This window comes from Thiobacillus denitrificans ATCC 25259 (genome assembly GCF_000012745.1).
GTDB lineage: Bacteria > Pseudomonadota > Gammaproteobacteria > Burkholderiales > Thiobacillaceae > Thiobacillus > Thiobacillus denitrificans_B.
On record NC_007404.1, the window covers coordinates 1,864,577 to 1,977,270 of the forward strand.

The 112,694-nt window shown below is 62.4% G+C and carries 114 protein-coding genes, 2 tRNA genes and 1 rRNA gene (2 of these 117 running past the window's edge); 29 read left to right on the plus strand and 88 right to left on the minus strand.

The features are described 5' to 3' along the window. Both TBD_RS08875 and TBD_RS08880 read right to left on the minus strand, forming a co-directional pair. A 16S ribosomal RNA gene (locus TBD_RS08875) occupies positions 1 to 880 on the minus strand; it reaches 655 nt to the left of the window's first position. Between the two features lie 259 nt (positions 881 to 1,139). Next, a tRNA-Met gene (locus TBD_RS08880) sits at positions 1,140 to 1,216 on the minus strand. A gap of 257 nt (positions 1,217 to 1,473) precedes the next feature. Between TBD_RS08880 and TBD_RS08885 the strand changes: the two genes are divergently transcribed. After that, positions 1,474 to 2,661, plus strand: coding sequence for an iron-containing alcohol dehydrogenase (locus TBD_RS08885; protein ID WP_011312279.1), 1,188 nt, complete (start codon positions 1,474 to 1,476; stop codon positions 2,659 to 2,661). A gap of 169 nt (positions 2,662 to 2,830) precedes the next feature. Continuing rightward, positions 2,831 to 3,106: a hypothetical protein gene (locus TBD_RS08890; protein WP_011312280.1), complete on the plus strand. Its 276-nt coding sequence runs from the start codon at positions 2,831 to 2,833 to the stop codon at positions 3,104 to 3,106. A gap of 7 nt (positions 3,107 to 3,113) precedes the next feature. Here TBD_RS08890 and TBD_RS08895 read toward each other — a convergent pair whose 3' ends face one another. Together TBD_RS08895 and TBD_RS08900 are read right to left on the minus strand one after the other, a co-directional pair. Continuing rightward, the gene (locus TBD_RS08895) at positions 3,114 to 3,518 is read right to left on the minus strand and encodes a hypothetical protein (protein ID WP_011312281.1); all 405 of its coding nucleotides are present in this window, start codon (positions 3,516 to 3,518) and stop codon (positions 3,114 to 3,116) included. 47 nt (positions 3,519 to 3,565) lie between these two features. Next, positions 3,566 to 5,026, minus strand: a complete 1,461-nt coding sequence (locus tag TBD_RS08900) for a 2Fe-2S iron-sulfur cluster-binding protein (protein ID WP_011312282.1) — start codon at positions 5,024 to 5,026, stop codon at positions 3,566 to 3,568. Between the two features lie 112 nt (positions 5,027 to 5,138). On the opposite strand from TBD_RS08900, the gene recJ reads away from it, so the two are divergent. Together recJ and TBD_RS08910 are read left to right on the plus strand one after the other, a co-directional pair. Then, positions 5,139 to 6,836, plus strand: a complete 1,698-nt coding sequence (gene recJ / locus TBD_RS08905) for a single-stranded-DNA-specific exonuclease RecJ (protein WP_011312283.1) — start codon at positions 5,139 to 5,141, stop codon at positions 6,834 to 6,836. Between the two features lie 138 nt (positions 6,837 to 6,974). Continuing rightward, positions 6,975 to 7,568, plus strand: coding sequence for a rhomboid family intramembrane serine protease (locus TBD_RS08910; RefSeq protein WP_041432621.1), 594 nt, complete (start codon positions 6,975 to 6,977; stop codon positions 7,566 to 7,568). A 42-nt stretch (positions 7,569 to 7,610) separates the two neighbouring features. Here TBD_RS08910 and TBD_RS08915 read toward each other — a convergent pair whose 3' ends face one another. The 31 genes from TBD_RS08915 to TBD_RS09065 all read right to left on the minus strand — a co-directional run bounded on the left by TBD_RS08915 (position 7,611) and on the right by TBD_RS09065 (position 43,267). After that, on the minus strand, positions 7,611 to 8,963 hold the full coding sequence (locus TBD_RS08915; protein WP_011312285.1) for a TrpB-like pyridoxal phosphate-dependent enzyme: 1,353 nt from the start codon (positions 8,961 to 8,963) through the stop codon (positions 7,611 to 7,613). 102 nt (positions 8,964 to 9,065) lie between these two features. Then, on the minus strand, positions 9,066 to 10,076 hold the full coding sequence (gene galE / locus TBD_RS08920) for a UDP-glucose 4-epimerase GalE (protein ID WP_011312286.1): 1,011 nt from the start codon (positions 10,074 to 10,076) through the stop codon (positions 9,066 to 9,068). A gap of 109 nt (positions 10,077 to 10,185) precedes the next feature. Beyond that, positions 10,186 to 11,169, minus strand: coding sequence for a GDP-L-fucose synthase family protein (locus TBD_RS08925; protein ID WP_011312287.1), 984 nt, complete (start codon positions 11,167 to 11,169; stop codon positions 10,186 to 10,188). Positions 11,170 to 11,172: 3 nt separating this feature from the next. Further along, positions 11,173 to 12,258 carry a GDP-mannose 4,6-dehydratase gene (gmd, locus tag TBD_RS08930; protein WP_011312288.1) on the minus strand — a complete coding sequence of 362 codons (1,086 nt, stop codon included), beginning with the start codon at positions 12,256 to 12,258 and terminating at the stop codon, positions 11,173 to 11,175. An 88-nt stretch (positions 12,259 to 12,346) separates the two neighbouring features. After that, positions 12,347 to 13,240 (minus strand): dTDP-4-dehydrorhamnose reductase, encoded by an 894-nt coding sequence (gene rfbD / locus TBD_RS08935; protein ID WP_011312289.1) that lies wholly within the window; start codon positions 13,238 to 13,240, stop codon positions 12,347 to 12,349. Continuing rightward, the gene (gene rfbC, locus TBD_RS08940) at positions 13,237 to 13,779 is read right to left on the minus strand and encodes a dTDP-4-dehydrorhamnose 3,5-epimerase (RefSeq protein ID WP_011312290.1); all 543 of its coding nucleotides are present in this window, start codon (positions 13,777 to 13,779) and stop codon (positions 13,237 to 13,239) included. Before rfbC ends, rfbD begins: the two co-directional genes overlap by 4 nt. A 42-nt stretch (positions 13,780 to 13,821) precedes the next feature. Beyond that, positions 13,822 to 14,703 (minus strand): glucose-1-phosphate thymidylyltransferase RfbA, encoded by an 882-nt coding sequence (gene rfbA, locus TBD_RS08945; protein ID WP_011312291.1) that lies wholly within the window; start codon positions 14,701 to 14,703, stop codon positions 13,822 to 13,824. Continuing rightward, positions 14,700 to 15,770: a dTDP-glucose 4,6-dehydratase gene (rfbB, locus tag TBD_RS08950; RefSeq protein WP_041433106.1), complete on the minus strand. Its 1,071-nt coding sequence runs from the start codon at positions 15,768 to 15,770 to the stop codon at positions 14,700 to 14,702. The genes rfbA and rfbB overlap by 4 nt, the downstream gene beginning before the upstream one ends. Before the next feature lie 37 nt (positions 15,771 to 15,807). Further along, positions 15,808 to 16,905 (minus strand): DUF1972 domain-containing protein, encoded by a 1,098-nt coding sequence (locus TBD_RS08955; RefSeq protein ID WP_011312293.1) that lies wholly within the window; start codon positions 16,903 to 16,905, stop codon positions 15,808 to 15,810. Continuing rightward, positions 16,902 to 17,810, minus strand: coding sequence for a sulfotransferase domain-containing protein (locus TBD_RS08960; RefSeq protein ID WP_011312294.1), 909 nt, complete (start codon positions 17,808 to 17,810; stop codon positions 16,902 to 16,904). Before TBD_RS08960 ends, TBD_RS08955 begins: the two co-directional genes overlap by 4 nt. Positions 17,811 to 17,896: 86 nt before the next feature. Beyond that, positions 17,897 to 18,868 carry a glycosyltransferase family 2 protein gene (locus TBD_RS14300; protein WP_049750236.1) on the minus strand — a complete coding sequence of 324 codons (972 nt, stop codon included), beginning with the start codon at positions 18,866 to 18,868 and terminating at the stop codon, positions 17,897 to 17,899. Between the two features lie 50 nt (positions 18,869 to 18,918). Further along, a complete protein-coding gene (locus tag TBD_RS08970; protein ID WP_011312296.1) occupies positions 18,919 to 20,124 on the minus strand; it encodes a glycosyltransferase family 4 protein in 1,206 nt (401 codons plus the stop codon). Between the two features lie 54 nt (positions 20,125 to 20,178). Continuing rightward, positions 20,179 to 21,642 (minus strand): lipopolysaccharide biosynthesis protein, encoded by a 1,464-nt coding sequence (locus TBD_RS08975; RefSeq protein WP_187147186.1) that lies wholly within the window; start codon positions 21,640 to 21,642, stop codon positions 20,179 to 20,181. Positions 21,643 to 21,733: 91 nt separating this feature from the next. Beyond that, positions 21,734 to 22,765, minus strand: a complete 1,032-nt coding sequence (locus tag TBD_RS08980; RefSeq protein WP_081430008.1) for a polysaccharide pyruvyl transferase family protein — start codon at positions 22,763 to 22,765, stop codon at positions 21,734 to 21,736. An 87-nt stretch (positions 22,766 to 22,852) separates the two neighbouring features. Then, on the minus strand, positions 22,853 to 23,911 hold the full coding sequence (locus TBD_RS08985) for an alkaline phosphatase family protein (protein WP_148203032.1): 1,059 nt from the start codon (positions 23,909 to 23,911) through the stop codon (positions 22,853 to 22,855). Positions 23,912 to 24,470: 559 nt separating this feature from the next. Beyond that, positions 24,471 to 26,009 (minus strand): hypothetical protein, encoded by a 1,539-nt coding sequence (locus TBD_RS08990; RefSeq protein WP_041432629.1) that lies wholly within the window; start codon positions 26,007 to 26,009, stop codon positions 24,471 to 24,473. Between the two features lie 117 nt (positions 26,010 to 26,126). Further along, complete coding sequence (locus tag TBD_RS08995) at positions 26,127 to 27,650, minus strand: hypothetical protein (RefSeq protein ID WP_011312302.1); 1,524 nt, start codon at positions 27,648 to 27,650, stop codon at positions 26,127 to 26,129. A 126-nt stretch (positions 27,651 to 27,776) separates the two neighbouring features. Continuing rightward, positions 27,777 to 28,469, minus strand: a complete 693-nt coding sequence (gene epsI / locus TBD_RS09000; RefSeq protein ID WP_011312303.1) for an exosortase-associated protein EpsI, B-type — start codon at positions 28,467 to 28,469, stop codon at positions 27,777 to 27,779. A gap of 23 nt (positions 28,470 to 28,492) precedes the next feature. Next, positions 28,493 to 29,389, minus strand: a complete 897-nt coding sequence (gene xrtB / locus TBD_RS09005; RefSeq protein WP_011312304.1) for an exosortase B — start codon at positions 29,387 to 29,389, stop codon at positions 28,493 to 28,495. Between the two features lie 18 nt (positions 29,390 to 29,407). Beyond that, the gene (gene epsG / locus TBD_RS09010; RefSeq protein ID WP_011312305.1) at positions 29,408 to 30,298 is read right to left on the minus strand and encodes a chain length determinant protein tyrosine kinase EpsG; all 891 of its coding nucleotides are present in this window, start codon (positions 30,296 to 30,298) and stop codon (positions 29,408 to 29,410) included. A gap of 155 nt (positions 30,299 to 30,453) precedes the next feature. Then, a complete protein-coding gene (gene epsF, locus TBD_RS09015; RefSeq protein ID WP_011312306.1) occupies positions 30,454 to 31,839 on the minus strand; it encodes a chain length determinant protein EpsF in 1,386 nt (461 codons plus the stop codon). Between the two features lie 64 nt (positions 31,840 to 31,903). Then, positions 31,904 to 32,698, minus strand: a complete 795-nt coding sequence (gene epsE / locus TBD_RS09020; protein ID WP_011312307.1) for a polysaccharide export protein EpsE — start codon at positions 32,696 to 32,698, stop codon at positions 31,904 to 31,906. A gap of 160 nt (positions 32,699 to 32,858) precedes the next feature. After that, positions 32,859 to 34,136 carry an XrtB/PEP-CTERM-associated polysaccharide biosynthesis outer membrane protein EpsL gene (epsL, locus tag TBD_RS09025; protein ID WP_238376440.1) on the minus strand — a complete coding sequence of 426 codons (1,278 nt, stop codon included), beginning with the start codon at positions 34,134 to 34,136 and terminating at the stop codon, positions 32,859 to 32,861. Further along, a complete protein-coding gene (locus tag TBD_RS09030; RefSeq protein ID WP_011312309.1) occupies positions 34,133 to 34,792 on the minus strand; it encodes a CAAX prenyl protease-related protein in 660 nt (219 codons plus the stop codon). Before TBD_RS09030 ends, epsL begins: the two co-directional genes overlap by 4 nt. A gap of 33 nt (positions 34,793 to 34,825) precedes the next feature. After that, the gene (locus tag TBD_RS09035; RefSeq protein ID WP_011312310.1) at positions 34,826 to 35,776 is read right to left on the minus strand and encodes an EpsD family peptidyl-prolyl cis-trans isomerase; all 951 of its coding nucleotides are present in this window, start codon (positions 35,774 to 35,776) and stop codon (positions 34,826 to 34,828) included. Positions 35,777 to 36,054: 278 nt separating this feature from the next. Beyond that, positions 36,055 to 37,422, minus strand: a complete 1,368-nt coding sequence (locus TBD_RS09040; protein WP_011312311.1) for an OmpP1/FadL family transporter — start codon at positions 37,420 to 37,422, stop codon at positions 36,055 to 36,057. A gap of 138 nt (positions 37,423 to 37,560) precedes the next feature. Then, complete coding sequence (locus tag TBD_RS14305) at positions 37,561 to 38,190, minus strand: FxDxF family PEP-CTERM protein (protein ID WP_011312312.1); 630 nt, start codon at positions 38,188 to 38,190, stop codon at positions 37,561 to 37,563. Between the two features lie 422 nt (positions 38,191 to 38,612). Beyond that, positions 38,613 to 39,995, minus strand: a complete 1,383-nt coding sequence (locus TBD_RS09050) for an undecaprenyl-phosphate glucose phosphotransferase (protein ID WP_011312313.1) — start codon at positions 39,993 to 39,995, stop codon at positions 38,613 to 38,615. A gap of 218 nt (positions 39,996 to 40,213) precedes the next feature. Next, positions 40,214 to 41,014: a flocculation-associated PEP-CTERM protein PepA gene (pepA, locus tag TBD_RS09055; protein ID WP_011312315.1), complete on the minus strand. Its 801-nt coding sequence runs from the start codon at positions 41,012 to 41,014 to the stop codon at positions 40,214 to 40,216. Between the two features lie 833 nt (positions 41,015 to 41,847). Next, the gene (locus TBD_RS09060) at positions 41,848 to 42,531 is read right to left on the minus strand and encodes a PEP-CTERM sorting domain-containing protein (protein WP_011312316.1); all 684 of its coding nucleotides are present in this window, start codon (positions 42,529 to 42,531) and stop codon (positions 41,848 to 41,850) included. A gap of 49 nt (positions 42,532 to 42,580) precedes the next feature. Then, positions 42,581 to 43,267 (minus strand): PEP-CTERM sorting domain-containing protein, encoded by a 687-nt coding sequence (locus TBD_RS09065; RefSeq protein ID WP_011312317.1) that lies wholly within the window; start codon positions 43,265 to 43,267, stop codon positions 42,581 to 42,583. A gap of 236 nt (positions 43,268 to 43,503) precedes the next feature. On the opposite strand from TBD_RS09065, the gene TBD_RS14835 reads away from it, so the two are divergent. The 7 genes from TBD_RS14835 to TBD_RS14590 all read left to right on the plus strand — a co-directional run bounded on the left by TBD_RS14835 (position 43,504) and on the right by TBD_RS14590 (position 50,674). Next, positions 43,504 to 43,725: a PP0621 family protein gene (locus TBD_RS14835; protein ID WP_041432631.1), complete on the plus strand. Its 222-nt coding sequence runs from the start codon at positions 43,504 to 43,506 to the stop codon at positions 43,723 to 43,725. Beyond that, positions 43,722 to 45,299 (plus strand): two-component system sensor histidine kinase NtrB, encoded by a 1,578-nt coding sequence (locus TBD_RS09075; protein ID WP_238376441.1) that lies wholly within the window; start codon positions 43,722 to 43,724, stop codon positions 45,297 to 45,299. The genes TBD_RS14835 and TBD_RS09075 overlap by 4 nt, the downstream gene beginning before the upstream one ends. Next, on the plus strand, positions 45,296 to 46,618 hold the full coding sequence (locus TBD_RS09080) for a sigma-54-dependent transcriptional regulator (RefSeq protein ID WP_011312319.1): 1,323 nt from the start codon (positions 45,296 to 45,298) through the stop codon (positions 46,616 to 46,618). The genes TBD_RS09075 and TBD_RS09080 overlap by 4 nt, the downstream gene beginning before the upstream one ends. 201 nt (positions 46,619 to 46,819) lie before the next feature. Next, positions 46,820 to 47,878, plus strand: a complete 1,059-nt coding sequence (locus TBD_RS09085; protein ID WP_011312320.1) for a site-specific integrase — start codon at positions 46,820 to 46,822, stop codon at positions 47,876 to 47,878. A gap of 311 nt (positions 47,879 to 48,189) precedes the next feature. Continuing rightward, positions 48,190 to 49,338 (plus strand): DNA cytosine methyltransferase, encoded by a 1,149-nt coding sequence (locus tag TBD_RS09090; protein WP_011312322.1) that lies wholly within the window; start codon positions 48,190 to 48,192, stop codon positions 49,336 to 49,338. Then, positions 49,338 to 50,264, plus strand: coding sequence for a DUF4928 family protein (locus TBD_RS09095; RefSeq protein WP_011312323.1), 927 nt, complete (start codon positions 49,338 to 49,340; stop codon positions 50,262 to 50,264). The genes TBD_RS09090 and TBD_RS09095 overlap by 1 nt, the downstream gene beginning before the upstream one ends. Further along, positions 50,261 to 50,674, plus strand: coding sequence for a very short patch repair endonuclease (locus TBD_RS14590; RefSeq protein ID WP_011312324.1), 414 nt, complete (start codon positions 50,261 to 50,263; stop codon positions 50,672 to 50,674). Before TBD_RS09095 ends, TBD_RS14590 begins: the two co-directional genes overlap by 4 nt. 90 nt (positions 50,675 to 50,764) lie before the next feature. On the opposite strand, the gene TBD_RS09100 is transcribed toward TBD_RS14590, so the two are convergent. From TBD_RS09100 to TBD_RS14845, 12 genes are all read right to left on the minus strand, one after another. Then, positions 50,765 to 51,049: a hypothetical protein gene (locus TBD_RS09100; RefSeq protein ID WP_011312325.1), complete on the minus strand. Its 285-nt coding sequence runs from the start codon at positions 51,047 to 51,049 to the stop codon at positions 50,765 to 50,767. Beyond that, positions 51,021 to 51,302: a hypothetical protein gene (locus TBD_RS09105; protein WP_187147189.1), complete on the minus strand. Its 282-nt coding sequence runs from the start codon at positions 51,300 to 51,302 to the stop codon at positions 51,021 to 51,023. Before TBD_RS09105 ends, TBD_RS09100 begins: the two co-directional genes overlap by 29 nt. Positions 51,303 to 51,350: 48 nt before the next feature. Then, on the minus strand, positions 51,351 to 51,797 hold the full coding sequence (locus TBD_RS09110) for a hypothetical protein (protein WP_041432634.1): 447 nt from the start codon (positions 51,795 to 51,797) through the stop codon (positions 51,351 to 51,353). Between the two features lie 544 nt (positions 51,798 to 52,341). Beyond that, on the minus strand, positions 52,342 to 53,337 hold the full coding sequence (locus tag TBD_RS09115; RefSeq protein WP_011312329.1) for a type IV secretion system protein: 996 nt from the start codon (positions 53,335 to 53,337) through the stop codon (positions 52,342 to 52,344). Between the two features lie 2 nt (positions 53,338 to 53,339). Next, positions 53,340 to 53,600, minus strand: coding sequence for a hypothetical protein (locus tag TBD_RS09120; RefSeq protein WP_011312330.1), 261 nt, complete (start codon positions 53,598 to 53,600; stop codon positions 53,340 to 53,342). Positions 53,601 to 53,610: 10 nt separating this feature from the next. Beyond that, positions 53,611 to 54,372 carry a hypothetical protein gene (locus tag TBD_RS09125; RefSeq protein WP_011312331.1) on the minus strand — a complete coding sequence of 254 codons (762 nt, stop codon included), beginning with the start codon at positions 54,370 to 54,372 and terminating at the stop codon, positions 53,611 to 53,613. Next, positions 54,369 to 54,599: a hypothetical protein gene (locus TBD_RS14840; protein WP_148203033.1), complete on the minus strand. Its 231-nt coding sequence runs from the start codon at positions 54,597 to 54,599 to the stop codon at positions 54,369 to 54,371. The genes TBD_RS09125 and TBD_RS14840 overlap by 4 nt, the downstream gene beginning before the upstream one ends. Beyond that, entirely contained in the window at positions 54,596 to 54,766 is a 171-nt protein-coding gene (locus TBD_RS15000) for a hypothetical protein (protein ID WP_187147190.1), read from the minus strand. The genes TBD_RS14840 and TBD_RS15000 overlap by 4 nt, the downstream gene beginning before the upstream one ends. Before the next feature lie 8 nt (positions 54,767 to 54,774). After that, positions 54,775 to 57,564 (minus strand): MobF family relaxase, encoded by a 2,790-nt coding sequence (gene mobF / locus TBD_RS09130; protein ID WP_011312332.1) that lies wholly within the window; start codon positions 57,562 to 57,564, stop codon positions 54,775 to 54,777. A gap of 2 nt (positions 57,565 to 57,566) precedes the next feature. Continuing rightward, complete coding sequence (locus tag TBD_RS09135; protein ID WP_011312333.1) at positions 57,567 to 59,264, minus strand: type IV secretion system DNA-binding domain-containing protein; 1,698 nt, start codon at positions 59,262 to 59,264, stop codon at positions 57,567 to 57,569. Between the two features lie 3 nt (positions 59,265 to 59,267). Further along, positions 59,268 to 59,555: a hypothetical protein gene (locus tag TBD_RS09140; protein WP_148203034.1), complete on the minus strand. Its 288-nt coding sequence runs from the start codon at positions 59,553 to 59,555 to the stop codon at positions 59,268 to 59,270. Then, a complete protein-coding gene (locus tag TBD_RS14845; RefSeq protein ID WP_148203035.1) occupies positions 59,552 to 59,758 on the minus strand; it encodes a hypothetical protein in 207 nt (68 codons plus the stop codon). The genes TBD_RS09140 and TBD_RS14845 overlap by 4 nt, the downstream gene beginning before the upstream one ends. Positions 59,759 to 60,077: 319 nt before the next feature. On the opposite strand from TBD_RS14845, the gene TBD_RS09145 reads away from it, so the two are divergent. Further along, entirely contained in the window at positions 60,078 to 60,596 is a 519-nt protein-coding gene (locus tag TBD_RS09145) for a hypothetical protein (RefSeq protein ID WP_011312335.1), read from the plus strand. Between the two features lie 433 nt (positions 60,597 to 61,029). Here TBD_RS09145 and TBD_RS09150 read toward each other — a convergent pair whose 3' ends face one another. The 11 genes from TBD_RS09150 to petA form a co-directional block, all read right to left on the minus strand. Further along, positions 61,030 to 61,776: a hypothetical protein gene (locus TBD_RS09150; RefSeq protein WP_187147191.1), complete on the minus strand. Its 747-nt coding sequence runs from the start codon at positions 61,774 to 61,776 to the stop codon at positions 61,030 to 61,032. A 70-nt stretch (positions 61,777 to 61,846) separates the two neighbouring features. Next, positions 61,847 to 62,746 (minus strand): helicase RepA family protein, encoded by a 900-nt coding sequence (locus tag TBD_RS09155; RefSeq protein WP_011312337.1) that lies wholly within the window; start codon positions 62,744 to 62,746, stop codon positions 61,847 to 61,849. After that, a complete protein-coding gene (locus TBD_RS14850) occupies positions 62,743 to 63,177 on the minus strand; it encodes a hypothetical protein (protein WP_011312338.1) in 435 nt (144 codons plus the stop codon). The genes TBD_RS09155 and TBD_RS14850 overlap by 4 nt, the downstream gene beginning before the upstream one ends. After that, on the minus strand, positions 63,174 to 63,695 hold the full coding sequence (locus TBD_RS14310) for a hypothetical protein (protein WP_011312339.1): 522 nt from the start codon (positions 63,693 to 63,695) through the stop codon (positions 63,174 to 63,176). Before TBD_RS14310 ends, TBD_RS14850 begins: the two co-directional genes overlap by 4 nt. Further along, positions 63,692 to 64,033 (minus strand): hypothetical protein, encoded by a 342-nt coding sequence (locus tag TBD_RS09160; protein ID WP_049750240.1) that lies wholly within the window; start codon positions 64,031 to 64,033, stop codon positions 63,692 to 63,694. The genes TBD_RS14310 and TBD_RS09160 overlap by 4 nt, the downstream gene beginning before the upstream one ends. A gap of 415 nt (positions 64,034 to 64,448) precedes the next feature. Beyond that, positions 64,449 to 64,524, minus strand: a tRNA-Thr gene (locus tag TBD_RS09165). Between the two features lie 42 nt (positions 64,525 to 64,566). Next, on the minus strand, positions 64,567 to 64,965 hold the full coding sequence (locus TBD_RS09170; RefSeq protein WP_011312341.1) for a ClpXP protease specificity-enhancing factor: 399 nt from the start codon (positions 64,963 to 64,965) through the stop codon (positions 64,567 to 64,569). A gap of 19 nt (positions 64,966 to 64,984) precedes the next feature. Then, the gene (locus TBD_RS09175) at positions 64,985 to 65,584 is read right to left on the minus strand and encodes a glutathione S-transferase N-terminal domain-containing protein (RefSeq protein ID WP_011312342.1); all 600 of its coding nucleotides are present in this window, start codon (positions 65,582 to 65,584) and stop codon (positions 64,985 to 64,987) included. A gap of 102 nt (positions 65,585 to 65,686) precedes the next feature. Continuing rightward, the gene (locus TBD_RS09180) at positions 65,687 to 66,412 is read right to left on the minus strand and encodes a cytochrome c1 (protein WP_011312343.1); all 726 of its coding nucleotides are present in this window, start codon (positions 66,410 to 66,412) and stop codon (positions 65,687 to 65,689) included. Beyond that, the gene (locus TBD_RS09185) at positions 66,413 to 67,645 is read right to left on the minus strand and encodes a cytochrome b (protein ID WP_011312344.1); all 1,233 of its coding nucleotides are present in this window, start codon (positions 67,643 to 67,645) and stop codon (positions 66,413 to 66,415) included. Between the two features lie 4 nt (positions 67,646 to 67,649). Next, positions 67,650 to 68,255 (minus strand): ubiquinol-cytochrome c reductase iron-sulfur subunit, encoded by a 606-nt coding sequence (gene petA, locus TBD_RS09190; protein ID WP_011312345.1) that lies wholly within the window; start codon positions 68,253 to 68,255, stop codon positions 67,650 to 67,652. Positions 68,256 to 68,410: 155 nt separating this feature from the next. Here petA and TBD_RS09195 point away from each other — a divergent pair, with 155 nt between their 5' ends. Beyond that, on the plus strand, positions 68,411 to 69,601 hold the full coding sequence (locus tag TBD_RS09195) for a Do family serine endopeptidase (RefSeq protein ID WP_011312346.1): 1,191 nt from the start codon (positions 68,411 to 68,413) through the stop codon (positions 69,599 to 69,601). Between the two features lie 48 nt (positions 69,602 to 69,649). Here TBD_RS09195 and TBD_RS09200 read toward each other — a convergent pair whose 3' ends face one another. Together TBD_RS09200 and TBD_RS09205 are read right to left on the minus strand one after the other, a co-directional pair. Continuing rightward, positions 69,650 to 70,378, minus strand: a complete 729-nt coding sequence (locus TBD_RS09200) for a hypothetical protein (protein WP_011312347.1) — start codon at positions 70,376 to 70,378, stop codon at positions 69,650 to 69,652. Continuing rightward, the gene (locus TBD_RS09205) at positions 70,375 to 70,914 is read right to left on the minus strand and encodes an RNA polymerase sigma factor (protein WP_049750292.1); all 540 of its coding nucleotides are present in this window, start codon (positions 70,912 to 70,914) and stop codon (positions 70,375 to 70,377) included. The genes TBD_RS09200 and TBD_RS09205 overlap by 4 nt, the downstream gene beginning before the upstream one ends. Positions 70,915 to 71,057: 143 nt before the next feature. Here TBD_RS09205 and TBD_RS09210 point away from each other — a divergent pair, with 143 nt between their 5' ends. Both TBD_RS09210 and TBD_RS09215 read left to right on the plus strand, forming a co-directional pair. Next, the gene (locus TBD_RS09210; RefSeq protein ID WP_011312349.1) at positions 71,058 to 71,510 is read left to right on the plus strand and encodes a DsrE family protein; all 453 of its coding nucleotides are present in this window, start codon (positions 71,058 to 71,060) and stop codon (positions 71,508 to 71,510) included. Between the two features lie 134 nt (positions 71,511 to 71,644). Next, positions 71,645 to 72,937 (plus strand): porin, encoded by a 1,293-nt coding sequence (locus TBD_RS09215; protein WP_011312350.1) that lies wholly within the window; start codon positions 71,645 to 71,647, stop codon positions 72,935 to 72,937. 44 nt (positions 72,938 to 72,981) lie between these two features. On the opposite strand, the gene orn is transcribed toward TBD_RS09215, so the two are convergent. Beyond that, positions 72,982 to 73,530 carry an oligoribonuclease gene (gene orn, locus TBD_RS09220; protein ID WP_011312351.1) on the minus strand — a complete coding sequence of 183 codons (549 nt, stop codon included), beginning with the start codon at positions 73,528 to 73,530 and terminating at the stop codon, positions 72,982 to 72,984. 113 nt (positions 73,531 to 73,643) lie between these two features. Here orn and TBD_RS09225 point away from each other — a divergent pair, with 113 nt between their 5' ends. The 4 genes from TBD_RS09225 to TBD_RS09240 all read left to right on the plus strand — a co-directional run bounded on the left by TBD_RS09225 (position 73,644) and on the right by TBD_RS09240 (position 75,779). Beyond that, positions 73,644 to 73,952 (plus strand): hypothetical protein, encoded by a 309-nt coding sequence (locus TBD_RS09225; protein WP_011312352.1) that lies wholly within the window; start codon positions 73,644 to 73,646, stop codon positions 73,950 to 73,952. A gap of 9 nt (positions 73,953 to 73,961) precedes the next feature. Next, on the plus strand, positions 73,962 to 74,303 hold the full coding sequence (locus tag TBD_RS09230) for a 4a-hydroxytetrahydrobiopterin dehydratase (RefSeq protein ID WP_011312353.1): 342 nt from the start codon (positions 73,962 to 73,964) through the stop codon (positions 74,301 to 74,303). A gap of 156 nt (positions 74,304 to 74,459) precedes the next feature. After that, entirely contained in the window at positions 74,460 to 75,233 is a 774-nt protein-coding gene (rsgA, locus tag TBD_RS09235) for a ribosome small subunit-dependent GTPase A (protein ID WP_011312354.1), read from the plus strand. Between the two features lie 36 nt (positions 75,234 to 75,269). Next, on the plus strand, positions 75,270 to 75,779 hold the full coding sequence (locus TBD_RS09240) for a DsrE family protein (RefSeq protein ID WP_011312355.1): 510 nt from the start codon (positions 75,270 to 75,272) through the stop codon (positions 75,777 to 75,779). Positions 75,780 to 75,789: 10 nt separating this feature from the next. Here the strand turns inward: TBD_RS09240 and TBD_RS09245 are convergent, their stop codons facing one another. From TBD_RS09245 to TBD_RS09290, 10 genes are all read right to left on the minus strand, one after another. Further along, entirely contained in the window at positions 75,790 to 76,224 is a 435-nt protein-coding gene (locus tag TBD_RS09245; RefSeq protein ID WP_011312356.1) for a CBS domain-containing protein, read from the minus strand. A 60-nt stretch (positions 76,225 to 76,284) separates the two neighbouring features. Continuing rightward, the gene (locus tag TBD_RS09250; RefSeq protein ID WP_011312357.1) at positions 76,285 to 76,830 is read right to left on the minus strand and encodes a DJ-1 family glyoxalase III; all 546 of its coding nucleotides are present in this window, start codon (positions 76,828 to 76,830) and stop codon (positions 76,285 to 76,287) included. Positions 76,831 to 76,847: 17 nt separating this feature from the next. After that, positions 76,848 to 77,333 (minus strand): YajQ family cyclic di-GMP-binding protein, encoded by a 486-nt coding sequence (locus TBD_RS09255; RefSeq protein ID WP_011312358.1) that lies wholly within the window; start codon positions 77,331 to 77,333, stop codon positions 76,848 to 76,850. Positions 77,334 to 77,339: 6 nt separating this feature from the next. Continuing rightward, positions 77,340 to 77,912, minus strand: a complete 573-nt coding sequence (locus TBD_RS09260) for a hypothetical protein (protein WP_011312359.1) — start codon at positions 77,910 to 77,912, stop codon at positions 77,340 to 77,342. Between the two features lie 10 nt (positions 77,913 to 77,922). Further along, positions 77,923 to 78,237, minus strand: coding sequence for a pyrimidine/purine nucleoside phosphorylase (locus tag TBD_RS09265; protein ID WP_011312360.1), 315 nt, complete (start codon positions 78,235 to 78,237; stop codon positions 77,923 to 77,925). 2 nt (positions 78,238 to 78,239) lie between these two features. Beyond that, positions 78,240 to 79,469 carry an argininosuccinate synthase gene (locus tag TBD_RS09270; protein ID WP_011312361.1) on the minus strand — a complete coding sequence of 410 codons (1,230 nt, stop codon included), beginning with the start codon at positions 79,467 to 79,469 and terminating at the stop codon, positions 78,240 to 78,242. Between the two features lie 13 nt (positions 79,470 to 79,482). After that, a complete protein-coding gene (locus TBD_RS09275; protein WP_041432640.1) occupies positions 79,483 to 79,722 on the minus strand; it encodes a DUF2283 domain-containing protein in 240 nt (79 codons plus the stop codon). 1 nt (position 79,723) lies between these two features. Further along, the gene (gene argF, locus TBD_RS09280) at positions 79,724 to 80,641 is read right to left on the minus strand and encodes an ornithine carbamoyltransferase (protein WP_011312362.1); all 918 of its coding nucleotides are present in this window, start codon (positions 80,639 to 80,641) and stop codon (positions 79,724 to 79,726) included. Beyond that, positions 80,641 to 81,825, minus strand: coding sequence for an acetylornithine transaminase (locus TBD_RS09285; protein WP_011312363.1), 1,185 nt, complete (start codon positions 81,823 to 81,825; stop codon positions 80,641 to 80,643). The genes argF and TBD_RS09285 overlap by 1 nt, the downstream gene beginning before the upstream one ends. 106 nt (positions 81,826 to 81,931) lie before the next feature. After that, on the minus strand, positions 81,932 to 82,432 hold the full coding sequence (locus TBD_RS09290) for a urate hydroxylase PuuD (protein WP_011312364.1): 501 nt from the start codon (positions 82,430 to 82,432) through the stop codon (positions 81,932 to 81,934). 259 nt (positions 82,433 to 82,691) lie between these two features. Between TBD_RS09290 and TBD_RS09295 the strand changes: the two genes are divergently transcribed. Continuing rightward, entirely contained in the window at positions 82,692 to 82,973 is a 282-nt protein-coding gene (locus TBD_RS09295; protein ID WP_041432642.1) for a DUF3579 domain-containing protein, read from the plus strand. 78 nt (positions 82,974 to 83,051) lie between these two features. Here the strand turns inward: TBD_RS09295 and rpsT are convergent, their stop codons facing one another. Beyond that, a complete protein-coding gene (gene rpsT / locus TBD_RS09300; RefSeq protein WP_011312366.1) occupies positions 83,052 to 83,315 on the minus strand; it encodes a 30S ribosomal protein S20 in 264 nt (87 codons plus the stop codon). 191 nt (positions 83,316 to 83,506) lie between these two features. On the opposite strand from rpsT, the gene murJ reads away from it, so the two are divergent. Genes murJ through ispH form a run of 6 tightly spaced genes read left to right on the plus strand, consistent with a single transcriptional unit; the run spans position 83,507 to position 90,697 of the window. Further along, positions 83,507 to 85,045, plus strand: coding sequence for a murein biosynthesis integral membrane protein MurJ (murJ, locus tag TBD_RS09305; RefSeq protein ID WP_011312367.1), 1,539 nt, complete (start codon positions 83,507 to 83,509; stop codon positions 85,043 to 85,045). Between the two features lie 56 nt (positions 85,046 to 85,101). After that, positions 85,102 to 86,031, plus strand: a complete 930-nt coding sequence (locus TBD_RS09310; protein ID WP_011312368.1) for a bifunctional riboflavin kinase/FAD synthetase — start codon at positions 85,102 to 85,104, stop codon at positions 86,029 to 86,031. 12 nt (positions 86,032 to 86,043) lie between these two features. Beyond that, the gene (ileS, locus tag TBD_RS09315; RefSeq protein WP_011312369.1) at positions 86,044 to 88,833 is read left to right on the plus strand and encodes an isoleucine--tRNA ligase; all 2,790 of its coding nucleotides are present in this window, start codon (positions 86,044 to 86,046) and stop codon (positions 88,831 to 88,833) included. Between the two features lie 16 nt (positions 88,834 to 88,849). Next, on the plus strand, positions 88,850 to 89,323 hold the full coding sequence (lspA, locus tag TBD_RS09320) for a signal peptidase II (RefSeq protein ID WP_011312370.1): 474 nt from the start codon (positions 88,850 to 88,852) through the stop codon (positions 89,321 to 89,323). After that, a complete protein-coding gene (locus TBD_RS09325; protein ID WP_011312371.1) occupies positions 89,320 to 89,757 on the plus strand; it encodes an FKBP-type peptidyl-prolyl cis-trans isomerase in 438 nt (145 codons plus the stop codon). The genes lspA and TBD_RS09325 overlap by 4 nt, the downstream gene beginning before the upstream one ends. Before the next feature lie 13 nt (positions 89,758 to 89,770). Further along, on the plus strand, positions 89,771 to 90,697 hold the full coding sequence (ispH, locus tag TBD_RS09330) for a 4-hydroxy-3-methylbut-2-enyl diphosphate reductase (protein WP_011312372.1): 927 nt from the start codon (positions 89,771 to 89,773) through the stop codon (positions 90,695 to 90,697). Positions 90,698 to 91,037: 340 nt separating this feature from the next. Here the strand turns inward: ispH and TBD_RS09335 are convergent, their stop codons facing one another. From TBD_RS09335 to TBD_RS09355, 5 genes are read right to left on the minus strand one after another with little or no spacing between them, the layout of a single operon-like run. Beyond that, complete coding sequence (locus TBD_RS09335) at positions 91,038 to 93,680, minus strand: hypothetical protein (protein WP_011312373.1); 2,643 nt, start codon at positions 93,678 to 93,680, stop codon at positions 91,038 to 91,040. A gap of 11 nt (positions 93,681 to 93,691) precedes the next feature. After that, positions 93,692 to 94,954 (minus strand): pilus assembly PilX family protein, encoded by a 1,263-nt coding sequence (locus TBD_RS09340; protein ID WP_011312374.1) that lies wholly within the window; start codon positions 94,952 to 94,954, stop codon positions 93,692 to 93,694. A gap of 2 nt (positions 94,955 to 94,956) precedes the next feature. After that, on the minus strand, positions 94,957 to 95,829 hold the full coding sequence (locus TBD_RS09345; RefSeq protein ID WP_011312375.1) for a prepilin-type N-terminal cleavage/methylation domain-containing protein: 873 nt from the start codon (positions 95,827 to 95,829) through the stop codon (positions 94,957 to 94,959). Then, positions 95,823 to 96,341: a GspH/FimT family pseudopilin gene (locus TBD_RS14315; RefSeq protein ID WP_011312376.1), complete on the minus strand. Its 519-nt coding sequence runs from the start codon at positions 96,339 to 96,341 to the stop codon at positions 95,823 to 95,825. Before TBD_RS14315 ends, TBD_RS09345 begins: the two co-directional genes overlap by 7 nt. 9 nt (positions 96,342 to 96,350) lie before the next feature. Then, on the minus strand, positions 96,351 to 96,755 hold the full coding sequence (locus tag TBD_RS09355) for a type IV pilin protein (RefSeq protein ID WP_011312377.1): 405 nt from the start codon (positions 96,753 to 96,755) through the stop codon (positions 96,351 to 96,353). A 305-nt stretch (positions 96,756 to 97,060) separates the two neighbouring features. On the opposite strand from TBD_RS09355, the gene thiO reads away from it, so the two are divergent. The 3 genes from thiO (at position 97,061) to TBD_RS09370 (ending at position 100,362) form a co-directional block, all read left to right on the plus strand. Further along, positions 97,061 to 98,125, plus strand: a complete 1,065-nt coding sequence (gene thiO / locus TBD_RS09360; RefSeq protein ID WP_425314935.1) for a glycine oxidase ThiO — start codon at positions 97,061 to 97,063, stop codon at positions 98,123 to 98,125. 149 nt (positions 98,126 to 98,274) lie between these two features. Beyond that, positions 98,275 to 99,225, plus strand: coding sequence for a mitochondrial fission ELM1 family protein (locus TBD_RS09365; protein WP_041433128.1), 951 nt, complete (start codon positions 98,275 to 98,277; stop codon positions 99,223 to 99,225). Between the two features lie 6 nt (positions 99,226 to 99,231). Continuing rightward, positions 99,232 to 100,362 carry a glycosyltransferase family 4 protein gene (locus tag TBD_RS09370; protein ID WP_011312380.1) on the plus strand — a complete coding sequence of 377 codons (1,131 nt, stop codon included), beginning with the start codon at positions 99,232 to 99,234 and terminating at the stop codon, positions 100,360 to 100,362. On the opposite strand, the gene TBD_RS09375 is transcribed toward TBD_RS09370, so the two are convergent. The 11 genes from TBD_RS09375 to rfbH form a co-directional block, all read right to left on the minus strand. After that, positions 100,359 to 101,426, minus strand: coding sequence for a glycosyltransferase family 10 domain-containing protein (locus TBD_RS09375; RefSeq protein ID WP_011312381.1), 1,068 nt, complete (start codon positions 101,424 to 101,426; stop codon positions 100,359 to 100,361). The two genes, TBD_RS09370 and TBD_RS09375, sit on opposite strands and share 4 nt — an antisense overlap. After that, complete coding sequence (locus TBD_RS09380; protein WP_238376443.1) at positions 101,426 to 102,517, minus strand: glycosyltransferase family 9 protein; 1,092 nt, start codon at positions 102,515 to 102,517, stop codon at positions 101,426 to 101,428. The genes TBD_RS09375 and TBD_RS09380 overlap by 1 nt, the downstream gene beginning before the upstream one ends. Continuing rightward, the gene (locus TBD_RS09385) at positions 102,514 to 104,358 is read right to left on the minus strand and encodes a polysaccharide biosynthesis protein (RefSeq protein ID WP_011312383.1); all 1,845 of its coding nucleotides are present in this window, start codon (positions 104,356 to 104,358) and stop codon (positions 102,514 to 102,516) included. The genes TBD_RS09380 and TBD_RS09385 overlap by 4 nt, the downstream gene beginning before the upstream one ends. Further along, a complete protein-coding gene (locus tag TBD_RS09390) occupies positions 104,348 to 105,301 on the minus strand; it encodes an MraY family glycosyltransferase (protein WP_238376444.1) in 954 nt (317 codons plus the stop codon). The genes TBD_RS09385 and TBD_RS09390 overlap by 11 nt, the downstream gene beginning before the upstream one ends. Positions 105,302 to 105,306: 5 nt before the next feature. Then, positions 105,307 to 106,227, minus strand: a complete 921-nt coding sequence (locus TBD_RS09395; protein ID WP_011312385.1) for a UDP-glucose 4-epimerase family protein — start codon at positions 106,225 to 106,227, stop codon at positions 105,307 to 105,309. Then, positions 106,224 to 106,973 carry a glycosyltransferase family 2 protein gene (locus TBD_RS09400; protein WP_011312386.1) on the minus strand — a complete coding sequence of 250 codons (750 nt, stop codon included), beginning with the start codon at positions 106,971 to 106,973 and terminating at the stop codon, positions 106,224 to 106,226. The genes TBD_RS09395 and TBD_RS09400 overlap by 4 nt, the downstream gene beginning before the upstream one ends. Further along, positions 106,970 to 107,695: a glycosyltransferase family 2 protein gene (locus tag TBD_RS09405; protein WP_011312387.1), complete on the minus strand. Its 726-nt coding sequence runs from the start codon at positions 107,693 to 107,695 to the stop codon at positions 106,970 to 106,972. The genes TBD_RS09400 and TBD_RS09405 overlap by 4 nt, the downstream gene beginning before the upstream one ends. A gap of 446 nt (positions 107,696 to 108,141) precedes the next feature. Next, on the minus strand, positions 108,142 to 109,905 hold the full coding sequence (locus TBD_RS09410; RefSeq protein WP_011312388.1) for a thiamine pyrophosphate-binding protein: 1,764 nt from the start codon (positions 109,903 to 109,905) through the stop codon (positions 108,142 to 108,144). A gap of 41 nt (positions 109,906 to 109,946) precedes the next feature. Further along, positions 109,947 to 110,675, minus strand: a complete 729-nt coding sequence (locus TBD_RS09415) for an ABC transporter ATP-binding protein (protein WP_011312389.1) — start codon at positions 110,673 to 110,675, stop codon at positions 109,947 to 109,949. A 2-nt stretch (positions 110,676 to 110,677) separates the two neighbouring features. After that, entirely contained in the window at positions 110,678 to 111,493 is an 816-nt protein-coding gene (locus TBD_RS09420; protein WP_011312390.1) for an ABC transporter permease, read from the minus strand. 32 nt (positions 111,494 to 111,525) lie between these two features. Continuing rightward, positions 111,526 to 112,694 carry the 3' portion of a lipopolysaccharide biosynthesis protein RfbH gene (gene rfbH, locus TBD_RS09425; protein WP_011312391.1) on the minus strand. The gene runs 154 nt beyond the window's last position, so 1,169 of the gene's 1,323 nt are visible here — the last part of the coding sequence; its start codon lies beyond the right edge, outside the window; its stop codon occupies positions 111,526 to 111,528.

The following is a 112,694-nucleotide window of genomic DNA, read 5'->3' on the forward strand; positions in this document are numbered from 1 at the left end:
GGCGGTCAACTTCACGCGTTAGCTTCGTTACTAAGGGATTTCACTCCCCCAACAACCAGTTGACATCGTTTAGGGCGTGGACTACCAGGGTATCTAATCCTGTTTGCTACCCACGCTTTCGTACATGAGCGTCAGTGTCATCCCAGGGGGCTGCCTTCGCCATCGGTGTTCCTCCACATCTCTACGCATTTCACTGCTACACGTGGAATTCCACCCCCCTCTGACGCACTCTAGACTGCCAGTTCAAAATGCCATTCCCAGGTTAAGCCCGGGGATTTCACATCTTGCTTAACAATCCGCCTGCGCACGCTTTACGCCCAGTAATTCCGATTAACGCTCGCACCCTACGTATTACCGCGGCTGCTGGCACGTAGTTAGCCGGTGCTTCTTCTGCTGGTACCGTCATTACCCCGGGATATTCGCCCGGAGCGTTTCTTTCCAGCTGAAAGAGCTTTACAACCCGAAGGCCTTCTTCACTCACGCGGAATGGCTGGATCAGGCTTTCGCCCATTGTCCAAAATTCCCCACTGCTGCCTCCCGTAGGAGTCTGGGCCGTGTCTCAGTCCCAGTGTGGCGGATCATCCTCTCAGACCCGCTACTGATCGTCGCCTTGGTAGGCCTTTACCCCACCAACTAGCTAATCAGACGTCGGCCGCTCGAATAACGTGAGGCCTTGCGGTCCCCCACTTTCCCCCTCAGGGCGTATGCGGTATTAGCACACCTTTCGGTGCGTTATCCCCCATTACTCGGTACGTTCCGACGCATTACTCACCCGTTCGCCACTCGCCACCAGGAGCAAGCTCCCGTGCTGCCGTTCGACTTGCATGTGTAAAGCATTCCGCCAGCGTTCAATCTGAGCCAGGATCAAACTCTTCAGTTCAATCACTGCAATTACTTCAAATACTTCGGCGCTCAACTCAAACTCGAGCCGCCTCGCGACGACTCTTGATTCAAGTGTGAGCATTTATGCTAGTCGTCAGACCCGGAAAACCAGGCCCGACCGCCGCAACAACACCCACACCTATCGGCTGTAAATTGTTAAAGATCAATCGATTGCAACAACACCACTACTCAGCGTCGCCGTTTCGAGAGGTGCGCATTCTACAGAACTTACAGAATACGTCAACACTATTTCGAAATGGTTGCGGGGGCAGGATTTGAACCTACGACCTTCGGGTTATGAGCCCGACGAGCTGCCAGACTGCTCCACCCCGCGCCTGTACGCCAATGAAACTGCGTCAATCGAGAAGCGGAACTATACAAACTGTGCTTCACCCCGTCAACACCTCCGAACGCCTTTCCGTGCCCACCTCACAGAGCCGGTCATAAGCAACTGTATTTGCGAACGTTTTATCGAACGCGGCGCAGCAAGGCGACGCCGCTCCCGGGCTTTACCAGAGCACTTTTCCGAAAAAAACATCAGCCATTGAAACGAACTACCATGGACCTCTTCATTAAACCGTGAGTCTGCGAATGCACGTCACTTCTTTCTCGCTCTCCCGTCTGCCGCGTATCGAGTTCGGGGCGGGCAGTATCGGTCGACTTCCAGCGATGGTCCGGCAGTATGGGACGCGCGCCCTCCTCGTGACGGGAGGCGCCTCGTTCGAGCGGACGGCCGCCTGGCCGGCGCTGCTGGCCGGCCTGCGCGCACACGGCGTCGAATGGTCGCGCATCCGTGTGGCTGGGGAGCCTTCGCCGGATCTCATCGACCGCGCGGTGCGCGACCTCCAGTCCGAAAACGTGGAGGTGGTGATCGGGATCGGGGGCGGCAGCGCGCTCGATGCAGCCAAGGCAATTGCCGGGCTCCTCCGGACCGGGAACTCGGTCATGGATCATCTGGAGGGCGTCGGTCCGGAGTTGCCCTACACCGGCCCGGCCGTTCCCTTCATCGCGGTCCCGACCACCGCGGGTACCGGCTCCGAGGCGACCAAGAATGCGGTCTTGAGCGTGCAAGGGACGCACGGCTTCAAGAAGTCCTTCCGCGACGAGAAACTTGTCGCCGAATTCGCCGTGGTCGACCCTGACCTCCTCGCGACCTGTCCACCTGCGGTCGTCGCGGCAAACGGCATGGACGCGTTCACGCAGTTGCTCGAGTCTTTCATTTCGAGCCGGGCCGCGCCTTTTACCGACTCGATCGCCTGGGGCGGGATGAAGGCTGCGCGCGACGGCTTGCTCGCGCTGCACGCCGACCAGGGCGACGCGGCCGCTCGCGAGCGCATGGCTTACGCCGCGCTCGCATCGGGGATCACGCTCGCGCAGGCCGGCCTCGGCTCGGTGCACGGGCTGGCTGCTCCGCTCGGCGCCTTCTTCCCGATTCCGCACGGCCTCGCCTGCGGCACGCTCCTCGCGGAGGCGACGGAGATGAACCTCGGCGCGCTACGTGCCCGCGCGCCTTCGCACCCGGCCCTCGGGAAGTACGCCCAGGTCGGTCGTCTACTCGGCAAAGACGGCCGACTCGCAGATGCTGATGCCCAAAATCGCCTGGTTTCGATACTCCGCGCGTGGACCGAAACGCTCGGCTTGCCCACCCTGGGCCACTACGGCGTGACCGCCTCCGACATTCCTCGCATCGTCGCGAATAGTCGCGGAAGCAGTATGAGGACCAATCCGGTCGTTCTCGACGACGGAGAGATTGCAGGAATCCTCGAAGCTCGGATCTGAGCCGTCGCGCGCCTGATCGCAGCGTCGCCGACCCGCGCCGAGTACGCGGTTTCCGAACTCAGGACCCACGAGGACGAGCGAGAAGCGTCGCGCATTGAGGCGACAAAGCGCCGCGGGCGGCTTGCTCTGGGAGAACGAGCTACCTATAGTTTCGCTAGGAGGACGCATCATGAAACACGCCATACCGGAAACGCCCGCCGACTACGACCACACCCGGATCGTCGAACGGCCCGACGGTTGCTACTGGATCGATGCGGAGAGCGGCGACGAATACGGTCCCTTCCCCAGTATTCTCGAAGCGGTGCAGGACATGGAATACAACGCGGACAGCGATTACGAACCGGGCGAAACCATCGAAGAGGCCGAGGACGAACTCGGCATTTCGGACTGGATCGACCCCGACACCGGGGCGCCGGGCGACGAATCGCACCGACCGGTCGAATAAACCTAGCTTAGCCTCCGTTCTTGCGCGCCGCCGCGCGGGCCGCGCATTCGAAGGCATTGTCCCGATAGGGATGACCCCCGCGGGCCCAGGCCAGCAGGCTCGCCGCGGGATACAGAAAAAGCAGCAACACGCCCCACCGCTCGAATTGCCTGACGTGTTCGCGCTCGTGCGACCGCGTTGCTGTGAGCCCTTCCACAGACACTCCCAACACGACATGCCCGAGCGTGATGGCCGCGACTGGCCCGCTGAGCGGGAAACCGCGTCGCAAGAGGCAGGATGGCCACCCTCCTGCCGCTTCGAGCACGCCTTCGACCACACGCATCTCGCCGCCACTCGCGCGCGCGAGCAGCGCCACCGCAACGCCGACGAGCGTGACGGGCAGCGGCCATAGGTAGCACAGAAGACGAAGCATTCAGCGGCTCCGAGGGATCCTCGCCACCGCGCGTCGCGCGCCGACCTTCAGATGTCAGTGCTGCCGGCGAACCAGCGCTCGGCCGGCAACCCCTGATCGAGGAAGCAGGTGCGCGCCGCGTCGAGCTCTTCGCCGTTCCCGGCTGCGTAGACATCGAAACGCTGCAGGCCGGGATAGCCGCGCGCGATATCGGTGACCACCGCGGCGACGTCGTTGGAAGGCGCATGAGGGACGTACGTGAAATTGTCGATCGCGTCCGTCCAGGCACGGCACAGATTGTCCTGGTAGTGACCCGCGCCATCGGCGAGCCAATGCAGGTCCATCGACTCGACCAGTTCCAGCGACATCGCGTGCTGGATGAGGCTCTTGATCGGCGCGAAACCGGCACCGAAAGCGAGGAAAATCGTCGGTCGGCGCGACTCCTCGTCCAGCACGAATTCGCCGAACGGCCCTTCGATCTCTACCGGCACGTTGGGCTTGAGTTCGTCGAACACTACGTCGGCAAAAGCGTCGCCGGAATGGCGCGGGACGTGGACCTCGATATGGCGGTCTTCGCAGGGGCAACTCGCGATCGCGTAGCGTCCGCTTGCCGCCCCCACGGTCAAACGGATGGTTTGTCCGCCCAGATAGCGCAGACGCTGGCTGCGCGGCGCCAGAACGTGCAGGGCTGCAATCTCGGGATTGAAAACCTCGACCGCCTTCACCTTCGCCGTGAGCTGCTGGATCGGGATGTCTCGCGCCCCGGCCACGCCCGCCTCGATCACCACGTCGTTGACCGGCGCATACGCGCACATGAGGACGACGCCGGCGTCCTTTTCGCCCTGTTTGAGGACGTAGTCGTGGGCGTGGACCTTCTTCACCTCACCCGAAATCACGCGCGCCTTGCACTCGCCGCAATTGCCGTTGCTGCAGCCGTAGCTCAGCGAAATACCGTTGCGCAGCGCGCCGTCCAGCAGGGTGTCGTTGCCTTCGACCAGGAATTCATGGCCGCTGGGCTGGATCGTGACGTGGGCCGACATGATTCTGAGTATCCTTTCCCGCGCGATCGCGGCTTGTGCAATTGTCGCATCCGGCGGCACCTCGGCGAGGTTACGCAACAGGAAGGCGCGCACCGCGTGCAAGGCGTGGTGCGTCTCGGCGCTCGCGCCTTCGTCGATGTCGTCGATCTTCTGGTCGACCCAGACGAGCACGTTGGCGTAGTGCAGAAGGAGCGCCTTTGCCGCAGCGTAATCGTCGCCGAGTTCGGCGAGCCTGGCCGCGAGCACGCTCTTGTCGGGCAGCACGCGCTCGAGGACGCGCTTGCCGAAGGCCTTGTCCTTGATTTCCGCGACGCGACGAAGTTCCGCGTCGTCGTCCCATTTCACGCCGGGAAACGCACGCAACACCTCGTCCAGTTCGACCATGCCGTCGAAGGTTGCGAGCGAGCCCTTGCGGATCATTTCCTGCATGGCGTGACGCGACTGTCCGACGAGCCTGGCCACGCGCGAAACGGGGAGTAAGTGGCTCATACCGCGATGGTACCCGGTGCGCAGGCAAGACAAAAACGGCACTTCACCAGATTCTGAATCCCTGATTGAATCCTGGTTCAGTCGCGACGCGATCCACGAATACAATCCGCGTATGCCATCGATCACCACGCGCCCCTGTCCGACGGAAGTCTGCGCCGCACTCGAGCAGGCGGGGCTCGCCCCGGCCTGGGCCCGGCTCTATGCCGCCCGCGGCGTCAGCCACCCCGATCAGATCGCGCACCGTCTGCCTCAATTGCTGCCGCCGACGGCGATGCTGAATAGCGACCGCGCCGCGCGACTGCTCGCCGACGCGATCGAGGCGCACAAGAAGCTCCTCATCGTCGGCGACTACGATGCCGACGGCGCGACCGCCTGCGCGCTCGGCGTACGCGGCTTGCGCATGCTCGGCGCCCGCGTCGACTATCTCGTGCCCAACCGGCTCGAGCACGGCTACGGCCTGACGCCCGACATCGTGAGAATCGCCGCCGCGCGGCAACCCGATCTGCTGATCACCGTCGACAACGGCATTGCGGCGGTCGAGGGCGTCGCCGCGGCGAACGCGCTGGGTATTCCGGTCCTCGTGACCGACCACCACCTTCCCGGGGACGCGCTGCCCGACGCCGCCTGCATCGTCAATCCGAATCAGCCGCACTGCGCCTTCCCGTCGAAAAATCTCGCCGGTGTCGGCGTCATGTTCTACGTCCTGCTGGCGCTGCGCGCCGAACTGCGGCGGCGCGGCGCCTACGAACAGGTCGCCGAGCCCGATCTGCGCGTGCTGCTCGACCTTGTCGCGCTTGGCACGGTCGCCGACGTCGTCAGGCTCGACGCCAACAATCGCACGCTGGTCGCGCAGGGGCTCGCCCGCATGCGCGCGGGCCTCGCCTGCCCGGGCATCGCTGCACTGTTCCAGGCGGCGGGCCGCGAACCCGCACGTGCGACGGTATTCGACCTCGGCTTCATGCTCGGCCCCAGACTGAACGCCGCCGGGCGCATCGACGACATGGCGCTCGGCATCGAATGCCTGTTGGCCGACAGCCCATCGGCCGCGCAGCAGCTCGCGCAGCGCCTCGACGCGTTGAACCGGGCCCGGCGCGACGTCGAAGCAGACATGCTCGACGAAGCGCTCGCAATACTCGCGCGCTTCAGCCCGAGCGACAGCTACAGCCTCACCGCCTACCAGCCCGACTGGCACATCGGCGTCATCGGCATCCTGGCGTCGCGCCTCAAGGACAAGTTCCATCGGCCGACCGTCGTCCTGGCGGCGAGCGAGAGCGGCGAACTCAAGGGGTCGGGACGTTCGATTCCCGGCCTGCACCTGCGCGATGCACTCGATCTGGTCGACAAGCGCCATCCCGGGCTCATCCTGAAATTCGGCGGACACGCAATGGCCGCCGGCCTCAGCATCGCCGCCGGTCGCCAAGAGGAATTCGCGCACGCATTCGAAGCGGTCGTGCGCGGCCTCATCGACCCCGCCGACCTCGAGGGAGTGATAGAAACCGACGGCGAACTCGAACTCGCGGAACATCGCTACGAACTCGCGCTCGAACTCGAGCATGCCGTATGGGGCCAGGGCTTCCCGGCACCGCTGTTCACCGGCGTCTTCGACGTGGCCGCGCAGCGCGTCGTCGGCGACAAGCATCTGAAGCTGACGCTTGCGCGCGACGGCAATGCGTTCGAGGCCATGCGTTTTTTTCAGTCCGACCCGCTGCCGGAGCGCATACACGCCGTCTACGCACTGATGCCCAACGAGTTCAACGGGCGGCGCACGCTTCAGCTCAAACTCCAGCACTGGGAACCTGCAGCCCCGTGAGTGCCCTCAAACCCTGTGCCGACGATCGAGCCAGGATCGCCGCGCGACGCTGCGTCGACGGCGTCGCGGCATCCCGCGCCCCCCTTCGCCGACGCCTCAGCTCGCCCTGAACACAAGCTCACGCCGCACTTTCCCCGCATGCCGTCGATCACTTCGCTCCTGATCCTGCTGAACATCTCGGTCTACGCACTCGCGCTCCTCACCGGGCCCGACATCATCCGCGTGTTCGCACTCTGGCCGCCGGGCTCGGGCGGCGGTTTTTATCTCTGGCAACTGGTCACCTACAGTTTTCTGCACGGCTCATTGCTGCACCTGGGTTTCAACATGCTCGCCATCTGGATGTTCGGCGCTGCGCTCGAAAAGCGCTGGAACGACCTGCGGTATCTGCTGACCTACCTGCTCAGCGTGATCGTTGCCGCGATGACGCAGATCGCGGTGAGCGGCTATTTTCTGCACGCGACCGGGCCGGTGATCGGCGCGTCGGGTGGCGTGTTCGGCCTGTTGCTCGCTTACGCGCTGTATTTTCCCAATCGGGTGATCAGCGTCGTCTTCCTGCCCTTCATCCAGATTCCGGCGCGCCGCTTCGTTCTGGGCTACGGGCTGGTCGAGCTTTTTCTGGGCGTGACGAACACGGGCCAGGGCGTCGCCCACTTCGCCCACCTCGGCGGTCTCTTCGGCGGCTGGCTGGGGGTGCAGTATTTCCGCGGGCGCGGCGTATTCGGCCAACGCTGAGGGCGGCACGAGGCCGCCCTCTTGTCGGCGGAATGACAGGGCTTACGCGACCTTGGGCAGGCGCTCGAGCGCGGCCTGGATCGCCGCTTCGGGATACGCGAAATCCTCGAGCTTGCCCGCGAAATAGCTGTCGTAGGCGGCCATGTCGAAATGGCCGTGGCCCGAGAGGTTGAAAAACAGCGTCTTCGCTTCGCCGCTTTCCTTACAACGCAGGGCTTCGTCGATGCATGCCGCGATCGCGTGATTGGATTCGGGCGCTGGGACGATGCCTTCGGCGCGTGCAAAGCGTACGCCGGCCTCGAAGGTCGCAAGCTGCTGTACGGCGACCGCCTCGAGCAGCTTTTCGTGGTAAAGCTGCGAAACGAGCGCGGAGTCGCCGTGATAGCGCAGGCCACCCGCGTGGATACCCGGGGGCATGAAGTCGTGGCCGAGGGTGTACATCAGCATCATCGGCGTCAGCTTCGCCGTGTCGCCGAAGTCGTAGGCATAGTGGCCGCGCGTGAGCGTCGGGCAGGACGCCGGTTCGACCGCGACCAGGCGCACGTTTTTGCCCGCGGCCTTGTCGGCGAGAAAAGGAAAGGCGACGCCGCCGAAGTTGGACCCGCCGCCGCAGGGCGCGAAGATCATGTCGGGATAATCACCCGCCTTCTCGAATTGCTTCTTCGCCTCGAGCCCGATCACGGTCTGGTGCAGCAAGACGTGATTGAGGACCGACCCGAGCGCATAGCTCGTGTCGGCGCGCGACGCTGCGTCCTCGACCGCCTCGGAGATGGCGAGGCCGAGCGAGCCGGGGTTGTCGGCGCTTTCGGCCAGCGCCGCGCGCCCCGATGCGGTTTCCGTGCTCGGGCTCGCAAACACTTCGGCGCCCCAGGTCTGCATCATCGAGCGCCGGTAGGGTTTCTGGTTGTAACTGACCTTCACCATGTAGACGCGCACCTCGAGCCCGAACATCTGGCCCGCGAGCGCCATCGAACAACCCCATTGGCCGGCGCCGGTCTCGGTCGCGATGCGCTTGATCCCAGCCTCAGCGTTGTAATAGGCCTGCGCGACCGAGGTGTTGACCTTGTGCGAGCCGGCCGGCGAAACGCCTTCGTACTTGTAGTAGATCTTCGCCGGCGTGCCGAGCGCGGCTTCGAGCCGGTGCGCGCGGAACAAAGGTGACGGGCGCCACAGTCGATAGATCTCGCGCACCTTCTCGGGGATCGCGATCCAGCGTTCCGCCGACATCTCCTGCTCGATCAGCGATTGCGGGAAAATCGCGCTCAGGGCGTCGGGGCCCACCGGTTTTCCGTCGGGCCCCAGCGGGGGCGCCGGCGGCTTGGGCATGTCGGCGACGACGTTGTACCAGTGGCTCGGAATCTCGGACTCGTCGAGTAGAAATTTGGTCTGCGGCATGAGGTATCTCCGTGATTGTCTGCGCCGGGATCGCCCCCGGTCAGCAGATCATAGCGCGCCTGATCTCGCCTGGCCCGCATCGGCGCGCCGGGGCGGGCGTCTTCAGGCGTAGCCCTCGGGGTTGCCTTGCTGCCAGCGCCAAGCGTCCTCGCACATGCGCGGCAAATCGTATTCTGCCCGCCAGCCGAGGTCGCGCGCCGCGCACGACGGGTCGGCCCAGCACTGCGCGACATCGCCTGCGCGACGCTCGACGATGCGATAGGGGATCGCACGGCCGCTGGCCGCCTCGAATGCGCGCACCATGTCGAGCACGCTCACGCCGCGCCCGGTCCCGAGATTCCAGGTCTGCACGCCCGCCGTTTTTTGCAGTCTGCCCAAGGCCGCGACGTGGCCGCGGGCGAGATCGACGACGTGGATGTAGTCGCGCACGCCTGTGCCATCCGGCGTCGGGTAGTCGCCGCCGAATACGTTGAGATGCGGACGCCGCCCGACCGCGACCTGAGCGATGTAGGGCATGAGATTGTTGGGAATACCGCGCGGGTCCTCGCCGATCAGGCCCGACGCATGGGCGCCGACCGGATTGAAATAGCGCAGCAGCGCGATGTGCCAACCGCCGTCCGACCGCGCGATGTCGCGCAGCATCTCCTCGATGAAGAGCTTCGAGCGGCCGTAGGGATTGGTCGCCGACAGCGGAAAATCTTCGGTGATCGGCACCCGGACCGGGTCGCCGTAGACCGTCGCCGACGACGAGAACACGATTGTCTTCAGCCCGACCTCGGCCATCGTCTCGAACAGGGCGATGCTGCCGCCGATATTGTTGTCGTAGTAGCGCAAGGGATGCTCGACCGACTCGCCCACCGCCTTGAGCCCCGCGAAATGCACGACCGCATCGACCGCGTGTTCCGCGAAGAGCTTGCGAAGCGCGTGCCGATCGCGAATGTCGCCGCGCACGAAACTCACGGGCTTGCCCGCGATCCGGGCCACACGCTCGAGCGATTTTTCACTGCTGTTGGAAAGATTGTCGAACACGACGACGTCGTGTCCGGCCGCGAGGCACTCCACGGCTGTATGCGATCCGATGTAACCGGCACCGCCTGTCAAAAGAACTCTCAACTGCCTCTCCTTCTCCTGTTGCCGCCATGCGGATGTCAGTAGGCTGGGCGCCGCGCACAAACCGTCAGCCTGCGGCACGTGTCCATGGCCGGCTGTGCGGGCGCGCGAATCAGGTGCTTTCGCTAGATTTCGCGCTCAGGAAGTCCTCGTATGCACGCCGCAGTCCCGTCCCCATTTCGGTGCGCGCCTGCCAACCCATCGCGTTCAGCCGGCTCACGTCCAAGAGCTTTCGGGGCGTGCCGTCCGGCTTGCTCGCGTCGAACACGATGTCGCCGGGGTAGCCGACGACGGATTTCACCGTCTCGGCGAGTTCGCGAATCGTGAGGTCGTGGCCGACGCCGATGTTCACGAGCGGCGCCAGGCCGTCGTTGCGGTCCTGTCCGAGCAAGGGCAGGAATTCGGCGTCCGGCAGCGCCATCAAATGGGTGCAGGCGTCGGCCATGTCCTCGCTGTAGAGAAATTCGCGTCGGGGCGTGCCGCTGCCCCAAACGCTCACGCTCGGCGCGCCCGCCTGCTTGGCCTCGTGGAAGCGACGGATCAGCGCCGGGATCACGTGCGAGTTCTCGGGATGGTAGTTGTCGCCGGGCCCGTACAAATTGGTCGGCATGACGGCGAGGTACTGGGTCTTGTACTGGCGGTTGTAGGCCCAGCACATCTCGATGCCCGCGATCTTCGCCAGCGCATAGGGCCGGTTCGTCGGCTCCAGTTCCCCGTCGAGCAGGTGCGCCTCCTTCATCGGCTGGGGCGCGAACTTCGGATAAATGCAGCTCGAGCCGAGAAACAGCAGGCGTTTGACGTCGCTCTTCCAAGCCGCATGGATGACGTTGGTCTGGATCGCGAGGTTGTCGCGAATGAAGTCGGCGGGATAAGTGTCGTTGGCGTGGATGCCGCCGACCTTCGCCGCAGCGAGAAACACGTAGTCGGGCCTCTCGCTGGCAAAAAAAGCTTCGACCGCCGCCTGCTTGGTCAGGTCGAGTTCCGCGTGGGTGCGGGTGACGAAGTTGCCGTAGCCCTTGCGTTCGAGATCGCGCATCAGCGCGGAGCCGACGAGGCCGCGGTGCCCCGCCACATAAATGCGCGCGTTCTTGTCCATCGTTTATTCGTGGTAATCCATGGCTTTGTAGCCGTGCTTTTTCACCAGCTCGTCGCGCTCGGCCGCCTTGAGGTCTTCGCGCACCATTTCGGTGACGAGTTCGTCGAAGCTGATCTTCGGCGTCCAGCCGAGCTTGTCCTTGGCCTTGGCGGGATCACCAAGCAGGGTTTCGACTTCGGTCGGTCGGAAGTAGCGCGGGTCGACGGCGACGACGCAGCGGCCTTTGTCGTCGTAGCCCTTCTCGGCGACGCCCTCTCCTTCCCAGCGGATGCTCATGCCGAGTTCCTTCGCGGCGGCGTCGACGAAGTCGCGCACGCTGTACTGCACGCCGGTGGCGATGACGAAGTCCTCGGGCTTCTCCTGCTGCAGCATCAGCCACTGCATCTCGACGTAGTCCTTGGCGTGGCCCCAGTCGCGTTTGGCGTCCATGTTGCCGAGGAAGAGACAGTCCTGCAGGCCCAGTTTGATTCGGGCCAGCGCGCGCGTGATCTTGCGGGTAACAAAGGTCTCCCCACGGATCGGCGACTCGTGGTTGAAGAGGATGCCGTTGCAGGCATACATGCCGTAAGCCTCGCGGTAGTTGACCGTGATCCAGTAGGCGTAGAGCTTGGCGACCGCGTAGGGGCTGCGCGGATAGAAGGGGGTGGTCTCCTTCTGCGGGGTTTCCTGCACCAGGCCGTAGAGTTCGCTGGTGCTGGCCTGGTAGAAGCGCGTCTTTTTCTCGAGGCCGAGGATGCGGATGGCCTCGAGGATGCGCAGCGCGCCGAGCGCGTCAGAGTTGGCGGTGTACTCGGGCTCCTCGAACGAAACGGCGACGTGCGACTGCGCGGCGAGGTTGTAGATCTCGTCGGGCCGCACCTGCTGGATGATGCGGATCAGGCTCGACGAGTCGGTAAGGTCGCCGTGATGCAGGATGAAGCGGCGGTCCTTCTCGTGCGGGTCCTGGTAGAGATGGTCGATGCGGTCGGTGTTGAAAAGCGAGGTGCGGCGCTTGATGCCGTGGACCTCGTAGCCCTTGCCGAGCAGGAATTCGGCGAGATAGGCGCCGTCCTGGCCGGTCACGCCGGTGATGAGGGCTTTCTTGATCATGTTCCTGGGCTCACGACAATCACGAAGTCCGCAATTGTCCTATTTTTTTCGGACGACCGTCATTCTTTCGCCGCGGCGCCGAGGCGCGTCAGGCGGCGGATTTGCCGAGACACAGCGCGAGCGCGACGCGCCAGTCGGGCAGGCGCAAGCCGAAAACGCGCGCGAGCTTGTCGCTGTCGAGCCGGGAATTGAGCGGCCGCCGTGCTGGCGTCGGGTAGTCGCTACTCGGGATCGGCAGCAGCCGCGCATGCGCCGCGGGCCCCTCGCCCTCGAGGCGCTGGATCGCTTCGGCAAAACCGTGCCACGACGTCTCGCCGCCGTTGGCAGCGTGGTAGACGCCCCAGGGCGCCGGATCGGTCAATCGGGTTTGGGGCGCGCACAGCTGGCTCAGAATCTGCGCCGTCGCCTCGGCGAGATCGCGACACCAGGTCGGGGCGCCCATCTGATCGGCGACGATCTTGAGTTCCGGCCGTTCGCGCATGAGGCGCGTCATCGTCAGCAGGAAGTTGCTGCCTCGCGCGCCGTACACCCACGATGTGCGGAAGATCAGGTGGCGACAGCCACTCTCCTGGATCGCACGCTCACCCTCGAGCTTCGTCGCGCCATACACGTTGAGCGGGTCGCAAGGGTCGTCTTCGCGCCACGGCCGGCTGCCGCTGCCGTTGAACACGTAGTCTGTCGAGTAATGGACGAGCAGGGCATCGAGCCGGTGCGCTTCCTCGGCGAGCAGAGCGGGCGCCACGACGTTCACGGCACGCGCCAGTTCGGGTTCGCTTTCCGCCTTGTCGACCGCGGTATAGGCAGCCGGATTGACGATGATCCGCGGGGCGAGCGCACGCACCGTCTCGCGCACCTGCCGCGGATCTGCGAGGTTCAGCGCGCTCGAATCGAGGGCGACGACCTCGCCGAGGGAGCCCAGCGTGCGCTGCAACTCCCAGCCGACCTGGCCGTTCGGCCCGGTGAGCAGAATGCGCGGCCTCACGCGTAGACCTCGGCGTCCTTGAGAAAGGGCAAGACCTGGTCCTTGGCCGAGAGGGTCGGCGAGCCGCTCCATGGCCACTCGATGCCGATTTCGGGATCGTTCCAGCACACGCCCCGGTCCCACTCAGGCGCGTAATACGCGGTCGTCTTGTAAAGAAAGTCTGCGCTCTCGGACAACACCAGAAAGCCATGGGCGAAGCCGGGCGGAATCCACAGCATTCTCTGATTTTCGGCCGACAGCTCGTAACCCACCCAGCGGCCGAAATTCGGCGACGCGCGCCTCAGATCGACCGCGACGTCGAAAACCGAGCCGTTCACGACACGCACGAGCTTGCCCTGCGGATCCTTGATCTGGTAATGCAGGCCGCGCAGCACGCCGCGCGCCGACCGCGAATGGTTGTCCTGCACGAAGTCGACGTCCAGGCCCAGCGCGGAAAACGTCTTGCGATTCCAGCTCTCGAGAAAGAAGCCACGGGCGTCGCCGAAGACCTTGGGCTCGAGCAAGAGGACTTCCGGAAGCGAGGTCTTGACGACGTTCATGCCGCTCTCCCGAGGACGGATGAAACGGAGTGGGGGCACACGCTAGAAGACATGCTCGTCCAGAATTTCCAGCAGGTACCTTCCGTAGCCGTTCTTCTTCATCGGCGCGGCCAGCTTCGCGAGTTGTTCGGCGTCGATGTAGCGCTTGCGGTACGCAATCTCTTCCGGGCAGGCGATCTTGAGCCCCTGGCGCTTCTCGATCGTCTCGATGAAGAGCGAGGCCTCGAGCATCGATTCGTGGGTGCCCGTGTCGAGCCAGGCGTGGCCGCGGCCCATGATCGAGACCTTGAGCTCGCCCGCTTCGAGGTAGTGGCGGTTGACGTCAGTGATTTCCAGTTCGCCGCGCGCCGAGGGCTTGAGATTGCGCGCGATGTCGACGACCTGGCTGTCGTAGAAATAGAGGCCGGTGACGGCGTAATGCGACTTCGGCTGCGCGGGCTTTTCTTCCAGGCTGATCGCGTTTCCTGCGTCGTCGAATTCAACCACGCCGTAACGTTCCGGATCGTGCACGCGATACGCGAAGACCGTTGCGCCGGTGTCCCTGACGCTGGCCGACCCGAGATCGTCGGTCATCTCGTGGCCGTAGAAGATATTGTCGCCGAGCACGAGGGCACTCGGCCCGTTGCCGACGAAGTCCGCGCCGATCACGAAGGCCTGCGCGAGCCCCTCGGGCTTGGCCTGGACCGCATACTGCAGATTGATGCCCCACTGACTGCCGTCGCCGAGCAACTGCTCGAAGCGTGGCGTGTCCTGCGGGGTCGAGATGACGAGAATGTCCTGAATCCCCGCCAGCATCAGCGTCGTGAGCGGGTAATAGATCATCGGCTTGTCGTAAATCGGCAGCAGCTGCTTCGAGACTGCCAGGGTCGCCGGATAGAGGCGGGTACCGGAACCGCCGGCGAGGATGATGCCCTTGCGCTTCATGCCTGAACTCTTTCTGAATAATTCGTTTCGACCCAATTGCGATACGCGCCGCTCGCGACGTGTTCGACCCAGGCCATGTTGTCGAGGTACCAGCGCACCGTCTTGCGGATCCCGGTTTCGAAGGTCTCGGCCGGCCGCCAGCCGAGTTCGCGGTCGATCTTGCTCGCGTCGATCGCGTAGCGCCGGTCGTGTCCCGGGCGATCGGTCACATAGGTGATCAAGCGCGCGTACGGGCCCGCCGGATCGGGCCGCATCTCGTCGAGCAGCGCGCACACCGTCTTGACGATCTCGATGTTCGGCATCTCGTTCCAGCCGCCGATATTGTACGTTTCGCCCGGTCGGCCCTTTTCGAGCGCCGCGCGGATCGCCGTGCAATGGTCCCCGACATACAGCCAGTCGCGCACGTTCATGCCGTCGCCGTAGATCGGCAGGGGCTTGCCCTGCACGGCATTGAGCACGATCAGCGGAATGAGTTTTTCGGGGAATTGGTAGGGACCGTAGTTGTTGGAGCAGTTGGTCGTCAGCACCGGCAGCCCGTAGGTGTGGTGATAGGCGCGCACGAGATGATCGGACGACGCCTTGCTCGCCGAGTAAGGGCTGTTGGGCGCGAACGGCGTCTGCTCGGTGAAGGGCGCGTCTGTCGGGCCGAGCGAGCCGTAGACTTCGTCGGTCGACACGTGCAGAAAGCGGAACGCCGCCTTCTCCTCCTCGGGAAGACTCACCCAGTAGGCCCGCGCCTCGTCGAGCAGATGGAAGGTGCCGACGACGTTGGTCTGGATGAAATCTTCCGGGCCGTGGATCGAACGGTCGACGTGCGACTCGGCGGCGAAGTTGACGATCGCGCGCGGGCGGTGTTCGCTGAGCAATTTGCCGACCAGTCCACGGTCGCCGATGTCGCCCTGCACGAAGATGTGGCGCGGGTCGCCCTGCAGCGCCGCGAGGTTTTCCGGATTGCCCGCATAGGTGAGCTTGTCCAGATCGAGCACCGGCTCGTCGTTTGCGCGAAGCCAGTCGAGAACAAAATTTGCGCCGATGAAACCGGCGCCCCCCGTAACCAATATCACGATGATCTTCCTTGAAAAAATAACGGCTGGATCGTGAGCGCTACGCCCAGTCCAGCAACAGCTTCTCGTAATCACCCAGGATTTTCTCCCAAGTGAACGCCGCGGCATGGCGTGCCCGGCTCGCGCTCTGTAACTGCGTCACCTTTTCGGCATCACCGAGCAAATGCTCGATTTGCTGCGCACATTCCTTCTCGCCGTGAAAATAGACGCCGGCCTCCCCCGCCACCCAGCGGTTGAACGGGTTGTCGTGCGCCAGCACCGCGTTGCCGGCGCCCAAGGCCTCGACCAGTGAGGGATTGGTCCCGCCGACCTGATGCCCGTGCACGTAGAATCGGGCATGAAAGCGCAGCGCCTGCACGACCGCCTTGTCGTAGATCGCACCGGGAAACACGACTTCGTCCGAGGCCGCCTCCCTTACCGCACGCTGATAGGCATGGCCGGGATCGTATTTTCCCAGCACCACCAGCTTGTAGCCGCGCGGCTTGCTCGACCAGGCCCGCACCACTTCGAGAATCGAATTCTCCGGCTCGGCCCGGGCGATCAGGATCGCGTAGCCGCCGGGCTCCAGTCCGTAAGCCGCGAGTGATCCCGCGTCGGCAGCATCCACCCGGTCCGAGCCATAGGGAATCATCGTGATCTTGCCCCGTGACACCCGCGTGGCGAGATGCGTTTTGATTTCGGGATGATCCGCCACCAGATGATTGCCCAGCCAGCAGCCCGCCCAGTCGTTCAGCCAGAACCACGTGCGCGCCAGTGCGCCCCACTTCTGCCGCCGCCACTCCACGCCATCCATGTTGATGACGTTCTTCAGCCCCTTGAGGCGATACAGGGTACAAAACACCGCCGTGTTGTAACCGAGGGTGAGCACGAGCCCCTTTTCCCCCGCGGCATGCAGCGTGGATTTCCAGTCGAACACGATCGTCCCCGCCGCGCCGCCGGTCGCCACCGGCATGCGCACGCGGCGCACACCGCGCCAGTCGTCCTCGAACACCGCCCCGGCGCCGTCCTCCTGGCAATACACCGTCACCTGCCAGCCGCGTTCCACCAGATAGGGCGCGAGATGCTCGGCAAAGGTCTCGAAGCCGCCATGCGCGGCAGGTACCCCGCGTGTACCGAGGATGCGAATTGACTTGTTCACGACTGCTCAAGCCACGCAGGTAGGTTTGCATAATTCCGGGATTCGAGAATTTCCCTCGTTCTGGCGTTATGCGGCCTGTATAAATCCGACAACTGTTCGATTAAGTCGTGGGAAACGGAGTTCACATGGTCCCGGCCGTTTACCCGGAAGTAGATATCTCGTAGTTTGCTCTTCAGTTTTGGATGGGCACGCCAGAACCTTTCCAATTCTCTATTGACGAAAAGTGCACCTTCTTGAAGACGCCTGTTCTTGTAACCAATGGTTTTGTTTTCGACCTCAAAGACAAAGTCTTGATAGATATCCGGCGAGATCTCCAGCCATTCACACAATTCAATCATTAATGATCGAACGTCGCGCTTGATTTGATCGAAAAACAGAACCTTCACCTTACTTCCAAAAACATCAAACCATTCCTGAAGATATAAATCGTATTTTCCGCCCTCAATTCCCCACCACATGTCATTCGGTTGCGATTTTTTTTCTTCCCAACCCATCTCTGCGCAGCGGCCAATATATTCGCCCAAAGGGAGATCGAAAGGGATTTCAAGCATGCTTTTCTTAAACTTAAAGAACGAGATCAAGCGATCGACGGGATCTCGGAGAAACAAGAGCACTTTAATATCCTCTCCGAGCGCATCCTTCAGACCGCGTGCGAGGCGTGCACCTCCCTCGAAATATCCTGGAGTGGCCTCAAGGATATATTTCTGATTCTCACACTGCCGGAAGTAATTTAGATAGTCAGAGAAAGGCTGTAGGTCGTACCCATAACGAAGTCCGTGAAAGAAACAAGTCTCTTTCACGCTGGAAACACATATATCCGGATGTACTGACAAGTACGAGAACACTGACGTCGTGCCACCTTTAACGACTCCAGCAATAATTAAATTCGGCTTCCGAAACGCCATCTTGTCCCCAAAAAAAGAGTCTTTAGTTGTGCTTTCGCGGCGCGATTTTCAACGCACAAAACATCCCGTGCAAACGCTTCACAAAATCAGGACAGGCCGTGGGCCCCGGGGGGAAGATGTGCGCGGCTTAATGTCTTGCGATTCAGTCGCCGACGGACACGTATTGCAATCATTTCTGGTCCTCTTCGTAGGAGTGCGAGGAAGAGTTTTGGATCCGCGAAGAATTTTGCGAAGAGGCTCGCAAAATGACCCTGCTTTCCCAGCCGAATAACGTCTTCAAGCATCGCCAACCGTCTGACGTGATTCAGGCGAGCTCCCAACGCTGCCACCACTCTTGGACGACGGCTAATGTCCGGATCACTCATGAGTTTCTTTGTCGTGTCCTCGACCTGACGAAGCAGGCGGCCGCGCTGAGTCGTCAACGACCCCGTGTTACCTCGTCTTAAGTGGTACATGGGCTCCGGCGCGATCGTGACGCGCGCACCAGCCAGCATAGCCTTTAATAGCAACAGGAAATCCTCACCGTAATTCAGACCCTCTTCATACGCCAGCGAATGTTCGACGAGAAAAGCTCGGCGCATCAGCGGCTTCAGCGATCCTAGGTCATATTTGATCACATCCAAAGGCGTGACCGATTGTGCTGCCCGCCATGGCACGCCGTTATTGAGAAAGGGAGTCGATACTGCTCGCAGCGTACTGTCTTCCACCATGAACATATCGTCCGCCACAAGATCTGCCTGACGAGCATCGGCCAGTTGCAGCAAGGTTAAAAGCCGACCGGGAGCGAACCAATCATCGCCGTCCAATTGGGCCACCCATTCACCCCGTGCGGCACTGATAGCCCGGTTTCTCGAAAAGCTGGGCCCCCGATTCACTTCGTTCACGAACAACCTTACCCGCCCCGCCTGTTCGTAGCGGCGTGCTACCACGAGGGTTCCATCGGTCGACGCGTCATCTACCACCACCACTTCTACATTCACGCCGTCCTGCCCCAACGCAGATTCGATGGCTTCCGCCAGATACGGCGCACAGTTGTATGTGGCGATGATTACACTCACCTGTGGAACTTGACTCGGACTCAGGGTGTTTAGTGAAATGTTCGGTACTCTCATCGGTTCGCTACTTTTCCGTAAACCGCCATAACCTTTTCGTAATGGCGCTCCGGAGAAAACTGACTTAGAACTTTGGCTCGACCATGGCGCCCCATCTCCAGCGCGCGGTCCGGGTGGGTTGTCATCCACAATAAGCGTTCCCTCAATTCCTCGATACCCCCTGGTCGAACAAGAAAGCCATCCACGCCATCCGCGACCACTTCTGTCATGCCGCCGATCCGACTGGCCACCACCGGCCTGCCGTGCGCGAACGACTCGACGAGCGTCAGGCCGAAGGTTTCGTAACAGACCGAAGGCGCGATCGTACAGATACTTCCGCGGATCAAGTCGCGCAGCTCCTGCCCCTGCTTGAACCCGAGCAGCTTCACGTGATCCAGACCGCGTCGCGTAATCTCGCTCTGCAGAAGCGTCTTCTCGTTCCCGTCGCCCACAATCAGCAGGGGGGTGTCCCTCAGAGGCGCCACGGCTTCAAGCAGTGTGTAGATGCCCTTGATGCGCTCCAGCCGGCCGAAATAGAGAAGATACGTGCCCAGCTCGCGCGCCGGTTCGATGCCGGCGCAATCCATGAAATTATGTACGGTCGTGACCTTGTTCCCCGGCACGCCCATCGAAACCACCTTGTCGCGCAGAAAATCGCTTACCGCGATGAAGTGGCTGACCTTATCCACCGCGCCTAGCCATCTCGAGACGTATGCTTCCGTCGCGCTCAGGGCCGAACGCACGAAAGAACCACGATTGCAGCGGCGTGCCGCCGCTCGCCAAAAATGGCGCCCTTCGCATGCCTCGCAGATTTCCCCATGCGCGAACAAACTGTAGGTCGGGCACACGATTTTGTATTCGTGAAGCGTTTGCACGACGGGAATCCCGGCATTGGCCAGCGGAGCAAGAATCGATGCCGTGAGTTGGCCGTAATAGATGTGAAGATGTGCGATGTCGGGCGTCTGCTCTCGAACCAGTTTTCGCATCGCTTCGCGCGCTGGCTGGGAATACGCATACCGGAGGACGTCAACCGGGCGCGGGCGCTGGAAGTCCACTTCTGGCGGAAAATAGGACGACCAGGGCGTTTCGATGTTGGAGGCCTGCCGCGACGCGAAAGGGATCACTTCATGGCCGTGGTCACGCAACAAACTCTCGAGTGAGAACAGATATTTGTCCGATCCCCCTCGGAGATGGTAATTCTGCCCAACATTGATCACGCGCATGTTCTAGAGACCTTCTTTGCGGGTTGCGGCACGTGAGTTCCGGTCATCTCCTGTTCACCACACAAAAAGGCGGACCGGTAGCATCCGGTTGATGGCGCCCCGCTCCTCATCGGTGAAGGGGCGGATCGACTGCGCGAGCAACGCATAAAGCACCATCCCCAGACCCGCCGCTGCCAGGACCCGGCTGATTTCGCCGTAACCGGCGAGCGACAAATCGAGCAATGAAATGAACAGGGTCGCCCCGACTGTTGCGATGAACAGCTTGCCGATCCCGCGGTAGGGATAATTCAGCCGGTAGGATTTCATCCTTATGCGATGCCCCGCGATCGCCATCGCGACGAAGTCGGCCGCGACAAGTCCGAGGACCAGGGCGACCGGGCCGTAGACCGAAACAAACAGTGCTGACAGCGCAAACACGGTCGCCCCCGCGACTGCAATCAGTAGCGAACCCTTGCCATCCTCGAGCGATATCAAGACCATCCCGTGTGCGATTCGCAAGGCCTGGCTTACCACGAACCCGAGCATCAGCGTCAGCATCAGCCCGCCCTCGCTTATTTTTCCGCTCGAAAAAAGATGGACGACGCCGTCGCCCAGCACCGTCGTGACGGCGAGCGCGGGCAATATGGCGAACATATTCAGCTTGACGATCAAGGAAAACAGGAAATCCAGACGCTTTTGCGGACGCTCGGAGTGAAATGCCGTGATGAACAATGGGCGAACCATACCCATGAGGAGATAGGTCGGCAGGTAACGCTGGAGCGTGATGGCGAGGGACGCGCAGAACCCGAACACGGCGGACGCTTCGAGGCCAAGCATTTTCGTGGTGACCAATTTCGCCATCTCGATGCCGCTGAAAAGGGCAAGTATGCGGCCGAGGTATATCGGCGCCGCGTAACGAATGTAGCGGGGATAATCCAGTTTGCCTTCCCCCGCGCGCTCCCCCTCTTCGTGCCGCGCCTGACGGACGATCTTCGACATAAGAGCGAGGGCAAGCAGCGCGCCGAGGCTCACGGTCACGGCCTCGATCGTGATCCAGGTGAACAAATCGAGTGCTTCGTCGGAAAGGAGCGGGTATGCGAGCAGGGCGAGAAGCCTGGTCCCGTAGCGAAAGAGCGTCGATATCTGGGAGTACTTCTGCTGCAAGAGAGAGTCGAATATGGTTTCGATGTAACGGCATAGCCCCTCACCGAAGACCACGATCTGGAAGACCAGAAATGTATCAGCCATGCCCTCGATGGAAAGAAGGGCGGGGAGATGCGCGCTGAAGCCGGCCATGGCGAGGCACGCCACCGCCAAAAGAACGACGCGAAGCGCGATCAGCCGTGTCAAAAACCGCGCGAGAACCGGACCCGACGACAGCGAGCGGTGCTCGGGCACATATCTTTCGGCCACCGCAATCAGGCCGAAACTCCCGACAACCACGAAGATATTCAGAAACGCCGTGAACGTGACGTAGGCCCCGTAATCCGCGAGCGGAAGTTCGCGCACGAGCATAAACAGCCAGGCGATGCCGATCACGGCGCCGAATCCCTTGCCTGTAGAGAAATGCAGGAGCGCGCGACGGAGCGCGCTTCCGCTGTATGGGCTGTCTGTCATACCTAGAGTCCGCTCACCCCGCAGGGGCGAGCGCCTGCCGCAGGTAGTTCAGCGAGACGTCCCGCTCCTGCTCAATGCAGGTCCGCACCCTTCCATAGTCGATCCGCGCATCCAGGACCGACCCGATATCGTCGACACCACCCAACTCCCTGTCGGCCAAGCCCAGCGCCGAGAGGAGCGCGGCCACCTTGATCTTTTCGGACGCATAGGAGCCGAAGTGCTTGCCATAGAGAATCGAGAATATGCTGCCATGGAAGGTATCCGTGACAACGTACTCGGCGTCGCGGATCAGCCCCAGGAAGCCGAAGGGGGTGCAAGGCACGACCTCGTCGCACCAGTCATTGTAGAAACACGGCGATATCAGTCTCAGACCGCGAGATCTTGCAAATCGTCTGGTCTTTTCTATCTTGAGGCGATCGAACTGATATGTGTAAACAAGAACATATCCATGGGAGTTGACCCCCGCCTCTTCGACTTCCTCGTCGTATTCGACTAGAAATGTAGGATCAAGAACCATAGTCACAGGTTTATTAACAATTTTCTCGACAATTTCGAACGTATTTCTGTCCCGTGCGGAGAAATGATGGATGTTACGCATGCCCTCTGCCAGCAAAGGGTTCTGTGCAACGTCCGCATAAGTGGTCTTGCTGGAACTCGGGGCGTAAGTAATGATGTTTTTTGCGTTAAGGCCGCGACCGAAATACTCGGGCATCATGGCAAATGTGGGATTTTGAATATTCCACACTTCGTCGCTACCGATTACCACTGCATCATAATGCCTTCTGGTCTTAGAATAACTCGTCCTATTGACGTTGATTGATTTCCAAGCCTGCCGAAACGCAGCATATTTCCGTAAATTAAAAACAAGCTTGCTTGGCTTTTTAGACAGTAACGTTCTTATCCTTCTCATACTAGCCTCGCGGCCGGAAAGACTGATGAATTCGACGTCGTGCCCCATTCCGATGAGAGCTTTCTGCAGTGCGTAAGCTTGTAGATAAGCACCAAAATTAAACGCGTTATGAAGCGTTAGAACTCCTACTTCCATATCCGAATACCTGTATCCATCGAGAAAAAAGAGTTATTGCCGGAGACCTCTGCGAGGCCGAATGTTCGGCAGAGTCGATGTGGCGTACTACGAGCGGACGGCCCGCTTTTCGTGGGAACCGCTGTTCGTAGCGGATACAACCATACATTCCTGCATGATTCGGTAAGCCTGCGTAAGGTCCCCCGTGTTCACTACGGGCAACTTTTCCTTCGAAGCCCCGACGAGGCACAGCAAAGGCTGGACCCCCTTGATGCCCGAGTTCATGTCCGACACGACATATGCAAAGGAATCGAACGGTTTATATTGCCGATTCTTGGCAATGAAAGGCCCGTAATCATTGAAAAATATTGTGTTCGGATGATCGACCCAGATATCGGGCAAAAAAGCCTGTGCATAACGCCCCTTATGCTCGGCAGCATAAGGTCTCGCACTCAGTCCATTCCTCTTGGCCCGGCCATAGGCGTTGAACCTGCCTACGATCTCCATGACCAGTTTTTCCTTCTCCTCCGGCGCAACTGGCCCGCCGAAGCGGGCGTCATTCATATATATACCTGGTATGTAGCTTGTCGCGATAGCGACCGTGTCCTTTGACACATAATTCTGTTTCCCGACAAATTCACGTACGCCTGGCAGCTTCTTACCCAGATTTCTTCGGAAATGTACCGGAAGCAAACTTTTGAGCGTTTTTCCCACGGCTCGCAGCCACCCGTCCATCGAAGCATTTTTTCTCTGCCAGCCGCCCTTGACTAGGAAATCGTTCAGGTTTACATGATGAGTATATGGAGACATACCGTGATCGGAGACGACCAAAATGCGGTCCGGCGCCAGTTCCTCGACAAGCTTGCGGTATAGCCGGTCGTTATGCGAGAAAAAATCGAGTATCAGCCTGTCAGTCTCGGTATCGACGCGATTCGATTTGTCGATGAGACCAAGGATGTCGGCCATGAGCAGGTAACAGATCCTCGACAATCCCATGTATCCGGCAAAACCGAAATCAATTTTATGTTCCTGGGCGAGCTGAATAAAGCTTGCCGTGCGTCTTTCCTCCATGGCTTTTATAATCTGGAAAAAACTTTCCAAATCGGTTATTCCGCTCGCACCCCTTCGAACATCTCCGATATAGCCTAGGGATTCCAGAGTTTGCATTATCCCCGGCGGGTAGCAGGCCTCCGGGGGGATGGAACTGCTGCCGCTTTTCTCGCTCCCCCCCCCCCGCCCCTGCCACGAAAAAACCCTCCACGGGCGGAGCGGGTAATGTAGTCGGTATATTCATGACGCCTACCCGAAAACCTTTATCGTTTAGATCCTGCCAGATAGGGCGGACAGTGCGGTTTGCGTCCAATGAATTCAAATTGAAATGCTGGGTAAATTCATACCTGCCGGTACAGGCGGGTCGGTTGTAGAAGGCCCCAGTATCAATCCCATGCTTGCCCGTAAATATTTCGGCCCACCCTCTGCTGAATAAATCCACCTCAGCGAAGTAATGAGTGCCGTCGGCCAACAACCGCTGCAAAAAAGGCATCGGCATGCCGTCAACGACTCGCCTATCCGCACCATCAATTCCGATGACCAACAATCTCATTTTTTCATTCACCCAGTAACCTCGGTCCATGCCACAGATACCTGATTAACCTCGCTCCCCGTGCCACATCTTTAGTAGGCACTCCGGCTTGGCGACTAGCCAGCGCGGGCGGTTTTAAGGGGATCAAGGCGTAATCACGATACTCGACACACTAAACGCTGGGAGGCTAATCTCGGCCTGACCTGCGTCGTCAAATCGGAGGCCGACGGCACGGCTCCGCATAGTCACAGCGTTTTTGCGTTCTTTCGTGTTCGCGAGCGCATCACTGTCGCCACTAACGTAGTACTGTTGCCCCTTTACCTTGCGGCCTGCCCACTCCGGGAAGAGCAAGCGCGCTTTCTGCTCTTTCTCAGCGCGATTAATCGTTAGCAAGCTGTAACGTGTGTGCGTACTGTCGCGCATGAATACGGCACGGACATCGTAGCCGCCGCGATAACCGCTTGTGTTAGGAGAAGAAACGCTCACCTTTAGAGCGTCGCCAATTAACCCCTCGCGAAGCACCCGTAATGCCCAATAAACGACGTTTGGATAAAGAGCATCGGCGGCCGCGTCAAGATAGAACAATTGCCACGGCCCTCGCGCCCCGAGCGAATGCCACATGGCGGCTCGTACATCCGGAATCACCATTTGGGAGAGAAGGAAGTCCGCAGTCGAGACTGCCCCGCCTAAATTTCCGGTTTTTATCCAAGTGGTTTCCCACTTGCCGAACTTGGGTTGGTTCGGCCACCGGCCGTGCTCCGTGACAAATATGGGAGGAGGCTTGCCAGTCGATGCAGTAGGCCGCAAATAATTAATCGCGCGCTCCATGTAGTGATTTGCAGCGGGAATACTGATCCCGTCATAGTAGGGATGGTAGGCATATCCATAGGCAAGATCTCCTAACCCAGCGCCGACGGCGCTATCGAAATCCCTAGCCTTCGGCTTTTCCCCGATAACGCGTTTTGTGCTCCACGGCGAACTCGTTGTGTGAGCGATAAGCTTGATGGCCGGATCGATATTTTTCATCGCGAGCCCGACTTCCCGCGCCCGGTTGACGTACTCGGTATGTGTCCAAGCGCCTTTGCCCCAATCGAGCTCGTTACCCAGTTCCCACCACTCGACAGGACACTTTGTTCCCGTTTGGCAGAACTGCGCGTTACCACGTGCAACCGCTCTTCCCTCACGCTGAACAGAATGTTGGAGCCATTCAACATTGCTCTCCACCGCTTGCTGGTCACTCCAAGGAGCCCCCTTTGTACCCTTGAGATTAACCGTCACCAGAGGCACCCCATTCACGGCTTTTACAAAGTCGAGGAACTCATCAAAACCGAATTCCGCTTTAGTGGATCCGAAGGTCGTATACTGCTCGGGCCTCGAGGATCCCGGGCCCGCGGCCTTTTCCCACTCGAACCAGTTTGACCACTCCCCGCCGGGGTACCGATATACGGCGCCGGAAAACGGTTTGAGCCACGCAATGACCTCCGGCCTCACTTGGTTCTCCCGCCAATATCCCCGCTGAAAGTTCATCCAAGGAATATTGAAACCGAACAGGGCAGCGGGAACGGCACTTCGGATGACACTGTTAGGGTCTACCTCGATCAGCACCTCTTGTGACCGCTGAATCTGAACAGCGCGCGGCAGCTTCCACTGCGAAGCCGTTTGCTCCGCTGCGTCGGCAGACACATGCAATCCCCCCCACAATATGAGCGCTGAGGCGCTGGTTCGGACGGAACGTGTGGCTGTCGCCGTCAAACCTGACTTTATTCCGCGACGGGTGCGTACGGTAACTGTTTGCATATGTCAGCCTCGCTTTGTGGGTTTTTTCCAGGCCATCATGCGGTTGTACGCGACGCCAAGAAAAATTCCGGGAACAAGAAAAAGCCCCGGGTCCTGGAACGAAGGAGAGGTTAAGGAGAGCAAAAACACGAAAGCCATGCCCCCAAACGCTAGCAGCCAAAAACGCCTTATTTCCGACGGATATTTCTCGAGGCTGTTGACTGCGGTAAACGCAACCAGCAATAGCGTCAGGGCTAACAGCAGGAGCGCGCCGGCCCAACCCGTCTCGGCTAGGAAGTTCGTCCAGTATGTGTCCATCAGCACGTTCTGCTTATAGAACCAGGAATACCGCGCAAAACCGCGATCCAGATACAGCGAAATGTCGAACTTCTGTGCGCCGGCCCCGGCGAAGGTTCCGAGGCCGCTTCCGAGGGGGGCATATTGATCCGCAATTTCAACGGCATGAATGTAGAGAACCTGTCTTGGCTGCTGAATTGCCGAGTGTCCAATCACGCCCCATTTTGTCGCCTCCTGAACGAGGTTATCCTTGATAAGAAGCCAGGCCCCGCCGCCCACCGCCAGAACGGTGACTAGGCCGATAACCGCGCTTCGCAAAGCAAACCGCTTGCCGTGGAGGAGGCCCACCGCTGCCGTAGCGGCAACGATCGCTGCGACCGTTTCCTGCCGCTGTGCTGATGCAAGCAGCAGAAGAAAATAACATAGCGCTATCACGAAGTAACGGCGGCCGGCCCCGGAGATAGCATTGATCACACAAAACACTGTGAGAACACCCATGTACAGTCCGAGGTACGTCGGATGGCTGAACGGTCCTACGGCTCGCGACGGAAACAATTGCAGCGGATCCGCCGATGCGGTGGCGTAGGGCATTAGCCCAAAATAGCTCGATGGGTGCCCCCACTGCCAAGCTACGAGCATCGCGGTCGGCAACCAAAGCCAGCGTACGATCCACCAGAAGATTGCCTCTGTCCGGGCACTCCAGACAATATAAAACCCCAACAGTAGAATCAGTATGAACTTCAGGTTGGTCAAAAACTGGAAGGCCGCAGCGAAAACATGGGACCTTCCAAAAAAACTGCTTAGCAGCGATAGGATGAAAAAAACGGAGAGCCCTGCGAACCACCATTTGAAGAATCGCGATTCGGAGAGCAGGCGGACGAGCGTCGGGACAAGCAGGGGCGCGGCCAGGATGAGAGAAAACTCCAGAACGAAATTGGCGGAGTAGCCCGTGACTTTTTTCAGCGAGTCGGTCGCGAAGATCAGCACGAACGCGAGCCAGAAAAAGGAGTCGCGCAGCCCCGGCCCGCTTCTCCCGCCAAGAACCGCATAGAACCCAAGCACGAAAACGCCGCCAACCAGGGCGACGGCGAAAGGCCAGAATCCGATCGCCAAAGAGGCACCCATGAGGGCCGCCAGCAGAATGAGGGCGATCGCCACAAGCATGAAAGCGAGCACACCGAGCACCGAGAAATGGGTGTGCGTCGAGTACTGCCCGATTGCGGCCGACCGACCGAACCACTGTGACTTCAAACCGAAACCTCTCTGATCCTTACGATAGCGGCGGTGCCGCTCTGGGCGAATCCGACTCACTTATCGCAAAAGCGAGAAAAATAGCCGCCCACTGCAACACTGCAGTAACTTGGCTGCCGGGGCCATTCAACTCGTTGGGTTGGAGGTTCCAACGATGCGCTTTCGCCCGGCCGGCGACATCGCCCTGAGCAGATCTCGGGCAAACGCGTCTTGTGCCTGATAGGCTTTGGCGTCGTCGGCTTGGATGCTGGAAACCCTGAACAGCAGGCCGTCGGGGATCTTGCCGGTGAGGCCGTATTTCAATTGGTTGAGCTTCCTCGTTACGCCGCTTACGGTGACGGCGTCCCCGACGGTGGTCCAATAGGTGATGGGCTCGATCCGCGGTCCCTGGGTGGCGACCAGACGCTTGACGGGGATGCGCGCCTTCCCGATCGAAAAGGTATCCGACGTGTTCTTGAGTATCTCGAAGCCTTGGGCGGGATAGCATACTTCCGGCTTGTGCACAGCCATCGTATCCGTCTGGTCGCCTCCGTACGCGACCGCGAGCATGATGCGGTCGCCGTCCCGGTTCACGTAGGTCCGCGACAGCGTATCGCTGTAGATCTTTTCAATCAGCGCCGTTTGCTGAGGGTTGGCTACCAGCGGTGCGACGGTGCTATCGATCGTCCAGTCGCCGAATTTTTCTGGAATCAGCTCCTCTAGGTTGACCTTAGGACCATTCTCCGCGACCTTGGTCGTCGGCTTGAGTGCGAGCGCGGCGCCTGCAGCGGCAAACATGCATAACCCGATGAGGAGGGGCTTGAAGCTGTCGAGTTTCATGGGGGGCTCCGGAGGTCGAACGATCAGGCCTTCGCCTTTACGCGCGGACGGTCGGGAAAGACGAATCCCAGCAGCGCGTCCAGCAGGAACAGAAACAGGAGACCGACGATGAACAGCATGATGCCGGCGAAACCGTGCAGGAAGCCCTGCCCGGCTTCGTCTCCCAGATGGTAAGTGACGAGGATCAACACCATGACGCGAACCACGTTGGCCAAAAACGCCATCGGGAGGATGGCGGCCATGATGATGAGGTTCCGCGCGATGCTGGTGCGTTGCATCAAATAAAGATACAAGAGTCCCATAGCCGTCAGGCTGAACATGGAATGCAAGCCGGAGCAGGCGTCGGCCACGAGTAGCTGATACTGCCCGACTGTGAGCGTCACGCCGCTGCGCGCGATAGGATAACCCGCGGCGTACAGCACCTGCTCTGCGATGACCGATATGTATTGCTTGAGCGGCCCGGTGGCGGCATCGACGACGAAGCCCGGCAGCGGAATCATGAACAGCAGGAAGAACAGCGCAAACCACAGGGCGCGTGCAGTGCGCCACCCGAGCGTGATGAGGAGCACGCCCAGAATCACCGGGATCTGCGAGCCGACCTCGAACAACAGGATGTCCTGCGATCGGCCGAGCGCGTAGGCAAGCAAACCGACGATCAACAGGGCCCAGCCGGTTGCCGCTTCGACGCGCGTAGGCGTGACCGCCTCGTCGACGAAAACGGCACGCTGCTGCCAGATCAGGAACAGTGCGACGATCAGCACGATGGGGCCGTGGGCCTGTTCCTCCGAATTCCACAAGCCGTGCGCCAGCATCCAGTAGGTGGGCACATAGAGAACCAGCAGGCCGAGCAGGATCGGCCACCAGGTCTTGAGGGGTCCGAGGGGATCGATCGCGGGGGCGCGGGTGGCGAGTGTACTCATGGCGTCAAGTCTGTGGCGTCAGTTAAGCACGACGGCGCCCACGACCTCGGCGCCGCTGAAGAGGATTTTTTCCTTGAGGTCGGCCAGCGCTGCCAGCCGACTGACGTTGCGACGGGCGGCAAGCAGCATCCCGCCCGAACGTGCCGTGACCAGCTGGAAGTCCGAACTGAATTGGGCGGGCGCCGTGTCGATCAGGATGATGTCGTAGGTCGTCTCAAGGCCGGCCAGTAGCGCGCCGAACGACGGCCGCGCCAGGAGTTCGGCCGGATTGGGCGGCGGTGATCCTGCCGGCAGCACGGAAAGCGTCTGGAACGGCTTGATCGTGTGCACCTGCATCGACGGCACGCGCTCGCCCAGAACGTCGGACAGCCCAACGCCGTTGCCGAGATTGAAAATTGTGTGCTGGCGTTGCTGGCGCATGTTGGCGTCGATCAGCAATACCTTGCGCCCCATTTGCGCAAACAGCACGGCTAGATTCGCCGCGAGGTAGCTCGCGCCGTCTTCGGGGCGCGCGCTGCCGATCGCGAGCGTCTTGCGACCGCTGTCGTTGAACCAGCGCAGCAGCAGCGCGGAGCGCAGTGAGCGCAGCGCCTCGGCCTCCTTGCCGTAAGGATCGGTGGCGGCAATCAGATCGGGACCAAGTTTGGCGTCCGCAGTGGAAATATTGGGATATTCGAACTGGTGCGACAGCGCCTGACGGACATCCGCTTCGGTCACGAGGCCGAGCTTGAGCGCCGCCTCGCCGAACCGCAGGTTTTCCTTCTGCTGCAATTTCAGGACGCGCTCCATGTCCTGCGCCTTGAGCTTGCCCGCATCCTGCAGCAGCCTGCCGATGTTGGCGTCCGCGCGGATGCGGGTGACCACCTCGGCCATACGGCCTTGCTCGCTGGGATTGGTGAATGAGTTCATCGGTTACCTCGGCTTAGCATGCGGTTGTTCGGGTGCGAAGATGCGCAATGATTGCCGTGCCGTCGGCCCCACTCTGACGGTGTTGTGGAGCAACCTTCGACGGGGAGACGCGTCCATACGCCGCGACCTCCATGGCTGTTGGAGCGACTCATGCCTCATGCCGCGGCGAGGCGCTCGCGACGGAACAGGCGGCGGCGGGGCCGTCCCCGGACCATCTTCCTGCCAACCTCGGCGAGAAGCGGAATGTCGAGTTCGGCAATGTCCTGCGCGGAGCGTACGCGGCGATCCCACAGCTCGACTAGGAACCCGATGCCCATCCCCAACAGCCCGCCGAGGAATATCGACAGAACGATGTTCAGGACGATGCGAGGCGAGGAAGGTTCGAGCGGCGGCACCGCGGGATTCAGAATGCCAATGTCGGTTTGCGTCGACTCCGCCTCCATCCGCGTCTGGCTGTAGCGCTGCAGGGCGGCGTCGTAGACACGTTGAGCACTCTCGACGTCACGCGCGAGCAGGGTCGCCTCCTCGCGCTGCTTTTTCAAGTCCAGTACACGTGCCTTCTGCGCTTCGAACGCGCCGGAGATGCCGCCGAGCCGCTGTTTTGCCGCGCCCGACGTTGCCTCCACCGCGCGGGTCGCCCGTGCGATCTCCTCATTCAATTGCGACCGGTACGAATTCGCCTCCGCCTGAAGGCGAACGTACTCGGGATGGTTCGGGCCGACCCGCCGCGCGAGTTCTGCAAGCTTGCCCTCGGTGGCGGCGACCTTTCCCTTCAGGCTTTGCACGACCGGGTTATTGATCACTTCCGGGAGATCGCCGCTGCCGCGGACCTTGGACGACGCATCGAACGCGGCCGACTGCGCGGCGACCATCTGAGCAGCGAGTTCCGCCATGCGCGCGGTTTCGACGTCCAAGCGCTGGTCGGATTCGACGAGACCTTTCTCCCGCTGATACGCGGTCAATTTCTGCTGGGCCTCGTCGAGCTTCGCGCGTAGCTGGGCAATCTGCTGGTCGTACCAGGTGGTCGCCTCCTTCGCCGGCGCCACGCGCAATTCCAGGTTTGTGTCGATGTAGGCCTTGGCGAAAGCATTCGCGACGATCGCGGCAAAGCGCGGATCCGCCCCCGAGTATTCGATCGAGATCGCGCTCGACTCACGGGAAGGTTCCACTTCGAGCTTCTCGAGCAGTAGATCTCCGAGCCATTGCTCGATGCTGCCCTGGCCTTGGGTGGCGTCCATGAATTGCTGGCGGATCGCCGGACTTTCGTCGAGTTTCAGGGCTCGCACCACGTTTCGGGCAACGCGAGCGCTCTGGATAATCTCGACCTGCGTAGCCATGTATCCCGGGAACATCTGCGAGGGCATGAGTTGGCCCGTGACAGGGTCTTTGCTCTTCGAGTCGATGACCACCATCGTGGTTGCCGAATATTCCTTAGGCAACAGAAAACTGACCACGGCGGTTGCGGTAACTGCGACCAAAAGCACGCCAAGGACGATCCATTTTCGTGCGTAGAGGACGAGAAGCAACTGTGTGAAATTCATTTGATACCTCTTCTGTGCTCAGGGAGGCCAACGTCTCCCGGGCTGATAGGGAGCGACGTTTCTCTTAGAACAGGCTTTCCTTGACGTAGATGACGTCGTCGGGTTTCACGAGGTCACCCAGTTCCCCGCTGACTTCTCGCACCGCTCCCTTGTCGTCTCGCCGCATGATCCGGATCCCGCGCTGCGTCCCGCGCGGCGTGAGGCCGCCGCCCATCGAGAGAGCCTGCATGAGCGTCATGTTCTGCTCGAGCCTGAAAGCACCGGGTCGCTGCACTTCGCCGTAGATGTAGAACATAGGCTGGCGCGCGACGTTGATGATGTCGCCGTCCTGAACCACGACATTGTTGGGGTCTCCACCTGGGTTAAACAACGCAAGCACATCGATCTGGCGATATTCGATCTTGCCGTCGCGCTCACGAACCAGCGTGATGACGTCGGCGCCGTCGGGGAGGATGCCGCCTGCCAAGGCGAGCGCGTCGCTGACGCGGCCCGCTTTCTCCAGGGGATATTTGCCCGGGCGGTTCACCCGCCCCAAAACGGAGACCTGCTGGCCGCGGTACTGCACGACGTTCAGCGTGACGAAGGGCTGCACGACGAACCCGCCTTTGCTGAGGCGGCTGGCAATCTCCCGCTCCCCTTCAGCGGGTGTTGTACCTGCGAGCTTAACCTCGCCGATCAAGGGAAAACTGATGTTGCCCTTTGCGCTCACCCGAGCATCGGTGGTGAGGTCGGGCTGCCCATATACAGTGATCCTCACCACATCACCGACACCCATGCGGTAATCGGTATCCCCGCTCAGCGCCGGCGGTGCCAGCAACATCAAACACATCGCACAAACGGTACGCCACAACTTCATCATCTACTCTCTCCAATCCGCGGCCAGCCCAGGCTGACGCGCTCCTGCCAGTCAAGTTCGCCGCTTCGGCGCCGCTACGGCCGGGTGTTAAACAACGGGACCGTTATATTGTTTATGCCCGCAATCTCAGAACACCTCGGCGCCCCAACGCCTGCCACGACAGTCAAAAGTCCCCTCTCACGCTCAGGAAGACAGCGTGAAAGTCATATCCGTATCCTGTGATGTTGGAATCACGTTTTCCCGCCTGGACACCGAGTTCGATCGTTGCGGCCTCTATCGGGCTGTAACCGACGGAAAGCGAGCCGGACACGGTGTCGTCGTCACGTTGGTCGCCGACAAGCGGGCCGCCAGGATCGCCCTCGAACTGACGGTTCTCGAACGCGGCGTTCCCGCGGACAGTGATTTTCGACGTCGCGCGCCAAGCCGCACCGAGACTCGTCCCGGTATTGATCTGATACGTTGCATCGTCGCGGTCGGAGTTCGCCACTTCGCGGTAGATCGCCGCGTTGAGCGTCGTCTTCCCCGTGAGCATGTAGTCGGCGGACAGGCGGCCGGCAACGCCGGAAAAGTCCCGTTGTGCCCGCGTATCGTGTTCGCGTTGGACATAACCGATCTTCCCGTGCGCGATGAGCTTGCCGGTCAAGGTCCAATCCCCGAGCAGGTTGTACTCGGTCTGCGTGTATTCCCGATCCAGCGTGGAGGACACGGGGCGATTCGGGTATTCGCCCTCCGCCCGACGCAGTTGCCCACTCAGCTTGCTTCCTTTTGGCGTCTTGTAGCCAAGCGTCGCGTGAACGCTATCCTCTTCGTAGTCCAGGAGCGTCAACACGCTGTTGGTCGACTCGACGGTTGCGGCGCCGGCTCCGACGCTCCAGCGTGGATGAAACTGCCATGCACCGTCCGCAAAGCCACGTCGCAGCGTGACCTCGTTGTTCACCGGTACCCCTCCTTGATTTCCGAGGTTGGACTGCGTCACCTTTTCTGTCCCGCCGATCCCGCCGGACAGGTGGTTTCCGAGTCGCCAGTTCCAACGCAGTTGGTAATCCGAGCCGTCATAATCGAGATGGTCGTAGCGCGAAAACCGGACGAGGCTCTTGCTCGCCTTTGCGAGCACCTGCTGCCGGCCGGGACGCCAGTCGACATTGAGCCCGGCGGTCAAAACGTTGTACTGGTCGGACTTGTCGGGCACGAGGGAAGACTCGTTGTCGTCGAGGCGATAGAGATTGCTGTCGTAGTAACGCGTGTAGGAGACGAAGGGGCTGAAAGTATCACCTTCCGCCGCGAGGCCTGGCAGCGCATACAGCGCAGCAACTCCCACCCCCGCAAACAACAGCATCCCGTCGCGCCGTCCGCGCCCGACCTTTTCGCGGCGCGGCTCGCATCCGCGCTGCACGGTCTCCCGCGGCAATTCTTTTAGACGCCCAACCAAACGTTTCTTCACCAAAACCTCCACTGCTCCGTCGTAACGACATAGGCACCCAGCAAGCCGTTGGTTGTCGCGTGCGCGACAACGGGGGCCCACAGGTTGCGCGTATGGATATACAGCCAGCCGTAAGCCAGACCTGCGATCAATCCAGCGAACCACTGAATATGCTCCACTGCGAATAGCGCGCTCGCTATCAAGAGCGCCTTCACGCCGACCCGGCCCGGATCGAGCGCCAAGAAATCGGACTGCTGCAGCCAGCGCTGAAGGAACGAGCGCCAGAACAGCTCCTCCATGATCGGCACCACGAGCGCGGCGCCCGCGATGCGGAACGCGACGAGCAGCCAGTCGATGCGACCCTCGGCGCCCCTCGGGTCGTACCCCTCGCCTGCTTCGCCGAGCAACATCCATCCGGCATCGAGGTTGACCCACAGCACCAGGACGACGATGCCGACGGCGAGCGACAAAAGCACATGCTTGGAGCGCAGGCCATATTTATGGAGTTCGGCGTAATGGCGCCACAGCACGACAAGGGCGAGCGCTACGATCCCCGCCTTGATGGGATATAGCCAGCGCACGTCGAAGCCGGTCGCGTAATCGCGGAGCACGCCTTCGAGGACGAGCAGTCCGATATACAGGCCAAACGGCAGGCTGCGGACAAATATGGCAGACATAAGGCAAGCGAGCGCCTTCGCGCCCGCCTCTTGTCACAGACCCGAAATGCCCTTGCTGATCGCGTCGGCGTCGGCGTCGGCAGCCGGAGCGGCTGCCTTGGCAGCGGCCGGCTGCGCGGCCGCCGCGGTGGTTTCCGTGCCCGCATCGGCAAATTCACCGACGTATTCGATCTTGGCGTTCGCCTTGAGCGCGTCGAGCTCAGCCTTCGCCGCTTTTTGCCGCGTCTCGGCCTGAAGCGCGCGGGCAATCGCCGGCTTGGCTTGCTCGAGCGTGACAGGCTGGGCCTGGGAATCGGCGACGACGAGAACCAGAAGCCCGTTAGGGGCGTTGGCGACGAGCGCCTGCCCGTTCGGCATTTGCGCCAACTTCGGCAGCACGGCGGCAGGTAACTGCTCCGCGGGCTTCACGGCCTGCCCCACTTTCGCCGGGAGATTTTCAGCCTTGAGCCACGCCAGGAAATCATTAAGCGTCTTCGACGCCTCAAGTTGTTTCCGGATCGCGTCGTGCTTTTCCTTTGGCGCCTGGATCGAGACTTCCTGCAGGCGGTAGATCTTTCGCTGCGCGAACATCTCGGGGTGGCTGTTGAAGTACTCCGAGATCTCCCCGTCGCTCGGCTCGCTCGGCGTGCCGAGCTTACGGGCCATATAGGCCTCGGCGAGGATCTGGCGGCGCGCACTGTCCACGGCTTGAACAACCCGCGGATCGCGGTCCAGCTTCTCCTCGAGCGCTCTCTGCACAACCAGTTCCTGATCGACCAAGTTACGCACCACCTGGAGCGACGCCGGCTTGGCTTGATCCTTGTCGAGATTGGGAATGCGCTGAAGCGCATAGTTCACTTGGTGCACCGTTAGCTCGGTGCCATTGACCTTAGCTGCGACCTGCGACGCTGGCTTGTCGGCGGCGGCCTCCTCCTTCTTGTCTCCACAGCCAGTAACGAGCGCGGCCAACACCAAGGATACATACGCCTTTTTAATATGTTGCATTTTTTCTTCCTCGAATCCGGTTATTGGAAATTATTTAACCGGGATGTTACATCAAGCGCGCGGGCATCGACATGTGAGAAGAGTCGCTCCCTGCTCCGGAAAACAAAAAAATATTTCGCGATGAGTGACGCGAGGTTTAAGAGAGTGAGAATGTCACCTATATTGGTCTATCAGGTCACCCCATCAAACGCCCGGGCTTTTGTAGGAATCCATAACCCCCGCGGCTGCTGGAGGAAGCCGCCGTGCGCTGCCACGGCGGCGCGCGGGCACGTTTGGTGTCAGTATTGCACGCCGAAGCCCACGCCCAGAACGTGTTGGTGCATGCTAAATGACACGCAATCGACAACAGCCTGAGCGCATCCCTCTTGGGTATTGTTGGCGACGTACATATAGGTACCTGAGAGCTCCCAGTCTATTTCGCCTTTTATTTTCTTGGTAAACCCTAGGGAGTAATGGCGCTCGACAATGCCTGGCGCAAGCGCGCTAAAGACTAGCTGATCATTGCGAACCGGCGTCTTCCCGTAGTTGTACCCCAATCGGAGGGTCAGATCCGGTGTTGCGGCATATATGAGCCCTAGCTTATAGACAGTCATGTCCTTCCAGCCAAAACCCATGCCTTCGTCATTCCCAAGCTTCCCGGCCGCTGAAGGGCTGAGAGCGAGTAATAGGATTTCCGATTGGGAGACGCCCGACCCTGTCGCCGTGCCGGGCCCCGGGTTCCCGATCGCAGCAACATCGCTGTACTTGATTCTAACGACGTCCGCCGCGACCGTCAGAGTTTCAGTCGCTTTAACTGCGAGACCCATCCCATAGGTTTCCGGAATATCAAAATCGCCCTGCTCGGCGAATAGCCCTCGATATTTATCGAGCTTGGTCATATAAGTTTTTGAGGCCCAAGTCGCCCCCAGCGAGACCCGGTCGTTCGCGAATTTTCCGAGCCATCCCAAACGCACCCCGGCTCCGTAAGAATAGTCGTAGCCCTGATTTGTCATGTGTTCGGGATCAGAACTGATTCCGAAGAAGGCGAACTGGCCTATGCCGTTTGCCTTAAACCGTTGCGCAGCCAAATTGATTGACGCTCCGATGCTATGCTGGTCCGATAACTTGTACGCAGCAGTCACCGGGGCGATAACTTGCATCAAGTCGACGCCTAACGATGAATCAGGCTGCGACCCCGCGATGCCGGCTGCCGCTGCCAACGGGGCGAGCCCAGGAGATGCAAAGATATTTTCCTTATAAGTTGTGTTCATACCTCCGTTTCCAACAACCGCGACGCCGACGCTCAAGCGTTCATTCACCGGCATGGTGAACGCCATGTCGGGCATCAAGTAGAGGCGATTTCCGCTTTGCGATTCCGCATTGAATCCAAACCCCCCTTCTGAAGCTGGCGACTCCGGGCCGGTCTTTGACTTACGTTCAGGATTGAAAAGGGACAACCCGAGGTCCACGCGCATTCCCGTTTGTGTAGCGTTGGCTGGGTTTGCCGCCTGAGACAGCGCGTCGGCCTGCACAGCGATGCCAACACCGCCCGCCCCTTGGGATTTAACGCCGAAGCCTGGCAAGAAATAGCCATTGGTCGCATAGGCCGACGGAGCGGCGAGGACTACGAGGGCCGCAGTAGCAGATCGCTTCAATATATCTTTCATGAACAAAGAACTCCCCCCAAAACGACAGTAATAGTTAATGACGCTCGCCAGCCGCGGAACGAACAAAAAAAATGCAGCGGGGAACCCCGCTGCATTTTTACCGCTTACATCAAACCGCGACACAGCGGATACGCTATCTCAAGCAACCAACTTACGACGACGAACCGCAAATCCCACCAAACCCAAGCCGGCGAGCATCATGCCGTAGGTCGACGCCTCAGGAATCGGCGCAACGGCCAGCGTCCCGTTAACCGTCCAGCCGCCGGTGGAGCCATCGAAGGGGCCGCCGCTAATGGTCGACGTCCAAGACATCGTGTAGTTACCGGCGGCATCGACCGTTCCGGTCACGCCTGCTGCGCCTTGGTTAAAGTAGTTCCCGTTCCAGTAAGCAGTCCAAGACGACATGTCAATGTTCAGCGCGCCGCCGAGTTCGGCCGTTCCGCTCGGCACGGGGCCGCCCGGGGCGATCGAAGACCCACCGAAAGGCGTCGTGGAACCCGGACCGGTGAACACCGACACCGGGCCGAAGACACCGAAGTTGAAAAGGCCGCTGGTCGGGGCATTGAGGTTCACAGTGCCGTACCCGCCGACAACGTCAAAGGCGGGATCGATATTCGCCGCGATAAACGAGTCCGCGGCGCCGCCATTCATTGAGAATGTGCCGCCCGTAACGGTCATCGACGTAATGGCGGTCGGGACCGCACTTGCAACAGTGGCAAAACCTGCGAGTACCAGTCCGGCGGCCATTTTAGTAATTGCGAATTTCATTTTGTCTCCTCATGTAGAAAGTATCGATCGAACAACACCTACATCCTCCTGCCACTTGGTGTACGACTCTTTTCACCTGTGAAGCTTTCGCGGCGACTCACTTTTAGCAATGGCCGTTCCACCCTATTCCAGATTTTTCTTATGAGCCTTGCAGAACATAGGGTTACGAGTGACACGCCGAACGTGACACCGGTCCGCCTAGTAGTTTCAACCCAGATGTGTAAAGAAAACCGACGGTTTTTGGCGCAAAAGCAGAGATGATGCTAGAGATTCCGCCCACCGACGACTGGCGACGCTCGCGCACTTGCGTTAAATCAAGCGCTTACGGTGCAGCCAAGAACTGTAAAATTTATCGACAAGCGCTTGTCTCATCATTTATTTTTATAGTCGTACAAGCGTTGAGGAATGGCGCCCTTAGGCGCTCAGTAGGCGTTCTGGTCCCGCCAGACGACGGCGAGGGTCTTGCCGATGATCATGAGGTCGAACATGAGCGACCAGTTGCGCATGTAGTCGATGTCGTACTGGATACGCGCGCGCATCTTGTCGAGGGTTTCGGTCTCGCCGCGCAGGCCGTTGACTTGCGCCCAACCCGTGATGCCGGGCTTGACCTTGTGGCGGAGCATGTAGCCCTTGATGAGCTTGCGGTACTGCTCGTTGTGGGCGACGGCGTGCGGGCGCGGGCCGACGACGCTCATGCGGCCCTGCAGGACGTTGATGAACTGGGGCAGTTCGTCGAGCGAGGTGCGGCGGATGAAGGCGCCGAAGCGGGTGATGCGCGGGTCGCTGCGGCCGGCCTGCTTGATGACTTCGCCGTCGTCGCAGACGCGCATCGAGCGGAACTTGTAGACGAGGATTTCCTGGCCGTCGAGGCCGTAGCGTCGCTGCTTGAAGATGATCGGCCCCGGGGACGAGAGCTTCACGCCGAGCGCGAGCACGAGCAGGATGGGCCAGATCATGAGCAGGATCAGGCTTGCGATGACGACGTCGCTGATCCGCTTGCCGATGCCGCTGACGCCGAGGGTGGGCGTTTCGGTCAGCGCAACGACGGGCATGCCGTGGATGTGGTCGACCCGTGCCTGGATCAGATCCGAGACAAATATGTCCGGGACGAAGTAGACCGAGGCCGTGGTGTCCCTCAGGGCGTCGAGCAGCGTCAGCGTGCGCGGCTGCGACGCCATCGGCAGCGTGATGTACACCAGATCGATGCCGTTCCGATTGACGTATTCCGGAATCTCCCCGAGCTTGCCGAGCAGGCGGGTCGGGTCGACGAGCTCGGTGCGGTCGAGCGCGCGGTCGTCGAAGAAGCCCATGACGTCGACGCCCAGCGCGCCGTCGCTCGCAAAGCGCCCGTGCAGTTCTGTGCCGAGATGTCCCGCGCCGACGACGATCGCGCGGCGGCGACCGCCTTCGAGCAACAGCAGGCGCGGCAGGATGCGCCGCACCACGCGGTGCGCGACGTACATCGCCACGGGTGTCGACACCATCCACGCCATGACGAGATTGGGCGGGAAGAAATCGAGGTAGCCGCTGGAATAGCCGAACAGCAGGATCAGGCCCGAAAGGAAAAACCACGGCATGACCACTTCGTTCCAGAAGGCGCGCAGGGACACTTCCGGCCACTTGCCGGGAAAGGTCAGCGTAAAGACGATGAGGGCGAGAACCGGGTACGGTCCACGGAAAGCCTCGCCGAAATAGAAGGTCCAGGCCATCAACACCAGCACGGCCACCAAGGGGTCGAGCAGGATTTTGGTCAGGGATACGACGGAAAGCTGCTGCCGAAACAGCCACTGGTTGTGGTTGGTCATGACTCCTGACGCGCCTCAGCGGGACGCGCCCTCCTCGGGCCTGTGGGCAGGCTCGTTGGTATGTTGGACATGCGATGACACAGCATACAGCGAAAGGAAGTCATGCGACAAAACATTCGACTACCGGTCAAGCGTTGACGAGACCGAGCGCGCGCCAGGGGGATTCAACAAAAAAACGGCTTCCTTTCGGAAGCCGTCAACCCCCAAGTACCGCCGGATCAGATCATGGAACGGGTACGGCGGCGGGCCATGAAGCCGACCAGGCCGAGGCCGGCCAGCATCATCGCGTAGGTTTCCGCTTCCGGAACGGCCAGGGCGAGATAGCCGTCGGCAGCGTAGAGGAGGTCGCCGCTACCCGCGTCATAGGTGTTGCCACCGACGCTCGTGATGCCGCTCAGGAAGGGCGCGTCGAGTTCGCTACCCATGCGCAGCGTGAAGATGCCGCCGCCGGTCGCGATCGTGTCGGGGTTGAACACGGACGTGTCGTAGTCGGTGATCGCGATGGTGATGTCGGTCACGCCGAAGCTCAAGTCCGCGGCGGCAGCGCCCGCGCCGCTCGTGATCGTGCCGGTCAGGATCGCCTCGCCGTCGGAGAACCCGCTGTCGGTCGTGTAATCGCGGTCGCGCGTCGTGTCGCGATAGAGGTTGAACGTGCCGCCGGTCACCGTGATGCCGCCGATGGCCGAGACGCTCTCGGTGAAGGTCGCGACCGCGGTCAGTTCATAGGTGTCGTCGAGGCCGGCTGCCACCACAGGCACGCCCGACAGCTCATGCTTGGTCACGTAGGACTGGTATACGCCGTCGAACGTGAAGGTGCCACCGCTCATGCCGGTGGGCTGGAGCAGCACGACGCCAGCGCCCGCGTCGTAGGTGTTGAACGGACCGACCACGTCCTCGTCACCCTCCGACGAGCCGGCCGTATAGTCCGCGGTCCCCACCCAGCTTTGCGCGTAGGCGGACGGGCCTGCGAAGACCGAAGCTGCGAGCAGGGTGGCGAGCAAGATTTTGTTACGGTTCATTACTTTCTCCTTTGACACTGTCAGATGGTTGGTTGGCTATTCACACAAGGGCCAGTGAAAGGAAGCCGGGGAAACCGACTTCCACGCCCACGTCCTGTAGAGCAAGACGTGGGCCCATCAACCCTACCCACTTGTATGTAAAGGCGTTTTATGTTGTCCGTACGCAACAGCGGTTACGGGCACCGGCGAAAGTGTAAAGAATCCCGACAACCCGTGCCACTACTTGCTTCTGGAGCACCTACAGGTGGACTTCCGGTTCTCCTACAAACGAATAAGGCGCCATGGAAGAAGTATATGTGGTTTTATTACAACGTTAATCCGACCGTTTTCCATGGGGTCTAAAGCGGCCCAAAGAGGGTCCACACACCGGAATTGGCGCGTTCAGAACGGTGTGGCGAGTTGCGCCTGAATGAACAGGAACTAAGGAGACTGACGTTTTGCCGATCGCGCGATCGCGCCCTGAGCCGTCCGAACAGACGAGGCGCGCCAACAGAGGGAACTACAACGCGAGGGGCTGAGGAGGGTGCTGAAGGTTCGCGTGAGGGGACGCGGAACCTCGGGCCTAAAGCCAAAAATCGCGCACCCGCATAACTTGGGTCGGGCGACAGGGGGGCGGCAATGGAACTGGGTGTCTTTCGACCTGCCGACCAAAACACTGACGGAGCGCAGTGCTCTACCAAGCCCTTGCGTGGCGGGATGGCGCGTTTCCGGCGCCACGCGCAACTCGAGGCCTATGACGAGGGCGATCCCGAGAGCGGCGGGCAGCGCCGCGCGCCCACAAAGAACAACGGCTCCCCGCAGGAGCCGTTGTCTCAAGTCGACCGGCGTTCAGGTCAAGCGCGACGTCTCGCAAACAAGCCAACCATCCCCAGGCCGGCGAGCATCATGAGATAGGTGTCGGCTTCCGGAACCGGGGCAGTGACCGCCGCGACAGTAGCGCCATTTTTCCAGATCTCGGCTGCGCCCATCGCGAAAAGCTGATTCGAGAGCGTGAGCGTCACGCTGTTGACGACGCCGTCGGAGCCGCCCCAGCCCGACGACGGAAGCCCAATCGACGCCGCTGCGGTCCAGTTGCCACTTGTGCCGACCAGGGTCGAGCCGAGGATGGCGGCGGTCAATTGATTCGCGGTTGAACCTTCGATGTCGATCGCCTTGAGGTCGCCCGCGATCCACGCCGTACCGCCCGCGACCGCGTAGCCCCCGGATTCGGAGAGATCGAAGCCCGTCAATGCGTAGCCGCCATGCGCGGTCACCGTGATATGGACGGTCTGGCTGGCATACAGACTGCTGCCGTCGGCGTAAAAGTCGGTGGGCCCGGACGGACCGACCGCATTGGGTGTAAAGACGAGGCTGTCACCCGCGACGCTCGCTTCACCAAAGAGCCCGAGCGGGCTATCTATAGTGAAGTCGACGGTTGCCCCGTATAAAGTCGTTGCGGCCGCGGCCGTGCCGCTGACCCCGCTCGCTACGATCATCGCCGCGCCGAGCGCCAGCACCATCCCGTTATTGGTTCCCATGTTCCTCCTGCCTCCCCTCCGTTTATTTATGTGTGTTGCCGCTGGCGGCTCAAGTGGATTGCCGCGTCCTGCTGCGACGCCGACCGGCGGCGGCGATTGCGGCGAAACCGCCCACAAGCATCAGCGCGAGGCCCGAGGGCTCCGGGACGGCGTGCGCCCGAGTCTGCACGCGGAATCCTACGTAGGTGCTCTGGATGAACCCGATCCCCCGAACCGGCTCGCCGGTCAGCGTGTTATCGAGCGAAATCTGGAGCGTTCTCGCGCCGTCCAGGGCACTGCCGCCCAGCACTCCGCCAAAGTCCCAGCCGGTGGTGACACCCACGGCAGTCAACGCGTCTGCGGAATCGATGGCGAGCGTCGCGGCAGCGCCGGTATCGAGATCGCGCGCCTCGAGCGAAGCCGACGCGGCGACCTGCCCCGCGTTCGAGAGGAAGTAGTTGCCGTTCTGTGCGAACACCAGCCCGTCGAAAACGTAACCGGGGTCGATCGTCATGGTGAACTGCAGTCCCGCCTGCATGTTTGCGGAGGGACTTGCCGTGGCGAGCGCGAGGTTCGTCGGCAGGAAATACACGGTGTCCAGGGAGCCCGAGAGCTGGCCCTGGCGGTAGACGCCGACCTGCGCGTCGTCGTAGGTGATCGAGAAGTGGTCGCCGTCGAGAACGATCGGACTCGCCTGCGCGAGAGCGCTGACGGAGAGAAAACCCAAGGTCAGGAAGACATTGCGCAGAGCCAGCATAGTATTTTTTACAGCGTGTGATTGTTATACGTACAACGGAGCAAGATGCAGGCCCAAGTCGCCTACCATCCGATTATGTAATTGTTTTAATTGGATATTTTTATGCGCTCGGGCCTTCTACTGCTGCGCATCGTGGGCTGGCGTAAAGAAAGTCGACGAGCTTTTCTCATCGATGAAACGGCGGGCGCCGGCGAGCGAAGGTATCCTTGGCGTCGACCTGTCTTTTGGAGATCCACGTGATCAAGATCCTGTTGCTGATCGCCGCCGTATTCGTCGTCGTGGCGCTGCTGCGCACCTACCAGCGTTCGATCGCCCGCCCGTCGTCGTCGACCAAGGACAAGGTAGAAGACATGGTGAAATGCGCCCACTGCGGGGTGAACCTGCCGCGCAGCGAGGCGATCTATTCCGGCGGCGACTTCTACTGCACGCCCGAACACCAGCGCATCGGCAAAAAATGAGTCTCGCGGCCCCCATGCCGCGCCCGCCGACGCCGGGCTATTTCGCGTCCCACTGGCGTAGCCTGGATTATTTCAACCTCTATCGCCTGACCCTCGCGGCCGCGCTGGTCTTCGGCGCGCAGATGTTCTACGGCGACGCGAGCCTGTTTCGCTCCGATGCGGCGGAACGCTTCCAGATCATCGCCTACGGCTACCTCGTCGCGGCGGCGCTGTTCATTCTCGGGGTTCGCGCGCGCTGGCCGCGCTTCGACGTCCAGCTCACGATACACATCTTCGCCGACATCGTGCTGGTGACGCTGATGATGTCGACCAGCGAGCGGCTCGCCGGCATGGGGCTCCTGCTCGTCATTTCGATCGCCTCCGGAGGCCTGGTCGGCCGGGGTCGTCTGACCCTGCTCTATGCCGCGGTCGCATCGATCGCGGTGCTGCTCCAGCACGCCGTCAGCATCCTGCAGGGCGGTCAGGGCACCGACAGCCTCCTGCAGATCGCGCTGCTCTGCATGGGCTACTTCGCCATCGGCATCCTCGCCCACGCGCTCACCCAGCGCGCGCTGCAGTCCGAGCGCCTGGCTCAGCAGCAGGCGGATGAACTGGCGCTGCTCAACCGGATCAACGCGCTCGCGATCGAGAACTCCCCGGACGGCCTGCTTGCGATCCGCGGCGACGGCGTCCTGCGCCACGCGAGCCCGCGCGCCCTCTCGCTGCTCGGCGTCACCGCGCCGATCCGGCCCGGACTGACCCGGCTCGACACCTGCGCGCCCGCGCTCGCGCAACTGGCGCAGCGGGTCGAGCGCGGCTCGACCGCCGTCCTCGACACGCCGCTCGCCCGCCTGCGGGTCCGCTGCATTCCGCTCGGCATTCCGGACGACAGCCGCGTGCTCGTGCTCGAGGACCAGAGCCAGGCCGAGCAAGCGGCGCAGCGGCTCAAGCTCGCGGCCCTGGGCCGCCTGACCGCCAACATCGCGCACGAGATCCGCAACCCGCTGTCAGCCATCACCCAGGCCGCGCAGTTGCTGCAGGAAGACGCCCAAGGCCCGACGCAGACACGCTTGGTCGCGATCATCGAAAACAATGCGCGCCGCCTCGACCGCCTGGTCGAGGAAGTCCTCACGCTCAATCGGCGCGACCGCCTGCGCCCGGTCCGGATCGACGGCGCGGCCCTCGGCGCGATGATCGACGAATTGCGCCAGACTGAAGAAATCCCGGCGACTGCCGTCATAGTCGAGATGGCTGAAAACGTTCGTTTCCACTTCGACGCCGACCACCTGCGCCAGATTCTCTGGAATCTGCTGCGCAACGCCTGGCGATTCAGCACGCGCGCGGCCGGCAGTATCCGCGTCAGCGCGCGCACCGTCGGCGAGACGCTCCAGCTCGACATCGCGGACGACGGCCCGGGGGTGTCGCCGGAGCAGCAGGGAAAACTGTTCGAGCCCTTCTGCACGACCGACGCGCAGGGGACCGGACTCGGCCTCTTCCTCGCCCGCGAACTGGCCGAAGCGAACCGCGCGGCGCTCGTCTACCTGCCCGGAGCCGGCGGCGCGAATTTCCGCCTGAGCCTGCGTCAGGACACATGAAACCCTCGAACCGCCCGCGCATCCTGCTCGTCGACGACGAGCCCGACCTGCTCGACCTGATGGAGCTCACGCTTCTCAAGATGGGCCTCGAAACCGACCGCGCGCTGACCGTCACCGACGCCTGTTCCCGGCTCGCGAATACGCCTTATGACTTGTGCCTGACCGACATGCGCCTCGGCGACGGCGAAGGTCTGGAAGTCATCGCCGCGGCCAATGCCCTGCCGGTCCCGGTCCCCGCGGCCGTCATCACGGCTTACGGCAACGCCGGCAACGCCGTCGCGGCGCTCAAGGCCGGCGCCTTCGACTACCTCGCCAAGCCGGTGGCGCTCGATCAATTGCGCACGCTCGTGAAGTCCGCGCTGCAGGTCCCGGCCTCGTCGGGTCAGGCGGCGACAGCCCGCGGGCTCATCGGAAACTCGAGCGCGATGCAGGACATCCGTGCCCGCATCGCCAAGCTCGCGCGCACGCAGGCGCCGGTTCACATCAGCGGCGAGTCAGGCAGCGGCAAGGAGCTCGCCGCACGTCTGATCCACGAAACGAGCAATCGGGCCGACAAGCCGCTGGTCGCCGTCAACTGTGGCGCGATTCCCGAGGCGCTCATGGAGAGCGAATTCTTCGGCTATCGCAAGGGCGCCTTCACGGGTGCGGAAGCCGATCGCACCGGCTTCTTCCAAGCGGCCAACGGCGGCACGCTCTTCCTCGACGAGGTCGGCGACCTGCCGCTGTCGATGCAGGTCAAGCTGCTGCGCGTGCTGCAGGAAAAGAAGGTGCGCAAGGTCGGCGCGACCACCGAGGAAGACGTCGACGTGCGCATCATCAGCGCGACGCACCAGAATCTCGCGGCACTCGTCGAAGCCGGCCGATTCCGCCAGGATCTCTATTACCGGCTCAACGTCATCGACCTGCTCATGCCGAGCCTGCGCGACCGCGCCGAGGACATCCCGGAAATGGCGCGCTTTCTGCTCGAAAAGCTCGGCGGACGCGCGGTCGAACTCGAGCGCGACGCCGAAAAGGCACTCTGCACCTACGCTTTCCCCGGCAACGTGCGTGAACTCGAAAACATCCTCGAACGTGCGCTCGCCCTGTGCGAGAACGCGCGCATCCGGGCCGCGGACCTCAACCTCGTCCCCCCGCCGCCTTCGACCGCGGCGATGCCGGGAAGCAAGTATCCACTGCAGGACTACCTGGATCAGACCGAACGCGCGGCCATCATCGAAGCGCTCGAGCAGACTCGATACAACAAGACCGCGGCGGCGCGGCTACTCGGCGTGACCTTTCGCAGCCTGCGCTATCGGCTGGAACGCCTGGGCATCGAATAGGGTTTCCGGCGGTCCAAAAGAAAAAATCCGCAGGCCCAGCGGGCTGCGGATTTCCGGAGACGATGGTGCCGCTTGTCGGATTCGAACTGACGACCTACCGCTTACAAGGCGAATTGTATAACCCGTGAAAGCCTTGAATTTGTTCGACTACAGCAAATTCGATAGAATTGTTGTCACCCGCTCGTCACCCGCGATTTTTAAATGGCAACAATCCGTAAAAGAGGCGAATTGCAGTGGCAGGCCATCGTCAAACGGAAAGGCTACCCTCTGCAATCCAAAACCTGGAACACTCGCAAAGAGGCCGAAGCTTGGGCGCGGCAGATTGAAAGCGAGATGGATCGCGGTGTCTTCGTCAGCCGCGCCGAGGTGGAGCGGACGACGCTGCAGGATCTGATCGGGCGGTATCGCATCGAAGTGCTGCCAAACAAGCGTGGCAAGCACTTCGGCCCGGCCCTGAGGGTGCTGGAACAGCACCTGGGGAAATATTCGCTCGCCGCGCTGTCGCCGAAGCTCATCGCCGGCTTCCGTGACAAGAGAACGAAAGCCGGTCTGTCAGCATCGACGGTCAAGAAAGAAATCAATCTGCTCTCGAAGTTGATCGACCTGGCCGGTAAAGAATGGGGGGTCGCGTTGCCCGCGAACCCCTGCGCGATGGTCTCCAGGCCGGTCGAGAAAAACGCCAGGGACCGCCGCCTGCAGCCGGAGGAAGAAAAGTATCTGCTGACCGCTTGCGAACAGCACGTCGCGCTCCTCTCCCGCTTTGCGCTTGAGACCGCCGCGCGCTTGGGCGAGCTGCTTGCGCTACGCTGGGCAGACGTTGACACGACGAAGCGGGTGATGGTGATTCGGGGCATAGACGAGCGCGGCACAAAGTCGGGCGATGCGCTCCGTGCTGTCCCTTTGTCGCCTGCCGCGGTTTCCGTGCTGGATGAACTGAAGAAGCTACCGCGAGGGATCGACGGCCGAGTGTTTTACTGGTGGAAAGCGTCCGACAGTTTTAGCAAGACGTGGGGGCGCGCATTGACGCGGGCGCACGCCTCGTACATCGCCGACTGCGAGAAGGCCGGGGGGGAGCCGGACCAAGCATTTCTGATAGACCTGAGGTTCCACGATCTACGCCATGAGGCAACGTCACGCCTGTTCGAAAAAGGCGTGTTCGACAGCATGGAGGTCGCCAGCATCACGGGGCACAAGACCCTCGCCATGCTCAAGCGGTATACGCACCTGCGGGCTGAAGATTTGGCGAAGAAGCTGGGCTAGTGCTTTTCCCCCGCGATTGGGACTGTCTCTTTATGGCAAAGCCGCTTTAAGGATTTTGGATGCACAATTGCCGTTTTGGATACACAATTGTGCGCTCTCATGCTAGTGTGCGGTCATGAAAGATGCCGCTATCCGGATCCGGGTAGAGAGAGAGCTTCGAGAAGCCTTTGCTGAAGCCTGCCAGTCAGAAAACCGGCAGGCTTCTGACGTATTGCGAGAGTTCATGCGAACTTTTGCGGACCAACATCAAGATGGCAGGCAAGCAAGCCTGTTTGCAACCCCGCCCTTGAAACAAGGCAGGAGAAGGAACAATGCCTAGCTTTTACGAATTCTTCGCCGGCGGCGGCATGGCCCGCGCCGGCTTGGGTGCCGAATGGGATTGCCTATTCGCCAACGATTTCGATCCGAAGAAGGCGGCGAGCTACGCCGTCAATTGGGACGGCGATGAGTTACGCGTCGGCGACGTGGGGACGCTCACAGTCCCCGATCTGCCAGGCCGCGCTGATCTCGCTTGGGCGTCATTTCCATGCCAGGACCTTTCCCTAGCCGGCGCGGGCGCCGGCCTCAAGGGGGAGCGCTCGGGCACGTTCTGGCCGTTCTGGAAGCTGGTGAAGGCGCTAGGCGATGAAGACCGCGCCCCACGCCTGGTCGTCCTCGAAAACGTCTACGGTGCCCTCAGTTCGCACGGCGGAAAGGACTTTGCGGCGATCTGCGCCGCGCTCGCGGGCGCGGGCTACCGTTTCGGCGCGGTGATCGTGAACGCGGTCCACTTCCTCCCGCAGTCGCGTCCCCGACTGTTTATCATCGGCGCGCTCAAGTCGATGCCCGTGCCTCTGGGACTCGTCGCCGGCGGCCCAGCCGGCGAATGGCATCCGGCGGCGCTGGTAGAAGCCTATGGCAAGCTCTCCAGACGATCACAAGGCGCGTGGGTGTGGTGGGACCTTCCCGCGCCGCCGATCCGCGCCTCGATCTTCGCCGATTTAGTGGAAGACGATCCCCAGGGCGTCACTTGGCACACGCCGGCGGAAACCAAGAAGCTACTTGCCTTGATGAATCCCCATAACCTGGCGAAGGTCGAAGCTGCGAAGAAAGCCGGCCGCCGCATGGTCGGCACGATCTACAAGCGCACGCGCGCCGACGGTCCCAATGGCGAGAAAGCTCAGCGGGCAGAAATTCGCTTTGATGATATCGCCGGCTGCCTGCGCACGCCCGTAGGCGGCTCCAGTCGGCAAACCATCATGGTCATCGAAGGCAAGCGCGTCCGCTCGCGCTTGCTGTCGCCGCGCGAAGCCGCTCGCCTCATGGGCCTGCCGGATACCTACATGTTGCCGAAGAACTACAACGAGGCCTATCACCTCGCCGGCGACGGCGTGGCCGTGCCGGTGGTGCGCTTCTTGGCCGACAGCGTCCTAGAGCCGCTGCTGGCCGCCGCCCTTGCGACCGAGAAGAAGGCGGCGTAGTGGCGGACTTGCGAAGCGCGCTCCAGACCTTTAATAAGGAATGGAAATTCAGCAGCAAAGGTCCGCTGTGCGTGGCGCTGGTCATCACTCAGCACGCACGCAAGATGGGTTTGCCGCTCGATCCGGACAAGCTGCTGACTGATGCCGGCGGCCAAGTGCTCGGCCTCGGAAGAGCGGCCGTGCAAGCGGTCCTCAACCGCCACGGCATTACCCGTGTCCTGGCCGCCGAAGGCGGCCGGACGAGCCGCGGCAGCATCAACAACATGCGTGAGTACGTCGGGTTTCTCAACGAGCTGATCCGCCCCGTGGATCTCGATGCCATTGAAGCCTACTGGATCGAGCGCGTGCACGAGTTCTTCGCGGCCAAGCCGTTCAAAATTCGCTTGGACGCTTCGCGTAGCCTGAGAACGCTGGTCCGGGATGTCATCGTCCAGGCCGATGAGCGGCAACGCAACACGCCGGGCATGCAGTACGCGGGCGCGGTGCTGCAACACCTGGTCGGCGCGAAACTGGATTGCGCCCTGGGCAATGGCTCATTCGGGCACAACAGCTTTTCCACGTCGGACGCGCAATCGGGTCGCGCTGGCGACTTCTTCATCGGCGACGTTGCTGTCCATGTCACCACTGCCCCGGGCGAGGCCGTCGTCGAACGCTGCCGCGACAACATCAATGATGGCTTCCGGCCGATTATCGTAACCACGGCGCGCGGCCTGACGGCGGCCGAGGTCCTGGCCGAGAACGCCGGCCTAGGGGAGCGTATCGACGTTTTCGAGGTCGAGCAGTTCGTCGCCCTGAACCTGTACGAGTTAGGCAAGTTCGCAGCTGACGGCCGCCGCGTCGCGGTCGGCGATCTGGTGACGCGCTACAACGAAATCATTGAAGAAGTCGAAACCGATCCAAGCCTCAAGATCGAGTTTCGCCAATGACCGAAACGCCGGAGCTGCGCAGCCGCACAATGCGAGCTGTGCGCTCCCGCGACACCACCCCCGAACTGGCCGTCCGCCGGCTTCTGCGCGGCATGGGCCTCACAGGCTATCGTCTCCATCGCAATGGGCTACCCGGTAAGCCGGACGTCGTTTTCGTTGGTCGAAAGAAGGCAATCTTCATTCACGGCTGTTTCTGGCACGGCCACGATTGTCAACGCGGGCGGCGAGTGCCGCTGACAAACGCAGACTACTGGTTGCCCAAGATTCAACGCAACCGGCAGCGCGACGCCAAGCACTTGACCGAGTTGGCACGGCTTGGCTGGTCCGTACTAACGGTCTGGGAGTGCGATCTGCGCGACCCTATTGAACTAACCGCAAGACTCCGTTCATTCCTTGAGCGCACCGTCTAGCCACTTCGCGCCTACGGCCTCCAACTTTATCGAAGCATAACAAGAGGTATTCGTGATAACCCGCATAATCACGAATGGCAGATTTCGAGTCTAATCGTCGAATCTCGCCTCGTCGGCAGCATCGACGAACTCGGCGAGCCGAGGAATCAGTGCCGCCACGCGCGCAACGTCTCCGCTCTGCGCTTCGTGCAGCAACCACGCGAGCATGATTTCGATCGCCAGTTCAGGTCGCGCGTGCAGTGCGATCCAGCCGTTGCCGTCGTACTCATCTAGCAGCATCTGCCCGCAGTCGAGCGCGGTGAGCGGGCCGGCGCCCGGGTCGTGTGATTCGAGCCAGGCCACCGGGTCAATTGCTGCCGGCGGTTCTTTCGACATGATGGGTCTCCTTTTCTTTGTGCATCTGCGTTTTCTCCTGCTCACTCCGCTGCTTCTCGAGCGGGTGCACCCTCGCGTATTCGTTGTAAGTGCCGACACTGTTTCCGAGCATCGGGAGACCCCAGTTCGCCCCTATAGCGAGCGCCACGAGGCCGACCACACGGGCGATCCAACGCCAAATCAGATTGCCCAGATTCCAGCCAATGGAACCGCCGAGGCCGTAGCCGAAACCGCGCTTTATATAGGTCCACATGCTCTTCATCTTCCCTTTCGCGTTACCGTCGATCCTGTCAATGTTTGCTCATGCCGGCTCCGTCGCGCTTCGACTTGCCTCGAGAAAGTGGAGGAACCGGCGCGACAAGACCTCAACGCGTCGCAACACTCGCTCAAGATCAGCCTGCAGGTTGCCGAGCATGATCCCGCCCCGGGCCATAGCGGCCCCCGGCGGGGTCAGAAGCCAGCGCTCGAAGATCTCTTCCGTGTCTGCCCGGAACATGAGATGCATCGCGAGGGTGATGGTGCGGGCTACTTCGCGTTGATAACACGCTATGCGGCCCCCATCATCGATCAGAATTTGCTGGAGTTCGGCTTGAGAATGTTTGGCTATGGCATCAACCAACATATCGGTTTTCAACGCCAACTCGTGTGCCATTGATTCACAAATGTCTGGAATTGCCTGAAATTGCCCGCGTTCGATGGCTTCTACGAGCTTGGATTTTGGGGTTTCGGTCATGGTCGTGGTGCTCATGCTTGTCTCCTTTTGCCTTCAAAACTGCCGGATTCGAAGATTCTGGAGCCCCGGCTTTCTGCTCCGGCGCTGGCTGGTGTCCTGCTTGCCCGCGCTGCCGTCTTTCGTGAGTTCCTTCGCCCTTGCGACGGGTTTAGACGGGCTGGCGGGGGATGCAAGGGGACGTGGAATAAATGTCGGCCCACCGGGCGCGGGCTTTTTTGCGCCCGGCGGGCCGATCGTTTTATGCCGCGAAAGCCCCTTGCAAGGCGATGACACGGGGCACGGCGCGCTTAAGGCGGGCGGCAGCTTGCCCGCCCGCGCGACGGGGCACGGGGCAGCGCCGGTCCCCCGCCAGCCCGGCTATGGTCGCTAAAAAAGGGCGAAGGAACTCACGAAAGACGGTGCGGTTTGCGCGGGTCGCCCCGGCTGCGACGGTGCGGCTTTGAAGGTTTTCTGACCATCGCGACGGCGCAGCCGTGGCGATGACCACCCGGCAAGCCCAAAGGGCGCGCAGCGCGCCGCCGGTGCCGAAGGCTCGGGCACGATTGCGCGCGGAGCCACGTCAACCTCCGCTCGGCGGCTTGGCCGGGGGCGGTGAACCGGGCGGTTTTGTGCTGGGCGCGCGAGCCAGCTTGATACGACTCATGACCGCCGCGCCCACGCCACCCATGCCTGCACCGCCTCCGCCGATCATCGCTGCGGCAATGTCGTCGGCTCGAAAGAGCATGAAGCTGATATACACGAGCACGGCAGTCATAGCCATGAATCCGCCGAATTGCGCACCGATCTCGAGGTACCACGGCAGCGATGGATCGCGAGCCATTTCGATCATTAGATCGCTGTAGCCGGCGATGGCGTTCGCACCAAGAATCGCAACCGTAACGCCAACGACGAGAGCAAAGCCCTGCGCGAGCATGAACGTGAGCCAGTTCCGGGCAAGGTGAGAAAGCGGCTGGAAGGGCATCCAGGCGATCAGTAAGGGTCCGAAGATGACGCCAAGCTGCAAAGCTAGCAGCGGCCCGTATAGCGCGTATATGAGGGCCAGGCTCACGACGAGCGCGATTAAGAACAGCAGCAGTTCGAAGAGCGCTGCGGTGAGCGAGGAAAGAACCGCGCCCCCAATGCTTTCCTCGCTCGTGATGAAATCGCGCACCTGCTCCCATGTGCTGCGCTCATCGACTGTACGGGAGTTCGGGAACATGGATTGCGATAGTTTGGTGATTGCGTTTTTGACTGCCTCCGGCCCGCTGCCGCTGCCGTCCACGGCGACGATCGGCGCGGTCAGTTCTTTCGAAAAAAATTCGGTCAGGGTTTTCATGTAGCCGTCCCACCCGAACAGCAGCGTCAGAGGAATAGTCAGGATCAGACCGGCGCGCGTCAGCCGCGCCAGGGCGTCGGAGGCGCCGCCCCCGAGCCACCATTCGTAGATCGCAAAAATTGCGGACATCGAGACTGCGAGCGCCAAAAAGGTTTTGCCAAGGGGAACATAAGCCGAACTCATCGCCGCTGCGTGCTCGATCAGAGGGGACAGCAGGCCTGAGATATCACCAAGCGCCATGATTACCTCGCAACCAGTTGGTAGATAAGGTAGATCCAGCAGAGCACCGAGAACGGCGCGAGGATCGTCAGCCCCGGGTAGCGCTGGGAAAAATAAACAGCGAACGCCCGCCAGTCGAACCCGCCGCCGTTCTCGTCGTTTGCCGGGTCAAGCCCGGCCTGCTGCCGTCGCGCGACGGCGGCGACCAGATCGGCACGCTCATGCTCGCCGCGCGCGACGAGGCGAGCGACAAGATCCACGGTTTTGTTGTTGTCGCTGCTCATGTTCCGCACCTCATTTCACCAGCTGCTGCTCAAACGGCATCTTGATTCCCGCGTCCGGCGTCCGTGCGGCACGTGCGCGCGCGGCCCGCATCTCCCGCTCGCGGTCGGCCGCTCTGCCCTTCTCGACTGCGGCCAGCCGCGCGGCCTCAGCGGCATTGGCATTGGCGGTGGAGATCGAACCGGCGATATCCGCCAACGTCGCCTGCATCTGCACGTTCTGCGTCGCAAGAAACTGGATGCCCTTCACGTTGGCGTCGATGCTCTTCACCGTGTTGGCCTGGTTCTGGACATCCCTTGAGGTTTCGGCGAGGCGCCGCAGCTTCTCCTGCTCCTGCTCGTAACTCCGCTGGTAGACGCCGCCATGCTTGTAGGCGGCATCCGCCTTCAGGCGCAGCAACTCGGACGGCGTGATGCCGAGACGCTCCGAGTCGGTAGCGGCCTTGCGCAGCACCCCGGCGGCGTCCTCGTACGTGCCACGGGCCTGTGACATCACCCTGTAGGCCTCCGCCAGAGCACGCACTTTCTCAAGGGCCGGCCCGTTCATAGAGTTGGTGACGGACTGCGGCAACTGGCGAAGCTGCTGCATCGTCGCCTGCGCTGTCATGAGCGTGTTCGAAGTGGTGTTGATGGCCTCGCTAACCTGCATCACCAGTTCGACGTGGTTCGCGATCTGAGTCCACTCCGTGGCCCCGCCTGTCATCGCGCCGGCGTGAGCCGGTATGGCGAGGGTGGCGAGGGTGAGCGCGAGGGGGGTAAGGGCATGCGACCTCATTTGTCAGGCCTCCGCGCGTGCAACTGCACATGATCGAGCACGGTGCGCGCGATGGCGGCTGGCTGCTTTCCTTGGGCGCGCAGTGCGGCCTCGCCGGCCTCTAGCACGCTGCGCCAGCGGCTAGGACGGTGAGGAGACAGAGAGTGCGGGATCCGCTCGTACTGCCGCGAGTTGCTGTTGCAGGTGTTGTCGGTTGCCATTGCCGTTGCTGTTATCGTCGCGCTCATTTGCCGGCTCCTGCGATCGCGCGCATTTGTTGGAGCTGCGCCAGACGTGCGTCTAGCTCGGCGGCCGCCATCGGCTCGGTGTTAAAAATCGCCAGCTGCACGGCACCAAACGCGATCAAAAGCGCGGCGGCCAGGGCGGCAGGCCAATGTCGGATCAGTTTGTCCATGTCGTCTCCTAACGATCAAAATCAAACTCGGGCACCGCGGGTGGCGGCGTCTCTATCTCTAATATGTCGGGGGTGCGGACATCGATCGCCGGCTCCGACGTCTCCCACGGCGCTGGCTCGATCGCAGGGCCGGGCATCGGCAGCTCCAGGGCCGGCGGGGGCGGCTCGGGCTCCGCCAGCGCGGTCTCTTTCTGCCCCGACTCACGCTCGATCTGCGCAGCCAGGGCCCCGCGGTTGTCGGTGTAGACCCGTGCGTCATCAGTCGCGCGGCTGAGCGCGACGTACATGTTTTGCTGGGTTTGCAGATTCGTCCGCGCGCTCTCCGCGTGTATTAGTACGCGCGTACACGTGCGGCCCTGGGATTCGTGGCCAGTCTGCGCGTAGCCGTGGTCGAGCCGGTGCATCGCTCCGGCGTCGAGCCGGTGCAGCTTGCCGGCGGCATCGCGGACATGGATCTGGCCCTCGGCGATTTTCTCTACCGTCAGCGGGGTGCCGTTTTTAAGCGTCTGGGTGTTGACACGGTTGACCAGCTTGTCGCCCACCGCCACAGCCATGTCGCGCTGCTCAAACGCGGCGAGCTTCGTCACCCGTGACGGGTCAATCTCTTTCTGGTGTCCGGTGACGGTTTCGAGCGTGATGCGGTTGCAATCGACGTCCACCGCAACCACGCGAGCAAAATCGCCGCGTTTGAGGCCGAGCGACGCATAGTCCCGCCCGGCCTGCACCTGGTGGCCAACCGCATAGCTGCCGGCCCGCCGACTCTCTACCGCTGTCATGTCACGCGAGTCGAGCGCCTGGATCGTCACCGAGCCACCCAACTCGCCCCGCGCCGCCAACTGCTCACGCACGGCATCGTTGATCTGCCGCCGGTCGTCCCTGCCGGGGGCAATGATGATTGTGCGATCGCGGTCGTCGCGGCTCATGCCGGCATAGTCGGCGGCGATCGCACCGACGCGGCTCTCTCGCGTGTCCAGCTCGCGTACGTCGATTTTGCTGAGCGCTGACTGAACGTCGCCGCGTATCGCGTCGTAGACCGCCGCCCGCAACTCATCGCTACGCTGGCGGACGATATAATCGAGCACCTGCGTTTTGAGATCGCCGTCCGTTTGCAATTGACGAAACGCAGCGCCCGCCTCGACGCTGCCGAGCTGTTTCACGTCGCCGACCATGACAACCCGGCCCCCTTGGGTGCGGGATAACAGCTTGTCCATGTCGCGGGCGGACAGCATCGATGCCTCGTCCACCATATATATGCGTGGCTGGCTGCTAACCTCCGGTCGGCTGTTGAGGAATTTGGCGACAGTTTGCGACTCGGCGCCAATCGCATCGCCCAACGTTTTCGCAGACGAGTGCGTCGGGGCCAAAGCGATGACCCCATAACCCTGCTGTTGCAGCGCGGCAGATGAGACGGCGAGCACGCTGGTGGTCTTGGCTGTGCCCGCGTAACCTTGAACCAGCGTGATGCGATCCGTGCCGGTCAGCAGCGCCTTGGTGGCCTCGACCTGAGCGGTGTTAAATGCGTGCCCGGTTTTTGCCACCTGCGCCGAAATCGCCGCGTCGGCCGCCTCGATGCTCATCGCTGGTTTGATTGCACCAGCGGCCCGGCTCGCCGTGTCGAGCATGTGCCGCTCGATCCGCTGCGCCTCGCGCGTCGTGTAGCCGGCCTGCTCCAGCCGCTGGCCGGTGATCGCGTCGTGCTGCCGGGTCTGCGTCTCCACCAGTTCGCCGCGCCGGTGCAAGTCGGCGACGGCAGCCCGGATGTCCTGGTCGTCGATGCCGCCCATCCCGAGCTTCCGTGCTTCTGTGACGATCTGGCGCTCGGTGTACCTGCTCTCACGCTCCGATAGATGCTCGACCGCCTGCCGTACTGCCGCCTCGGCACGACGCCGATACTCCCCCGCATCGATCTCCTGGGCCTGCGGCAGTGCTGGCATCTCGTGTCCGGCCTGCCGCGACTGCTCTCGCCAATTGGATAAAAGGTTATCGCGGCCTATGTTGCCCTTCGCCTGGCGCGTCGCCAGCGCAGCGGCCTGTTTTTGCTCGGCGGTCGCGGTCTCCCGCGAGAGCCCCATTTTTGCCAGCTCGGCCTCCACCTGCCGCGACCTGGTGCTCCACATGTCGCGCTCAGCCTGTGACACCTGGCGCAACTCAAAACTAGGATGCTCGCCGGCTCGGGTGCGCTCGGTCGCGTACCCCAGGCGCTCGCATTCACGAGCAAGGGCCGCCCGATACACCGCTCCCGCGTCAGTCTGCAGGCGGTACAACGGGCGGGACTCCAGCGACCGCCACTGTCCGTCTGCGCTCTGCGTGATATTGGCGATCACGCTGTGGGTGTGTAGATCCGGCTCACCCTCGCGCGACACGTCATGTCTATATGTCGCGGCGACCAGGTTGCCCGTCGCTTCCGTGCGGACCTCCCCTTCTTCGCGGATGCGGGTGGCCGCCACCTCTCGCTCCAGGTATTGGATCGCAGCGTTCACCGCTCGATCATGCGCTGCAATCAGGCGGTCGTCGCCGCGTACATAGGCCGCGACGCTGACACTTTTCGGGGCTGAGAACGTAGCATCCCAGCCGGGGCGGTGGTCGCCGCCGCCTACCCGCTCACCGTTCGGCAGAATGCCGTTCAGGATTGCCTCAGCTTGCGCGGGGGTGACTTCGCCCCGCAGGCCCAGCGCCTCAGCGCCTTTGCCTTGCCATGCAGTCGGGGCATGCCCCCGATCGCGATAATAGTCGTCTGTCTGAGCGTAGTACTCAGCCGCCACGCCGGCGGTTTTGATAGCGCTGACTGTGCAGACCATGGTTATCGCTCCAGAGTAAACGGCACGTCGGCGCTATCAGCCGTGGTGTCGGTGGTGTTGCCGTCGCCCTCGACAGTGCTGGGGTCGGCCTCACTAGTGACGGCAGCCGACACGGGCACGGGGACCGCCGACCGTAGCGGCGCGGGCTCATATGCCGGGGCGGCTGGCTCACGCTCGTCGGCGTACGGCAACGTCACGGCGCAGACCGGCAGCGGCCCAGAAATGTTGAGGTAGCCATGGAGGCGGGGCAGGTTTTGCAGCTGCGACGGCATCACCACGCGTCGCGTGCTGTGCTGCTCAGACCAGTTATCAGACTTTCCAGAATCGTTTTTCCCGCCGCTGGCGACGACGCGACGGACTTCCTCGTCGCCGAGCGATTTAGACATGTACTCAGCAGTCTCGGCGTCGCTGACTCTGAGGGTCAGCCAGGTGCCTAGCGTCGCCAAAATCGTCTGCGTCGCGTCATGGCCATAAGCTTCTCTGAACAGCGCGATTGTCTGGGCCGTCGCAATCACTGCGGCACCGTGCTTCGAGCCGTTGGTGAGCAAAGGGATAAGGGACATGATGCGACCAAGCAGCGGCAACTCATCTAACACAAGCCAGGTCCGCCGCAGCTTGCTCCGGTCCCCCGTGGTATGCGGCAAGCTGAGAATGGCCCGGCTGGCAACGTCCAGCGTGCATTGAATCAGGGGCAGCAACGCGGCCCGCTGCTCTTGGGTGTACGAGATAAAGAGCCAGCCGGTTTCTTCGGTGATGAAGTCGCGGACGGAAAAACTGGCCCGTCCTGCAGCAGGATCAAGATGCTCAAAACACCGGAGATATCGGCCAAGTCCGGGACGGACCTCGCCGAAGTACCTCGCGTTTCCGACGACCGTCATCGCGGCGGTGCCTGCCAACAGCTGCTGCAGCTCTTCTATGTCGGCAACACAAGCCAGGCGATAAAGCTCGGCGTTCGTCTTGCTGGTTTCCCAGCACCTGCGCAGCAACCCTTCCAAAACAGTCTGCGCTGCATCGTTCCAGCTCGCCTCCGCCCCATGACCGTCGGGGATGAGCGATTTGGCCAGCGCAGAGCAGTCCTGCGGCGATTTCAGTTCAGCCAGCGGGCTCCACGACACGCTACGGCGATCGAGGGGATTAAAAAGCACAGCGCCGTCTCCGGCATACCGAGAATAAAAAATGCCCTCGGCGTCAGCGATCACCGCGCGGTGACCGCCGGCTTGCAGGGTGTCGAGCATTTTTGTGGTCGCCTGGGATTTACCGGTGCCGGGAGAGCCGGTCAGTAAAAACCCCCCATCTTCTACATAAATGGGGATCGGTACGCCGCCGATTTCCAGACGTGTTTTTGTTTTCGCACTCCGGATTTGTTTTTTGATTTCGGCGACGGTCACAAGCTGCTGACCGCGCAGGTTATCGGCATCGTCGTCCGCGTCGCCGGGGCGGGCGGCGCCAGGGCGCCAGGCAAACATCCAGGCGATCCAGCCTAGGCCAAACGCCCCGCCGAACGCGGCGAGGCCGAGCATGCCGGGGGCGCGCTGGTACACGTACAGACCACCCCGGGCGAGCTGGATCAAGTCCATGCCGGCCCAGCCGCTCAGCCAAAAAATGTAGGTGGTGACGCCCAGAAATGCGCCGAGAATAATGCTGCCTGTGAGCAGTTTGGCGCGAAAAAGCCCATCTGAAATTCGCTGTTTTGTCCCCATGATTTACCCCTGTTTTTTGATACGGTCGGCCAAATAATTAGTAGCGGCCGCCAAGTCGTCGCGGCTGACTTTTTGATCCACTTCCTGTCGCACGGATGCGAGGCGAGCATGTAGCTCGGCGAGGCGGGAGTTGATCACGCTGCCGACCTCGTTTTTGATAGCGTCCAATGCGATGTTTTGGAGCAACAAGTGACGTGCCGCCGCTGTGCGGGTCACCCCTTTTTCTGCTGCCAGCCGGTCAAGAAAATCGAACTCGGCTTGACTGACACGCAGCGTCAAATGGCGGCTCATGACTGGCCACCGTCGGCGCCAGAAACTGACGGGGGAACCGCGTGGGCGGCGAGCATGGTTTCGAGGTCGGTGAGACTTAGCCCAGAGCGTCGAACCGCCTCAAAAACCCGCTGCTGTTCACGTTCGCGTTGGCGTTTTTTCTCTTCACGCAACGCTCGCTTGGCGCGCTCCAGGCGCTCTTGCAAAATGCTGATATCCGTCATGTCACTTCCCCATCAGTTGCACATACCCAATATGTCGCGGGCGCGGACACGTTTTTCGTGACACGCGGAAAGCGGCACGGAGCAAAGGAAGCCCGGGAAAAGCGGCGCACGCGGTAACACGGGCGTGTGACGCGGAGACCCACAGCCCACGCGGGTTTCCGGCGAAGCCGGGCCGCAGGCAGTGCGTGGGGTGTGTCTTCTAAGATTGGGGCCCGCGAGCGAAGCGAAGCGGGCAACTAATGTTCCGCACTGACGAGCCGATACTCCTAATGCCAGCGAGCTGTTATGGCCGATCGGGAATCAAGAAAGGGAGAATCAAATGGGATTTTTTATTAGAGCTTTGTCGGTCCTAAACGGGGTGCGTGAGTGGGCTTCGTTCGCGCATGAGGCGTTTTCCTGGCGGGGCCTTGCAAAGCGCACGGCGGCGGCGGCAGCGGGGGCTGCGGTTATCGCTACGCCCGTCGTGGTGATGTCCAAGCCGTCGGCGCCTGCGGAGGCTGTCTCCGCGCAAGGACCGGCGCACACCGAGAGCGCTGCCGAGGTGGAGGACAAGATCGAGAAGATCGGTCCCGACAACATCTATTCCAAGGTGTACCTGAGCCAGCCTGAGCATCAGGGCTTGATGGACGCGATCATCGCCAAGTGCAAAGTAACCAACGAGCTTCCTGCGCAGCAATGCGACATCGCTGTACATACGAAGGCTTGGTTGGCGCACCGCGCCTTTCTGGCGGAACAATCCAAAAAAGTGCAAGAGGCGGACAGGCGGCTACGCGAATCGCTCAATTCACCTTCGGCGGGCGCGACTGGGCCCACCCAGATCCGGATGTTTAAGGAGTAAATGGCGGGCGCCGGTCCCGCCGCGCGCCGACGGCGCCGGACCGTCGTCACCCGTAACGATTACCGATTCGGAAACCCATTTCGGAAAAGCATTTCCGAAAGGCGCTTCGGAAAGGACTAGTTAGAGCAACCTCAGCAAACGTACCAGAAGGCCGCGGCACGGTCCGCGCGTCGGGTGGTGGATGGCTTCACTGCCGGCGGCGGCAATGCTGGTACTGTTTCTCCCGCCCAATGGAGACAATGCCCGGCGGGGGCGCCGGGCTGCGGGATTCGCGCAAATGGTGGCGTTCGTCTCGTGTTTGTGTGCGACCTTGCGCGTTACGGACAGCCGCCCGCCCTCGGGCGGCATGGGTGAGAGAAGAAAAAGGGGAAGACCCCAAGGTCTTCCCCTAGAGATTGCACCTGAAGGTGCATCTGAACATGTAACTGCTGAATCAGGCTTTTGCTACAGGCCTCCGGGCTTTTGCTACAGGCTCCCGGGCTTTTGCTACAGGCTCCCGGGCTTTTGCTACGGGCGTGCCCTGGTGGTTGGAGTGAACGCGGTCCCCGTCGATCACTATCCCGATCTCAGCCAGCCTGTCGGTATCTGCTCTCAGCTCGCGCCGTTTGTTCCACAGCGCATCGCCGGCCACTTCACCTGCCACTGCGCGGATTAGCCCGTCCAGCAACCATCCCCCCTGCGGCTCGGTCTTGTGGGTTAATGCATGGCGGGCGACTGCTTGGCTGATTCCATGTTGGAGCAACGAAATCGTACCCGGGTCATGTCCGACCCATATGTCCGATTCAACCAGTCTGCAAAACGCCTTGCCAATCTCAACCCGCCATAGGTGCCTATCGCCTCCCAAAGGGTTGGCTCGTGTAACGTAGCTGCCATCCGATCGCTGGGCTTTGTCGATGTGGTCGATCAAGTGCCCAGCGCACGCCAACCGCGCGGGCGCCAGGATCTCGATATCCGCCATGCGTAAGTCCTGCAGGATCGCTTCGAACTGTGTCCCGGACGTGATTCTTGCCCGGCGTCGCACGGCGGCCGGGTCAACCAGCAGTTTGATGCGGCCGTCTGCCATCTCGCCCTTTCTGATTCTCTCGTAGCAAATCGCCTCAAAAACGTCGGCATGTGCCTGTCCTAGTCGTCCTGTGACGCGCACCCGCCCCCATGAGGTTTCGATGGTCGATGAGCGCATTTGAGGGCGCCGCGTCGCCTGGAATAGGCGTAGGCGTACTGTGTGCGCGGTTGTTGTCGGAAACGCGGGTTTACCAGTCGTTGTCATCGCCCCGCCCTCCGCTTGCTGCCGCGTATGTCTTCGCCTTGGCCTTCACCACCCCCGGCATCTCGCGCCGCACCAGTACCCCGCCTGCTTCGCGGCGTAGCCATATATCGATCAGCGGCGGGCAGTAGTTGGCTTTCGTCACGCCATAACGGACGAGTTGCTTGCGGTCTTCTTCCTTGACTCCGAACACTTCGGCCTCCCCCTCCGTCATGGTTTGGAGGAATGCTACCCAGCGGGCCTCGTCCACGAAAACGCTACTGCCCCGCGACGATTGCTGCTTATCCACGTCGCCGTTTAGCGCAGCCGCTTTGTTGGCATGGTGCAGGAAAACCACGGCAGCGCCTGTATCTGCGGCGATCCTCTCCATCGCTCGCATCACCCGGGCCGCGTCCCGCCGCTCGTTTTCCTCGCCGCCGTGCCAGCGAGACAGCGTGTCGATCACTACCAGCCGGGCACCTCGCGCCATTTTTTCGATGCCGGCAACAGTTTTTCCGTCATCCATCAAGTCCCCCGCCTTGCCGAGACATGGAGAGATTAGAGAGTTCGCCTTCATGTCCCCTCTCTCGCGCTCACTGAGTTGCTGCGCCACCGCTTTGATGCGCATATGCAGGACGTTTGATGGATCCTCGGCAGCTAGGAACACGACCGTGCCGGTCGGGTGTTCCCCGACCCCCAGCGTGTCCCTCCCAGTTGTGATCTGGGCGAGCACCTGCAACGCCAAAAAACTCTTGCCAGTTGCCCCAGGGGCAACCAGGGATCCGACGGTGCCCGCGAGCAGGCCCGGCAACACGAAGTCGAGAGGTTCCGGCTCCGTCTCAAGCGCTCGCGCAATATCGAGGATGGGCCAGTCGTACCCGGAGTCGGTGATGATGAGCCCGCTCATGTCGCCGCCTCCCCTCGCATCGCCGCCCGAGCCGCCGCCCGGAATCGGGCGACAGCACCAGTCAGCGCTGCATATTGATCGATGCCGCCGCCAGCCAGCACCTCGGCAGCTGCATCAGCAATGGCATCCGCCAGTGCTGCGGCCGACGCCCAAACGTTCGGTCCGCCATTGCCGCCTGATGAGCTTTCGTTCGCCGGATACAATTCCACCGCCTCCAAGCCGAGCGCGGCAATCACGTCTAGTGCGGCGCAGCCCTTGAAGCAGTAGATCAGACTGCCGCCGGCGTCAGATTCAGCGACCGAAAGCGCCGGATTACCTCTGCCGTCGGCCTGACAGCACGGACAGCATGCCCGATGCGCCCGCAGCGCGCCGCCGCGCGGCGCTGCGTGGCGAGGCTTGTGCAAGCGAGCAAGGAGAGTGGCGTAGCTCATGCCGACACCCCACTTTCGTCCGCCGCCAACAAATCCGCCTGCACCCGCTCCAACGCCTGCAACACCGCCGCCTGCCGCCGCCCCTGGCGCTCGCTGACCCCTCGTGCCCGCGCGATCTCCGCAGAAGTACGCGGCAGCTCGATCTCCTGCCGGATCCGCTGCCACCGTGCCTCCGCGTCGCCGTTTCCGCAAACGCGGCGCGCCACGGTCTCCGCCGCCTGAATAGCGGCGCATGGGTCGTCACCAATGCTGCCAGCGAGCCAAGCTGTACCGATGTACTCCTCTCCCTGTGTGCGTCGCGCACTCGGCCGCACCGTCACCCCCGGCCGCTGAGCGGCTGCGTGGCAATGCACGGCCGCTAGCCAGCGCGTAACAAAATCGCCATCGTGACGGCGCGGCATTGTCGCGGCGAGCAGCCAGGCCTCCTGTTTGATGTCATCGAGATCAGCGCCTGTCGTGTGCGCGAGCATGCGCATCATGGGGGTCCATTGCTCAACGAGCTGGTCGGGGGCGTTCATTGCGCACCGCCTTTCTGCGCCTGCGCGGCAGCGGCGCGACGGGCTTGTTCGGCTTTTGGCGGGCGCCCCGGTCCGCGGCGGCGCGGGGTGTCCGGCGCCGTCGCGGCGGGCGGCGGCACGGACGGGCGCTGGTAATGCCGCAGCCAGTCGAGCACGTCGGCCAGGATCCAAAGCGGCTGACGACTGCCTGGTGGCTCGCAACTGGGTGGGACGCGGTGCGGCGCGCGGCTGCGGTCGGCGAGGATACTCGCCGGGGATTTCTGAATGAGTTCAGAGAGAACCGAGACGCCGAAAACCGGCGGGATGCCGGTGTCGGCGGGGGGCGTATGCGCGAGCATGAGCAATCTCCTGGATTGCTCATGTGCTGCCCTGCTCCATGAGACCGACCAAAATTGGCCTGGCGTAAGGTAGTCGCTTTGCCGTGTGCCCCGGCTCAACGACCTTTGCCGGGCGGTTTGATCTGCTTTGCCCCCTGTGTCCGGCCGATCGGGCCGGGGGTCAGGTTGCTGTAGCGTGCAACCCTGTATGCCGGGGACTATTATGCATAAGCGAAAAGGGGTGTCAAGCTAAGGGTGACAAGAATATTCTTCCGCGTGCTCCGTACTCCGAGCACGGAAGCCGGCACCAAAGGCCTGTCACCCGGCCGTCACCCCGGCGGGTGACACTTGAAAGAAACCGAGGGGAAGCGAGAGCAAGCCAGAGCAAGCGACAGCATCGTAAGTCGTTGTAATTATTTACTCTATTTGTTTTTGTTGGTGCCGCTTATCTGATTCGAACAGATGACCTACCGCTTACAAGGCGGTTGCTCTACCAACTGAGCTAAAGCGGCGACGGGCGACATTATAGCGAGCGCGCTCGGCGCTTTGCGCGATTACTTGACGACCTTGAGCGAGGGCCTGCCCTTGGGCGGCGCGGCGTCGCCCTGGGCGGGAGGCGCCGGTTCCGTCGGACCGCCTGCGTCGACCGGCTCGAAATGCAGGCCCTGCCCGTTCTCGCGGGCGAAGATCGCGGCGACGCGATCCACCGGCACCGAAATCTCGTGCGAGACGCCGCCGAAGCGCGCGGAGAACTGGATCCACTCGTTATCGAGCGTCAGGTTGCGGGTCGCACCCGCGCTGATGTTCAACACGATCTGGCCGTCCTTGACGTAGGCAGGCGGCACGCGGGTACGCCCGTCGACCGCGACCAGGAGCTGCGGCGTGTACCCGGAGTCGGCGCACCATTCGTATAGCGCGCGGATCAGGTAGGGTTTGGTCGAGATCTCGGCCACGGCAAGCGTATGGGCGCGCCTACTTGCGCAACGCCTTCTCGGTCGGAGTCAGCGCGCTGATGAAGGCCGGGCGGCTGAACAGCCGCTCCCGGTACTTGAGCACCGGCGCGGCCATCTTCGGCAGTTCGATGCCGTAGTGCTCGATCCGCCACAGCAGCGGCGCGATCGCGACGTCGAGCATGGAAAACTCGTCGTTCATCAGGTATTTCTGCTTGGTCAAGATAGGCGTGAGCTGCGACAGGCTGTCGCGGATCTCCTGGCGCGCCTTGTCGGAGCCCTTGCCGAGACTGTGTTCGAGCGTGTTGACGTGCGAGAACAGGTCGTGCTCGAAGTTGAACAGCACCAGCCGTGCCCGCGCACGCATCACGGGGTCGGGCGGCATCAGCTGCGGATGGGGAAAGCGCTCGTCGATGTATTCGTTGATGATGTTGGATTCGGTCAGGACGAGGTCGCGCTCGACGAGCACCGGCATCTTGCCGCTCGGGCTGATGCTGGCGATTTCTTCCGGCTTGTTGTGCATGTCCACATCGATGATTTCGAAGTCCATGTCCTTTTCGAACAGGACGATGCGGCAGCGATGGCTGTACGGGTCGGTACTGCCGGAATATAGGGTCATCATGACGGGGGCTCCCTCAGGTAGTGCGCGTGTGGCGTATGTTTAATGCTTAAAACGCCAACAGCCGGACACTGTCCGGCTGTTGGCGAGCGGCGTGCTGACGACTCAGTGAACGTCTTTCCAGAACTCTTTCTTCAGGTAATAGGCCACCACGAAGAATACGGCCAGGAAAATCAGAACGATGACGCCGAGTTGCTTGCGCTGCACCTGCGCGGGCTCGCCCATCCACACCAGATAATTGACGAGATCACCGACGATCGCATCGTACTCGGCGAGGCTCACGCTGCCAGGCTTGGCGAGCGCAAGACGCTCGATCACCTGGTGCTCGCCTTCCTTCTTGTAGACCGGGACCTGCTCACCCTGCAGGTTCCACAGCACATGCGGCATGCCCACCTTGTCGAAAACGGTGTTGTTCCAGCCAGTCGGCCGCGTGTCGTCGCGATAGAAGCCGCGCAGGTAAGTGTAGAGCCAGTCGGCGCTACGCGAACGCGCGATCACGCTGAGGTCGGGCGGCGTCGCGCCGAACCACGCAGCGCCGTCCGCCTTGGTCATGCCGACCTTCATCAGCTCGCCCGGCTTCTCGGCCGCGAACATCAGGTTTTCCTTGATCTGATCCTCGGTCAGGCCGATGTCCTGCAGCCGGATGTAGCGCATCGACGAAGCGCTGTGGCAGTTCAGGCAGTAGTTGACGAAGGTGCGGGCGCCGCGCTGCAGCGACTCGTGGTCGCTCAGGTTGACCGGCGCCTTGTCCAGGTGAACGCTGGGGCCCGATGCAAAAGCCACGACGGGCGCGGCCACCAGCAGGAAAAGAAAATTCTTCACGCGTTTCATTTAGCCAGTCACCCTTTCCGGTTCCGGTTTGGTTTTGTCAATCGAGGTATACCAGGGCATCAACAGGAAAAACAGGAAGTAGATGACCGATAACACCTGGGCGATGAGCGTCGCGATCGGGGTCGCCGGCAGCAGACCGAGGTAGCCCAGGCCAACGAAGGCAACGATGAAGAGCGCCAGCGCAATCTTGTAGATCGGACCGCGATAGCGGATCGACTTGACCTTGCTGCGATCGAGCCAGGGTAGGAAGAACAGCAGCACGATCGACATGCCCATCGCCACGACGCCCGGGAACTGCGAGCCGAACAGCGGCGGCACCGCGCGCAGGATCGCGTAGAACGGCGTGAAGTACCACAAGGGCGCGATGTGCTCCGGCGTCTTCAGCGGGTCGGCGGGAACGAAGTTGTTGGCTTCGAGGAAGTAGCCGCCCATCTCCGGCGCGAAGAACACGATCGCCGAGAAGACCATCAGGAAGACGATGACGCCGACGATGTCCTTGACCGTGTAGTAGGGGTGGAAGGGAATGCCGTCGAGCGGAATGCCGTTGGCGTCCTTCTTCTTCTTGATCTCGATGCCGTCCGGGTTGTTGGAGCCGACTTCGTGGAGCGCGACCAGGTGCACGGCGACCAGCGCGATCAGCACTAGCGGCAGCGCGATGACATGGAAGGCGAAGAAGCGGTTCAGCGTCGCATCCGAGATCACGTAGTCGCCGCGGATCCAGATCGACAGGTCTTCACCGATGAAGGGCACGGCGGCGAACAGGTTGACGATGACCTGCGCACCCCAGAACGACATCTGGCCCCAGGGCAGCAGATAGCCGAGGAAGGCTTCCGCCATCAGCGCCAGATAGATCAGCACGCCGAAGATCCAGATCAGTTCGCGCGGCTTGCGGTAGGAACCGTACATCAGGCCGCGGAACATATGGAGGTAAACGACGACAAAGAACATCGAAGCGCCGGTCGAATGCATGTAGCGGATCAGCCAGCCCCAGTCGACATCGCGCATGATGTACTCGACGGACGCGAACGCGAGCTCCGCGTCCGGCTTGTAGTTCATCGTCAGGAAGATGCCGGTGACGATCTGCAGCACCAGAACCAGCAGGGCCAGCGAGCCGAAGAAATACCAGAAGTTGAAGTTCTTGGGCGCGTAGTACTCGGACAGGTGCGCCTTGTAGGTGGCGGTGAGCGGGAATCGATCGTCGATCCAACCCATCATTTTTTGCAGGGCAGACATTTATTTAGGCTCCTTTTGCGTCTACACCGATCAGCAGCTTGGCGTCGCTGAGGTATTGATGAGGCGGGACCACGAGATTGGTCGGTGCGGGCACGCCCTTGTAGACGCGTCCGGCCAGGTCGAAGCGAGAGCCGTGGCAAGGACAGAAGAAGCCGCCCGGCCAGTCGGCGCCGAGATCGGCGGCGCCGACGTCCTTGCGATACGTGGGAGAACAACCGAGGTGGGTGCAGATGCCGACCGCGACGAGGAGTTCGGGTTTGATCGAGCGCACCGGATTTGTGCAGTATTCAGGCTGCTGAGGCATCTCGCTCTTGGGGTCGGCGAGCTGGCCGTCCAGGGTCGACAGTTTGTCGAGCATCTCCTTCGTGCGGCTGACGATCCACACCGGCTTGCCACGCCACTCGACGGTGAGCAGCATGCCAGGCTCGATCTTGCTGACGTCGACTTCGACCGGCGCGCCGGCTGCCTTGGCGCGGGCGCTCGGCATCATGCTCATCACAAGAGGAACGGCGACGCCCGCCACTGCGACACCGCCTACGGCGCTGGTCGCAGCGATCAGGAATTTTCGTTTACGTGTGTCCACTTTTTGCCCATCGGCTTCCTGGCTCATGTTTCCCTAACCCTGAACGTGTTGCTAAAGCCTGCCATTCTAACCAAATTGCACACGGCTCCGAAAGCCCGCCGTAGCGCCCACGCAACGGTTTTGCGCCTGCGCTATACTGCGCGACTGGCAAATTCATGCCAAGTCTCTGAATTTAATAAGATATGCATATACGGAAATTCTGGTTGCTTTTTGCCCAGTCGGTGACGGTCGCACTCGGCGCGCTCGTCGTCGTCGCGCTCTTCAAACCCGATTTGCTGCAATGGCGTGCCCAGACCCCGAATCTCACGATCCAGCAGGCCCGTCCCCAAGGCGGCGGCACGGTCACCGTCGCGCCCAATGAGTCCTTCGCGCTGGCGGCGCAAAAGGTCATTCCATCGGTGGTCAACGTGTTCACGCAGCAAAAGGTCCGCAACCCTGCGCATCCTGCGATGCAGGATCCGATTTTTCGCTACTTCTTCGGTGATCGGCTCGACGCGCGGCCGCGCGAGGTGTCCAACCTCGGCTCGGGGGTCATCGTCACGACCAACGGCTACATCCTGACCAACCACCACGTCGTCGATGCCGCGGACCAGATCGAGGTCGCCCTTGCCGACGGCAAGACCGTGCCGGCGCGGGTGATCGGCGCGGACCCCGAGACCGACCTCGCCGTCCTCAAGATCGATGCGGAAAAGCTGCCGGCGATCACCTTCGCCAACGCCGACAGCCTCAAGGTCGGCGACTGGGTGCTCGCGGTCGGCAACCCCTTCGGCGTTGGCCAGACCGTGACCGCGGGCATCGTGAGTGCACTCGGCCGGACCCGGTTGGGCATCAATACTTTCGAGAACTTCATTCAGACCGACGCGGCGATCAACCCGGGCAACTCGGGCGGCGCGCTCGTCGACTCGGCGGGTAACCTGGTCGGGGTGAACAGCGCGATCTACTCGCGCACGGGCGGCTCGCAAGGCATCGGCTTCGCGATTCCGGTCAGCATCGCCCGTCAGGTGATGGAACAGATCATCAAGTCCGGCAGCGTGACCCGCGGCTGGGTAGGGGTCGAGGTGCAGGACCTGACGCCGGAGCTCGCCGAGTCGTTCAACCTGCCCGACGTCAACGGCGCCTTGATCGCCGGGGTTCTCAAGGGCGGGCCTGCCGATACCGGCGGGGTGCGGCCCGGCGACATTCTGCTCGCGGTCAACGGCCGCAGGGTGACCGACTCGGCGTCCCTGCTCAACCTGATCGCGGAACTCACGCCCGGCCAGAGCGCGCGACTGACCGTCGCCCGCAAGCAGCGCTCGCTCGATCTCAAGGTCGAGGTGGGACGGCGGCCGCTGCAGCGCGCCCTGCCGATGCCGCCCGAGCCGGCGCTCGAATAACGTACGCTGGATGCACCGCTCAGCGGTAAGGATGGAACGGGAAGGCGCTTAGACCCGGATGTAGGTCCACCCCTGCTGCAGGCGGGTGACGATTTCGCCGATCGCGGTCGGCGCCGTGCGCGTAGGAGGCAGGAGTTCGACCCGCTGACCCTCACTCCTGTAACGCGCGATCGACTGGCCGCACGCGACCCATTGCAGGTTGACATGCCGCTGCGTCATGCGCGCCACGCGTTCGGCATAGGGGCTGTGACCCGCGCGCAGCAATTCGATCCCACGGCTGTTGGCGATGACTTCGAGTTCCAGGGGGCGCCGTTCCCGTTCGGCCTCGTCGAGCAGCCGTTCCGCGCGGTCGAGCACCGCACGCATCCGCTCGGGCGCGGCGGAGTCGAGATGCAGCAGGACCCGGTTCGGATCGACCTCGCGCGCCAGGCTGACGACCTGATACCCGTCCGGCAAGGCCAACAGGCGCGCCGCGGCCGCGGTGTCGATGTCGACGCCGCGCAAGGCCCAGCCTCCGATACCGGCCGCGAGCATGAGACAGCCGAAGGCACAGCGCCGCGCCAGCTGGCGGCGGGGCACGGCGCGCTCGCTGCGGGCCGGCCCCGGGGGCCGCGCGTACGCGAGTTGCACCATGCTCTTCAGGCTGCGAAGGCTGCAGACGCGCTGCGCCAGTTCGCTGTCCTCGCGCATGCGCGCAACGAGCGCCTCGCTCTCGGGAACACTGAGTTCCCCGTCGACAAAAGCCTGCAGGATTTCGTCGGACACTACCGATTTCATTTCACCCTCCACAATGACGGCCCGGCCGCGGTTTGTGCCGCGTCGAGCCGTTTCTTCAGGTTGGCACGGGCCCGCGACAGGCGGCTCATCACGGTGCCGACTGGAATGTTCAGGATGCCCGCCACCTCGGCATAGCCGAATTCCTCAAGGTCGACGAGCGTGACCACTTGGCGCTGCGCAGGCGGCAGCTGCGCGACCGCACTTCTGATACAGGCGACCACGCGCTCGCGGTCGCAGCATGCCTCGGGCGAGTCGCCCGCCGACTCGAGTTCGTCCTCCCATTCCTCGATGTCCTCGAACTCGCGCCGGCGGCGAAGATGGTCGACCCAGCAATGGTTCATGATCGAGACCACCCAGCCCTTTAACGCCGCGTCCTCACGGAGCTGGGCGCGGCGCGCCCAGGCCTTGGATAATGCCTCCTGGACGAGATCGTCGGCGAGTGCGGGGTCGTGGCACCAAGCGTAGGCGATGCGGTACAACATCGGCCGCAGGGCTTCAAGAGTGGGTCGAAAGGGGCCGAATAGGAAGTGGCTCATCAGGCTCATGGAAGGGAGACGCCGCGGGTGGTCCATTTATTCCAGAAAAAAACCGCGTCGGCTATGGAATAAGCGTGCGTGTCGAGGCGTCTTCCTACTAGGCTTGGATAAAGCCGATATCAAAACCAAAAGGAGACCCCGCAATGTCACACATCTTTCCCCCTCTGCTGATTACCCTGCTGCTCGCCGGCGCACCGGCGGCACACGCCGCATCTGCGCAGGCCGCTGCGCCCGCGACGGCCGAGGTGCAGGAAAAGGTCGTCTACCACGTCAACGACGCGTCGTTGGCCCGCATGGCCTTGACCAATATCAACAACCACCTGAACGCCAGCCCGAACGCGAAAATCGTCGTCGTCACCCACGGCAAGGGCATCGACTTCCTGCTCAACGACGCCAAGGACAGCAAAGGCGCCTTCGCGCCGGTCGTCGCCGGCATCAAGGAAAAGGGGGTCGATTTCCGCGTCTGCCGTAACACGCTCAAAGGCCGCAGCCTCGGTGACGACGCCGTCATCATGGAGGCGAACGTCGTGCCGTCCGGCGTCGCAGAAGTCGCCAAGCTGCAGGCCCGGGAAGGCTACGTCTATCTGAAGCCCTAAGGCTTCCCTCGCCCGGGGCGGCAGGACTAGTTCCGCCCCGGAGTCCCTTTACCGTTCCACGTCGCCGAACTGCCGCGCGCAGTTCTGGGCGACTTTGCGCCCGAAAAACGCGAATACCTTGGGAGGAAGTCTCTGTGAAAACGAAAATCATCGTTCTGCTCGCCACCTGTCTACCGCTGTCCACCCAAGCCGCCAACTGGCTTCAGGTGCAGGGCAACGAAGCACCCGGCAGCCCCCGTTTCAAGCCTTTCGGCTTTTTTCAGCCGACCTATACCGCCATCGACGCCGATCCGATCGACGGGCTGCTTGGTGCCGCTGCACCCTTCAACGGCCAGCTCACCCTGCCCAACCGCGTAGGGCCCGCACTGGACGACAAGGACGAGCTGCAGTTCTTCCGCGCCCGCCTGGGCCTGCGCGGCAATATCGTGCCGAGCCGGATCAATTACTTCCTTCTGGCCGAGGCCGGGAAGAACGCGATCACCTCGCAGCGGGATCTGATGATGACCGACGCGTCGGTCACCTTCAATTACATTCCGGGCGCCCGCGTGCGCGCCGGCCTGTTCAAACTGCCGACCAGCGAGGAGGCGCTGGTGGCGGTGCATCAGGCCTACCACTACGTCTACTTCAGCAATGCCGCGACCAATCTGCTCGTCGAAAATCAGGTCAAGTCGACAGGCGCAGTCAACGCGACCGGCGCGTCCAACGGCGCGACCGTCAGCGCCGGCTCGGGCTTCCGCGACTGGGGCGTCCAGGTCTACGACTGGTTCAACCGGGGCGCCTGGGAGTTTTCCTATGCGCTGATGGTGTCGAACGGCAACGAGATCGAGGAATTCTCCGACAACGACGGCAACAAGGACGTCACCGGCCGCTTGCAGGCGTCCTACGTTTTCGGCAAGAGCAAGGGACCCAAGCGCGAAGACGCCTCGGTCTGGCTGTGGCATCAGACCGGCGAGCGCGAATTCGGCGGCGAAGACTTCGACCGCATTCGCGAAGGCGTCGGCGCGCGCTACCAGAAAGGCCCGTGGCGCGCGACCGCCGAATACCTGCGCGGCGACGGCATGATCGTCGGCGGGCCCAACCCGCCCTTCCCCGCCCAGCCGGTCCAGATCGGCACCAACGAGAAAGCGGACGGCTGGTACCTCGAGGGCGGCTGGCGCTTCCACAAGAGCTGGGAAGTCGACCTGCGCCATGACGTGTTCAACCGCATGACCGAGACTGCCGCGCTGGAACGGCAATTCACGACGACGACGCTGGGGGTGAACTGGTTCTTCTACAAGAACACGCGGCTGACGTTGAACTACGAGTGGCGCGACCTGGAGGTTCCGAACCCATCCGCCATCCCGGCCGGCGCCCAGCGCACCAACGCGCAAGCGATCGCAGACAACCTGGGCGACCGCGCCAGCGTGCAGCTGACCTGGTTCTTCTGACCGGCGACCCCGTCTTCCTCCTGCGGCGGCCTCGGGCCGCTTTTTTACTCGGCGCGAATGAAGTGCTCGCGGTAGTACCTGAGCTCGTCGATGGATTCGTAGATGTCGGCAAGCGCCTCGTGCTTGTTCGATTTCTTGAACGCGTCGCAGAGGCCCGGGCGCCAGCGCTTGGCGAGCTCCTTGAGCGTGCTGACGTCGAGGTTGCGATAGTGGAAGAAGGCTTCGAGCTCGGGCATGTGGCGCGCCATGAAGCGCCGATCCTGACAGATCGAGTTGCCGCACATCGGCGAGGTCCGCGGTGAGACGTGCTGTTTGACGAATTCGAGCATCTGCGCCTCGGCATCGGACTCGCTGAGCTGCGACGCCTTGACGCGATCGATCAGCCCCGACTTGCCGTGGGTGCCCCTGTTCCAGCTGTCCATCGCGTCCATCACCGCGTCGGGCTGATGCACGACCAGCACCGGCCCCTCGGCGACGGTATTGAGGTCGGCGTCGGTCACGACGATCGCAAGTTCGATGATGCGGTCGCTCTCGGGCGACAGGCCGGTCATTTCCATGTCGAGCCAGAGCAGATGCGTGGGGTTGAGCGCCATGACGATTTCCTGAATGGGATAGCCGGCATTCTCGCATAGACCCTGCCCTGCGCGGGGTAGCGGAAGGCCCGGCTTGAAGCCATAATCGGAGCCTATCCCACACTGGAGTCCGCATGAAACGCCTGATGATTTTTTGTGCCACTGCCATGCTTGCCGGAGCGGCTCAAGCCGCGCCGTTCGACAAGGGCGACCCCAAGGCCGGCAAGCTGTTGCACGACAAGACCTGCGTCCAATGCCACGTCAAGATGTTCGGCGGCGACGGCAGCAAGATCTACACGCGCGCCGACCGCAAGACCGGGACGGCGCAGCAGCTCGCGGCCCGCATCTCGGGCTGCAACGCCAATACCGGCGCCGGCTGGTTCCCCGAAGACGAGGCGCACGTCGGCGCCTATCTCAACGAGCAGTATTACAAGTTCAAGTAAGGAAACGCCATGCCCACGATCGTCGAAGAACTGGTCCGCAAGAAGTGCGCGCCCTGCGAAGGCGGCATCGCGCCGCTGACCGACGCGCAGGTTGCCCCCATGCTCAAAGGCCTGTCGGGCTGGCAGCGCGACGGCATCAAGATCGTCAAGGAATACAAGTTCAAGGACCATTACCAGGCGCAGGCCTTCACCAACGCGGTGATGTGGGTGTCGCACCGCGAGGATCATCATCCCTACCTGATCGTCGGCTACAACACCGTCAAGGTCGAGTTCTGGACCCACGCGATCGAGGGCCTGTCGGAAAACGATTTCATCTGTGCGGCCAAGGTCGACTCGCTTCTCGATCTCTGAGCCGCGCCTCCCGGAGCGGCGGCAACTGACGACGGACAGGGCCCTGCGATTCTGAACACGCTCACCGGGCAAGTTGTCGCAGCCTTCAGTCGCCGCTTCATCGTCGACACCGCCGAGGGCACGCTGGCGTGTCAGGTCCGTGGCCGGCATCTGCGAGTGGTGTGCGGCGACCAGGTCGAGTTGCGCCGCGACGGCGACGCCGGCGTGATCGAGCGCCTGTTGCCGCGGGCAAGCCTGCTCTACCGTTCCGACGCGTTCAAGACCAAGGCCATCGCGGCCAACGTCACCCAGCTCGGCGTGGTCATCGCGGCACGCCCGAGCTTCTCGCTCGAACTCGTGCAGCGTTGCATCCTGGCCGCCGAGGACCAGGGCGTCGCGAGCCTGCTGATCCTCAACAAGGCCGATCTGCCGGAAACCGACGTTGCGCGAGAAAGGCTGCTGCCGCTGACCCGCCTCGGCTACCCGCTCGTGGCGCTATCGGCACTGACCGACGTCACGCCGCTGCGCCCGGCGCTGCAAGGGCACACCACGCTGCTGATCGGCCACTCCGGGATGGGCAAATCGACGCTCGTCAACGTCCTCTTCCCCGGCGCCAACGCGGAAACCGCCGAGTATTCCGAGGCGCTCGACAGCGGGCGTCACACCACGACCCACGCCCGGCTGCATCGCCTCGACGCGACCTCGGCCGTGATCGACTCGCCGGGGCTTCAGGAATTCGCGCTCCAGCATCTGGACGAGAAAGCCCTCGCGCATGCCTTCGTTGAATTCCGTCCCTTCCTCGGCGAGTGCCGTTTCCGTGACTGCAAGCACGAGGTCGAGCCGGGGTGCCGGATCCGCCAGGCCGTCGCCGATGGCGACATCGCCCCGGCCCGCCTTCAGCTGTTCCAGACGCTGCGCCGCCTGCAGCAGAACGCCGCACAGCGCCTATAAAGCAGAGTTCCTTGGACTGCAAATCAGGAGCGCCCCATGAAAGCATTCCTCGCTGCGTGGGTCGGGCTGTGGCTCGGGTGCGCGCCGCCCGCGCTCGCGGACGCAAAATGGGTCGCGACGTCCTACGCGCCGCCCAAGGTGGTATTCGAGTTCTTTCTCGACCATCCGCAGAAGATCGCGAGTGCCCTCTACTGGCTGCGCTCGCTGACCAACCCGCTGATGGACGCCCCCTACAACTACGCCCCCGAGGACCTCGACATCGTGGTCGTCGTCCACGGCACGGAAATCGTGACGCTCGCGAAGCGCAACGAAGCCCGGTATGAGGAAGCGGTCGAGCGCATGCGTTATTACGCGGAACTGGGCGTGCGCTTCAAGGTGTGCGGCGAGGCGGCTGCCGAATACGGTTACGTGCTGCGCGATTTCCAGGATTTCGTCGAGGTCGTCCCCAATGCGATCACCGAGCTCGCGCATTGGCAGCAGCAAGGCTACGCGCTGATCGTGCCGCGGGTGATGGAGCGGACGGTCGACCTCGACGCGATCCGCTAGCCGCCCGCGCTCACTCGGGCCAGTGCTTGATGTAACGCTTCAGGAGGCTGTTCTCGAAGTTCGCTTCCTTGAGGCAGGCGCGCGCGACATCATGAAAGGAAATGATCGCCAGGAGCTTGTTGCCGTCGAGGATCGGCAGATGGCCGATATGTGACTTCGTCATCACGTCGCGCGCGTAATCGACGGAATCGTCGGCGTTCGCGACGACGGGGTCGGTGACCATGATCGCGCTGACTTCGGTGTCCTTGAGGTCACAGCCATGTTCGACCATGCCGTGTACGACGTCGCGCTCGGTCAGCAGGCCGACCATCTCGCCGGCCTTCAGGACGACGAGTGAGCCGACGCCGAGTTCGACCATGCGGGCGACTGCACTCTCCACCCGGTCGGTCGGGGCGATGCTGTAGATTTCGTCGCTCTTGAGGGTGAGGATCTCGCGGATTTGCATGCTGGTCTCCGAATCGGCTGGGCGTAGGCCCTCATGATAACAATCCGGCGACGCCGCCGGCTACGGTCTGACCAGCGCCGTTTCGACCTGCTCGCGCTTGGCGCGGCCGACGAGGGTTTCGACCAGTTGCAGCGCGAAATCCATCGCCGTTCCGGGACCGCGCGAGGTCAGCACCGTGCCGTCCTGAACGACCGCCTCGGCGCGCAAGGTGACGTCGGGAACACCGTCGAGAAAGCCCGGGTAGCTCGTCGCCTGTTTGCCGCGCAACAGCCCCGCTTCGGCCAGCACCATCGGCGCGGCGCAGATGGCTGCGGTATATTTCCCGGCCGACGCCATCTTCTTCAGCAGGTCGACGACGCGTACGTCGTCCTTGAGGTGCGCCGCGCCCGGCATCCCGCCCGGCAGTACGACCATGTCGTAGGCGTCGGCGAGCGCCTGATCGAGCGTCACGTCCGGCACGAGCTGAACGCCGCGACTCGCCTTGACCACGCCGGGCTTCAGGCCCGCGACGATGACCTCGACGCCGGCGCGCCGCAGCAAGTCGATAATGGTGACGGCTTCGAGCTCTTCACAGCCGTCCGCCAGCGGAACCAGAACCTTGGCCATTCTCGCCTCCCGATCACTCAGTCGCGGAAATTCTGATATTGCAGCGGAAAATCGCTGACGCTCTTCTTGACCAGCGCGATCGTCTCCTGCAGCACGTCGCGCTTGGCGCCCGAGACGCGCACCGTTTCGCCCTGGATGCTCGCCTGCACCTTGAGCTTGCTGTCCTTGATGCACTTGACGATCTTCTTCGCGAGCTCGGTCCCGACCCCGGTCTTCACCGTCACGCTGCGCTTAACCTTGTTCCCCGAGACTTTCTCAACGTTCCCGGTATCGAGGCATTTGACATCGACGCCGCGCTTAGAGAGCTTCTGCGACAAGATGTCCTGCACCTGATCGAGCTGGAAATCGGTGTCGGCGTAGACCGTCAGCGCATAGTCGCTTTGCTCGACGCGCGCGTCTGAGCCTTTGAAGTCGAAGCGCGTGGACACTTCCTTGTTGACCTGGTCGATCGCATTGCGGACTTCCTGTTTGTCGACCTCGGACACGATGTCGAAACTTGGCATCTTGATCTACTCCTCATCCAGTACGAACGACTGCACCGGCAGGCCCGACTCGTCGTGAAACTCGGCGGCGGCCATCACGCCGAGTCGCGCGACCCCCTCGGCGTCGAGCGAGGGCGCGCGGAATGCTGCGTACATCGCGCCAAGTGCGTAGGGGCTGCCGCTGCCGTAGGCGTAGAACTTCGAGAACTCCTGCACGGTCCGGTGCGCCGCGACGCCGAAGATCCCGCGCGGGCTTGCGATGAGCACGTCCATGCGGCTCGACTCGAGGTCTTCCTCTTTGTCGTCGCCCGTCTGAAGATAGTAATGCTCCTTGAGCGCGCCGTGCAGCGTGTTCCAGACACGGAATATCTCGCCCACCGAATCGAGCCGCGGTGGCTCGTCGAGCGATTCGAAATAGTCGGCGAGAATCAGCTTGAAGGTCGCCGATCCGGTGATCGCGACGTAGCTGTCGCCGACCCGGATGATCTTTTCGTGATTCGCGACGTAGTCGGCCGATTCCTTGCCACCGCCCCATTTCGTCAGCGTGTCGGCGGCGATCGCGATGCGGCCCTCCTTGCGCACGACGGCGACGGTCGTCATGGCTCAGCGCTCAGCCGAAATGGCACACGTAGTGGTAGGGCTCGGCCGCGACTTCGATCTCGAAGCTCGAGTTCGCAGGCACTTCGAACGACTGCCCGGCCGCGTAGCTCTTCCACTCGTTTTCGCCCGCGAGCTTGACCCGACATGCGCCGGCGACGGTCTCCATGACTTCGGGGGCCCCCGTATTGAAGGTCAGCGTCGATGGCAGAATCACGCCGACGGACTTTTTGGTGCCGTCGGCGAATTCGACGGTATGCGAAACGCACTTGCCGTCGAAATAGACGTTGGCCTGCTTGGTGACTGCGACGTTGTCGAACCGGGACATGCTTATTTTCTCCGTGCGTCGAGTTTTGCGGCGATGCGCATGCGCAGCGCGTTGAGCTTGATGAAACCGCCGGCGTCCTTCTGATCGTAGGCGCCCGCGTCGTCCTCGAAGGTTGCGATGGTCGAGTCGAACAGCGAATCGTTCTTCGAATCGCGGCCGACGACGATGACGTTGCCCTTGTAGAGCTTGAGCCGCACCGTGCCGTTGACGTGCGCCTGCGTGTGGTCGATCAGCACCTGCAGCGCGCGCCGCTCGGGCGCCCACCAGTAGCCGTTGTAGATCAGGCTGGCGTAGCGCGGCATCAGGTCGTCCTTCAGATGCGCGACCTCGCGATCGAGCGTGATCGACTCGATCGCACGGTGCGCCTTCAGCAGGATGGTGCCGCCGGGCGTTTCGTAGCAGCCCCGCGACTTCATGCCGACGTAGCGGTTCTCGACGAGGTCGAGCCGGCCGATGCCGTGCTTGCCGCCCAGTTCGTTGAGCTTGGCGAGCACTTCGTGGGCAGGCATTTGCTGGCCGTCGATCGCGACGACATCACCTTTCGCGTAGGTCAGTTCGATGTATTCGGCCGCGTCGGGCGCCTTCTCGGGCGACACGGTCCAGCGCCACATGTCTTCTTCGGCTTCGGCGCTGGGGTCCTCGAGGTGGCGGCCTTCGTAGGAAATATGCAGCAGGTTCGCGTCCATCGAATAAGGCGAGCCGCCCTGGCGATGCTTCATGTCGATCGGAATGCCATGGGATTCTGCGTAGGCGAGCAGCTTCTCGCGCGAGAGCAGGTCCCACTCGCGCCACGGCGCGATGACCTTGACGTCGGGTTTCAGCGCGTAGGCGCCGAGTTCGAAGCGCACCTGGTCGTTGCCCTTACCGGTGGCGCCGTGACAGATCGCGTCGGCGCCGGTTGCGTTGACGATCTCGATCAGCCGCTTGGCGATCAGCGGCCGCGCGATCGACGTGCCGAGCAGATATTCGCCTTCGTACACGGTATTCGCGCGGAACATCGGGAAGACGAAGTCGCGCACGAATTCCTCGCGCAGGTCGTCGATGTAGATCTGTTCAGGTTTGATGCCGAACTGCAGTGCCTTCTGCCGCGCCGGTTCGAGTTCCTCGCCCTGGCCGAGGTCGGCGGTGAAGGTCACCACCTCGCATTGGTAGGTGTCCTGCAGCCATTTCAGGATGACCGAGGTGTCGAGGCCGCCGGAATAGGCCAGTACAACTTTCTTGATGTCGCTCATGGGAGTCGCTGGATTAATGGGTGGAGCCGGAAGTGTTCGTGTCGATGATCTCGATCTGGCCCGGGAAGCCGCCGATCTTGAGAATGTCGAGATTGGCGGCCTGGCTCGCCTTTTCGATTTCGATGCCGACGACGCGGCCATCTTCGGAAAAGTTCAGCACGATGCCCTCGTGGGCCTCCCAGGCGCGGGCGGGGTTCTCGGGGCTGATTTCGACGTACAGCGAATCCATGTCCTTGAAGTAGGCGATGTTCATGTCAGGTTTCCAGTTTTCCGAGGAGAAGATATTCCATCAAGGCTTTTTGCACGTGCAGCCGGTTTTCCGCCTCGTCCCAGACCACGGACTGCCGCCCGTCGATGACTTCGGCGGTCACTTCCTCGCCGCGATGCGCCGGCAGGCAGTGCATGAAAACCGCTTCAGGCTTCGCCACCGCCATCATCTCGGCGTCGACCTGCCAGTCGGCGAAGGCCTTCATGCGTGCGTCGTTTTCCGCTTCCCAGCCCATGCTCGTCCACACGTCGGTGGTCACAAGATCGGCGCCGCGGCAGGCGTCCATCGGGTCGACGAAGCTTTCGAAGTGGTCGGTGCCATACAGGCCCGCGCGTTCGGGCTCGACCTCGTAGCCGGGCGGGGTCGAGACGTGGACGTTGAAGTCGAGCAGCTCTGCGGCCTGCAGCCAGGTGTTGCACATGTTGTTCGAGTCGCCGATCCAGGCGACCGTCTTGCCGTGGATCGGCCCGCGGTGTTCGATGAACGTGAAGATGTCCGCGAGCACCTGGCATGGGTGATATTCGTTGGTCAGGCCGTTGATGACGGGCACGCGCGAATGGGAGGCAAACCGCTCGATGATCTCCTGTTCGAAGGTGCGGATCATCACGATGTCGACCATGCGCGAAATGACTTCGCCCGCGTCCTCGACCGGCTCGCCCCGGCCGAGCTGGGTGTCGCGGGTGTTGAGATAGATTGCCGAACCGCCAAGTTGGTGCATGCCGGCTTCGAAGCTCAGACGCGTCCGCGTCGAGCTCTTCTCGAAGATCATCGCGAGCGTGCGGTCAGCGAGCGGATGGTAGGGTTCGTAGCGCTTGAAGCGCGACTTGATCACGCGCGCACGTTCGAACAGATAGAGATGTTCGTCGCGCGAGAGGTCCCTGAACTGGAGAAAGTGCTTCAGCATCAGGCCGCCTGCTGCAGATAGTTCCGGACCACGTCGGCGACGGTGGCGACGAGCAGGTCGACTTCGTCCGCGCCGTAGATCAGCGGCGGCACCAGACGGATCACCGAGTCGGCGGTCACGTTGATCAGCACGCCGGCGTCGCGCGCGACGCCGACGAGTTCGGCGCAGGGCCGGTCGAGCTCGATCCCGATCATGAGGCCCTCGCCTCGGATGTCGAGCACCCCGTGCACGCCGTCCAGTGCGCCGCGCAATCCGGCCCGGATCGCGTCGCCGCGCAACCGCGCGTTGTCGAGCAGATGCTCCGCCTCGATCGTCTCAAGCGTCGCGAGCGCGGCGGCGCAGGCGAGCGGATTGCCGCCGAAGGTCGAGCCGTGCGTTCCCGGCGTGAAGACCTCGGCCGCGGCGCCGCGCGCGAGACAGGCCCCAATCGGAACGCCGCCGCCGAGCCCCTTGGCCAGCGCGATCACGTCGGGTACGACGCCGGCGTGCTGGAAACCGAACCAGGTGCCCGTGCGGCCGATTCCGGTCTGCACTTCGTCGAGCATCAGCAGCCAGCCCTGTGCGTCGCACAGCGTCCGCAATTCCGCGAGGTACTCGGCCGGCAGGATATTGATGCCGCCCTCGCCCTGCACGGTTTCGATCAACACCGCGACCACGCTCTTGTTGTGCTCGGCGACATGGCGGATCGCTTCGATGTCGTTGAAAGGCACGCGCGCGAAGCCCGACAGCAGGGGCTCGAAACCCGCCTGGATCTTGCGGCTGCCGGTTGCGGTCAGCGTCGCCATGGTGCGGCCGTGGAAGGCCTTTTCGACGACGATGATCGTCGGCAGCTCGATCCCCTTGCCGTGGCCATAAAGACGCGCAAGCTTGATCGCCGCTTCGTTGGCCTCGCAACCCGAATTGCAGAAAAAGGCGCGGTCCATGCCCGACAGCGCACAGAGCTTGTCCGCCAACTCCTCCTGACGCAGCACGCGATACAGGTTGGACGAATGGATGAGCGTCGCGGCCTGTTCGGCGATCGCCTTGACCAGTCTCGGATGGGCGTGTCCGAGCGCGTTGACCGCGACGCCGGCGACCGCATCGAGGTAGCGCTTGCCGGCCTCGTCCCACAGGTAGGCACCCTCACCGCGAACGAAGGCCACCGGCTGGCGCGCGTAGGTGTTCATCAAGTGTGTTGTTGTCATGGCAGTCTCACCCGGGCTGTCCCGTCAATTGCTGCTGTATGGGCGTGATAACAGCAAAATAGAAAACGGCGGCCGAAGCCGCCGTGCTTGTCATGCAGCGCCTTGATTATAGGCCGAAAAGGCTGCGGTGAGACCACCCGCCGGCCATGAAGAACAACATCGGAATCGACAGCATGGTGTTCGTGCGCGAGGCCAGAAACGCCGTCCTGCGCGCGCGGTTCTTCTCCTCGTCGGACGCGGGCTTGATGCCGAGTATCTTCTTCTGGTTCGGCCAGATCAGGCCCCAGACGTTGAACAGCATGATCGTCCCGAGCCAGGCGCCAATGCCGATCGCGCCGAAGCCATTACGCAACAGGAAGGCGTCGACGAAGTACGGCCCGAGGAGCGCGGCGCCGGCGAGCCAGGTCACGACCGCGCCCCAGCGGAAGAACAGCAGCGCGCGCGGGGCGACGTGCTTGCTGATGCCGGCAGCGGTGCCGTCGGCCGTCGCGTGCTTGAGCGCGGCCACCTGCACGAAGTTGAAGTAGTACAGCAGCCCGATCCACATGATGCCGGCCATGAAGTGAATCCAGCGGGCGAGGACGGCGACGATATCGATGGTTTCCATTGCGCCTCCTCAGCTCAGGAAATTTCTGGCAAAGACATACAACACGGCGGTCAGCACGACGCCCGAAATGACGGTGCCCCACAGCGAATCCAGCGGGTTTTTCATCCTCTATCTCTCCTCAGTTTTGTATAGTTGACCGTTTTGGTCAGGTAAGACCGCGCCAGTATCTTCAAAACCTCCGGCGTGCGCAAGGCCGTCGCCCTCGGGGTATCGGAGGCACATGCTAAAATCCAGCCCATCTCTTCATTGCCCGCTACCCATGGATGACGCATCCGCCGACGCACCTTTCATCATTCGCGGCATCACGACCAAGGGCGCCCGCTTCCGCCCGAGCGACTGGGCCGAACGGCTGGCGGGCGCGTTTGCGGTAATTGACCCGAATCACCGCACGAATTATTCGCCTTACGTGCAGCCGAAGACGCTCGACGGCATCACCTGCATCGTGGTCGACAAGAAACTCAAGACGACCGACACCAACGCCTACCGCTTCCTGCAGAACTTCGCGCGAAGCAACGAACTGGTGACCGAGAACGCCGACTGACACGCCGGACGCGCAATAAAAAACGCCGCTTTCGCGGCGTTTTTTATCAGACCCGAACTCGTCGGGTCGAGGTGCAGCTCAGGCCATGCCTTTGACGGCAAGCGACAGACGGCTCTTATGGCGCGCAGCCTTGTTCTTGTGGATGATTTGCTTGTCGGCGATGCTGTCGATCACGCTGACCGACGACTGGTAGACGGCCTGCGCCGCAGCCTTGTCGCCTGCCTCGATCGCCTTGCGCACTTTCTTGATCGCCGTACGCAGTTCCGAGCGCTGGCTCATGTTGTGGTCGCGCTGCGCGGATGCCTGACGTGCGCGCTTGCGCGCCTGGGCGGAGTTCGCCATGTATTCTGCTCCTGTAATCTCAGCCAGCGGCTGAGGCAATAATCTGTAGGGCGCCCCGACACTGATCAGGGGCTTTGCATCAAAGCCGGCAATTGTACGAGACAAACGGCCGACAAATCAAGCCGCCCCCCCGTGCGGTTGCGGCACCCCCGCCGGGGGGCCACAATGCGCGCACAATTACGGCGCGCCCCATGAATCTTCTCAAAGCCCTCGCTGCGGTCAGCAGCATGACCCTGCTCTCACGCATCCTGGGATTCGCCCGCGACACGATCATCGCCCGGGTCTTTGGCGCCGGCATGCTGACCGATGCTTTCTTCGTGGCGTTCAAGATCCCCAACCTGTTGCGGCGCCTCTTCGCCGAGGGCGCGTTTTCCCAGGCTTTCGTGCCGATTCTCGCCGAATACAAGAACCGCAAGGGGCATGACGCGACGCGCGTGCTCGTCAGCCAGGTCGGCACCGCACTGACCCTCGCGCTGGTCGCGGTCGCCGTGCTCGGCATCCTCGGCGCGCCGTGGATCGCCTATATCAGTGCGCCGGGTTTTCGCGCCGACCCGCAAAAGTTCGAATTGACGGTGACCCTGCTGCGCATCACCTTCCCCTACATCATCTTCATTTCGCTGGTGGCGCTCGCGGCAGGCGTTCTCAATACCTGGAGCCGTTTTTCCGTGCCCGCGTTCGCGCCGGTCCTGCTCAACGTCGCGATGATCGCCGCGGCACTCGGGCTCGCACCCTATTTCGACCCGCCTGTCCTTGCGCTCGGCTGGGGGGTCGCGCTCGGGGGCGTGCTGCAGCTCGCATGGATGCTGCCGCACCTCGCGAAGCTCGACATGCTGCCGCGCCCGGCCCGGCATTTCGACGACCCCGGCGTACGCCGCGTCCTCAAGCTGATGGCGCCCGCGACGCTCGGCGTTTCGGTCGCGCAGATCAGCCTCTTGATCAACACGATTTTCGCCTCCTTCCTCGCGACCGGCAGCGTGTCGTGGCTCTATTACGCCGACCGGCTGATGGAGTTTCCGACCGGCATGCTCGGCGTGGCGCTCGGCACCATCCTGCTGCCAAGCCTCGCCAAGCACTACGCGGACGACTCGCCAGCCGACTATTCGCGACTCCTCGACTGGGGCCTGCGCCTCACGCTGCTGCTCGCGTTGCCGTCAGCGGCGGCACTGGCCGTGCTCGCGGTGCCGCTCATCACGACGCTCTTCCACTACGGTGCCTTCACGGCCGCAGACGTGACGATGACGCAGCGCGCGCTGGTCGCCTACAGCCTCGGACTCGTCGGCCTGATCCTCGTCAAGGTGCTGGCACCCGGTTTCTATGCGCGGCAGAACATCCGCACGCCGGTGAAGATCGCGCTCTTCACGCTCGTCGCTACCCAGCTCATGAACCTGGCGTTCATCGTCCCGCTCGGTCACGCCGGACTCGCGCTGGCGATCGGGCTCGGTGCCTGTCTCAACGCAGGATGGCTACTCCATCTGCTGAAGAAGCAGGGAATCTACCGCCCGCAACCGGGCTGGTTCGGCTATTCACTGCGCCTGACGGTGGCCGTCGGTATCATGGGAGCCGCGCTGTTCTTCGCCATGGGCACGGCGTCGTGGTGGCTCGCGGCCGACTTTCTCGAGCGCCTGCTCAGGCTGTCGCTGCTCGTCGGCGGCGGCGCGCTGCTGTACTTCGCCGCGCTCGGCGTCATGGGCTTCCGCCCCGCGCAATTCGCGCGCCGCGCGGCGGAATAAGCCGCTGAATCGGCTAGAATCAGTCCTTTTCGCGCTCTGTTCCTTCGGCCCGATTCATGCGCATCACCCACGGTTTTCGTCCGCTCGGCACGGCCCACGCCGTCACGATCGGCAACTTTGACGGCCTGCACCTGGGGCACCAGGCCATGCTCGCCCGGCTGCAGGCAGTCGCGCGGGCGCGAGGGCTGTCGAGCTGCGTCTTGAGCTTCGAGCCGCACCCGCGTGAATTCTTCGCTCCCGAGCAGGCACCCGCGCGTCTGTCGAGCCTGCGTGAGAAGGCAGAGTGCCTGCAGCGTCTCGGCGTCGACCGCTTCCATGTGTTCCGCTTCGACCGCCCCTTCTCGAGCCTGTCGGCCGAGGCCTTCATCGAGCAGGTGCTCGGGCATACGCTGCAGGCGCGTTATGTCCTAGTCGGCGACGATTTCCGCTACGGCGCCAAGCGTGCGGGCGACTTTGCGCTGTTGCAGCAGGCCGGCGCTCATCTCGGCTTCGACGCCGAACATCTGCCGACGGTCGAGATCGCAGGCGAACGCGCCTCGTCGACCGCCGTGCGCCAGGCGCTTGCGGCCGGCGAACTCCACCACGCCGGCTGCCTCCTCGGGCGGCCTTACAGCATTTCGGGGCGCGTCGTGCACGGCGACAAGCTTGGGCGGGCGATCGGCTTCCCGACTGCCAACATTCAGCTCAGGCACAACCGGCCGCCGCTCATGGGCATCTACGCGGTCGAACTGTGCGGGCTCAATGGTGCGCCGCTGCAAGGCGTCGCGAGCCTCGGCAGACGGCCGACCGTAAAGGGCGCCGACGCGGTACCGGTGCTCGAAGTGCACCTGTTCGACTTTGACGCCGACATCTACGGCCGCCGTGTGCGAGTGGACTTCCTGCACAAGCTGCGCGACGAGGAAAGATACCCGGACCTCGACAGCCTCGTCGCGCAAATCCGCCGCGACGTCGAGGACGCGCGGCAGTTTCTCGCCAAGACCCGATAAAACGCTGCCTCCATGCCTGATTACAAGAGCACGCTCAATCTGCCCGACACCCCCTTCCCGATGCGCGGCGACCTCGCCAAGCGCGAGCCCGGCTGGGTGAAAAGCTGGCAGGAGAAGAAACGCTACGAGGCGATCCGCGCGGCCGCCGCGGGACGGCCGAAGTTCATCCTGCACGACGGTCCGCCCTACGCCAACGGCGACATCCACATCGGACACGCGGTCAACAAGATACTCAAGGACATCATCGTCAAGGCGAAGACGCTCTCCGGCTTCGATGCGCCCTACGTGCCGGGCTGGGACTGCCACGGCCTGCCGATCGAATTGCAGGTCGAGAAAACCCACGGAAAGGATATTCCGCCGGCAAAATTCCGCGAGCTCTGTCGCGCCTACGCCGCCGAACAGATCGAGCGCCAGAAGGCCGACTTCATCCGCCTCGGCGTGCTCGGCGACTGGTCCAATCCCTACCGCACGATGGACTTCCAGTTCGAGGCCGACACGCTGCGCGTGCTCGGGCAAATCCAGCAGGCGGGCTTCCTGTACCAGGGCGCCAAGCCGGTGCACTGGTGCGTCGACTGCGGCTCGGCGCTGGCCGAGGCCGAAGTCGAATACGAGGACAAGAACTCCCCGGCGATCGACGTCGGCTTCGCAGTGGCCGACCGCGCCGACCTCGCGCGCCGCTTCGACGTCGCAGCGATCGACACACCGGTCCAGATCGTGATCTGGACGACGACACCATGGACCTTGCCGGCCAATCAGGCCGTCGCGCTGCATCCCGACTTCCCGTACACCCTCGTGCGCACGGCGCGAGGCTTGCTCGTCCTGGCCGAGAGCCTGCGTGAAGCGGCGCTCGTGCGCTATGGCCTCGCCGACGGTGCCGAAATCCTCGCGCACACGACGGGCCAGATGCTCGAAGGGCTGCCGTTGTGGCACCCCTTCCAGGACCGCCAGGTCCCGGTCATCGTCGGCGAGCACGTCACGGCCGACGCCGGCACCGGCGCGGTGCACACGGCGCCCGGCCACGGCCTCGACGACTACGTCGTCGGCAGCCGCTACGGCCTCAAGGTCGACAATCCGGTCGGCGACGACGGCCGCTTCTACGCCAGCGTGCCGCTCGTCGGCGGCATGAGCATCTGGCAGGCCAACCCGCTGATCGTCGAAACGCTCGAGGCCAGCGGCGCCCTGCTCGCGCACGAGAAGCTGCTGCACAGCTACCCGCATTGCTGGCGCCACAAGACGCCGATCATCTTCCGCGCGACACGGCAGTGGTTCATCGGCATGGATTCCGCGGGTCAGGACTCAGGAGTCAGGGATCAGGGGGCGACGCTGCGCGAACAGGCGATGAAAGCGGTCGAGGCGACGCAATTCTTCCCGCACTGGGGCCGCGCGCGGCTCGAGGCGATGATCCGGAACCGTCCGGACTGGTGCGTGTCGCGCCAGCGCAACTGGGGCGTGCCGATGCCGTTCTTTACGCACAGGGAGACCGGCGCGCTGCATCCGAGGACGACCGAACTGCTCGAAATCGTCGCGCAGCGTGTCGAGACCGCGGGCATCGAAGCGTGGTTCGCGCTCGACCCCGCCGAACTGCTCGGCGATGACGCGGCGCACTACGACAAGACCGGGCATACGCTCGACGTCTGGTTCGACTCCGGCGTGACCCACGCGTGCGTGCTGAAGCGGCGCTCCGAGCTTGCGCATCCGGCCGATCTCTACCTCGAGGGCTCGGACCAGCATCGCGGCTGGTTCCAGTCTTCCCTGCTCACCGGCTGCGCGACCGACGGGCGCGCGCCCTACGATGCGCTGCTGACGCACGGCTTCGTCGTCGATGGCAAAGGCCACAAGATGAGCAAGTCGAAAGGCAACGTGATCGCGCCGCAGAAGGTCATGGACCAGTACGGCGCCGACATCCTTCGGCTGTGGGTGGCGACGACCGATTATTCGGGCGAGTTGTCGATCTCCGACGAGATCCTGAAACGCGTGGTCGAGGGCTACCGACGCATTCGCAACACGCTGAAGTTCCTGCTTGCCAATCTGTCGGACTTCGATCCCCGCGAGCATGCGATGTCGGTCGACGAATGGCTCGAAATCGACCGCTACGCGCTCGCAATGACCCGTCGCCTGCAGGGCGAACTGCAGCGCCACTACGACGCCTACGAATTCCACTTCATCGTGCAGAAGCTGCAGAGCTTCTGTTCGGAAGACCTGGGCGGCTTCTATCTCGACATCCTCAAGGACCGCCTCTACACGAGCGCGGGGGACAGCCGCGCGCGGCGCGCGGCGCAAAATGCGCTCCACCACCTGACCCACGCACTGGTGCGGTGGATGGCGCCCATTCTGTCGTTCACCGGCGAGGAGGTGTGGACCCAGCTTGCCGACGCCGACGACTCGGTGTTTCTGCATACCAGGCACGTGCTCCCCGAACAGGGCGGCGAAGACGAACTGCTCGAACGCTGGGCACGCATCCGCGCACTGCGCGCCGAGGTACAAAAGGAACTCGAAACCGTGCGCGTCGCCGGCGCCATCGGCTCGTCGCTGCAGGCCGAAGTGACGCTGCATGCTACGCCGTCGACCGCCGCGCTCCTGAGCTCGCTCGCCGATGACCTGCGCTTCGTGCTGATCACCTCGCAGGCGCGCGTCGTGGGGGCGGATGCCGACCGCGTCGAGGTCGCGCCGAGCGCGGCGAAGAAATGCGACCGCTGCTGGCACTACCGCGACGACGTCGACGCGCACCCCGAGCACCCGGGCTTGTGCGGCCGCTGCGTCAGCAATCTCTTCGGAGACGGCGAGGCGCGCCGCCATGCGTAAACCCGCGACGCCTGCGATGCGCAAGTGGCTGGGCCTCGCCTTCGCCATCATCGTCGCGGACCACCTGACCAAGTTCTGGGTCTCGTCGACTCTCGAATACCAGGAAGCGATTCCGGTCCTGCCGTTCTTTTCGCTCGTGCTCGTGCACAACACCGGCGCCGCATTCAGCTTTCTCGCGAACGCGGGCGGCTGGCAGCGCTGGTTCTTCATCGCGGTCGGCATCGTCGCCACCGTGATCATCGTGCGACTGCTCGGGCGCCACGGCGACGAGCCCCGGCTGGCGCTTCCGCTCGCACTTGTCCTCGGCGGCGCGCTCGGCAACGTGATCGACCGCGTCGTGCTGGGGCACGTCGTCGATTTCCTGTATTTCCACTATCGAAGCTTCGCCTGGCCTGCATTCAACGTTGCCGATTCGGCGATCACCGTCGGCGCGGCCCTGCTGATCTGGGACAGCCTGCGCGGCAAGCCGAGCCCGGCCAAGGAATCATGAGCTCGCGCGCCGTCGCCGCCGGCGACACGCTCGAACTTCGCTACGCGCTGCGTCCGCGCGGAGGCGACGATCTCGTCTCGAACTTCGACGACCCTGAAGCCGAAACGCTGACGCTCGGCGATGGCACGCTGTCGCCTGCGCTCGAAGCCTGGCTGATCGACCTGACGCCGGGCGAACGTCACGTCTTCCTGCTCGATCCCGGGCAGGCTTTCGGCCAGAGCGACCCCGGGCTGATTCAAACGCTCGCAAAGACCGATCTGCCGCCGGACATGGAATTCGTACGCGATCATCTGGTCGAATTCGCGATGCCCGGCGGCCAGACCCTCGCCGGGCGCATTCTCGAAGTCGCCGACGACGCGATCAAGGTCGACTTCAATCACCCTCTCGCCGACCTCTCGATCGAATTCGAGGTCGAAGTCGTTCGCATCCTCTGACGGAAGATCGTTCATGACCCCCACCGTTCTGCTCGCCAATCCGCGCGGCTTCTGCGCCGGCGTCGACCGCGCGATCGCGATCGTCGAACGCGCGCTGGAAAAATTCGGCGCACCGATCTACGTGCGCCACGAAGTCGTCCACAACACCTTCGTCGTCGACGACCTCAAGCGCAAGGGTGCCGTTTTTGTCGAGGAACTGTCCGAGGTGCCGGCCGGCGCGACCGTCATTTTCAGTGCACACGGCGTGTCTCAAGCTGTGCGCACTGAAGCCGCAGCCCGCGGGCTGACCGTGTTCGACGCGACCTGCCCGCTTGTCACCAAGGTCCACGTCGAAGTCAGCAAGATGCGCGACAAGGGATACGAGATCGTGATGATCGGCCACAAAGGACACCCCGAGGTCGAAGGCACGCTCGGCCAGTCCGCCGGCGGCATGTACCTCGTCGAGACGCCCGGCGACGTCGCGACGCTCGAGGTAACGAATCCCGACTGCCTCGCCTACGTTACCCAGACTACACTCTCGGTCGACGACGCCGCACGCGTGGTCGATGCCCTGCGCGCGCGCTTCCCCACGATCACGGGGCCAAAGAAGGACGACATCTGTTATGCGACGCAAAACCGCCAGGATGCAGTGAAGCATCTGGCGTCGCAGTGCGACGTCGTCATCGTCGTGGGATCGCCGACCAGTTCGAATTCGAACCGCCTGCGGGAGGTCGCGGAGAACCTGGGGATAGCGGCCTACATGGTCGACAATGCCGACGAGATCGACCCGCGGTGGGTATCGGGAAACCAACGCGTCGGCGTGACCGCCGGGGCGTCGGCACCCGACGTGCTGGTGCGGGCAGTGATCGATCGCCTGGAACGACTGGGGATATGTTCGGTGAGCGAGCTCGATGGGGTGCAGGAGAAGGTCGGATTCCCTCTGCCGAGAGAGTTGGCGTAAAAATAGCCTTGGGCAGGGCGGTGCCAAGCCGGCACCTGCGTGGCCCCGACAAATGGTCACCTCAGGGCAATTTTCCTGCGGTCGCGCCGGGAAACCTGCCCGGCGACGACGTTCCTTAGATTGGCGCAGAACCCTGTCCTGCGGGGCCCCGCTCGGGCGCGCGGTCGACCGTGGTACGGAACGGTTGAGCCGCTGCAAAACGTCATAGCCGACCTCTCGGTCCTCTACCGGGGACCCGCCGAGATCACCTGCACCTCCAAACCAGTCCTGACGATTTCCGCCCAAAGCTAAAAAGAATCGGGGCCCGAAGGCCCCGATTCCGTGACTACGCGTGTGCGTGTCAGCGCCGCGCCTCGACGTTGGTTTGTTGTTTTTGCAGGAGCGTCGCCGAGCTCGAGGTACCATCCACATCCGCCAGCGCCGAGGTTATCGATGCCAGGGTGCAGGAACCCGTGGTCGATCCGTTGCAAGGCGTACCGCCTGGCGAGAGATAGGTATACGTCCCCCCGGTGGGATCGACGGCGATGGTAATGGCGCCGGTCCATCCTTTCGGCACGACGCAGGAGTAGACCAGCTTCTCGTTACTGCCAGCGCCCGTCACAGCCTTGTTGGTGCAAGTACCGCTGGATGTTCCGCTGAACGTAATCGCCGTGTCGGCCGCGGTAACAGCCGGCTGCGGTGCTCCGTTCGGGAAGTTGGCGTTCGTGATTTGGCCAGTCAGGGTCACCGTGTCGCCGAAGGCGATGACCTGGCCGACCGTCGTCGCATTAGCCACTGTCATGGACGAAGTGGAGAGCGATCTGCTGGTAGCGTCGTCGAACGTGTATACCGATCCCGTACTGCCGACGGTCAGGGTGCCGGTCCAGCCGTTCGAGACGGTACACGAGTAGTACCACGCGTAAACATCCGAGTCGCCGACCTGGGCACTGCATGGGCTGATGACCGAGCCCGACGTCGTGTTGAGCGTCACCGTGATCGGCGATGCCGGGGTGCCCGTCTCGGCCACGTTGGCAGATCCATTCCCTTTCACGACCTTCCCCGTGATGGAATGTGCCGTCCCCGCGGCCGGACGGCTCACGGTGATCGTGTCGGCCAGCACATTGCTGCTCAGATTGTCGTATACATCGGTACCGTAGCTCACGCCGGGCACATAAGTTGGGGGGGTGGGATTTACGTTAACGTTGACGCCACCCGTCACGCCGCTGTTGGAAAGCCGGGCCTTGGCCGTAATCGTCGACGTCCCCGCGGTTGTGCCGCTCTGCACGGTCACCTTGCCACGGCTGAAGCTGCCGTAATACCTGTTCACGGGGTCGACAATCGCGTTGATGGCTTCGCTGGTCACGGTGGCGACACCGGTGTCCGAGGATATCCAGTCGAAGAGCAGCGTGAGATTGGCTTCGTAGAATGGCGCGAATTCCAGCCACGCCGAGTTCGACGCGGTCTGACTGGCAGTGACCTTGGCAAGCAACGCTGAGTAGTACGCCGTGTCGACGGTGTTTTGCTCGTTCACGCTCGAGGTCGCCGGATCGTCTTCGGCGTTGTATATCGTGTCGACGTAGACCGCCCGCGACAGTAGCTGCACCGGATCGGAACCTGAGGGAAGTGTCAGATCGCGTCCACCCAGCGTCGGCACGGTAACGCCGGAGCCGCCGGAGTCTGTCTTCACTGCGTTTTCCACAACCTTCTCGACGACGTCGACGTAATTGTTCAGGTTGGTCTGATTATTCAGCAGGAAGTTGTACGGAAGGATGGTGACCTTGCGCAGCTGCCAGTCCTGCATCACGCGCCAGAAACCGTCGACGCGTCCGACGCGGCACGACTCGAGGTAAGCCCCGTCGGTGACTTCGGTGAAGGCCGAGCCCGAAGCGAGGCTTGCATCCTTGTTGGCGTCGGTGCAGTTCGCCGCACCCACCCCGCCACTGACGCAGCTCGAATACCAATAATGTTTGTGATCTTCGCTGCCCGTGTAGTCGGAAGTGGGCCGCTTCGGATCGTACTTCGGGTCGTTGGCGGCGCGGTCGTGGTGGTCACGACAGCAGACGTCGCACTGGGACGGCGGGTTGTTGCCGAGGGGCTGCCCTGTTTTCTTGGTGACGGCTTCACCGGCCTGGTTCACCAGTCGGGAGCCGTTCCATACCTTGCGCGTGGGCGTGTAGCCTGTGCCGGTCCCGCTGTTGAACTGACACTCGCAGGTAACGCTGCTGAATTCTTCCTGCGAATCCTTCTGGTAGCCTGCGCCGTCGCGCGAGTAGACGACCGAGTCGAAGCTCACGTTGATCCCGTCACCGCTCTGGGAGACTTCGGGCAGCGGCTTGCTCGATTCCTTGAACTGGGAGCCCCCGGTGTTGATCGGAACAGGAACAGCGTCCGGCACCCCGACAGGCGTATAACCTGCCACGGGTTTTTGCGTCGAAAAGGCACTGGCCGTCCCCATCGCCATACGCGCCGGATCCATCGCATAGATCACGCCCTGCAATTCGACCTCCTGAGGTCCGCCCTTGCTGTCGGTCCAGGAAACGGTCACGGTTGCCAGCTTTGCGGTCGGGTCCGTGCAGGTGCTGCTAAAACTCAATGCGCTGCCGGCCGTTTCGGCCGCGCAGGTCACAGCCCATTCGAGCGAATAGCTGTCGGTGTAACCACTGACCGTTCCCGAGGGAAGGAGCAGACTGCCGCTGTTTTCGCGTCCCCCGGCGTTATTGGCGATTTCACTGAAACAGAACGTCGGGTCGGCACATTCGTTCACGCCCGTCGTAGTGGCGTCGTCTTCGAGGCGGGTAAAACCGCGCAGGTCATCCAGTTTCTCCTGAGCCAGGCTGGCCGCGATCGAGCGCGCCTTGACGAGGCTGCCGTCCTGCATGGCGGCCGCATGGAACCCGGCCAGTCCGAGCAGCGCGACGGCCAGTATCAATGCGGAAAACAGCGCCTCGACCAGGCTGAAGCCGCCTTGATGCCGCGTGCCAATTTGACCAGGAAAGCGAGGCATAGCCGTCTCCATCACTGAACATCCGACCAGGCGCCGGGAATGCGCGCCAAATTGCGACCGGATGGGCTGTTTTTCAGGTTTTCCAAAACTTCGGAGTCGAATTCGAGGACGAATCCGCCCGTAAGCTGCAAATCGACGCCATCGTGCGCAAACAATGCGCCGTACAGGTGAGCGTTGCCGTTGGCGATCAGGCGCGGCGGGGTGCCCGCTGCGAACGCCGGGTCGAACAGGTACAGCAGACCGTAGAATTCAGTGCCGGCGTTGAACGTGGTGTCGCCTTCCACCACGAGAAGCACCGGATTGTCGGCTGTTCCGACCTGACCGGGCGGATTGCAGTCGCCGGTGACCCAGATCAGGCCGCTGGATGTCGCGCCGAGGCCGGCACAACTCGTCACGACCTTCGCTTGATCCTTGATTTTCTGATACTCGGTTTCGGGGACGCCGAACAGGAACAGAAACAGGTCGGCGGGGAAGTTGGCATCGTTCCCGATCATGTCGGGACCGACCGTGCCGCTCGAGGTGAGCGCTTCGGACGACGGGCAGGCCCCGCCGGTGAAATCGCCGACGTGGCAACTTGCAAAGCTTCCGCCCGGGCTGAACGCGCCGTCCGACCAGGCCGACACGGGTACGCCCGATCCGCCGCCGTTCGAGTTGGTGATGATGCTGTAGTTGCCGGTCAAGTCGACGTTGCTCGCCGCCGCAAGCGGCGTGCCGACGTTGCCGAGCAGCAACGGGTAGAAAAACGCGCCCTGCTTGATCACCGAGGTGCTGGTGGTATCCGCCGACTTGCCGATGGCGACAACGTTGTATACCAGTCGGCTGCTTGCACCGCTGACGGGGGTCAGCAGGAACAGCTCGAAACTGCCCTGACTCGGCTGACTGGTCAGGCTACCGCTGGAATATGTATTGATCGCAAGGTATTTCCAATTGGTCCGATCGCCCGAGCGGATCGGCAGGCATGGAGCCGCCGAACTGGTACAGGTCGTCCAGGTCAGGATCGGGGTCGTAGTCAGGTCGTCACTGTTATGCAATCCGCTGGGGCTGAGGCGTGCCCGATTGGCGTTCAGCAGGCCCAAGCCCTGCTCCATCCCCGACTCGGCCGCCGCGAGGGCCTCACGCGCACGAAAATCGTTGGCCGCGGAACGGGTATCGAGCGTCAGCACGCCTGCGCCGTAGAGCGCGAGCAGGCTCAGCAGGATCACGATCATCAAGGTGACGATCAGGGAGATGCCGCGCTGGCTGGCGGGAACGAACGGCTTGCCGGATGTCGTCATGGTCAGCTCAATCTGTCGTTGCGGACACGAATGGTTTCCTGAAGCGTCCGCTCGACGCCGGGGTCGGCTTTCAGGTGGCCCGTGATCTTGATCGTGAATTCGCGCACGTCGATGGAAAAACCCGAGCTCGTGAGCGTGACAGGGGAATTGTTGGTGACGGTGAAGACGTCGATCTCGACAACGTTTTCGTCGGTGAGGTTTTCCCAGCTACCGCCCGAAGTGCAGGTGTCGCCGCTGCTTGCAGACGTACGGACTTCCACGGCGTTCTCGGTCGTATCGAGGCGGTAGCCGAGCCGCTCGCCGTTGGCGTAGGTCCCGCTGGCGTCGGTGTCGGAGGCAAATAGAATGCAGTTCGTGGTGTGGATCAGGGTGGATTCCGGACGCAGGATGTTCCAACTGGTCGCCGGCACGCCGTCCGCGTTGGTGACGCTGGCGGGCCAGGTGCCGGTGAGCGTCACGCTGAAACTGCCGCTGTTGTAATTCGTGATACTGCCGCGATAGACGGTCGTGCCGTTTTTGTAAACGAGGGTTCCCCCCTCTGCCTTCGTTCCGATGTCTCCGAGATTGCCGGCGCTGCTCGTCACCGTCACGGTTCCGGTCGTGCCGCTCAAGGTCAGCGGATCGGTCAGGCGAATGCGGGTGACTTCCGCCGCTGGATCCCAGATCGTCGCTCGCCGCAGGTCGCGGGAAAGCATGGTCATGACCTGGCGCATCTCCTGATCCAGCCGCCCCATCTTGATGGTGTCGTTGCTGCTGCTCATCGTGGTGGTCAAGAGGCTCATCGCGGCGGCCACGACGATCATGCCCACCGCGAGGCCGATCATGAGCTCGACCAGGCCGAAGCCAGCTTGGTGTCGGGTGCGGAGGTTCAGCATGATGGATACCCCTGACCGCCGCCGGGGACGCAGATCCGGATACGCCCGACGGTTCCCACCTTCACATAAACCTCCACGCCGTTCGCGGACTCGAGTTCCACGGTTTCGTTGCCGACGACCGTTCCTCGCTGCGGGTTGAACCCGAACACGTGGCCGGTACCGGGTTCGTCCAATTCGACCCCCTTGAACGCAGTGCTGTAGACCGCGCGATCGACATCGTCGACTTTGCACGCGCCGGTCGAGCAGTCGCAGGTCGACGACTCTGTCATCCCTATGCACCAGGTCGAACCGCTGCCGGTCACCACCGCATTCAGTTTCTTGTTGCGCTTGATGGCTTCGCTTTTGGCGTTGACAAGGAAGGCGCTCACCGTTTCTGCCGCACGCTTGACGCGATATTTGTCAAAGAACGAATTGAATGACGGTGCGGCCATCGTGAGCAGGATCGCGAGAATCGCGACGACAATCACCATTTCCACGAGGGTGAAGCCCTTCGGCCCGGGGAGCGGTCTCATGTCGTGGCCCTATTTCGTCCAGCAGCCCGAAGCGGGTGTTTTGTTGCCGCTCTGGTTGATCGCGAGCGACGTACAGCCGCTGTCGTTGGCCTGGGCGCCGGTGGCGGTCGCCGTGACGGTATAGGCGCTGGCGCTGGTGGCGGTGGCGCTGCCGACCGTGATGCTGTAGCCGTAATAGGGATTGTTGTCGGAAAAACCGGCGTCAGCGAGGTTGCTCGAGTAGGTGTTGTGATTCGCCCGCCACTTCTCGAGCCCGAGCTGTATCTTGAGCAGGTCGGCCTGCGCGTCGGCACGGCGCGCCGAGAGCATGTATTTCTGATACCCCGGATAGGCGATCGACGCCAGAATGCCGACGATCGCCACCGTAATCATCAGTTCGATCAACGTGAATCCGTTTTGTCTTCCCGACTTCATGTCTCGTCCCTTTTCACGTGTTTGCACCCTAACTCCTGTCCGGGGCAGCTGCCACGGATAACCGATGGCCGGCGTCTTTGGCCCGCCAAGCGGGTAATCGGCGCCGCATTCCGCTCGCCTGGGTTGCGCTAACCGGTTATTACGGCGCATCGGCTGGATTCTGTAGCGCGCCTATCGAGCGCGAACATCGCCGGGGTGGACAATCCCCTCTAAAATTGCGCGGTGAACAAAAACGGCTTTTACGCTCCAGAAGGGAACGCTGCTTGACCGGCCGCACGCTCGTGGTCGGTGCCGGGGTGTCCGGCTTGGCTGTCGCACTGGCCCTGTTGCAGCGCGGGCACAAGGTGACCCTGCTGGAGCGCGGCACGGCCGGGGCAGAGTCGTCGTGGGCGGGCGGCGGCATACTCTCGCCCCTGCTGCCGTGGGATTATCCCGACCCCGTTTCCTCCCTCGCCTTGCGTGCGATGGGCGGCTACGCCGGCTGGGTGGACAACATCGAGGCGACATCCGGGCACGATGCCGAATTGTGGCGCTGTGGCATGCTCGCACTCGACGTGCCGTTCCCCGACGAGGCGCTGCGCTGGTGTAGCGCCCACGGGATAAGGGGGGAGCCGGGCTGCCCGGAGATGCAGAACCTCGAGCGCGATGTCTGCACGGGAAATCCGCTCTGGCTCCCCGGCATCGCCCAAGTACGTAATCCCCGGCTGGTGGCCGCGCTGCAGGCTGCGGTGACCAGAACCGGTGGCACGATCCGCGAACACTGCCCGGCAGTCGGCGTGGTGCGTGATGGCCGACGCGTCACGGCGATACGGACTGAAGCGGAAACACTGGCGGCTGACAGCGTCGTGCTGGCGACCGGTGCCTGGTCCGGGCTGGGACTCGAGGGCTTGGCCCCCATGCCGCAGGTACGCCCGATCCGCGGCCAGATGCTGCTCTTCAAGCTCACCCCAGGCGCGCTCGAAACCATCCTCTATCGCAACGGGCTCTATCTGATTCCCCGCCGTGACGGCCACGTGCTCGTCGGCAGCACGGTCGAGGACGTCGGCTTCGACAAGTCGACCGACGCGGCGACGCGCGCCCGACTGCACGCCGAGGCGGCGGAACTCCTGCCGGCGCTGCGGCGTGTCGAGCCGATCCGCCACTGGGCCGGGCTGCGCCCGGGCTCGCCGGACAATATCCCGATCATCGACCGGCACCCGGATTACGACAATGTCTTCGTCAACACGGGGCATTACCGCTACGGGGTGACGCTGGCGCCGGCTTCGGCCGAACTGTTGGTCGACCTGATGGAAGGTCGCACGCCAGCGCTCGACCCCGCGCCCTATCGCTGGCACGCGGCACTCGCGCGCGAATGGCACAGAACGCTGTAGCGCCTGGCGGCAGGCCGCGAACCAGTTGGTTTACACTCGGCGCCACATGAAGTTTCTCACTGCTGCGATGTCTAATCCCCTCCGGAACCGGTCGTGCGACAGGAGTGCCGCATCGAATGCGCGAACGCATCGCGCGACAAGGTCGACCTTTGACTGAGGCGACTCGGACACATCCTCTGGTCGTCTGGGTCATCAACGACGGCAAGCCGGGGCACGTGAACCAGTCGCTCGGACTGGCCGAAGCGCTGGCGCGCGCAAGCCCGACGGATATCCGCACCTTCCCGGCGCTCGCACCGTGGCGCGCGTGGCTCGCCTGGCTTTCGAAACGCGCGCCGCATGGCAAGGAGCCGCGGCCGGATCTGATCGTCGGCGCCGGCCACGCCACCCACCTGACGCTGCTCGCCCTGCGCCGTGCACGCGGGGGGCGCGCCGTCGTGCTGATGAAGCCGAGCCTGCCGCGTCGCGCGTTCGACCTGTGCATTATTCCGGAGCACGACGGTGTTGAACCCGATGCGCACACGCTCGTGACCGAGGGCGCGCTGAACCGTATCCGGCCGCCCGCACTGCGCACGACCGAGACCGCGACGCGGGGGCTGCTGCTGATCGGAGGCGTTTCGACCCATTTCACCTGGGACAGCGACGCGATCCTGCTGCAGATCCAGAGCATCACCGCGCGCACGCCGGCGATCCAGTGGACGCTCACGACATCGCGCCGTACGCCCGAAGATTTCCTCGCGCAGTTGCCGAAGACGGCCCCGAACCTGACGGTCGTCCCCCATACAGCTACCCCACCCGACTGGCTGCCCGCGCAACTCGCGCGCTGCGACAACGTCTGGGTCACGCCCGACAGTGCATCGATGGTGTTCGAAGCCTTGACCGCCGGCGCGGACGTCGGCGTCTTCGACCTGCCGGTCAACCCGAAGAGCCGCGTCGCCTGGGCGATCGCGCGTCTCGCCGACGCGGGGCGCGTGACGCGCTTTACCGCCTGGTGCGCGCAGGAAACCCCTTACCCCGCGTTGCGCCGCAAAACGAACCCGCCGCTGGCCGAGGCCGACCGGTGCGCCGCCTGGATACTCGACTGGCTCGGCGCCAAGCACTAGGAACCCATGTCTGAAGAAAAAAAACTGACCGTACTGCAACTGCTTCCCGCGCTCGAATCCGGGGGCGTCGAGCGCGGGACCGTCGAAATCGCGCAGGCGCTGGTCGAACACGGCCACCGCGCGCTCGTCATGTCCGCCGGTGGGCGCCTCGTCGCCCCGCTGACGCAGGCGGGTGCTCTGCATTTCACCTGGCCGATCGGCGTCAAGTCGGTGCGAACGCTCGCGCTCGTCTCGCGCCTGAGAAAATTCCTGAGCGAACAAAAGGTCGACGTCGTCCACGCGCGCTCGCGCGTCCCGGCCTGGATCGCTTGGCTCGCCTGGCGCCGCATGGACCCGTCGACGCGGCCGCGCTTCGTCACGACCGTACACGGTCTCTACGGCGTCAACCGCTACAGCGCGATCATGGCGCGCGGCGAGCGCGTGATCGCAGTCTCCAACACGGTGCGCGACTACATCCTGCGCGAATATCCCAAGACCCTGCCGTGGCGCGTCGACGTCATCCACCGCGGCGTCGACGGCGCGCTCTATCCCCATGGCTGGAAACCCGATGCCGGCTGGCACGCTGCATTCTTCGGTCAGTTCCCGAATGCGGCGGGCAAGCTGCTGCTCACCCTGCCCGGTCGCATCACGCGCCTCAAGGGACATGAGTCCTTCATCGAACTCGTCGCCCGGCTGAAGCGCCGCGGACTGCCCGTGCATGGCCTGATCGTCGGCGGCGCGGCAGCGTCCAAGCAGCGTTATTTGCAGAAGTTGCGCTACCGCGTGCGCAGCATGGGGCTCGAAGCCGACATCAGTTTCACGGGCCAGCGCGACGACCTGAAAAACATCCTTGCTATGTCGAACCTCGTGCTCTCTCTGTCGACCCAGCCCGAATCCTTCGGCCGCACGACGCTCGAAGCGCTGCGGCTCGGCGTGCCGACCGCGGGCTTCGATCACGGCGGCGTAGGGGAAATCCTGCGTACGGTCTATCCGGCCGGCTTGCTGCCGATGGACCGCATCGACGAGGCCTGCCAGCGCATCGCGCACCTGCTGCAGGAGCCCGACGCGGTGCCTGAGGGCGACTTCTTTCCGTTGAAGGCGATGATCGAGCGCACGCTCGCGCTCTACGAACAGCTCGCGCGGGCGCCGCGGCGTTAGCTTCGCCCGCGCAGCGCCGCGGGCAGATGCAGCAACCGCCCGCGCAGCTTGCCGTACAGGTCGCGCAAGGCGACGACCGGGCTCGACAGCCGCAACGCCCGCCGCGACAAGATATTCGCGCCACATTCGATGGCCGTGTCCGGACGATGAAGACGCGCGATCGCGCGGGCCATCACAGCGAAGAAGTTATGCTCGAACATCACGCGTCGCCTCGCTTCGAGCAGGGCCGGAAGGCGTTTGCCGTACTCGTCGTTGGCGATCGCGCTGCGAATGGTGTGCAGCGCCCCGGCCGGGTCGTCGATGTCGATGCGGATGAAGCTCTCGTGCGGAAAGTATTCCTCGGCGTTCGGGCAGCCGTAATAGAACGGCAGCGTCAGCCCGAGAAAGGGGTCGGCGAGCTTCTCCGTCCAGTGGTGCACGCCGACAAAATTTTCAATTGCGACGTGGTAGCGGTAGCTGCGCAGGCAGTCTGCCTTGTCGTCGAGCGCACGCGCAGTCCCCCGGCCGAACACGTCGAGCTCGGGCATGTGCGCGACGAGCCAATGCATGAAGCGCGCGCGACGATGATGCAGGGTATGGCGCATGGCCTTGGGCGAATAGACCATCGAGGTGTCGCGCGTTTTCTCCGCCGGCGGATGCTCCAGCATATGGTCGAACGACTCGGTCTCGTCGCGCCCGATCCCGTAGAACCAGTGCAGCGCCGGCTGCCCGAACATCCGCTGGCCATGCGGCAGCGCCCAGTCGGGCTGACTCGTGAGCACTGCGCCGAACTGGGCCGTGAAGTCGTCGCCGTAGATCTTCACCGAGGACGGCTCGGTCGTCACGAGCAATGTATGCGCGCGCGGACACGCAAGTTCCTCGAACGTGGTCTTCTTCGCTTCGCCCGGACGGGCGGGTAGATCGTCGTAGACGACCAGCCAGTCGTAATCGCGCGCATCGCGCTCGAAGACGAATTCGCAGCCCTCCCAGGCCGGGGTGGCGTGCGGCAGCTGGTGCAGCCACGCCGCCGCAGGCAGGCTGCTCAAAACCTTCACGCGCAGCGGCGGAGCAGGCTTCGGCGCCATCAGAAGCTGCGCAGGCCTTCCGGCCAGTCGCGACCGGCAGCGAGTTCGCCTGCGTCGAGCTCAGGCATGCGCGCCGCGATCCAGGCTGGCGTAATAGTCTTCATGCACGCATGAAAGTCGGGGTTGCGGCAGGTCTTGGCGTAGCAGTTGATGCAGGGCAGCACGGCCTGCACGGCGACGGTGCCGGCACCGATCGGCTTGACGCGGCGCGGGTCGGTAGGGCCGCATATGACCAGCAAGGGGCGCCCCGCGGCCGAGGCGAAATGCGCCGTGCCGGTATCATTGCCGACGATCGCCGAGGCGCCGCTGCACAGCGGCGCGATGTCGAACAACTGAAGCTGTCCGTTGAGGTTCAGCACATAGTCGCCCGCGCGCGCGATCTCCTCACATTCATCCACTTCGTCCGGCCCGCCGATCACGACGATTTTCGCGACGCCCTCGGCGTGAAGCAGGCGCGCGAGTTCCGCGAAACGCGCCGCCCCCCAGCGCTTGAGCTTCCCCGACGCGTTCGATCCCGGCAGCAGCACAACGTAGTCGCCGTCGCCGAGCCCATGCCGGGACCGCAGCGCGTCGACGGCCGCGAGCCGCTCGGGCGGCGGGTGGAGCACCGGGCGCGTCGTGCGCGCGGGTATCCCGATCGACTCGAGCACCGACTGCATCATCGGCAGCGCGTGGGCGCCCGACTTGCGGATCGCGGGTTGATGCGTGTACGGAAAACCGCCGCGATTGCCGATGCGCACGCGCGGCGCACCGCCGGTCAGCCACAGCAGCGCGAGCAGCAGGCGCGAATGATCGGAAGCCTGCAGGTCGATCACGAGGTCGTATCGCCCTTGCCGAACTTTTTTAATCCACGCGAGGCTATTGGCCCAGCGCCGCGTCTTGCTGCGCACGTCGATCGCCCAGACCTCCGAGAAGCGCGGGTCGTGCGCAAAAAGTCCGGCGCAGTTGGGCTGGGTGTTGAGATCGATTTCGGCACTGGGGAAGGCGCGCGCGACGTCCTCCATCAACGCGCTCGCGATGACCACGTCGCCGAGCGCGCTCCATTTGATGACGAGCACGCGGCGAATTTCACTGAGGTGGACGGGCTTCACGCGGATTCCGGCTGGTATTCCGGCACCCAGGTCTTGAGCTGGCGCTTGACCGTGGCCTCGTCGTAGCTATCCGGATACGCGAGCCAGTCGAGGCATTCGGCATGCCAGCCCGGGTCTGCGGGCCGCGCCTTGGCGACGCGCAGCTTCGGATGCGGGGTCGGAAGCGTCGATTCGTCGTCCGCGAGCAGCTCCTCGTAGAGCTTCTCGCCCGGGCGCAGGCCGGTGTACTCGATGCGTATGCGCGCTTCGTCCGCGCCCGACAGCCGGATCATGAGCTTCGCAAGCTCGGCGATCTTCACGGGCTCGCCCATGTCGAGCACGAAGATTTCGCCGCCTTTACCCATCAGGCCTGCCTGCAGGACGAGCTGCGCGGCTTCCGGAATCGACATGAAGTAGCGGGTGATTTCGGGATGCGTGACCGTCACCGGTCCGCCCGCTTCGATCTGCTTCTGAAACTTTGGGATGACGCTGCCCGACGATCCGAGCACGTTGCCGAACCGCACCGATACGAAACGCGTACCGGTCGGGGCATCGCCGGCGCGCTGTTGCATCGCCTGACACGCCATCTCGGCAAGGCGCTTGCTCGCACCCATCACGTTGGTCGGATTGACGGCCTTGTCGGTCGAAATCAACACGAACTTTCCGACGCCATGCACCTGCGCCGCCGCGGCGACGACCTGCGTGCCGAGCACGTTGTTCTTCACCGCTTCCCAGGCGTTGCCGTTCTCCATCAGCGGAACGTGCTTATACGCCGCGGCGTGGAAGACGATCGCCGGCCGATGCATCTCCATGACGCGATTGACCCACGCAGCGTTCTTGGCGTCGCCGATCACCGGCACGACTGCCAGTTCCGGATGGCGGCGCGGCAGCTCCTGCTCCATCGCGTACAGCGCGAGCTCGGACTGCTCGAACAGCACGAGCTTGGCCGGTGCGAAGCGCGCGATCTGCCGGCAGAGCTCGGCGCCGATCGAGCCACCCGCGCCGGTCACCATGACCACCTGCCCCGTCAGCAAGCCATGCAGGCCGCTGTCGTCGAGCTGCACGGGATCGCGTCCGAGGAGGTCGTCGAGCTCGATGCGCCGCAGGCTCGACACCGAAACGCGGCCGCCCACCAGATCTTCGAGCGAAGGAACGGTCATCACGTTGAGACCTGCGCCGGTGCACGCCTCGGTGATGCGCTTGCGGATCTCGTGCGCGGCTGAAGGCAGCGCAAGGACGACGTCGTCGACGCCCAAGCGCTTCGCGACCACCGCGGCATCGTCGAGCACGCCGAGAACCGGCACCCCCTGAACGAGCCGCCCCTGCTTCTCGCGGCTGTCGTCGAGCAGGCCAACGACATGGAAGCCCGCCGGGTTGCGCGCGAGTTCGCGGAGCAGGAAGTCGGCCGCCGAGCCCGCACCCGCCACCAGCACAGGTTTGCTGTCGGGGCGCAGCACGCTCGCGAGCCGGTGCTCCTTCCACGCGCGGTAGGCGAGCCGGCTGCCGCCCATCACCATGACCAGCAGCAGCGGGTCGAGAATCAGCACCGAACGCGGAACGATGGCGTGGACGCGAAAGAGCACCAACGCAACAGGGATCAGCAGCGCCGCTAGGCCCGCAGCGAGCACGATACGCTTGAGGTCGGGCAAGCTCGCGAAGCGCCAGATACCGCGATACAGGCCGAAGCGCCAGAATACGACGGCTTGCAGCGGCACAACCCAGATCAGCGTCGCGAGCGCGGCGGTCTCGAACTCCGGCGGCACGTCGAGATTGAAGCGCAGCCAGTAGGCGCCAAGCCAGGCGAACGCCGCCACCAGGATGTCGTAGACGATGATGACGAGGGTGCGCGAATTAAACTTCATTACGGGCCAGACGCCAGCGCCGGTCGATGGCAAAAAAAATCAGCAGGTAGATTGCGGCCGACAGTATAAGCAGCGCGGTCGCCTGTTGCGGAAACGACCGCAGCAAAAATCCCAGCGCGGCCATCGCGAGCATCAGGCCCCACGCCGCCACGGCGAGCTGGCGATGCGACGCGCCGAGCAACACCACGCGCTGGTAATAGTGGGAACGATGCGCGCGCCAGACCTTTTCGCCTCGCGACGCTCGCCGGGCGAGCGTCGCGGTCGCGTCGACGATGAAGGGCGAGAACACGATCAGCGGAAACGCCCACGGCCATACCCCCTGCCGCGCGCCGAGTATCCCGAGTGTGGCCGCCATGAAACCGAGCGGGATCGACCCGGCGTCGCCCATGAAGAGCCGTGCCGGCGGAAAATTGAAGCGCAGGAAGGCCAAGGCCGCGGCAGCCGGCGCGGCACAGAACGCAGCCAGTACGGGCGCGTCGCCGAGCCACGCCGCCAGGGCGAGCGCACCGAAGCCAATGACGGCCATGCCCCCGGCCAGTCCATCGGCGCCGTCCATGAAATTGTAAAGATTGGTCATCCACACGACTGCGAGCGTACCCGCGAGCAAACTCCATCCGGACAAACCCAGAGTCAGCAGGCAAGCCGCCGCGGCAACGAAGTGCGCCAGGAAACGTACGTACACGGGTAGCCCGCGTACATCGTCCGCGAGCGACAGCCCGGCCAATGCCGTGGCCCCGAGAAGTATCGGAAGCAAAGCCGCGTCGGCAAGCCACAGGCCCGCGACTATTACCCCTGCCATGATGCCGAGTCCACCGATCCGCGGGGTCGGGGTCGCGTGTAGCGAGCGTGCATTGGGGTGATCCATGGGCAGGACATGACGGCGCTTCAGTAGCCCCCCGAGCGTAAGCCAGCTCGCGGCAAAGGCCGCAAGGACAGCGAGCATGCCCATCATCGGGCGACCGTCGCGGCCAGCCCGTCCGCCATCGAATACGGCGGCGTCCAACCGAGGCGCTCCCGGATCAGCGAGGCATCTACCCAAAGCGAGCCGGTCAGCCGATCTACGGCCGAGCGCTTGCCGACGATGGCTCCAGCGAGCATCAGCGCACGAGCCGGTACCGGGATCAGACGCGCAGGCCGTCCCAGGGCTCGTGCCACCGCGCGCACCAGCTCGGGCGTCGAAACGGGTTGGCCGTCGTCGATCAGAAAGGTCTGTCCGGCTGCGGCCGGATGCTCGATACAGAGCCGGATCGCATCGACGAAATTGCCGAGATACAGCAGGCTGCGCCGGTTTTCGATCGCACCGAGCGGCAGCGGCCAGCCGCGCTCGACGGTATCCAGCAGACGCCTGAAATTCGCCTTCACGCCCGGTCCGTAAACCAGCGGGGGCCGCAGGATAACGACCTCCAGCCCTGTCTCCCGCGCGATCCGCCAGAGTCCCTGCTCCGCCTCCCATTTCGAGATCGCGTACGCGTCTTCCGGCGCAGGCGTATCCGTTTCGCAATAGGCGGCGTCCCGCCCTTCGCCATTAACCTTGATCGTGCTAATGAAGAGGAAGCGCTTTACGCCGACCTCTGCAGCCTGGCGGGCGAGGTTGAGCGTCGCGTCGGTGTTGATGGCGCGGTAGAGTGCATGCGGATCAGTCGGAATGTCGTGCATCACGTGAACGCGGGCGGCGAGGTGGACGACGGCGTCGCAGCCGGCGAGCGCCGCTGACCATTCGGTGCCGCCATCGATATCGCCAACCACAAATTCACCCGCAAGCCGAGACTCTCGGCGTACGGCAGGTATCGTGACGTGCCCGCGCCGGGAGAGCTGGCTGCACAGTGCGCGTCCCACAAAGCCGGCGGCGCCTGAAGCGAGAATCCTCATCGATGCAGAAACTCGAGCAGCTTGGCCGGGTATTTCGAAAGAATCTTTGGCAGATTGGTCGGGATCCCATTCTCCCGGCAGGCGCGAAGCACCTCGCGGTTGAGCTGAAGAGTGTTGCGCCACCCGCCCGTGCTGATTCCCCCAGTCCGCATCCGGACCAGCACTTCCGGTACGTGGCGATACCACAACGTGTCGCCGTGAAACATCCGCGCCACCAGTTCGAAGTCGCCAGCGATACGGTAATCGGTCCTGAATATTCCGAATCGTTCATACAGCTCGCGTCGCAGAAAAAGTGCCGGATGTGCCGGCATCCATCCCCACGCGATGCGTTCGGGGCGAAACCGGTCCGAGCGGTAACGCCGCGTCGGACGGTCGGGCCGGCTTGAATTGACAAACTCGGCATCCCCGAACAGCGCGTCGAGCTTTTCCGTGTCCATGATCGCTGACACCCGCGCGAGCACTCCCGCATCCGCATACACATCGTCGGCATTGAGAAAACCGACGACATCTCCTGTCGCGAGACGCAGCCCCTTGTTCATCGCATCGTAAATGCCCGCGTCCGGCTCCGATATCACACGCGCGACACGCCCTGCGTGGCGACAAATGACGTCCAACGTCCCGTCCGTCGACGCGCCGTCCACCACGATGTGTTCGACGTCCGAAAGCGTCTGAGCGGCGACGGATTTTAGCGTATCGGCAATCGTACCCGCCGCGTTAAAGGCCACCGTGATGGTGCTGATTTTCATGCGTCTGACCGCTCCGTCACAATTGACCGGGGACGGCGCGTAAACAAGTGCCGCACCATGTCCACGCGCCAGCGCAACCGCGTGCCGAGCGGCACGTTAGAACGCGTGGCCGCCGGGCTAGCGTTACCACCATGCCGACGGTACAGCGACAGTGTTTCATTAAGGAAATGCACTCGTCCCATGCGCTCGGCAACCAAGCCGATCCACCAGTCGTGCATCGCGATGCCCTCGGGAAAGGGCAACGCGGCCTCTAGAACCGAGCGCTGCATCGCCATGCAGCAACCCAGATAACCGTTTTTAGCAAGGTTCCGAAACAACCCGACGCCCGACCCGTTGAGGCGAAAAAAGGATGGATGCAGTTCGTTGAGCGCGTCGTCGACTACCCGACAATCGGTCACGACGAGGTTCGTCTCATGCAATGCTCGTAAGACTCGTTGCACCTTGTCGGGCAGCCAGATGTCGTCCTGATCGCACAGAAAAATCACGTCGCCTCGTGCATGCCGCAAGGCGTGCTCAAAATTACGGACGACGCCAACTCGCGAGCTTTCGAGCCAGAGAATCCTTGGATCTCCAATGCCTTTCACCACCTCGCGTGTGGCGTCGGTCGATCCATCGTCAGCTACGATTACTTCGTCATCCGCCGCCAACTGAGGCAGAACGCTCTGCAACTGCGCCAAGACGTAGCGGGCGCCATTGTATGTGGCGACGCACACGGAAATCATTTCTCGGCGACCGGCGTGCGGAGGCGCGGACACGCGAGCGAAGCGCGTCTGGTGTGTCTTGCTTGCTTCAGAAGCCGATTTAACGTCCTCATGACGGTTGTCGTAACATAGGAACGGTGTTGCTCGGGCTCAAGGATGTTCAAGCCTTTGCCGAAGCGATTGCAGTCGGCATCCGGCACCGCGCGAAGGAACGCCGATAAGTCCCGGCGGCTGAGATTCAGGGACACCTTGCGCTAATGTTCCCCATGCTCCGAGTCTTCCGGTATCCAGCTGGAAAAACCCGGCATTCCGCATCAGGTCTGGATGTTTGTCCGGCCGAAAAGGCGGCGGTCCGGCAACGCGCGTGGTCGCGTTACTCCAAATCGACTTGCCGCCCCACGCAGATCGGCGGCAACGATACCATCGAAGCGCTCTCTTCGCCACGCAACTTCGACTTGTCCAGAGGCTCAAAGGTAGCGGCCTACCGTCTCGTAGAGTTCTTCATCGAGATCTGGCGTCATCCTGTGAAGTGGGTTGGATTCCATACTCCCGGCGTCGGTCACGCGACTGGTGATCTTTGGAAAATAGGTCTGTTCAGGGTCAATCGCCACCAAAAATGCTGCCACACCAAAAGAGTTAAAGAGGTTAGAGAAATCCCCGTTTTCCTCAAAACCAGGCCCGATGCGTAGACAGGGTATCCCGTAGGCGGCAAAAAGAGCGTCCCAATTGGGAAGTCCGAGTCCGGTCAAACGGTCGCAGCCGACGTAATGTCCGCCGAAATAATTGCGCTGAGTCATACGAATGGAGGCGTATCCCCCGTCTTCGAAAATGAAAATTTTCATATTCAGTTTGTTTATGGCCACAGTGCCCAACTCTTGCAAATTCTGGGCAAATCCTCCGTCGCCCTCGACAAGAATCACCCGCCTATCCGGATGGGCGAACGCCACGCCAATGGCCCCGCTGAGTCCATAGCCCATCGAGGCCAATCCCTTGTCGGTGATGATGACCTGCCCTCTTTTCTGATCGAATGCTTGCATCATTACCGTAAAAGCGCCACCGCTGCTACACGGGATCACGACGTCGTTCGCACCACTCATGCGTGACAGCTGCTGCACGAAGACGTAGGGACAGATATAGCCTTCTCTCGTTGTATTCCTCTGGTCTACGATCGGCAATTTCTCGCGCACTACACGGCAGTATTCGCCCCAGTCCGAATGGTCTCCCAGTTCATAGTTTGAAAGAGACTTCAGCACGGTATTTGCATCGGCGAGCAAAGCAATGTCGACTCGCGGATGCCCCTTGGTCAATTCTGCGGCATCACAATCAACCTGCACCACGCGCCCTTTCGGCGCGAATTGCTTCCAGTTAAATCCGGTTTGTTGCAGTCCCAAGCGCGTGCCCAAGGCGACGATCAGATCGGATTGCTGCAACAACAAGTTGCTGTACCGTTGCCCCCACGTATTAGGGCGGCCAAAATACATAGGATGGTCAAAGCCGAGGCGATCTGCGCCGTTCCAGGTGGTGGTGATCGGCACACCCATGTCGGCAAGGCCGTCGTAGAGTGTTTCGGTGATTGATCGGTGCACGCCACCACCTAGTAACAGCATGGGACGTTTGGCAGCACGGATCTCCTCGACAATTCCTTGCAAAACTGATTCATCCAGACACGGCAGCGCCGCTTCGGTGGTGGTCGACTCAGGGCCGCTCAGGTTCCCCGGGTCAACTTCGCGTCCCTGGACGTCCAGTGGAATCTCGATGAACACGGGACCTTTCCGGCCTTCTGCCCCGTCCTGCACGTACCGTGAGAACGTCTGGCGGTCCGCAACATCATCCAGCAGGATTGCGTGACGCGTGATCGGCCGGACGATATCCACACCCGCGATCTCTTGTATGCCTTTCTGGCGCAGCGTGTTCCGGCTCAGGTCCTCAGTCTTAACCTGCCCGCCAATGACCAGTAGCTCGCGACTCTCGAGCCATGCACCACCTATCGCCGTAACAATGTTAGTGAGCCCGGGCCCGGCAGTCACAAGAGCAAACGCGCGCTCAGTGCGGCTACTTTCATTGAAGTACTCAGTTGCAATGCCTGCTGCGACTTCATGAACAACGGGAATGCATGTGAAGCGCTTACTCGCGCTCGCCACCATGTGCATGATGTTGCCTCCCGCTACGAAGAAGCAGTGTGTAAAACCCATATCTTTAAGCCAATCGGCCATTACATCGCTATAGCGCATTCATTTCTCCAATTCATCAAAAACCCAATCCACCCACGGCGCTATTGCGGGTGATCCAGCATCTGGTCCCCCTCCGAAAGCCTGCCGTGCTCCAAGCGAATGATTCGGTTACAGACGCGTTTCAGCATGGCCGTGTCGTGGGAAGCGATGACGATAATGGCTGTCCTGCTTATCAGTTCATTCAAACGCTTCGAGGCTTTTTCATTGAATTCCGCATCCCCCACACTCAGCCATTCGTCCATGAGCAGGATATCCGCATCCACCGACGTGGACACAGCGAACGCTAGACGTAAGACCATCCCGGAAGAGTAGGTCCGCAAGGGGAGGTCGAGATACTCTCCGAGGCCAGAGAATTCGGCGATCTCCGCAATCTTTGGCTGAATTTCACGCGGTCTTATCCCCATCATCAAGCCGCGCAGCACGATGTTCTCGTAACCTGTCGCATCAGTGTCAAAGCCGTTCGTGATGTCCAGTAGCGATGCAAGCCGGCCGGATATCTCGAGGCTGCCGCCAACCGGCTCGTAGACGCCATTCAACACCCGCAGCAGCGTCGTCTTACCGGCACCGTTGTGGCCAACCACCCCGATACGGTCCCCCTCGCGGAAATCAAAACTTATGTGGTCAAGTGGCCGGACCACAACTCGATGTTGGCCCTCGTGGGTAATTGCTCCGCCTGTAGCGGCGCTGAGAAACCTCTTTCGCAAGGAACGTTGGGAGGCGTCGTAGATAGGAAAATCTACGACGAGGTCGGTGGCGCGAATATGAGACACGGTCAGAGCCAGTACGCAACGCGTGAACGAAAACGCGCAAAGAATAGAAGGGTGACCGACAATCCGACCACAGTCAGTAGCGCAGTGATGCCAAAAATTTGGCCGAGTTGCCCGCCACCGAGAAGAGGCGCCCTCGTGGCTTCTAGAAGGTAATAGAAGGGATTAAAGTCAACTGCCCAGTGACGCCCTTTCAATACGTCGGAATGCCAAATCACGGGGGTCAGGTAGAACGCGATTTGCATCACATTCATTACTATTTGCGCAACATCTCGAAAACGAGTGCACAAGACCCCGAGAAACAGCCCCATCCACACTCCGTTCAGCGCAACTAACAGAATGGCGGGCAGCAAAAGAAAGGCTTCCCAGCCGATTCTCCTCGGAAAGAGCGCGAAAACCACGGCCACGATCAGTAGGTTGTGGCCGAATACGATCACATTACGCCACACAAGGCGAAGCACATGTGCCGTCAGGGGAATCGAATTGCTTTTTATCCCGGCCTCGGCACCCACGAACACAGTGCAACTCTCATTAATGATGGTGGAGATAAGCCCCCATGTCACTAGGCCGATAGCCAGATAGGGCAGGTATTGATCGAGATCGGCATGGAAGATCTGAGAATACAGCAGGCCAATCGCCGCGACCATTACCCCGGTGCTGGCCGTAATCCACATGGGACCCAGGGTTGATCGCCTATACCGTTGCCGGATATCGTGCCACCCCAGAAACCCCCAGAAATACACGGCTGCTAGGCTTTTGGCCATGTCTGAGATGGCGTCCTGTAAGCGTCTGGTAAAACTGATACTGAAGTAGTCTGTCATGTCTCAACGAGGGGGCGTCCCCCGCTTCTTTTTTAGAACCCAATTCCGAGGAACAACTCAATCTGGACCGCCATATACTCCAGCATCTCTTCGGTCAAGCCGGGGTACACACCGACCCAGAAAGTACTATTCATCACGATATCCGTATTGTTCAAAGTGCCTGCGACGCGATAATTCCGGCCAGTCATGTAGGGCTGGCGTGTGAGGTTTCCCGCAAAAAGCAGTCGCGTGCCAACTTTTCTCTCGTCCAAATACTGGAGGAGCGCGACTCGATCGAACTCGACGTCGTCTCGCAAGGTAATCGGAAACCCAAACCACGACGGATCCGATTTGGGTGTCGCCTCAGGCAGGATGAGGAATTCTTGGCACGATCTTTTCAATCGGTCCCGCAGATAGTTGAAATTTCGCTTTCTCGTCTCAATGAAATGATCCACCTGCTGTAGCTGAGCGAGCCCGCATGCCGCCTGCATGTCGGTGATCTTCAAGTTGAACCCGAGGTGCGAGTACGTGTATTTGTGATCGTAGCCAAAAGGGAGCGTGCCCAACTTCCAGCCAAAACGCTTGCCGCAGGTATTGTCCTTGCCGGGCGCACAGTAGCAGTCCCGACCCCAATCGCGGAATGACTCGATAATGGTCTTGAGTAGTCCATCGTTGGTGAATACTGCGCCGCCTTCTCCCATTGTGATGTGATGGGCAGGGTAGAAACTCAGAGTTCCAATGTCGCCGAAGGTGCCGACCTTGCGTCCGTCATAGGTAGAACCCAGCGCATCGCAGCAGTCCTCGATGAGCCAGAGATTATGCTGCTTAGCCAGTCGCGTAACTGCATCGATGTCGAACGGATTGCCCAGAGTGTGAGCAATCATGATGGCGCGGGTTTTGGGACTGATCGCGGCTTCGATCTTGGCGGGATCAATGTTGTATGTTGGGATATGCACATCCACGAACACCGGTATTAGACCGAACAGGATGCTCGGGTTGACGGTCGTCGGAAACCCTGCGGCCACCGTAATGACCTCGTCGCCAGGCCGCAATGCTCTATCTCCCAGCTTGGGTGACGTCAGCGCAGCCAGTGCCAGCAGATTGGCTGACGACCCGGAGTTCGTCGTGAGGACGTGTTTGACGCCGAGAAATTTCGCAAGCTCTAACTCGAACGCTTCGTTAAAACGGCCGGTCGTGAGCCAACCATCGAGAGCCGCCTCGG

Bases quoted from the DNA above. Each gene is read 5' to 3' on its own strand.
- TBD_RS08885 (WP_011312279.1), top strand. From the start codon at position 1,474: ATGCACGTCACTTCTTTCTCGCTCTCCCGTCTGCCGCGTATCGAGTTC.
- TBD_RS08890 (WP_011312280.1), top strand. From the start codon at position 2,831: ATGAAACACGCCATACCGGAAACGCCCGCCGACTACGACCACACCCGG.
- TBD_RS08895 (WP_011312281.1), bottom strand. From the start codon at position 3,518: ATGCTTCGTCTTCTGTGCTACCTATGGCCGCTGCCCGTCACGCTCGTC.
- TBD_RS08900 (WP_011312282.1), bottom strand. From the start codon at position 5,026: ATGAGCCACTTACTCCCCGTTTCGCGCGTGGCCAGGCTCGTCGGACAG.
- recJ (WP_011312283.1), top strand. From the start codon at position 5,139: ATGCCATCGATCACCACGCGCCCCTGTCCGACGGAAGTCTGCGCCGCA.
- TBD_RS08910 (WP_041432621.1), top strand. From the start codon at position 6,975: ATGCCGTCGATCACTTCGCTCCTGATCCTGCTGAACATCTCGGTCTAC.
- TBD_RS08915 (WP_011312285.1), bottom strand. From the start codon at position 8,963: ATGCCGCAGACCAAATTTCTACTCGACGAGTCCGAGATTCCGAGCCAC.
- TBD_RS08925 (WP_011312287.1), bottom strand. From the start codon at position 11,169: ATGGACAAGAACGCGCGCATTTATGTGGCGGGGCACCGCGGCCTCGTC.
- gmd (WP_011312288.1), bottom strand. From the start codon at position 12,258: ATGATCAAGAAAGCCCTCATCACCGGCGTGACCGGCCAGGACGGCGCC.
- rfbC (WP_011312290.1), bottom strand. From the start codon at position 13,779: ATGAACGTCGTCAAGACCTCGCTTCCGGAAGTCCTCTTGCTCGAGCCC.
- rfbA (WP_011312291.1), bottom strand. From the start codon at position 14,703: ATGAAGCGCAAGGGCATCATCCTCGCCGGCGGTTCCGGTACCCGCCTC.
- TBD_RS08960 (WP_011312294.1), bottom strand. From the start codon at position 17,810: ATGGCGTTTCGGAAGCCGAATTTAATTATTGCTGGAGTCGTTAAAGGT.
- TBD_RS08970 (WP_011312296.1), bottom strand. From the start codon at position 20,124: ATGCGCGTGATCAATGTTGGGCAGAATTACCATCTCCGAGGGGGATCG.
- TBD_RS08980 (WP_081430008.1), bottom strand. From the start codon at position 22,765: ATGGAAGTAGGAGTTCTAACGCTTCATAACGCGTTTAATTTTGGTGCT.
- TBD_RS08985 (WP_148203032.1), bottom strand. From the start codon at position 23,911: ATGCAAACTCTGGAATCCCTAGGCTATATCGGAGATGTTCGAAGGGGT.
- epsI (WP_011312303.1), bottom strand. From the start codon at position 28,469: ATGAAACTCGACAGCTTCAAGCCCCTCCTCATCGGGTTATGCATGTTT.
- xrtB (WP_011312304.1), bottom strand. From the start codon at position 29,389: ATGAGTACACTCGCCACCCGCGCCCCCGCGATCGATCCCCTCGGACCC.
- epsG (WP_011312305.1), bottom strand. From the start codon at position 30,298: ATGAACTCATTCACCAATCCCAGCGAGCAAGGCCGTATGGCCGAGGTG.
- epsF (WP_011312306.1), bottom strand. From the start codon at position 31,839: ATGAATTTCACACAGTTGCTTCTCGTCCTCTACGCACGAAAATGGATC.
- epsE (WP_011312307.1), bottom strand. From the start codon at position 32,698: ATGATGAAGTTGTGGCGTACCGTTTGTGCGATGTGTTTGATGTTGCTG.
- TBD_RS09030 (WP_011312309.1), bottom strand. From the start codon at position 34,792: ATGTCTGCCATATTTGTCCGCAGCCTGCCGTTTGGCCTGTATATCGGA.
- TBD_RS09035 (WP_011312310.1), bottom strand. From the start codon at position 35,776: ATGCAACATATTAAAAAGGCGTATGTATCCTTGGTGTTGGCCGCGCTC.
- TBD_RS09040 (WP_011312311.1), bottom strand. From the start codon at position 37,422: ATGAAAGATATATTGAAGCGATCTGCTACTGCGGCCCTCGTAGTCCTC.
- TBD_RS14305 (WP_011312312.1), bottom strand. From the start codon at position 38,190: ATGAAATTCGCAATTACTAAAATGGCCGCCGGACTGGTACTCGCAGGT.
- TBD_RS09050 (WP_011312313.1), bottom strand. From the start codon at position 39,995: ATGACCAACCACAACCAGTGGCTGTTTCGGCAGCAGCTTTCCGTCGTA.
- pepA (WP_011312315.1), bottom strand. From the start codon at position 41,014: ATGAACCGTAACAAAATCTTGCTCGCCACCCTGCTCGCAGCTTCGGTC.
- TBD_RS09060 (WP_011312316.1), bottom strand. From the start codon at position 42,531: ATGGGAACCAATAACGGGATGGTGCTGGCGCTCGGCGCGGCGATGATC.
- TBD_RS09065 (WP_011312317.1), bottom strand. From the start codon at position 43,267: ATGCTGGCTCTGCGCAATGTCTTCCTGACCTTGGGTTTTCTCTCCGTC.
- TBD_RS09075 (WP_238376441.1), top strand. From the start codon at position 43,722: ATGAGTCTCGCGGCCCCCATGCCGCGCCCGCCGACGCCGGGCTATTTC.
- TBD_RS09080 (WP_011312319.1), top strand. From the start codon at position 45,296: ATGAAACCCTCGAACCGCCCGCGCATCCTGCTCGTCGACGACGAGCCC.
- TBD_RS09085 (WP_011312320.1), top strand. From the start codon at position 46,820: ATGGCAACAATCCGTAAAAGAGGCGAATTGCAGTGGCAGGCCATCGTC.
- TBD_RS09090 (WP_011312322.1), top strand. From the start codon at position 48,190: ATGCCTAGCTTTTACGAATTCTTCGCCGGCGGCGGCATGGCCCGCGCC.
- TBD_RS14590 (WP_011312324.1), top strand. From the start codon at position 50,261: ATGACCGAAACGCCGGAGCTGCGCAGCCGCACAATGCGAGCTGTGCGC.
- TBD_RS09100 (WP_011312325.1), bottom strand. From the start codon at position 51,049: ATGTCGAAAGAACCGCCGGCAGCAATTGACCCGGTGGCCTGGCTCGAA.
- TBD_RS09105 (WP_187147189.1), bottom strand. From the start codon at position 51,302: ATGTGGACCTATATAAAGCGCGGTTTCGGCTACGGCCTCGGCGGTTCC.
- TBD_RS09110 (WP_041432634.1), bottom strand. From the start codon at position 51,797: ATGAGCACCACGACCATGACCGAAACCCCAAAATCCAAGCTCGTAGAA.
- TBD_RS09115 (WP_011312329.1), bottom strand. From the start codon at position 53,337: ATGGCGCTTGGTGATATCTCAGGCCTGCTGTCCCCTCTGATCGAGCAC.
- TBD_RS09120 (WP_011312330.1), bottom strand. From the start codon at position 53,600: ATGAGCAGCGACAACAACAAAACCGTGGATCTTGTCGCTCGCCTCGTC.
- TBD_RS09125 (WP_011312331.1), bottom strand. From the start codon at position 54,372: ATGAGGTCGCATGCCCTTACCCCCCTCGCGCTCACCCTCGCCACCCTC.
- TBD_RS14840 (WP_148203033.1), bottom strand. From the start codon at position 54,599: ATGAGCGCGACGATAACAGCAACGGCAATGGCAACCGACAACACCTGC.
- TBD_RS15000 (WP_187147190.1), bottom strand. From the start codon at position 54,766: ATGGACAAACTGATCCGACATTGGCCTGCCGCCCTGGCCGCCGCGCTT.
- mobF (WP_011312332.1), bottom strand. From the start codon at position 57,564: ATGGTCTGCACAGTCAGCGCTATCAAAACCGCCGGCGTGGCGGCTGAG.
- TBD_RS09135 (WP_011312333.1), bottom strand. From the start codon at position 59,264: ATGGGGACAAAACAGCGAATTTCAGATGGGCTTTTTCGCGCCAAACTG.
- TBD_RS09140 (WP_148203034.1), bottom strand. From the start codon at position 59,555: ATGAGCCGCCATTTGACGCTGCGTGTCAGTCAAGCCGAGTTCGATTTT.
- TBD_RS14845 (WP_148203035.1), bottom strand. From the start codon at position 59,758: ATGACGGATATCAGCATTTTGCAAGAGCGCCTGGAGCGCGCCAAGCGA.
- TBD_RS09145 (WP_011312335.1), top strand. From the start codon at position 60,078: ATGGGATTTTTTATTAGAGCTTTGTCGGTCCTAAACGGGGTGCGTGAG.
- TBD_RS09150 (WP_187147191.1), bottom strand. From the start codon at position 61,776: ATGCGCTCATCGACCATCGAAACCTCATGGGGGCGGGTGCGCGTCACA.
- TBD_RS09155 (WP_011312337.1), bottom strand. From the start codon at position 62,746: ATGAGCGGGCTCATCATCACCGACTCCGGGTACGACTGGCCCATCCTC.
- TBD_RS14850 (WP_011312338.1), bottom strand. From the start codon at position 63,177: ATGAGCTACGCCACTCTCCTTGCTCGCTTGCACAAGCCTCGCCACGCA.
- TBD_RS14310 (WP_011312339.1), bottom strand. From the start codon at position 63,695: ATGAACGCCCCCGACCAGCTCGTTGAGCAATGGACCCCCATGATGCGC.
- TBD_RS09160 (WP_049750240.1), bottom strand. From the start codon at position 64,033: ATGCTCGCGCATACGCCCCCCGCCGACACCGGCATCCCGCCGGTTTTC.
- TBD_RS09175 (WP_011312342.1), bottom strand. From the start codon at position 65,584: ATGATGACCCTATATTCCGGCAGTACCGACCCGTACAGCCATCGCTGC.
- TBD_RS09180 (WP_011312343.1), bottom strand. From the start codon at position 66,412: ATGAAACGCGTGAAGAATTTTCTTTTCCTGCTGGTGGCCGCGCCCGTC.
- TBD_RS09185 (WP_011312344.1), bottom strand. From the start codon at position 67,645: ATGTCTGCCCTGCAAAAAATGATGGGTTGGATCGACGATCGATTCCCG.
- petA (WP_011312345.1), bottom strand. From the start codon at position 68,255: ATGAGCCAGGAAGCCGATGGGCAAAAAGTGGACACACGTAAACGAAAA.
- TBD_RS09195 (WP_011312346.1), top strand. From the start codon at position 68,411: ATGCATATACGGAAATTCTGGTTGCTTTTTGCCCAGTCGGTGACGGTC.
- TBD_RS09200 (WP_011312347.1), bottom strand. From the start codon at position 70,378: ATGAAATCGGTAGTGTCCGACGAAATCCTGCAGGCTTTTGTCGACGGG.
- TBD_RS09205 (WP_049750292.1), bottom strand. From the start codon at position 70,914: ATGAGCCACTTCCTATTCGGCCCCTTTCGACCCACTCTTGAAGCCCTG.
- TBD_RS09210 (WP_011312349.1), top strand. From the start codon at position 71,058: ATGTCACACATCTTTCCCCCTCTGCTGATTACCCTGCTGCTCGCCGGC.
- orn (WP_011312351.1), bottom strand. From the start codon at position 73,530: ATGGCGCTCAACCCCACGCATCTGCTCTGGCTCGACATGGAAATGACC.
- TBD_RS09225 (WP_011312352.1), top strand. From the start codon at position 73,644: ATGAAACGCCTGATGATTTTTTGTGCCACTGCCATGCTTGCCGGAGCG.
- TBD_RS09230 (WP_011312353.1), top strand. From the start codon at position 73,962: ATGCCCACGATCGTCGAAGAACTGGTCCGCAAGAAGTGCGCGCCCTGC.
- TBD_RS09240 (WP_011312355.1), top strand. From the start codon at position 75,270: ATGAAAGCATTCCTCGCTGCGTGGGTCGGGCTGTGGCTCGGGTGCGCG.
- TBD_RS09245 (WP_011312356.1), bottom strand. From the start codon at position 76,224: ATGCAAATCCGCGAGATCCTCACCCTCAAGAGCGACGAAATCTACAGC.
- TBD_RS09250 (WP_011312357.1), bottom strand. From the start codon at position 76,830: ATGGCCAAGGTTCTGGTTCCGCTGGCGGACGGCTGTGAAGAGCTCGAA.
- TBD_RS09255 (WP_011312358.1), bottom strand. From the start codon at position 77,333: ATGCCAAGTTTCGACATCGTGTCCGAGGTCGACAAACAGGAAGTCCGC.
- TBD_RS09260 (WP_011312359.1), bottom strand. From the start codon at position 77,912: ATGACGACCGTCGCCGTCGTGCGCAAGGAGGGCCGCATCGCGATCGCC.
- TBD_RS09265 (WP_011312360.1), bottom strand. From the start codon at position 78,237: ATGTCCCGGTTCGACAACGTCGCAGTCACCAAGCAGGCCAACGTCTAT.
- TBD_RS09270 (WP_011312361.1), bottom strand. From the start codon at position 79,469: ATGAGCGACATCAAGAAAGTTGTACTGGCCTATTCCGGCGGCCTCGAC.
- TBD_RS09275 (WP_041432640.1), bottom strand. From the start codon at position 79,722: ATGAACATCGCCTACTTCAAGGACATGGATTCGCTGTACGTCGAAATC.
- argF (WP_011312362.1), bottom strand. From the start codon at position 80,641: ATGCTGAAGCACTTTCTCCAGTTCAGGGACCTCTCGCGCGACGAACAT.
- TBD_RS09285 (WP_011312363.1), bottom strand. From the start codon at position 81,825: ATGACAACAACACACTTGATGAACACCTACGCGCGCCAGCCGGTGGCC.
- TBD_RS09290 (WP_011312364.1), bottom strand. From the start codon at position 82,432: ATGGAAACCATCGATATCGTCGCCGTCCTCGCCCGCTGGATTCACTTC.
- TBD_RS09295 (WP_041432642.1), top strand. From the start codon at position 82,692: ATGGATGACGCATCCGCCGACGCACCTTTCATCATTCGCGGCATCACG.
- rpsT (WP_011312366.1), bottom strand. From the start codon at position 83,315: ATGGCGAACTCCGCCCAGGCGCGCAAGCGCGCACGTCAGGCATCCGCG.
- murJ (WP_011312367.1), top strand. From the start codon at position 83,507: ATGAATCTTCTCAAAGCCCTCGCTGCGGTCAGCAGCATGACCCTGCTC.
- TBD_RS09310 (WP_011312368.1), top strand. From the start codon at position 85,102: ATGCGCATCACCCACGGTTTTCGTCCGCTCGGCACGGCCCACGCCGTC.
- ileS (WP_011312369.1), top strand. From the start codon at position 86,044: ATGCCTGATTACAAGAGCACGCTCAATCTGCCCGACACCCCCTTCCCG.
- lspA (WP_011312370.1), top strand. From the start codon at position 88,850: ATGCGCAAGTGGCTGGGCCTCGCCTTCGCCATCATCGTCGCGGACCAC.
- TBD_RS09325 (WP_011312371.1), top strand. From the start codon at position 89,320: ATGAGCTCGCGCGCCGTCGCCGCCGGCGACACGCTCGAACTTCGCTAC.
- ispH (WP_011312372.1), top strand. From the start codon at position 89,771: ATGACCCCCACCGTTCTGCTCGCCAATCCGCGCGGCTTCTGCGCCGGC.
- TBD_RS09335 (WP_011312373.1), bottom strand. From the start codon at position 93,680: ATGCCTCGCTTTCCTGGTCAAATTGGCACGCGGCATCAAGGCGGCTTC.
- TBD_RS09340 (WP_011312374.1), bottom strand. From the start codon at position 94,954: ATGACGACATCCGGCAAGCCGTTCGTTCCCGCCAGCCAGCGCGGCATC.
- TBD_RS09345 (WP_011312375.1), bottom strand. From the start codon at position 95,829: ATGCTGAACCTCCGCACCCGACACCAAGCTGGCTTCGGCCTGGTCGAG.
- TBD_RS14315 (WP_011312376.1), bottom strand. From the start codon at position 96,341: ATGAGACCGCTCCCCGGGCCGAAGGGCTTCACCCTCGTGGAAATGGTG.
- TBD_RS09355 (WP_011312377.1), bottom strand. From the start codon at position 96,755: ATGAAGTCGGGAAGACAAAACGGATTCACGTTGATCGAACTGATGATT.
- TBD_RS09370 (WP_011312380.1), top strand. From the start codon at position 99,232: ATGTCTGAAGAAAAAAAACTGACCGTACTGCAACTGCTTCCCGCGCTC.
- TBD_RS09375 (WP_011312381.1), bottom strand. From the start codon at position 101,426: ATGGCGCCGAAGCCTGCTCCGCCGCTGCGCGTGAAGGTTTTGAGCAGC.
- TBD_RS09385 (WP_011312383.1), bottom strand. From the start codon at position 104,358: ATGAAGTTTAATTCGCGCACCCTCGTCATCATCGTCTACGACATCCTG.
- TBD_RS09390 (WP_238376444.1), bottom strand. From the start codon at position 105,301: ATGCTCGCTGTCCTTGCGGCCTTTGCCGCGAGCTGGCTTACGCTCGGG.
- TBD_RS09395 (WP_011312385.1), bottom strand. From the start codon at position 106,227: ATGAGGATTCTCGCTTCAGGCGCCGCCGGCTTTGTGGGACGCGCACTG.
- TBD_RS09400 (WP_011312386.1), bottom strand. From the start codon at position 106,973: ATGAAAATCAGCACCATCACGGTGGCCTTTAACGCGGCGGGTACGATT.
- TBD_RS09405 (WP_011312387.1), bottom strand. From the start codon at position 107,695: ATGATTTCCGTGTGCGTCGCCACATACAATGGCGCCCGCTACGTCTTG.
- TBD_RS09410 (WP_011312388.1), bottom strand. From the start codon at position 109,905: ATGCGCTATAGCGATGTAATGGCCGATTGGCTTAAAGATATGGGTTTT.
- TBD_RS09420 (WP_011312390.1), bottom strand. From the start codon at position 111,493: ATGACAGACTACTTCAGTATCAGTTTTACCAGACGCTTACAGGACGCC.